Source organism: Amycolatopsis sp. NPDC052450, assembly GCF_044547565.1.
Classification (GTDB): domain Bacteria; phylum Actinomycetota; class Actinomycetes; order Mycobacteriales; family Pseudonocardiaceae; genus Amycolatopsis.
In genome coordinates this window covers 1-104,751 of sequence record NZ_JBIUAQ010000031.1, presented here as the reverse complement: position 1 = coordinate 104,751, position 104,751 = coordinate 1, and the positions used below count along the sequence as shown (strand labels likewise).

The 104,751-nt window shown below is 69.2% G+C and carries 91 protein-coding genes and 1 riboswitch; of the genes, 37 read left to right on the top strand and 54 right to left on the bottom strand.

The features are described from left to right. Positions 1 to 88: 88 nt before the first annotated feature. The gene (locus ACIHAO_RS35160; protein WP_396565279.1) at positions 89 to 2,665 is read right to left on the bottom strand and encodes a glycoside hydrolase family 3 protein; all 2,577 of its coding nucleotides are present in this window, start codon (positions 2,663 to 2,665) and stop codon (positions 89 to 91) included. A 256-nt stretch (positions 2,666 to 2,921) separates the two neighbouring features. Between ACIHAO_RS35160 and ACIHAO_RS35155 the strand changes: the two genes are divergently transcribed. Further along, entirely contained in the window at positions 2,922 to 3,728 is an 807-nt protein-coding gene (locus ACIHAO_RS35155) for an NAD(P)H-binding protein (RefSeq protein ID WP_396565265.1), read from the top strand. On the opposite strand, the gene ACIHAO_RS35150 is transcribed toward ACIHAO_RS35155, so the two are convergent. Beyond that, on the bottom strand, positions 3,718 to 4,668 hold the full coding sequence (locus ACIHAO_RS35150; RefSeq protein ID WP_396565263.1) for an Lrp/AsnC family transcriptional regulator: 951 nt from the start codon (positions 4,666 to 4,668) through the stop codon (positions 3,718 to 3,720). The two genes, ACIHAO_RS35155 and ACIHAO_RS35150, sit on opposite strands and share 11 nt — an antisense overlap. Positions 4,669 to 4,741: 73 nt before the next feature. Between ACIHAO_RS35150 and ACIHAO_RS35145 the strand changes: the two genes are divergently transcribed. Beyond that, positions 4,742 to 6,031 carry an MFS transporter gene (locus ACIHAO_RS35145; RefSeq protein WP_396565261.1) on the top strand — a complete coding sequence of 430 codons (1,290 nt, stop codon included), beginning with the start codon at positions 4,742 to 4,744 and terminating at the stop codon, positions 6,029 to 6,031. On the opposite strand, the gene ACIHAO_RS35140 is transcribed toward ACIHAO_RS35145, so the two are convergent. Further along, complete coding sequence (locus ACIHAO_RS35140; protein ID WP_396565277.1) at positions 6,012 to 6,488, bottom strand: Rrf2 family transcriptional regulator; 477 nt, start codon at positions 6,486 to 6,488, stop codon at positions 6,012 to 6,014. The genes ACIHAO_RS35145 and ACIHAO_RS35140 overlap by 20 nt on opposite strands. Positions 6,489 to 6,602: 114 nt before the next feature. On the opposite strand from ACIHAO_RS35140, the gene ACIHAO_RS35135 reads away from it, so the two are divergent. Continuing rightward, a complete protein-coding gene (locus ACIHAO_RS35135) occupies positions 6,603 to 7,334 on the top strand; it encodes an SDR family oxidoreductase (protein ID WP_396565259.1) in 732 nt (243 codons plus the stop codon). Here ACIHAO_RS35135 and ACIHAO_RS35130 read toward each other — a convergent pair. From ACIHAO_RS35130 to ACIHAO_RS35115, 4 genes are all read right to left on the bottom strand, one after another. Beyond that, the gene (locus tag ACIHAO_RS35130) at positions 7,327 to 8,802 is read right to left on the bottom strand and encodes an MFS transporter (protein WP_396565257.1); all 1,476 of its coding nucleotides are present in this window, start codon (positions 8,800 to 8,802) and stop codon (positions 7,327 to 7,329) included. The genes ACIHAO_RS35135 and ACIHAO_RS35130 overlap by 8 nt on opposite strands. A gap of 55 nt (positions 8,803 to 8,857) precedes the next feature. After that, on the bottom strand, positions 8,858 to 10,570 hold the full coding sequence (glpD, locus tag ACIHAO_RS35125) for a glycerol-3-phosphate dehydrogenase (protein ID WP_396565255.1): 1,713 nt from the start codon (positions 10,568 to 10,570) through the stop codon (positions 8,858 to 8,860). Between the two features lie 5 nt (positions 10,571 to 10,575). Beyond that, positions 10,576 to 12,093 carry a glycerol kinase GlpK gene (glpK, locus tag ACIHAO_RS35120; RefSeq protein WP_396565253.1) on the bottom strand — a complete coding sequence of 506 codons (1,518 nt, stop codon included), beginning with the start codon at positions 12,091 to 12,093 and terminating at the stop codon, positions 10,576 to 10,578. Positions 12,094 to 12,173: 80 nt separating this feature from the next. After that, a complete protein-coding gene (locus ACIHAO_RS35115; RefSeq protein ID WP_396565251.1) occupies positions 12,174 to 12,995 on the bottom strand; it encodes an MIP/aquaporin family protein in 822 nt (273 codons plus the stop codon). Between the two features lie 151 nt (positions 12,996 to 13,146). Between ACIHAO_RS35115 and ACIHAO_RS35110 the strand changes: the two genes are divergently transcribed. The 5 genes from ACIHAO_RS35110 (at position 13,147) to ACIHAO_RS35090 (ending at position 18,993) form a co-directional block, all read left to right on the top strand. Beyond that, positions 13,147 to 13,914 carry an IclR family transcriptional regulator gene (locus ACIHAO_RS35110; protein ID WP_396565249.1) on the top strand — a complete coding sequence of 256 codons (768 nt, stop codon included), beginning with the start codon at positions 13,147 to 13,149 and terminating at the stop codon, positions 13,912 to 13,914. A 13-nt stretch (positions 13,915 to 13,927) separates the two neighbouring features. Continuing rightward, positions 13,928 to 15,880 carry a glycerol kinase GlpK gene (gene glpK / locus ACIHAO_RS35105; RefSeq protein WP_396565247.1) on the top strand — a complete coding sequence of 651 codons (1,953 nt, stop codon included), beginning with the start codon at positions 13,928 to 13,930 and terminating at the stop codon, positions 15,878 to 15,880. A gap of 172 nt (positions 15,881 to 16,052) precedes the next feature. Further along, the gene (locus tag ACIHAO_RS35100; RefSeq protein ID WP_396565245.1) at positions 16,053 to 16,322 is read left to right on the top strand and encodes a hypothetical protein; all 270 of its coding nucleotides are present in this window, start codon (positions 16,053 to 16,055) and stop codon (positions 16,320 to 16,322) included. Between the two features lie 241 nt (positions 16,323 to 16,563). After that, positions 16,564 to 18,111, top strand: coding sequence for a purple acid phosphatase family protein (locus ACIHAO_RS35095; protein ID WP_396565243.1), 1,548 nt, complete (start codon positions 16,564 to 16,566; stop codon positions 18,109 to 18,111). Positions 18,112 to 18,186: 75 nt separating this feature from the next. After that, entirely contained in the window at positions 18,187 to 18,993 is an 807-nt protein-coding gene (locus ACIHAO_RS35090) for a serine hydrolase (RefSeq protein WP_396565241.1), read from the top strand. On the opposite strand, the gene ACIHAO_RS35085 is transcribed toward ACIHAO_RS35090, so the two are convergent. Continuing rightward, positions 18,950 to 19,585, bottom strand: coding sequence for a MerR family transcriptional regulator (locus tag ACIHAO_RS35085; protein WP_396565239.1), 636 nt, complete (start codon positions 19,583 to 19,585; stop codon positions 18,950 to 18,952). The genes ACIHAO_RS35090 and ACIHAO_RS35085 overlap by 44 nt on opposite strands. A gap of 348 nt (positions 19,586 to 19,933) precedes the next feature. Here ACIHAO_RS35085 and ACIHAO_RS35080 point away from each other — a divergent pair, with 348 nt between their 5' ends. The 4 genes from ACIHAO_RS35080 (at position 19,934) to ACIHAO_RS35065 (ending at position 22,974) form a co-directional block, all read left to right on the top strand. Then, positions 19,934 to 20,797, top strand: coding sequence for an alkaline phosphatase family protein (locus ACIHAO_RS35080; RefSeq protein WP_396565236.1), 864 nt, complete (start codon positions 19,934 to 19,936; stop codon positions 20,795 to 20,797). Between the two features lie 90 nt (positions 20,798 to 20,887). After that, a complete protein-coding gene (locus tag ACIHAO_RS35075) occupies positions 20,888 to 21,877 on the top strand; it encodes a TolB family protein (RefSeq protein WP_396565234.1) in 990 nt (329 codons plus the stop codon). Between the two features lie 10 nt (positions 21,878 to 21,887). Further along, entirely contained in the window at positions 21,888 to 22,433 is a 546-nt protein-coding gene (locus ACIHAO_RS35070; RefSeq protein WP_396565232.1) for a cysteine hydrolase family protein, read from the top strand. A 28-nt stretch (positions 22,434 to 22,461) separates the two neighbouring features. Then, on the top strand, positions 22,462 to 22,974 hold the full coding sequence (locus tag ACIHAO_RS35065) for a VanZ family protein (protein WP_396565230.1): 513 nt from the start codon (positions 22,462 to 22,464) through the stop codon (positions 22,972 to 22,974). Here the strand turns inward: ACIHAO_RS35065 and ACIHAO_RS35060 are convergent. The 3 genes from ACIHAO_RS35060 to ACIHAO_RS35050 all read right to left on the bottom strand — a co-directional run bounded on the left by ACIHAO_RS35060 (position 22,938) and on the right by ACIHAO_RS35050 (position 26,113). Beyond that, positions 22,938 to 24,629 (bottom strand): flavin monoamine oxidase family protein, encoded by a 1,692-nt coding sequence (locus ACIHAO_RS35060; protein ID WP_396565228.1) that lies wholly within the window; start codon positions 24,627 to 24,629, stop codon positions 22,938 to 22,940. The genes ACIHAO_RS35065 and ACIHAO_RS35060 overlap by 37 nt on opposite strands. Then, positions 24,626 to 25,381, bottom strand: a complete 756-nt coding sequence (locus ACIHAO_RS35055; protein ID WP_396565226.1) for a carbon-nitrogen hydrolase family protein — start codon at positions 25,379 to 25,381, stop codon at positions 24,626 to 24,628. The genes ACIHAO_RS35060 and ACIHAO_RS35055 overlap by 4 nt, the downstream gene beginning before the upstream one ends. Positions 25,382 to 25,549: 168 nt before the next feature. Beyond that, positions 25,550 to 26,113: a DinB family protein gene (locus ACIHAO_RS35050; protein WP_396565224.1), complete on the bottom strand. Its 564-nt coding sequence runs from the start codon at positions 26,111 to 26,113 to the stop codon at positions 25,550 to 25,552. Positions 26,114 to 26,204: 91 nt separating this feature from the next. Between ACIHAO_RS35050 and ACIHAO_RS35045 the strand changes: the two genes are divergently transcribed. Then, a complete protein-coding gene (locus ACIHAO_RS35045) occupies positions 26,205 to 27,158 on the top strand; it encodes a helix-turn-helix transcriptional regulator (RefSeq protein ID WP_396565222.1) in 954 nt (317 codons plus the stop codon). A gap of 132 nt (positions 27,159 to 27,290) precedes the next feature. On the opposite strand, the gene ACIHAO_RS35040 is transcribed toward ACIHAO_RS35045, so the two are convergent. Further along, entirely contained in the window at positions 27,291 to 29,108 is a 1,818-nt protein-coding gene (locus ACIHAO_RS35040; RefSeq protein WP_396565220.1) for a flavin-containing monooxygenase, read from the bottom strand. Positions 29,109 to 29,265: 157 nt separating this feature from the next. Here ACIHAO_RS35040 and ACIHAO_RS35035 point away from each other — a divergent pair, with 157 nt between their 5' ends. Next, a complete protein-coding gene (locus ACIHAO_RS35035; protein WP_396565218.1) occupies positions 29,266 to 30,468 on the top strand; it encodes a transcriptional regulator in 1,203 nt (400 codons plus the stop codon). Between the two features lie 44 nt (positions 30,469 to 30,512). Then, positions 30,513 to 31,766 (top strand): cation:proton antiporter, encoded by a 1,254-nt coding sequence (locus ACIHAO_RS35030; RefSeq protein ID WP_396565216.1) that lies wholly within the window; start codon positions 30,513 to 30,515, stop codon positions 31,764 to 31,766. A 109-nt stretch (positions 31,767 to 31,875) separates the two neighbouring features. On the opposite strand, the gene ACIHAO_RS35025 is transcribed toward ACIHAO_RS35030, so the two are convergent. The 4 genes from ACIHAO_RS35025 to ACIHAO_RS35010 form a co-directional block, all read right to left on the bottom strand. Then, positions 31,876 to 32,385, bottom strand: a complete 510-nt coding sequence (locus ACIHAO_RS35025) for an SRPBCC family protein (protein WP_396565214.1) — start codon at positions 32,383 to 32,385, stop codon at positions 31,876 to 31,878. Between the two features lie 85 nt (positions 32,386 to 32,470). Then, positions 32,471 to 32,929, bottom strand: coding sequence for a hypothetical protein (locus ACIHAO_RS35020; protein ID WP_396565212.1), 459 nt, complete (start codon positions 32,927 to 32,929; stop codon positions 32,471 to 32,473). 3 nt (positions 32,930 to 32,932) lie between these two features. Continuing rightward, the gene (locus tag ACIHAO_RS35015; protein ID WP_396565210.1) at positions 32,933 to 35,275 is read right to left on the bottom strand and encodes a molybdopterin oxidoreductase family protein; all 2,343 of its coding nucleotides are present in this window, start codon (positions 35,273 to 35,275) and stop codon (positions 32,933 to 32,935) included. A gap of 58 nt (positions 35,276 to 35,333) precedes the next feature. Further along, entirely contained in the window at positions 35,334 to 35,969 is a 636-nt protein-coding gene (locus ACIHAO_RS35010) for a DUF4230 domain-containing protein (RefSeq protein ID WP_396565275.1), read from the bottom strand. Positions 35,970 to 36,079: 110 nt separating this feature from the next. Here ACIHAO_RS35010 and mptB point away from each other — a divergent pair, with 110 nt between their 5' ends. After that, positions 36,080 to 37,519 (top strand): polyprenol phosphomannose-dependent alpha 1,6 mannosyltransferase MptB, encoded by a 1,440-nt coding sequence (gene mptB / locus ACIHAO_RS35005; protein ID WP_396565208.1) that lies wholly within the window; start codon positions 36,080 to 36,082, stop codon positions 37,517 to 37,519. On the opposite strand, the gene ACIHAO_RS35000 is transcribed toward mptB, so the two are convergent. Then, positions 37,423 to 37,968 carry an SRPBCC family protein gene (locus ACIHAO_RS35000; RefSeq protein ID WP_396565206.1) on the bottom strand — a complete coding sequence of 182 codons (546 nt, stop codon included), beginning with the start codon at positions 37,966 to 37,968 and terminating at the stop codon, positions 37,423 to 37,425. The genes mptB and ACIHAO_RS35000 overlap by 97 nt on opposite strands. Positions 37,969 to 38,027: 59 nt before the next feature. Between ACIHAO_RS35000 and ACIHAO_RS34995 the strand changes: the two genes are divergently transcribed. After that, complete coding sequence (locus ACIHAO_RS34995) at positions 38,028 to 38,609, top strand: TetR/AcrR family transcriptional regulator (RefSeq protein ID WP_396565204.1); 582 nt, start codon at positions 38,028 to 38,030, stop codon at positions 38,607 to 38,609. 78 nt (positions 38,610 to 38,687) lie between these two features. Continuing rightward, a riboswitch (guanidine-III (ykkC-III) riboswitch) is annotated at positions 38,688 to 38,756 on the top strand. 11 nt (positions 38,757 to 38,767) lie between these two features. Continuing rightward, the gene (locus ACIHAO_RS34990; protein ID WP_063277207.1) at positions 38,768 to 39,082 is read left to right on the top strand and encodes a multidrug efflux SMR transporter; all 315 of its coding nucleotides are present in this window, start codon (positions 38,768 to 38,770) and stop codon (positions 39,080 to 39,082) included. Between the two features lie 109 nt (positions 39,083 to 39,191). Here ACIHAO_RS34990 and ACIHAO_RS34985 read toward each other — a convergent pair whose 3' ends face one another. The 7 genes from ACIHAO_RS34985 to ACIHAO_RS34955 form a co-directional block, all read right to left on the bottom strand. After that, positions 39,192 to 40,517, bottom strand: a complete 1,326-nt coding sequence (locus ACIHAO_RS34985; RefSeq protein WP_396565201.1) for an alpha-lytic protease prodomain-containing protein — start codon at positions 40,515 to 40,517, stop codon at positions 39,192 to 39,194. Positions 40,518 to 40,652: 135 nt separating this feature from the next. After that, positions 40,653 to 41,636, bottom strand: coding sequence for a LysR family transcriptional regulator (locus ACIHAO_RS34980; RefSeq protein WP_125787002.1), 984 nt, complete (start codon positions 41,634 to 41,636; stop codon positions 40,653 to 40,655). Positions 41,637 to 41,988: 352 nt separating this feature from the next. Beyond that, positions 41,989 to 42,333 (bottom strand): hypothetical protein, encoded by a 345-nt coding sequence (locus ACIHAO_RS34975; protein ID WP_396565198.1) that lies wholly within the window; start codon positions 42,331 to 42,333, stop codon positions 41,989 to 41,991. A 415-nt stretch (positions 42,334 to 42,748) separates the two neighbouring features. Continuing rightward, on the bottom strand, positions 42,749 to 43,936 hold the full coding sequence (locus ACIHAO_RS34970) for a cation:proton antiporter (RefSeq protein ID WP_396565196.1): 1,188 nt from the start codon (positions 43,934 to 43,936) through the stop codon (positions 42,749 to 42,751). Between the two features lie 91 nt (positions 43,937 to 44,027). Next, on the bottom strand, positions 44,028 to 46,304 hold the full coding sequence (gene secD, locus ACIHAO_RS34965) for a protein translocase subunit SecD (protein ID WP_396565194.1): 2,277 nt from the start codon (positions 46,302 to 46,304) through the stop codon (positions 44,028 to 44,030). A gap of 58 nt (positions 46,305 to 46,362) precedes the next feature. Next, positions 46,363 to 46,755 carry a hypothetical protein gene (locus ACIHAO_RS34960; protein WP_396565192.1) on the bottom strand — a complete coding sequence of 131 codons (393 nt, stop codon included), beginning with the start codon at positions 46,753 to 46,755 and terminating at the stop codon, positions 46,363 to 46,365. 29 nt (positions 46,756 to 46,784) lie between these two features. After that, complete coding sequence (locus ACIHAO_RS34955) at positions 46,785 to 47,360, bottom strand: TetR/AcrR family transcriptional regulator (RefSeq protein ID WP_396565273.1); 576 nt, start codon at positions 47,358 to 47,360, stop codon at positions 46,785 to 46,787. A gap of 81 nt (positions 47,361 to 47,441) precedes the next feature. Between ACIHAO_RS34955 and ACIHAO_RS34950 the strand changes: the two genes are divergently transcribed. Further along, the gene (locus ACIHAO_RS34950; RefSeq protein WP_396565190.1) at positions 47,442 to 47,771 is read left to right on the top strand and encodes a rhodanese-like domain-containing protein; all 330 of its coding nucleotides are present in this window, start codon (positions 47,442 to 47,444) and stop codon (positions 47,769 to 47,771) included. On the opposite strand, the gene ACIHAO_RS34945 is transcribed toward ACIHAO_RS34950, so the two are convergent. Further along, positions 47,762 to 48,424 carry a maleylpyruvate isomerase family mycothiol-dependent enzyme gene (locus ACIHAO_RS34945; RefSeq protein ID WP_396565188.1) on the bottom strand — a complete coding sequence of 221 codons (663 nt, stop codon included), beginning with the start codon at positions 48,422 to 48,424 and terminating at the stop codon, positions 47,762 to 47,764. The two genes, ACIHAO_RS34950 and ACIHAO_RS34945, sit on opposite strands and share 10 nt — an antisense overlap. A 114-nt stretch (positions 48,425 to 48,538) precedes the next feature. On the opposite strand from ACIHAO_RS34945, the gene ACIHAO_RS34940 reads away from it, so the two are divergent. After that, positions 48,539 to 48,949 (top strand): RidA family protein, encoded by a 411-nt coding sequence (locus tag ACIHAO_RS34940; protein ID WP_396565186.1) that lies wholly within the window; start codon positions 48,539 to 48,541, stop codon positions 48,947 to 48,949. Positions 48,950 to 49,317: 368 nt separating this feature from the next. Here the strand turns inward: ACIHAO_RS34940 and ACIHAO_RS34935 are convergent, their stop codons facing one another. Then, entirely contained in the window at positions 49,318 to 55,698 is a 6,381-nt protein-coding gene (locus tag ACIHAO_RS34935; RefSeq protein ID WP_396565184.1) for a hypothetical protein, read from the bottom strand. A gap of 246 nt (positions 55,699 to 55,944) precedes the next feature. Here ACIHAO_RS34935 and ACIHAO_RS34930 point away from each other — a divergent pair, with 246 nt between their 5' ends. After that, complete coding sequence (locus ACIHAO_RS34930) at positions 55,945 to 56,871, top strand: hypothetical protein (protein WP_396565182.1); 927 nt, start codon at positions 55,945 to 55,947, stop codon at positions 56,869 to 56,871. On the opposite strand, the gene ACIHAO_RS34925 is transcribed toward ACIHAO_RS34930, so the two are convergent. From ACIHAO_RS34925 to ACIHAO_RS34905, 5 genes are all read right to left on the bottom strand, one after another. Next, a complete protein-coding gene (locus ACIHAO_RS34925; RefSeq protein ID WP_396565180.1) occupies positions 56,846 to 57,712 on the bottom strand; it encodes an alpha/beta fold hydrolase in 867 nt (288 codons plus the stop codon). The genes ACIHAO_RS34930 and ACIHAO_RS34925 overlap by 26 nt on opposite strands. After that, a complete protein-coding gene (locus ACIHAO_RS34920) occupies positions 57,709 to 59,424 on the bottom strand; it encodes an ABC transporter ATP-binding protein (protein ID WP_396565178.1) in 1,716 nt (571 codons plus the stop codon). The genes ACIHAO_RS34925 and ACIHAO_RS34920 overlap by 4 nt, the downstream gene beginning before the upstream one ends. Then, positions 59,421 to 61,943: an ABC transporter ATP-binding protein/permease gene (locus ACIHAO_RS34915; protein ID WP_396565176.1), complete on the bottom strand. Its 2,523-nt coding sequence runs from the start codon at positions 61,941 to 61,943 to the stop codon at positions 59,421 to 59,423. The genes ACIHAO_RS34920 and ACIHAO_RS34915 overlap by 4 nt, the downstream gene beginning before the upstream one ends. Continuing rightward, a complete protein-coding gene (locus ACIHAO_RS34910) occupies positions 61,943 to 62,641 on the bottom strand; it encodes a TetR/AcrR family transcriptional regulator (protein ID WP_396565174.1) in 699 nt (232 codons plus the stop codon). Before ACIHAO_RS34910 ends, ACIHAO_RS34915 begins: the two co-directional genes overlap by 1 nt. A gap of 327 nt (positions 62,642 to 62,968) precedes the next feature. Continuing rightward, positions 62,969 to 65,779, bottom strand: a complete 2,811-nt coding sequence (locus ACIHAO_RS34905) for an AAA family ATPase (protein ID WP_396565172.1) — start codon at positions 65,777 to 65,779, stop codon at positions 62,969 to 62,971. Between the two features lie 384 nt (positions 65,780 to 66,163). Here ACIHAO_RS34905 and ACIHAO_RS34900 point away from each other — a divergent pair, with 384 nt between their 5' ends. Continuing rightward, a complete protein-coding gene (locus ACIHAO_RS34900; RefSeq protein ID WP_125800895.1) occupies positions 66,164 to 66,754 on the top strand; it encodes a papain-like cysteine protease family protein in 591 nt (196 codons plus the stop codon). 4 nt (positions 66,755 to 66,758) lie between these two features. Beyond that, positions 66,759 to 67,511 carry a hypothetical protein gene (locus tag ACIHAO_RS34895; RefSeq protein WP_396565170.1) on the top strand — a complete coding sequence of 251 codons (753 nt, stop codon included), beginning with the start codon at positions 66,759 to 66,761 and terminating at the stop codon, positions 67,509 to 67,511. A 48-nt stretch (positions 67,512 to 67,559) separates the two neighbouring features. Here ACIHAO_RS34895 and ACIHAO_RS34890 read toward each other — a convergent pair whose 3' ends face one another. Genes ACIHAO_RS34890 through ACIHAO_RS34880 form a run of 3 tightly spaced genes read right to left on the bottom strand, consistent with a single transcriptional unit; the run spans position 67,560 to position 70,830 of the window. Next, positions 67,560 to 69,041 (bottom strand): flavin-containing monooxygenase, encoded by a 1,482-nt coding sequence (locus tag ACIHAO_RS34890; RefSeq protein WP_396565168.1) that lies wholly within the window; start codon positions 69,039 to 69,041, stop codon positions 67,560 to 67,562. Then, on the bottom strand, positions 69,038 to 69,886 hold the full coding sequence (locus ACIHAO_RS34885; protein ID WP_396565166.1) for an SDR family oxidoreductase: 849 nt from the start codon (positions 69,884 to 69,886) through the stop codon (positions 69,038 to 69,040). The genes ACIHAO_RS34890 and ACIHAO_RS34885 overlap by 4 nt, the downstream gene beginning before the upstream one ends. Next, on the bottom strand, positions 69,883 to 70,830 hold the full coding sequence (locus ACIHAO_RS34880) for a patatin-like phospholipase family protein (protein WP_396565164.1): 948 nt from the start codon (positions 70,828 to 70,830) through the stop codon (positions 69,883 to 69,885). Before ACIHAO_RS34880 ends, ACIHAO_RS34885 begins: the two co-directional genes overlap by 4 nt. Before the next feature lie 48 nt (positions 70,831 to 70,878). Here ACIHAO_RS34880 and ACIHAO_RS34875 point away from each other — a divergent pair, with 48 nt between their 5' ends. Both ACIHAO_RS34875 and ACIHAO_RS34870 read left to right on the top strand, forming a co-directional pair. Then, positions 70,879 to 71,511 (top strand): TetR/AcrR family transcriptional regulator, encoded by a 633-nt coding sequence (locus tag ACIHAO_RS34875; RefSeq protein WP_396565162.1) that lies wholly within the window; start codon positions 70,879 to 70,881, stop codon positions 71,509 to 71,511. Beyond that, positions 71,508 to 72,293 (top strand): alpha/beta fold hydrolase, encoded by a 786-nt coding sequence (locus ACIHAO_RS34870; RefSeq protein WP_396565160.1) that lies wholly within the window; start codon positions 71,508 to 71,510, stop codon positions 72,291 to 72,293. Before ACIHAO_RS34875 ends, ACIHAO_RS34870 begins: the two co-directional genes overlap by 4 nt. A 401-nt stretch (positions 72,294 to 72,694) precedes the next feature. Here the strand turns inward: ACIHAO_RS34870 and ACIHAO_RS34865 are convergent, their stop codons facing one another. After that, positions 72,695 to 73,897 (bottom strand): DUF222 domain-containing protein, encoded by a 1,203-nt coding sequence (locus ACIHAO_RS34865; RefSeq protein ID WP_396565271.1) that lies wholly within the window; start codon positions 73,895 to 73,897, stop codon positions 72,695 to 72,697. A 561-nt stretch (positions 73,898 to 74,458) separates the two neighbouring features. Beyond that, a complete protein-coding gene (locus ACIHAO_RS34860; protein ID WP_396565158.1) occupies positions 74,459 to 75,511 on the bottom strand; it encodes an FAD-dependent oxidoreductase in 1,053 nt (350 codons plus the stop codon). An 81-nt stretch (positions 75,512 to 75,592) separates the two neighbouring features. Here ACIHAO_RS34860 and ACIHAO_RS34855 point away from each other — a divergent pair, with 81 nt between their 5' ends. Next, positions 75,593 to 76,156, top strand: a complete 564-nt coding sequence (locus tag ACIHAO_RS34855; protein ID WP_396565156.1) for a TetR/AcrR family transcriptional regulator — start codon at positions 75,593 to 75,595, stop codon at positions 76,154 to 76,156. On the opposite strand, the gene ACIHAO_RS34850 is transcribed toward ACIHAO_RS34855, so the two are convergent. From ACIHAO_RS34850 to ACIHAO_RS34830, 5 genes are all read right to left on the bottom strand, one after another. Continuing rightward, a complete protein-coding gene (locus tag ACIHAO_RS34850; RefSeq protein ID WP_396565154.1) occupies positions 76,153 to 77,148 on the bottom strand; it encodes a TerC/Alx family metal homeostasis membrane protein in 996 nt (331 codons plus the stop codon). The genes ACIHAO_RS34855 and ACIHAO_RS34850 overlap by 4 nt on opposite strands. Before the next feature lie 40 nt (positions 77,149 to 77,188). After that, positions 77,189 to 78,103 carry a LysR family transcriptional regulator gene (locus tag ACIHAO_RS34845; protein WP_396565152.1) on the bottom strand — a complete coding sequence of 305 codons (915 nt, stop codon included), beginning with the start codon at positions 78,101 to 78,103 and terminating at the stop codon, positions 77,189 to 77,191. Beyond that, positions 78,100 to 79,281 carry a glycine C-acetyltransferase gene (locus ACIHAO_RS34840; RefSeq protein WP_396565269.1) on the bottom strand — a complete coding sequence of 394 codons (1,182 nt, stop codon included), beginning with the start codon at positions 79,279 to 79,281 and terminating at the stop codon, positions 78,100 to 78,102. The genes ACIHAO_RS34845 and ACIHAO_RS34840 overlap by 4 nt, the downstream gene beginning before the upstream one ends. Next, positions 79,281 to 80,312 (bottom strand): L-threonine 3-dehydrogenase, encoded by a 1,032-nt coding sequence (tdh, locus tag ACIHAO_RS34835; protein WP_396565150.1) that lies wholly within the window; start codon positions 80,310 to 80,312, stop codon positions 79,281 to 79,283. Before tdh ends, ACIHAO_RS34840 begins: the two co-directional genes overlap by 1 nt. Before the next feature lie 70 nt (positions 80,313 to 80,382). Further along, positions 80,383 to 81,063 (bottom strand): GNAT family N-acetyltransferase, encoded by a 681-nt coding sequence (locus ACIHAO_RS34830; RefSeq protein ID WP_396565148.1) that lies wholly within the window; start codon positions 81,061 to 81,063, stop codon positions 80,383 to 80,385. 121 nt (positions 81,064 to 81,184) lie between these two features. Between ACIHAO_RS34830 and ACIHAO_RS34825 the strand changes: the two genes are divergently transcribed. Next, a complete protein-coding gene (locus ACIHAO_RS34825) occupies positions 81,185 to 81,943 on the top strand; it encodes a sigma-70 family RNA polymerase sigma factor (RefSeq protein ID WP_396565146.1) in 759 nt (252 codons plus the stop codon). A gap of 5 nt (positions 81,944 to 81,948) precedes the next feature. Here the strand turns inward: ACIHAO_RS34825 and ACIHAO_RS34820 are convergent, their stop codons facing one another. Further along, positions 81,949 to 83,688 (bottom strand): ABC transporter ATP-binding protein, encoded by a 1,740-nt coding sequence (locus ACIHAO_RS34820; protein WP_396565144.1) that lies wholly within the window; start codon positions 83,686 to 83,688, stop codon positions 81,949 to 81,951. Positions 83,689 to 83,763: 75 nt separating this feature from the next. On the opposite strand from ACIHAO_RS34820, the gene ACIHAO_RS34815 reads away from it, so the two are divergent. Beyond that, positions 83,764 to 84,336 (top strand): TetR/AcrR family transcriptional regulator, encoded by a 573-nt coding sequence (locus ACIHAO_RS34815; protein WP_396565142.1) that lies wholly within the window; start codon positions 83,764 to 83,766, stop codon positions 84,334 to 84,336. 56 nt (positions 84,337 to 84,392) lie between these two features. Continuing rightward, positions 84,393 to 85,280, top strand: coding sequence for a lysostaphin resistance A-like protein (locus ACIHAO_RS34810; RefSeq protein ID WP_396565267.1), 888 nt, complete (start codon positions 84,393 to 84,395; stop codon positions 85,278 to 85,280). A 73-nt stretch (positions 85,281 to 85,353) separates the two neighbouring features. On the opposite strand, the gene ACIHAO_RS34805 is transcribed toward ACIHAO_RS34810, so the two are convergent. After that, positions 85,354 to 86,403 (bottom strand): NAD(P)-dependent alcohol dehydrogenase, encoded by a 1,050-nt coding sequence (locus ACIHAO_RS34805; RefSeq protein ID WP_125786374.1) that lies wholly within the window; start codon positions 86,401 to 86,403, stop codon positions 85,354 to 85,356. An 88-nt stretch (positions 86,404 to 86,491) separates the two neighbouring features. On the opposite strand from ACIHAO_RS34805, the gene ACIHAO_RS34800 reads away from it, so the two are divergent. Next, complete coding sequence (locus ACIHAO_RS34800; protein ID WP_396565139.1) at positions 86,492 to 87,094, top strand: TetR/AcrR family transcriptional regulator; 603 nt, start codon at positions 86,492 to 86,494, stop codon at positions 87,092 to 87,094. 89 nt (positions 87,095 to 87,183) lie between these two features. Beyond that, positions 87,184 to 88,539, top strand: coding sequence for an MFS transporter (locus ACIHAO_RS34795; protein ID WP_396565137.1), 1,356 nt, complete (start codon positions 87,184 to 87,186; stop codon positions 88,537 to 88,539). Between the two features lies 1 nt (position 88,540). Here the strand turns inward: ACIHAO_RS34795 and ACIHAO_RS34790 are convergent, their stop codons facing one another. From ACIHAO_RS34790 to ACIHAO_RS34770, 5 genes are all read right to left on the bottom strand, one after another. Then, entirely contained in the window at positions 88,541 to 89,002 is a 462-nt protein-coding gene (locus ACIHAO_RS34790; protein WP_125797307.1) for an ATP-binding protein, read from the bottom strand. Between the two features lie 90 nt (positions 89,003 to 89,092). Further along, positions 89,093 to 89,704 (bottom strand): TetR/AcrR family transcriptional regulator, encoded by a 612-nt coding sequence (locus ACIHAO_RS34785; protein WP_396565134.1) that lies wholly within the window; start codon positions 89,702 to 89,704, stop codon positions 89,093 to 89,095. A gap of 6 nt (positions 89,705 to 89,710) precedes the next feature. Further along, positions 89,711 to 90,550 carry a class I SAM-dependent methyltransferase gene (locus ACIHAO_RS34780; protein WP_396565132.1) on the bottom strand — a complete coding sequence of 280 codons (840 nt, stop codon included), beginning with the start codon at positions 90,548 to 90,550 and terminating at the stop codon, positions 89,711 to 89,713. Between the two features lie 72 nt (positions 90,551 to 90,622). Further along, entirely contained in the window at positions 90,623 to 91,360 is a 738-nt protein-coding gene (locus ACIHAO_RS34775) for a hypothetical protein (protein ID WP_396565130.1), read from the bottom strand. Between the two features lie 94 nt (positions 91,361 to 91,454). Further along, positions 91,455 to 91,928, bottom strand: a complete 474-nt coding sequence (locus ACIHAO_RS34770) for a hypothetical protein (RefSeq protein WP_396565128.1) — start codon at positions 91,926 to 91,928, stop codon at positions 91,455 to 91,457. A gap of 42 nt (positions 91,929 to 91,970) precedes the next feature. Here ACIHAO_RS34770 and ACIHAO_RS34765 point away from each other — a divergent pair, with 42 nt between their 5' ends. Together ACIHAO_RS34765 and ACIHAO_RS34760 are read left to right on the top strand one after the other, a co-directional pair. After that, positions 91,971 to 92,093, top strand: coding sequence for a hypothetical protein (locus ACIHAO_RS34765; RefSeq protein WP_396565126.1), 123 nt, complete (start codon positions 91,971 to 91,973; stop codon positions 92,091 to 92,093). 117 nt (positions 92,094 to 92,210) lie between these two features. Further along, positions 92,211 to 92,651: a hypothetical protein gene (locus ACIHAO_RS34760; RefSeq protein ID WP_396565124.1), complete on the top strand. Its 441-nt coding sequence runs from the start codon at positions 92,211 to 92,213 to the stop codon at positions 92,649 to 92,651. Here the strand turns inward: ACIHAO_RS34760 and ACIHAO_RS34755 are convergent. From ACIHAO_RS34755 to ACIHAO_RS34740, 4 genes are all read right to left on the bottom strand, one after another. Then, positions 92,623 to 95,526: an AfsR/SARP family transcriptional regulator gene (locus tag ACIHAO_RS34755; RefSeq protein WP_396565122.1), complete on the bottom strand. Its 2,904-nt coding sequence runs from the start codon at positions 95,524 to 95,526 to the stop codon at positions 92,623 to 92,625. The genes ACIHAO_RS34760 and ACIHAO_RS34755 overlap by 29 nt on opposite strands. Next, complete coding sequence (locus tag ACIHAO_RS34750) at positions 95,526 to 96,188, bottom strand: response regulator (RefSeq protein WP_396565120.1); 663 nt, start codon at positions 96,186 to 96,188, stop codon at positions 95,526 to 95,528. Before ACIHAO_RS34750 ends, ACIHAO_RS34755 begins: the two co-directional genes overlap by 1 nt. Then, positions 96,185 to 97,351 carry a sensor histidine kinase gene (locus ACIHAO_RS34745; protein ID WP_396565118.1) on the bottom strand — a complete coding sequence of 389 codons (1,167 nt, stop codon included), beginning with the start codon at positions 97,349 to 97,351 and terminating at the stop codon, positions 96,185 to 96,187. The genes ACIHAO_RS34750 and ACIHAO_RS34745 overlap by 4 nt, the downstream gene beginning before the upstream one ends. A gap of 120 nt (positions 97,352 to 97,471) precedes the next feature. Further along, on the bottom strand, positions 97,472 to 97,843 hold the full coding sequence (locus ACIHAO_RS34740) for an MmcQ/YjbR family DNA-binding protein (RefSeq protein WP_396565116.1): 372 nt from the start codon (positions 97,841 to 97,843) through the stop codon (positions 97,472 to 97,474). 114 nt (positions 97,844 to 97,957) lie between these two features. On the opposite strand from ACIHAO_RS34740, the gene ACIHAO_RS34735 reads away from it, so the two are divergent. Genes ACIHAO_RS34735 through ACIHAO_RS34725 form a run of 3 tightly spaced genes read left to right on the top strand, consistent with a single transcriptional unit; the run spans position 97,958 to position 101,893 of the window. Further along, positions 97,958 to 99,166: an SGNH/GDSL hydrolase family protein gene (locus ACIHAO_RS34735; protein ID WP_396565114.1), complete on the top strand. Its 1,209-nt coding sequence runs from the start codon at positions 97,958 to 97,960 to the stop codon at positions 99,164 to 99,166. A gap of 51 nt (positions 99,167 to 99,217) precedes the next feature. After that, a complete protein-coding gene (locus ACIHAO_RS34730) occupies positions 99,218 to 100,603 on the top strand; it encodes an FAD-binding oxidoreductase (protein WP_396565112.1) in 1,386 nt (461 codons plus the stop codon). A 27-nt stretch (positions 100,604 to 100,630) separates the two neighbouring features. Continuing rightward, on the top strand, positions 100,631 to 101,893 hold the full coding sequence (locus tag ACIHAO_RS34725) for a class I SAM-dependent methyltransferase (RefSeq protein ID WP_396565110.1): 1,263 nt from the start codon (positions 100,631 to 100,633) through the stop codon (positions 101,891 to 101,893). Between the two features lie 6 nt (positions 101,894 to 101,899). On the opposite strand, the gene ACIHAO_RS34720 is transcribed toward ACIHAO_RS34725, so the two are convergent. After that, positions 101,900 to 103,510, bottom strand: a complete 1,611-nt coding sequence (locus ACIHAO_RS34720; RefSeq protein WP_396565108.1) for a thiamine pyrophosphate-binding protein — start codon at positions 103,508 to 103,510, stop codon at positions 101,900 to 101,902. Then, positions 103,507 to 104,283 carry a cyclase family protein gene (locus ACIHAO_RS34715; protein ID WP_396565106.1) on the bottom strand — a complete coding sequence of 259 codons (777 nt, stop codon included), beginning with the start codon at positions 104,281 to 104,283 and terminating at the stop codon, positions 103,507 to 103,509. The genes ACIHAO_RS34720 and ACIHAO_RS34715 overlap by 4 nt, the downstream gene beginning before the upstream one ends. A gap of 92 nt (positions 104,284 to 104,375) precedes the next feature. On the opposite strand from ACIHAO_RS34715, the gene ACIHAO_RS34710 reads away from it, so the two are divergent. Further along, complete coding sequence (locus tag ACIHAO_RS34710) at positions 104,376 to 104,507, top strand: hypothetical protein (protein ID WP_396565104.1); 132 nt, start codon at positions 104,376 to 104,378, stop codon at positions 104,505 to 104,507. The last annotated feature ends 244 nt before the right edge of the window (positions 104,508 to 104,751 follow it).

Genomic DNA, 104,751 nt, shown 5'->3' with positions numbered 1-104,751 from the left:
TGTGTTCCGTGAAGGCCTCCTTGTGGGACCCAGAGTCCCTCAAGGAGGCCTTCACGGACCGGCCACCTGACAACACCCCTTGACCGGATCAGTTCAGACTCGAGCAAGGCCTCGCATCGGGGTCCTGCGCACCCTTGGGCACCCACCGCACGTTCGCGATCGATGCGGAGAACCGGCCGTCGGTGTACACCAGGAACGGCGTGTTGACGTTCTCCAGGTCCAGCCCGGTGGCGAAACAGGACACCGGGATCTTGACCGTCGACTTCGGCGCCCCCGCCAGATCGGTGAACAGCTTGGTCGCGTTCACCTCGGAGAAGCACGGGTAGACGCAGTGCATGCTGATCACCGTCCGATTGGCAGGCGCCTCGTGTACGACGGTGTCGAACTCCAGCGCCGCGTCGGCGTTCAGGTAGCCCCGCAGATCGTTGGTACCGGCCGGGTTCTGAAAGTAGAGCTGGGCCGGGCCGGTGCCGGTCCAGGTCGCCTTGAGCCCGTCCTGCTGAACGTTCACATCGGACTGGACGACGCCGATCTCAGCGTGTGAAGCGGTGCCGTCGGGGCCGATCTCGGTGCCGCCCCAGTTCTCCGCCGAGCCGATGAAACCCTTGTACGGTGCGACATCGGTGCGGTTGAACACCTCGAGATCCTCGGTCGCGGTGCCGCCGCCACCGGTCGAGCCGCAGGTCACCGGGCCTGCCGTCTCGTCCAGCTGTCCGACGGTGACGCGCTGGCCGGCCTTGAGGCCGTAGCCGAGTTTGAACAGCGGGTCGTACTCCGCCGAACCCGCGTTCAGCGGCGTCTGGCACGCGCTCTTCGGCCACGAGTACGGCAGCGTTCCCTTGAAGCCGCCCTTGACCAGGACGTCGGCGACGCCGCCGCCTTCGGTGCCCGGCAGCCAGGCCGCCACGAACGCGTCGGAGCGGTTGATCTCCTTGTTCATGTACAGCGGGCGGCCGCCGACGTAGACGGTGACGACGGGAGCGCCCTTGCCGCGGACCTTGTCCAGCACGGCCAGGTCCTCGGGGTAGAGCTTTGACGCCTCCAGTGTCTTCCGGGTCAGGTCGCCGACGCCTTCCGCGTACGGGGTCTCACCGATGACGGCGACGACCGCGTCGTAGCCCTTCGGGTCGGTGTCGCCCTTCTCGTCGAAGGTGACGTTGACGTCGCCCAGCTGCTGCTTGAGCCCGGCGAGGATCGACGTGGCGTTCGGGAAGTCGGCGTTGCTGTTGCCGGTCCCCTGCCAGCTCAGCGTCCAGCCGCCGGTCTGGTTCTGGATGCTGTCCGCGCTCTTGCCGACGACGAGGACCTTCGACTTCGGTTTCAGCGGCAGCACGTTGCCGTTGTTCTTCAGCAACGTCTGCGACGAACGGACGGCGTCGCGCGCCAGCCAGGTCTCCTTCAGCGCCTCGTCCGAATTGGCGTACGACCGGTCCGACGGCTTCTGCGACTCGTACAGCCCCGAACGCAGTTTGACGCGCAGGATGCGGGTCACGGCGTCGTCGATCCGCGAGACCGGGATACGGCCGTCGCCGACCTGGGCGACGGTGTTGGCGATGAACGCCTTCCAGTCGTTCGGCACCATCACGATGTCGATGCCGGCGTTGATCGCCTGCGGGCACGAAGCGTTGGTACAACCGGGAACCTGGCCGATGCCGTTCCAATCGGACACGACGAGGCCGTCGAAGCCCATCTTGCCCTTGAGGATCTGGTTCAGCGCCTTGTCACTGCCGTGCAGTTTGCCCTCGTCGATGCCGAGTTCGGCGTTGGTCCAGCTGTTGAACGACACCATCACGGTCTGGGAACCGGCCGCGAGCGCGCCGTAGTAGCCCTGGCCGTGGACGTTGATCATCTCGGCTTCGGACGCGGGATTGACGCCCTGGTCCTGACCTTTGAGGGTGCCGCCGTCACCGATGAAGTGCTTGGCGGTGCCGATCACGCCGTTGTAGCCGATACGTTTGGCCGAGCCGTCCTGGAGCCCGTTGATCGCCTCGTAGCCGTAGGCCCTGGTGATCCGCGGATCCTCGGAGAACCCTTCGTAGGTGCGGCCCCAGCGGTCGTCCTTGACGACGGCCAGCGTCGGCGCGAACGCCCAGTCCTGGCCGGTGGCGCGGATCTGCCGGGCCGTCGCCGCGGAGATGTCGCGCACCAGGCAAGGATCGTGCGCGGCGCCGAGACCGATGTTGTGCGGGAAGACGGTCGCCCCGTACACGTTGTTGTTGCCGTGCACCGCGTCGATGCCCCAGATCACCGGGATCTTCGTCCGGCCGCCCTTCGCGGCTTCCCAGTAGGAGTCGGCGAGCTTCAGCCAGTCCTGCTGGGAGGCGTGCTTGTCCTTGTTCGGCCACGAACCGCCGCCGTTGAGGACCGAGCCGATCGAGTACTGCCGGACCTCGTCGGGGGTGATCGCGGCGATCTCGGGCTGCGTCATCTGCCCGACCTTCTCCTCCAGGGTCATCCCGGCGAGGATTTGGGCGATCCGCTGCTCGTCACCCGCCTTGCCCTTGAACCGGCTCTCGACCTTCGGCCAGTCCGCGAGCGCCGGCAGGCTCTTCTCGATCCGGGCGCAGCCGTCCCGGCCCAGCGCGGGCTTGCCGATCACGGGCTGTTCGGCGGCGACGGCGGCAGGGGTGGCCACCACGGCCCCGCCGAGCAGCGCGAGACTCATCAAGGCGATCAGCGGACTTCGGCGCGCAGGCGCACGTCTTGCCATGGTCTGGTCCATTCTGCGGGAGGCGGGGACCGGCCGATCCTCACCGGACCCGGCGGCGGCGTCAAGAGTTTCGGACCAGTACGTGAGCTGTTAATTTTTGCCATAAACTAAGACCCGGAAAGTCACCACCGGACATCGACTCGTGACCGACCCCTTGACCTCCACATTACTTGAGCTTTTACCTTCGCTGGAAACCGAAGGGAATCGACTCATGACCGTCTTGGTAACCGGCGCCACCGGGAACACCGGCCGCCACGTGGTGGCCGAACTCGTCCGTCGTGGGGAACACGTCCGGGCACTCACCAGGAACCCCTCCGCGGCACGGCTTCCGGCGGGCGTCGAACTGGTGGAGGGCACGCACACCGCGCCGGAAACGCTCACCGCCGCCCTCGACGGTGTCACCCGGCTGCACATCACCGTCACGGCGGGGCTCGCCGACGTCGGCGCCGACCTGGTCAAACGCGCCGTGGCCGCCGGGGTGCGGCGGATGACCATCGTCTGGGGCGGCTACGTCGGGCCGACGGAGCAGGCCATGGCCGAGTCCGGGGTGGAATGGACGCGGCTGGAACCGCAGGAGTTCATGTCCAACGCCCTGACCTGGACCGATTCCATCCGCACCGAAAAAGTGGTCCGCGAGCCGTTCGACCTCCCGGGCGCCGTGGTGCACGAGGCCGACATCGGTGCCGTCGCCGCCACCGCGCTCGTCGAGGACGGGCATTCGGGCAAGGTCTACAACCTCACCGGGCCGGAAGCGCTGACCACGAGCGAACGGATCACGATCCTCGGCAACGCACTCGGCCACGACATCACGCTGGAGCGGATCACGCGGCAGCAGGCGATCGACCGGCTGCTGGCCGAAGGCGTCTCGGTGGCGGACGCCGAATACGTCGTCGGCTGGCACGGCGATCCGCCCGTCGCGGCGCGCACCGTCGTCGACACGATCGAGATGGTGACCGGGCGCCCGGCCCGCACCTTCGCCCAGTGGGTCGCCGAACACGCCGACCGGTTCAAGCCGTGAGCGGTCCGACCGCCTTCACGATCTCCAGCACCGGCGCGGTGTGCACCGTGTGGATCGCGCGCAGCGCGCCGAGCCGGCGCGTGAGGTAGTGGTGTAGCGCGGCGGGATCCGGGCACAGCGCCTGCGCGGCCAGGTTGGTGGGCCCGGTCGTGGCGACGACGACGGCGAGCTCCTCGTGGGTGGCCAGCGTCGTCGCCACCTCGTCGAGGTCCGCCGGCGCGACGGCCATCCAGAGGAACGCCTGCGTGGTCACGCCGTACAGGGCGGCGCTGATCTCGACGTCGAAGAAGAGCGCGCCTCGTGCGCGCAGATCCGCCAGGCGGCGGGCTGCGGTCGACGGCGCCAGTCCCGTCGCCGCGGCGAGACCGCCGATGCTCGCGCGGCCGTCGTGCCGGAGGGCGGCGATCAGGGCGTCGTCCGCCGCGGTCAGCGGAGCTTCCCCGGCGTGGGATTCCGGCGGCCGCAACGCCTCCTGCTGCTCTTCGGTCAGCGCGGCAACGCGCCCGCGCCAGGCCGTCGGGCCGCCGAGATAGGTGTGCAGGATGAAATGCGCGGACACCGCCGTGACGCTCGCGGTGCGCGGGATGTCGTGCAGCAACATGGCGCTCTGCGCGTGCCTCGGCGTGTGCGCGATCGTCACGATCTCCGTGCCGCCCGAGGTGAGCTTGACCCACGACGTGTCCTGCCGCCTGGCCAGCGAACGGGCGAGCGTCCGCGCGGTGGCGGGCTGCGCGCTGAGCCGCACGAGCCACTGCGTCAGTCCTGTCCGATCGGGATCGGGCAGACCCACCACCCGCAGCCCCGCTTCGGCGCGAAGCCGCTGGTAGCGCCGGGCGACGGTCTGGGTGGAGACGCCGAGCACCGTGCCGACACGACTGAACGCCGCACGGGCGTCGATCTGCAGCGCGTGGATCAAAGCGCGGTCGATGTCGTCGAGCATGGAATATTTCGTCCAACCGAGGCGGGTTTCCTGGAACAGATGACATCTTCGCCGCACGCTCGCGATCATGCAAATGACGAAGACCAGGTGGGTCCCGCTCGCGACGTTGCTCGCAGCCGAGGCGATGAACGTGCTGGACTCGACGATCACGCAGGTCGCCGGCCCGGTGATCCACGCGGACCTCGGCGGCGCCCCTTCGGCCATCCAGTGGTTCGGCGCGGCGTACACGCTGCCGTTCGCGGTACTCCTGATCACCGGCGGACGGCTCGGTGACCTGCTGGGCCGCCGGCGTGTGTTCCTGACCGGTGTCGCGATGTTCGCCCTCGCGTCGCTGTGCTGCGCGCTCGCGCCGGGCACCGGCGCGCTGATCGGCGCGCGAGCGGTACAGGGCATGGCGGCGGCACTGGTGATCCCGCAGACGATCGGGCTGATCAAGGTCATGTTCACCGGTCCGGCGCTGGCGGCGGCGCTCGGCTGGAACGGTCCGGTGGTCGGCCTGTCCGCGGTGAGCGGGCCGCTGCTCGGTGCCCTGCTGACGGATCTGGTGTCCTGGCGGGCGGCCTTCCTGGTGAACGTGCCGATCTCGATCGCGGTGCTCATGGCCGGACGGCTGCTGCCGGAAGACCGCGCCGAGCGTCCGGTCCGGCTCGATGTGCAAGGCACCTTGCTCGCCTCGCTCGGCGTCGGCTTACTGGTGTACCCGCTGATCGGACAATGGGACTGGCGTCTCTTCGGCACCGGTGCCGCCGTGCTGGTGCTGTTCGGGTTCCATCAGCGGAAGCGGCGGTATCCCCTGATCGAACCGAGTTTGTTCGGACACCGCGGTTTCGCCGCGGCGCTCGTGGCGTCGACGTTGTTCTTCGCGGTGATGAACGGGGTGATGCTCGTGGTGGTCCTGCACCAGCAACTCGACGAGGGCCGCGGCGTACTGGCGTCCGGACTGACGTTGCTGCCGTGGTCGGGCGGGCTGGCGATTTCCTCCTGGGTGGCGGGCAAAGTGCTCGTGCCACGGTTCGGATCCCGGGTGGCCTTCGCCGGGCTGACACTGCTGCTCGCGGGAATCCTGCTGGCGATCGCGGGTCCACTGCCGCTCGCGCTCGGGGTCGGCGGGCTCGGCCTGGGGTTGTTCACGGTTCCGTTCTTCACCGCGGCGCTGTCCGTCGTCCGTCCACATGAGACGGGTTCGGCGGCCGGACTGCTGAACGCGGTGCAGCAAGTGGGCGCGACACTGGGCATCGCGGTGTTGGGCACCGTCTTCCTGCGCGGCCACTCTTCGGCGCAGGCGTTCTCGCTCGCGGCGGTGCTGGTGGTCGCGACCATGGCGGCCACCGCGCTGATGCCCGCTATCCCTCGGCGGCCTTGAACCACGCGCCGATTCCGGCGAGGGCGCCCGGACCGTAGTCGCCCCTGACGTCGTCGGCCAGATCCGCGATGGAGACCGAGCGCAACGCCGCCCGCCACTGGACTTCGGCGTTCGCCATCGCGCGGCTGATCGCGCAGGGCGCCGTGCACGCCTCGGGCGGGGTCGCCATCGGGCCGCGCTGCCGGATCTCGGTGCAGACGAAGGCGGGGCCGGGCCCGTCGATGGCCTCGACGACGTCGAGCACCGTGATCTCCGACGGCGGCCGGGTGAGGACGTATCCCCCGGCCTTTCCCTGCACCGAACGGATGAGGTCGGCTCGCGAAAGGGCCTGGAGTTGCTTCGCGAGGTAGCTCGGCGAAACGTCGTGCAGCTGCGCCAGGCGCGCGGCCGGCGCGGGTTCGTCGACCGAGGTCAGGACGACGCAGCAGTGCAGGGCCCACTCGACCCCACCGGACATCTTCACCCGGATGACTCTAACTCGCCCCTTGACTCGGACACAATGTGTCTGAGTATTATCTCGGACATGAGGTATCCGAGTTAGCGGACGCCTACCGAGGAAGGACACTGGGTCATGAAATTCGCGATCATCGGCGGGACCGGACTGATCGGTTCGCAGGTCGTGCGGAACCTGAACGAGGCCGGGCACGAGGCAGTGCCGCACTCGCCGTCCACCGGGGTCGACCTCCTCACCGGCCAGGGGCTGGACGCCGCGCTCGACGGCGCCGACGTGGTCGTCAACCTCACCAACTCGCCGACCTTCGACGACTCCTCTCCCGCGTTCTTCCGGACGTCGATGGACAACCTCGTCGCCGCCGCGAAGAAGGCGGGCACCGGGCACTTCGTGATCCTGTCGATCGTCGGCGTCGACCAGGTGCCCGACCTCGACTATTACCGCGCGAAGACGCTGCAGGAGGACATCCTCAAGGAGAGCGGCGTCCCCTACTCGATCGTCCGCGCCACCCAGTTCATGGAATTCGTCGACGCCGTCCTGTCCTGGACCGCCGACGAGACCACGGTCCGCCTGCCCAGTACGCCGATCCAGCCGATCGCCGCGGCGGACGTCGCCGCCGCAGTCACCGAGGTCTCGGCCGGGAAGCCGCTGAACGGAACCCTCGACGTAGGCGGCCCGGACGTCTACCCGCTGGACGAACTGGGCCGGATCACCTTGTCCGCCAAGGGAGACGCCCGTTCGGTGACCGTCGACGAGACCGCGGGCATGTTCGCCGCCGTCAAGGGCGACGTCCTCACGACGAAGGACGGCGCCCGCATCGCCGAGACCCGCTACCTCGACTGGCTCAAGTAGCCGACGGGGCCGTTCCCACCGCGCCGGACTGTGCCGACAGCGGCGACGCGACGTCTTCCAGCGATCGCTTCGCCGCTTCGACACCCAACACGAGTTCGGCCACTCCGCCCAGGACCATCACCCCGGCGCCGAGGCAATACCCGAGCGCGACGTTGCCCGCGTCGCCGGTCTCGACCAGCACACCGAACAGCAGCGGACCGATGATGCCGCCGAGCCCGGTGCCCACCGCGTAGAACAACGCGATGCACATCGCCCGGATCTCCATCGGGAAGATCTCCGACACCGTCAGGTACGCCGCACTCGCCCCCGACGAGGCGAAGAAGAAGATCACCGCCCAGGCGAGCGCGAGCGTCCAAGCCGAGAGCATGCCTTCGGAGAACAGCCAAGCTGTCACGAGCAACAACGCGCCCGAGCCGAGGTAGCTCACGCTGATCATCGTGCGGCGGCCGATGGAGTCGAAGAACCTGCCGAGGAGCAGCGGCCCGATCAGGCTGCCGACGGCGAGCGGCAGCAGATAAAGCCCGGACTGCGCGCTCGGGATCTTGAAGAACGTCGCAAGCACCAGGGCGAAGGTGAAATAGACGGCGTTGTACAGGAACGCTTGCCCCACGAACAACGCGAGACCGAGCAGGGTCCGCCGCGGATAGGTCTTCAGCAGGGTCCGCGCGATCTCTCCGAATCCGGTGCTCTTGCGCTGTTTTACCCGCAAGTTCTGGTGCACGGGCTCCAGCGGCGCACCGGTCTCCTCTTCGACCCGTTTCTCGATGGACCCGACGAGTTCTTCGGCTTCGTCGTTGCGCCCGTGGGTGTACAGCCAGCGCGGGCTCTCCGGAAGATGCCGTCGCACCAGCAGGATCACCAGCCCGAACACGGCGCCGAGGCCGAACGCGACCCGCCAGCCGACATCGGCCGAGAACACGGCGGGATCGAGCAGGATCAACGTCAGTGCCGCGCCGACGGCGGCGCCACCCCAGTAGGAACCATTGACCGCCAACGAGACCGTCGCCCGCACCCTGGCGGGGACGAGTTCGTCGATCGCGGAGTTGATCGCCGCGTACTCGCCACCGATCCCGGCACCGGTCAGAAACCGCATGACGACGAAGAACCAGACGTCGAACGAGAAAGCCGTCGCGGTCGTCGCGGCCAGGTAGAGCCCCAGCGTCACCAGGAACAATTTCTTGCGGCCGAGCCGGTCGGTGAGATAGCCGAACACCAGCGAACCGACGACGGCGCCCGCGACGTACAGCGCGGCGGCCAGCCCCACCTGCGAATCCGTGAGGACGAGGCCGCTGTCCGGTTCGGTCAGCCGCTCGGCGAGTGCTCCGACGATGGTGACTTCGAGTCCGTCGAGGATCCACACCGTGCCGAGCCCCGCCAGCACCACCCAATGCCACCGTGCCCACGGCAGCCGGTCCATCCGCGCCGGCACATCCGTTTCGACCGTGGTGAGCGACCGCTTTCGTTCCATGCCGCGGAGTTACCGGCGCGGTCCCGGTCGAAACCTCCGACCGGGACCGCCCACGTCAGCTCGGCAGCAGCGCCGGAGCGGCGAGACGGCTGGCGTTCGCCGCTTCGTCGTCCGGCTGGGCCTGGGCGGAGCGTTCCGCCTCGACCCGCGCGAGGTAGTTGGTGACCTCGCGCTCCCGCTTGTGCGAGTCCCAGCCCAGCAGCGGCGCCATCAGCTCCGCCACCACCGGCGCCGCCGTCACACCGCGGTCACGCTCCTCGATGGAGATGCGCGTGCGCCGGGTCAGGACGTCCTCCAGATGCAGCGCGCCCTCGTGCGAGACGGCGTAAACGACCTCCGCCTTGAGGTACTCCGCCGTCCCCGGGAGCGGCTCGCCCAGTTCGGGACGTTCCGAAATCGACTCCAGGATGTCCTCGATCGCGGTGCCGTAGCGCTGGAGCAGGTGCTCGATGCGGGCGATCGGCAGCCCCGCGCGCTGGGCGAGCGAGTGCCGCGCGCCCCACATCTCGTGGTAGCCCGTCGCGCCCACGATCGGCAACCGCTCGGTCCACGACGACGGCGCCGGACGGCCGAGATCGTCCACCGCGACGTCGACCGCGTCGGCGGCCATCACGCGGTACGTCGTGTACTTGCCGCCGGCCACGATCACCAGACCTGGCACCGGATGCGCGACGGCGTGCTCGCGCGACAGCTTCGTCGTCGAAGTCGCCTTCGCCGCCAGCAGCGGCCGAAGCCCGGCGTACACGCCCTCGATGTCGTCGGCGGTGATCGGCGTGCGCAGGACCGCGTTGAGGTGATCGAGCACGTAGTCGACGTCCGCCTGGCTGGCCGCCGGGTGTTCGCGGTCGAGGTCCCATTCGGTGTCGGTGGTGCCGACGATCCAGTGCCGTCCCCACGGGATGACGAACAGGACGCTCTTCTCGGTGCGCAGGATCAGCCCGGTGTCCAGGTCGATCTTCTCACGCGGCACCACCAAGTGGATGCCCTTCGACGCGCGCACCGTGAACGGCGCGGGGATGCCCGCCGCTTCGGCCATGTCGTCGCTCCACACGCCGGTGGCCGCGACGACCGTCTTCGCCCGGACCTCGATCTCCGCGCCGCTCTCGCGGTCGACGACCTTGGCGCCGACGACGCGTTCGCCGTCACGGATCAGCGACGTCACGCGAGCGCGGGTGAGCACGGACGCTCCTTGCTCGGCCGCAGTTCGCGCGATCGTCATGGTGTGACGGGCGTCGTCGACCTGCGCGTCGTAGTACTGGATGGCGCCGATCAGGGCGTCGTCCGCGAGGCCGGGGGCGACCTTGCCCGCGCCGCGTTTGGACAGGTGCCGGTGCCGCGGCAAGGCCCGCGCTCCGCCGAGGGTGTCGTAGAGCGTGACGCCCGCGCCGATGTAGCCACGTTCCCAGACGCGGTGCTTCAGCGGCACCAGGAACTTCACCGGCCGGACCAGATGCGGCGCCAGCGTCTGCAGCAGCAGGCTCCGTTCCTTCAGCGCCTCACGGACCAGCTTGAAGTCGAGGTTCTCCAGGTAGCGCAGCCCGCCGTGGATCAGCTTGCTGGACCGGCTCGACGTGCCCGCGGCGAAGTCGCGTGCCTCGACGAGCGCGACGGAGAGCCCGCGCGAAGCCGCGTCGAGCGCGACGCCGGCACCGGTCACTCCCCCGCCGACGACGAGAACTTCGACCTCTTCACGGGCGAGCTTGCGCAGCGTCTCGGCACGGTAGACCGGGGAAAGCGGTACGGGTGTCACTCTGTTCCTCCTGTTCATCGGGCTCACTCGACCTCTACCCAGTCGAGCGTGCGGCCGACGGCCTTCTGCCAGCCCGCGTAGCCCTCGGCGCGCTGTTCGTCCGTCCACGACGGCTCCCAGCGCTTGTCCTCGTTCCAGTTCTGTTCCAGCTCGTCGGTGGACTTCCAGAACCCGACCGCAAGGCCCGCCGCGTAGGCGGCACCGAGCGCGGTGGTCTCGGCGACCACCGGCTTCGACACCGGCACGCCGAGGATGTCCGCCTGCAACTGCATGCAGAGTTCGTTCGCGGTCACGCCACCGTCCACCCGCACCACGTCGAGCGGGACACCGGAGTCGTTCTGCATGGCCTCGACGACGTCGCGGGTCTGGTAGCAGATCGCTTCGAGCGTGGCCCTGGCCAGATGGGCGTTGGTGGTCGCCCTGGTGAGCCCGACGATCGCGCCGCGCGCGTCCGAACGCCAGTACGGCGCGAACAGGCCCGAGAACGCGGGTACGAAGTAGACGCCGCCGTTGTCCTCGACCTGGCGGGCGAGGCTTTCACTCTGCGACGCGCCGCTGATGATGCCCAGCTGGTCGCGCAGCCACTGCACGGCCGAACCGGTGACGGCGATGGAGCCTTCCAGCGCGTACACCGGCTTCTCGTCGCCGAACTGGTAGGCCAGCGTCGTGAGCAGGCCGTGCTTCGAGCGCACGACCTCGTGGCCGGTGTTGAGCAGCAGGAAGTTGCCGGTGCCGTAGGTGTTCTTGGCCTCGCCGGGGCGGAAGCACACCTGCCCGACGGTCGCCGCCTGCTGGTCGCCGAGCACCCCGGTGATGGCGACCTCGCCGCCGAGCGGGCCGTCCGCGCGAGTGACGCCGAAACGGCCGTTGTTCGACGACGGCGCGATCGACGGCAGCATCTGCTTCGGGATGTCGAAGAACGACAGCAGTTCGTCGTCCCACTCCAGGGTTTCGAGGTCCATGAGCATGGTGCGCGACGCGTTGGTCGGGTCGGTCACGTGCACGCCGCCGTCGGAGCCGCCGGTGAGGTTCCAGATGAGCCAGGAATCGGTGGTACCGAAGAGCGCGTCGCCCTTTTCGGCGTCTTCGCGGACGCCCTCGACATTCTCCAGGATCCACTGCAGCTTGCCGCCGGAGAAGTAGGTCGCGGGCGGCAGTCCGGCCTTGCGGCGGATGACGTCGCCCTTGCCTTCGCGTTCGAGCGCCGAGGCGATCCGGTCGGTGCGGGTGTCCTGCCACACGATGGCATTGCAGTACGGGCGCCCGGTGCGGCGGTTCCACACCACGGTGGTCTCGCGCTGGTTGGTGATGCCGAGCGCGGCGAGGTCGGCGACGGTGAGCTTCGCCTTGTTGAGCGCGGTGGCGATGACCGAGCGGGTCCGCTCCCAGATCTCGGTGGCGTCGTGCTCGACCCAGCCCGGCTTCGGCAGGATCTGCTCGTGCTCGAGCTGGTGGCGGGCGATCTCGTTGCCGCCGTGGTCGAAGATCATGAAGCGCGTGCTGGTGGTGCCCTGGTCGACGGCGCCGATGTAGTCAGGCATGATTTCCCTCTCTTCCGGGGGTCCGGGGGCGGAGCCCTCCGGGCGGGTTCGGGGTTGCACCCCGAAGGACGGAGTCTCCTTCAGGAAACGCGCTCGATGTCCTTGGCGGGCAAGGCTTCCGGTGCCGGGTCGGCGGGCAGGTAGCGCTCGATGAAGAACTTGTAGATCGCACCGCCGATGACCGCGCCGACGATCGGCGCCACGATGGGGATCCACCAGTACGGATAGCCGTATTGATCGGTGAACGCGGTGTCGTAACCGGTGAGCCAGGACATCAGCCGCGGGCCGAAGTCGCGGGCGGGGTTGATCGCGTAGCCGGCGTTGGTGCCCCAGGCCATGCCGATCGCGACCACGAGGAAGCCGACGACGACCGGGGCGAGGTTCGCGGCGGGCGCGGTGTTGCGGAGGTCGGTGATGGCGAAGATCACCAGCGCGAGGATCGCGGTCCCGATGATCTGGTCACGGAAGGCGCCCCAGTCACCCACCGGAAGGGTTCCGTTACCCGGAAGAGTGGAGAAGACACCCTGGGTCTTGATCGTCAGGCCGGGGTCGGCGGCGTTGAGCACCTCGGTGTAGTTCCAGCGCACCAGCAGGGCGCCGAGGAACGCTCCGGCGGTCTGCGCCAAGGCGTACGGCGCGACCTTGCGCCACGAAAAGCCCTTGAACACCGCGAGCGCCACCGTGATGGCGGGGTTCAGATGCGCGCCACTGATCCGTGAAGCCACGTAGATACCGAGCGTGACACCGATTCCCCAGGCCCACGCGATGCTGTCGTGGTCCCCGATGCCCGCGGCGACGACTTGAGCCACCACCCCGCAGCCGAACAGGATGAGGATCATCGTCCCGACGAACTCCGCCGCCAGTTCGCCCGCCAGTCCGCGAGCTTTGAGGTTTCGCACCATTGCTTCCTCCACAAAGGACACCGTTGCCCTGTTGAGGCCGAAGTTAAGTTCGCGGAAACGCGGGGTCAACGGACACCGGTCGGCATTGTCGAACGCGCGAAGACGATGTTCGACATTGTCGAATCAAGGCCGGTCGGGCTACGGTTGAGCCGTGCCCGGTCCGATCCAGTCCATCGAGCGCGCCGCCGCGATCCTGCGGTTGCTGGCGCGCGGTTCGGGACGTCTGGGGGTCGGCGAGATCGCCGATTCCCTCGAACTCGCCAAGGGAACGGCGCACGGGATCCTGCGCACCCTGCAAGGGGTCGGCTTTGTCGAACAAGACCGCGACACCGGGAAATACCAACTCGGCGCGGCGCTGCTGCACCTCGGCACGAGCTACCTCGACGTCAACGAACTCCGGTCCCGCGCGATCAACTGGGCCGACGCGCTGGCCGCGCGCAGCGGTGAAGCCGTCCGGATCGGCGCGCCGCTGGAAGGCCGGGTCCTGGTGGTGCACCACGTGTTCCGGCCCGACGACAGCCTGCAGACCCTCGACGTCGGCACGCTTCTGCCGTTGCACGCGACGGCACTCGGAAAAGTACTTCTGGCCTACGACACCGGTCTCGTGGCATCGTTGCGCAGCGGCGGACCGGAGGCGTACACCCGCCGGACCCTGGTCACCCAGACGGCGATCAAACGCGCCTGTGGCAAGGTGCGCGAGGCGGGCTGGGCGAGCGAGAACGGCGAGATGATCACCGGTGAGGCCGGGATAGCGGCGCCGATCCGCGGCCACGGCGGCATCGTGGTCGGCGCGATCGGGGTGTCCGGCGCGACGGAACGGATCTGTGAAGTCGACGGCGGCCCGATCCCGCGGCTGCTCGGCCACGTACGCGACGCGGCACGGGCGGTCTCCCGCGATCTCGGCGCGTCCCGATGGTGACGGAGGTGCTCGTGTGGTCCAGCGCTACGTGATGTCGATCGACCAGGGCACCACCTCGACGCGGTGCATCCTGTTCGACGCGCGCGGCAGGCTGGTCTCGGTCGCGCAGCGCGAACACCAGCAGCACTTCCCCCGGCCCGGCTGGGTCGAGCACGACGCGACGGAGATCTGGCGCAACGTCGGCCGGATCGTGCCGCAGGCGCTGGCCGACGCCGGCGTCGAACCGGCACAGGTCGTCGGCCTCGGCATCGCGAACCAGCGCGAAACGACGGTGCTGTGGGACCGGCACACCGGCAATCCGGTCGGGCGCGCGATCGTCTGGCAGGACACCCGCACCGACGCGATGCTCGAACACCTCGCCCGCGAGCCGGGTGCCGACCGCGTCCGGCGGCTGTGCGGGCTGCCGCTGGCCACGTACTTCTCCGCACCACGTATCCGGTGGATGCTGGAAAGGACGCCCGGCCTGCGGGAACGCGCCGAGCGCGGCGACGTGCTGTTCGGGACGGTCGAGAGCTGGCTGATCTGGAACCTGACCGGCGGTCCCGAGGGCGGCGTCCACATCACCGACGTCACCAACGCCTCGCGCACCATGCTGATGAATCTGCGGACGCTGTCCTGGGACGACGAACTGCTGGAGTTCTTCGACGTCCCGCGCGCGATGCTGCCGGAGATCCGCCCGTCGACCGAGGTGTACGGGACGACGTCGCGGGTGGTCCCGGGGATCCGGATCGCGGCGGCGCTCGGCGATCAGCAGGCGGCGTTGTTCGGCCAGACCTGCTTCGCGCCCGGCGAGGCGAAGTGCACGTACGGCACGGGCAGCTTCCTGCTGCTCAACACCGGCCCGACGCCGGTGCTCTCGACGCACGGCATGCTGACCACCGTCGGGTTCAAGATCGGCGACGAGCCCGCCGTATACGCCCTCGAAGGGTCGATCGCGGTCACCGGGTCGCTGGTGCAGTGGTTCCGGGACGGGCTCGAACTGATCGGCAGCGCGCCCGAGATCGAGACGCTCGCGCGGACGGTCGAGGACAACGGCGGCTGCTATATCGTGCCCGCCTTCTCGGGCCTGTTCGCGCCGCACTGGCACAGCGAGGCACGCGGCGTGATCGCCGGGCTGACGTCGTACATCACCAAGGGGCATCTCGCCAGGGCCGTCCTGGAGGCGACGGGCTGGCAGACCCGCGAGGTCGTCGACGCGATGAACGCCGATTCGGGGCTCGCGCTCACGACGCTCAAAGTGGACGGCGGGATGACCGCCGACAACCTGCTGATGCAGTTCGTCGCCGACGTCCTCGACGTGCCGGTGGTCCGTCCGATGGTCGCCGAGACGGTGTCACTGGGCGCGGCGTACGCGGCCGGGTTGTCGGTCGGGTACTGGCCGGATCTGGAGGGCCTGCGCCGGAACTGGCACCGTGCCGGACAGTGGCTGCCGACGATGGACCCCGCTCGCCGCGACAGCGAATACGGGCACTGGCGGCAAGCCGTCGAGCTGACCTTCGGCTGGATGCGCCCGGGCCCCACGGCCGCTCCCCCGGGCTCCGACCTGGTCGAGGTCGTCCTGGCCGACCACCGCCGGATCGAGCAGTTGTTCCGCGACCTCCGCAACGACGAGGCCGACCGTCCCGCGCTGATCGCGGAACTCTCGGCGTCGCTGGTCGCGCATGCCACCGCGACGGAACGGATCATCCGTCCCGATGCGACAGAGAGCGGGCTCGCCGCCGAACTGCTGGCCGTGCTGGAGGCCGGCGACTCCGAGAAAGCGTTGGTGGCACTGGAGAATTCGGTGGACGCGCATATCCGCGCGGAGGAACGCGGGCTGCTGAACGAACTCCGGCGCACACTGTCCACTTCGGACCGCACCGGCCTCGGCCGCGCGTTCGTGGCCGAACGGCAGCGGCAGCTCGATCTCGACTGCGGCTCCGCCGCGCACATCCGCGAACAGGGCTCCCGGCTACGGCTCTCGTGACTCGCCGGTAGGTCGTGTTAGCCTGTCGCCGTGCGCCGCTGGACTCGACTCGTAATCAAGCGCGCCGGCTGAACCAGGTCGCCGGCGCGCAGTCCGGCGACCCCTCGACACGGGGCATTTCCCGGGGCCTGGCCCTCCATGGCCTGTACGTTTCCCGCCCTTGGAGCCCACGATGTCCGCTGTTTCGTTTCAGATCCCCGCCCCGCGCTCGTCCATGCTGGTCCGCCGCCGGATCGCGACCTACTTCGTCGGCGGCGTCGAGCAGATCCCCGGCTTGGTCGACGCACTCGGCTGCCTCGTCCACGACCTGTCGGTCGACGTGCGCGACGGGGTCCGGGAAAGCACCATGACCTGCGCCGTCCTGATCGACGCCGGTGAGGTCGAGCCCCTGCTGGACCGGCTGCGCGGGCTGGCCTCGGTCGTCTCCTCCGAACTGGTCTGACCGCCCGCGGAGGGCCCGAAACCCGCGACTCGCGTGATCAGACACGTAACTCACGTGATTGAAGGCGTATCTCACGAGTTCGGCGCTTGGTCCTCTATGCCCGAAGTCACTTGCACGGTTCCGTGCAGCCGGTGAAGGAACGACCGAACACGTCTTGACTTAGTTAGGAAGCCTTCTTAACTTCAAGTTCATGGCCGAAACCCCACGGAACAGCAGGTCCCAAGCCTATCGTCGGCTCAGCTTGGCCGAGAAACACGACAAGTTCGTCAATCAGTACTCGCGGCGGACCCTGTTCCGGGTGGGCGCGGTGAGCGGCGCGGCACTCGCCGCCGGCGGCGTGCTGCTCCCGGGCTCGGCCGCGGCCTCGCCAGGACCGACCGTGCTGCTCAACGCCGACAAGGTCGCGGGTTCGGCGTTGCGGCCGTTCGGACGGCACATCGCCTACGGGGCCGACCCGTCCCAGCAGATCGTGATCTCCTGGCAGGTGCCCGCGGCGGTGACCGCCCCGTTCGTCCGGATCGGCACGGTCCCCGGCGACTTCAGTCCGCCCATCCCCGCCGAGGTCCGGGCGCTGACCAGCCAGATGTCGTGGCAGCATCCGGTCGAGGAGGTGCCGCCGAACAGTCCGAAGACGATCACCCAGTACTACCTCCACGCCAGGATCGACCGTCTCCTGCCCAACACCACGTATTACTACGTCGTCGGCCATGAGGGTTACGACCCCGCCGCGCGGCTCGGCGAGATGGCGAGTTTCCGCACCGCGCCCGCGCCGGGCGGCGACGGCACGTTCTCCTTCACCGCGTTCGGCGACCAGGGCGTCGGCTACAACGCCGTGGCGACGAGCAGCCTGATCGCGGGCCTCGATCCGGCCTTCCACCTCGCCATGGGCGACCTGAGCTACGCCCTCGAAGGCGAGGGCGGGCATCCGGAGGAGGACCAGTACGACGCGCGGCTGTGGGACTCCTTCTTCGTGCAGAACGAGCCGGTCACCGCGGGGATCCCGTGGATGATGGCGCTCGGCAACCACGAAATGGAGGGCTGGTACTCCGCGGACGGTTACGGCGGCGTGCGGGCGCGGTTCACCATGCCGGACAACGCCTGGGACGGTTCCACCTGCATCTACTCCTGGCGCTACCAGAACGTCGGCCTGATCAGCCTGGACGGCAACGACGTCTGCTACAACAGTCCGTCCAATCTGGACTACACCAAGGGCAAGCAGCTCAAGTGGCTCGGCAGGACGCTCGCCGCCTTCCGCGCCGATCCCACGATCGACTTCATCGTCGTCTACTGCCACCAGTGCACGTACTCCACCTGCCATTCCAACGGCGCCGAACTCGGCGCGCAGAAGGACTGGGCTCCGCTGTTCGACAGGTACCAGGTCGACCTGGTGCTCAACGGGCACAACCACATCTACGAACGCACCGACCCCATCCGGGCGGGCAAGGCCGTCAAGAAGGTGCCGTCGCGAGGGACCACGGACCCGGTCAAGGACGGGACGACCTACATCACCGCGGGCGGCGGTGGCGGCAGCGTCTCCGAATTCCCCGCCCCCGACACCTACCTCGGCCATGAGACCGGCAACGACTCCCCCGTCCCGATGAAGTACTCGGAACGGGACGGCCAGGACCGCACCAAGAAGGTCACCTGGTCCCGTGTCCGGTTCCGCGGCTACAGCCTGGTGGCGGTCGACGTCATCGCGGGAACGGGCACCACACCGCCCAAAATGGACGTTCGCGCGATCAGTGCCGACGGCACCCTGGTCGATCAGATCATCGTGCAGCGTTCCTGACCCGCCGTCCTCCCGTTACAGAGTCATGACATGAACAAGACGGGGCCACGATGAACGTTCCCGAACATCTGCATCATGCTCGACCAGCGAACCACGCCCATCGCGGTACCCGGCGCGAAGCGGCGACTAAGGCTTCCGGTGACGATCCTGGCCGTCTTCCTGGTGATCGCCGGAATCCTCGGCTACGTGGTCATCCAGGCCAGCGCGGAAGACCATCCGGTTCCGGAACGGCGCGGCGCCACGGTGGTCTTCGACCGCACGTCGGGCAAGCAGGTGATCGACGAGCAGGGCTCGGAACGATTCCGGACGGCGTCAGTGGTGAAACTGTTCATCGCGCTCGACGCCCTCACGCGCAAAGCGGGCAAGGCCGACAGATCCCAGCTCCACCGGATGCTGGCGAAGAGCGACGACGCGATCGCGAACACCCTCTGGAGCAAGAACGGCGGCCCCGCCATCGTCACCAGGACGGTGGCCGCCGCGGGTTTGAGGAACACCACGCCCCCTGCCAGTCCGGGCCGCTGGGGCGACACACTGTCCACCGCGGACGACATAGCCGCGGTGTACCGCCACATCCTCGGCCTGCCGAAGTCCCAACGGGACGTGCTCCTGAAACCCCTGCGCGAGTCGGCCCGGACCGCCGCCGACGGGTTCGACCAGCACTTCGGCATCCCCTCGGCGTTCCACGACCGGCCGTGGGCGGTGAAGCAGGGCTGGGCGGCCGGACGGGGCTCGGTGGAGGCGCACACGACCGGGCTCGTCGGCGAAGGCGACCGCTACGTCGTCGTCATCCTGTCCGGTTTCGCCGACGGCACGAGCCTCGACGTGGCGACGGCGGCGGCTACCTCGGCGGCCGTGTCCTTGGTTCCCCGTCTGCGAAAGTGACTTCGGCGGCGTTTTCCACGGTCGTTCTGAAAGCGCTTACCAGCAGCTCGGCGAAACAGGACCACGGGGCCGCCGCGACACCCCCGGTCTGGACTTTCAGCGCGGCCAATTGCTCGCCCGCCAGCGGCGCCACCCGGTCCATGAACTGGCCGAGGAACCGCAGGGCCATGACGGGCGGGATCCCGGCACCGGCGAGCTCCGCCACCGCGCGGGAAACGGACGGGCGCACGACGGCGGGCGCCCCCTCGTCGTCCTTGCCGAGCACACCGTGCCGTTCCAGGCACCGGGCGACGGCGGGCTGGTCGCGGGCGAGATCGGCCATCGCCGCCTCCAGCCGTTCGGCGCCGTCCACTGTGGTCGTTCCGAGCATCGCGGCGATGGACACCAGGTTGAAGCCCTGTTTCTGCAGCATCGTGATACGCCGCAGCCGCCGCAGATGGGCCGGGCCGTAGTAGGCGGACCTGCCGTGCCGGACCGGCGGGGCGAGCAGGCCTCTCGTCTGATGGGCCCGGATATTGCGCGCCGACATGCCGACGATCGTCGAGAGTTCTTCGATCGTGTATCCGGCCGGTCTCGGCGAAAAGGGCTTCACGCCGAACAGCTTAACCAATGGTCGGATGAGTACACCACAACACCGGCGCAATGGTGACATAACTGCCAGCCGGCTGAATCAGCGAGTTGCCCTGAGTTTCCTCGGTTCGCCGCCCCGAACGCAAGGCGAGGAGGTGGTTTACATGGTTTCGTGCCAAGCAATGTCGGTTTTGGGGCGTTCTACACCCGCGGATTGCTCCAGTCAGGCGACCTTGATGGGCCCGGGACTTTCCTGCCGTTTAAATGCAGCTGAGACATCTGATGTCTCGACTCTGTCGACGCCTCTGGAGCGCCGCTGAACCCGATGGCCGGTCGTCAAAGTTTCAACCTTTTCCCAGGAGGTTTCTGTATGTTCTGGAAACGGATCGCGGTCGCGGCCGTGGCCGCGACCGGCTTGGCCACGGGGCTGGTGGTGTCCCATCAGGACACTCCGGCCGCCGCGACGGAGCCCGCCGCGGCGACGGTCCCCGCCTTCGACCACATCGTCCTCGTGATGTTCGAGAACAAGGACTACAAGGAGATCAGCGGCAGCTCCAAGGCTCCGTATCTCAACAAACTCGCCTCGCAGGGCGCCAAGTTCACGAAGGCGTACGGGACGACGCATCCCAGCCAGCCGAACTACATCGCCCAGTTCGCGGGTTCGACGCACGGCGTCGACAGCAACAAATGCCAGGACCTCGGGAACAAGGAGAACATCGCTTCCCAGCTGGCAGGGATCGGCAAGAAGTTCGCCGGCTACGCGGAAAGCATGCCCTCCGACGGCTACACGGGGTGCACGAAGGGCAAATACGCCCGCAAGCACAACAGCTGGGTCAGCTTCAGCAATGTCCCGGCGTCGGCGAACAAAAGGTTCTCGTCGTTCCCGAGCGACTTCACCAAGCTGCCGCACGTCGCTTTCGTGACCCCGGACCTGTGCAGTGACATGCACGACTGCCCGGTCGACACCGGCGACAAATGGCTGAAGAACAACCTCGACGCGTACGCGCAGTGGGCCAAGACGCACAACAGCCTGCTGATCGTCAATTTCGACGAGGACAGCGGGACGTCGGTGAACCAGATCTTCACCACGTTCGTCGGTGCCCACGTGAAGCCGGGCAGCTACAGCGAATCCATCAACCACTACTCGATCCTCCGCACGATGGAGGCGGCGTTCGGCCTGCCGGGCATCGCCAACGCGGCGAACAAGCCGCCGATCACGAGCGTGTGGCAGTAACCGGGTGAACCCCGCGGGCGTGTCCACTGTGGACACGCCCGCGGCCGGTAAAGACTCTGTTCTCTTGGCTCCCCGCAGGAAGGCACGACCGTGAACACCCGCACCCGCGTCCTGATCGCCGTCACCGGAGTAGTCACGCTGGCCGTGGCCGCCGTGCTCTACATCGGGGTGGCGGGCGCACGCAACCAGGGCACCGCGGCGGCGGGCACCCGCGACGCCGTCACCCTCGAAGGCGGGCGGTTGCTGTTCCGCAGCACCGCCGACGCCGACCGCGGGCACGTGTCCAGCGTCAGCGCGGCCGATCCCGGCGGCGTCCGGGCGGTGTCCACCGTCTCGTGCAGCCGGGTTTACGCGGCGGGCGGCACGGGGATCTGCCTGCGCCCGGAAACCGGGCTGACGACCTACCAGCTGGCCGTACTCGACGGCGCGCTCGCGGTCGAACAGGAGATCCCGCTGGTCGGGTTGCCCAACCGGGCGCGCGTCTCGGCCGACGGACGGCGTCTCGCGTGGACGGTGTTCGTCACCGGCGACTCCTACAACGGCGGCCGGTTCTCCACCCGCGCCGGCACTCTCGACCTCACGACCGACAACGTCGAAGGCACGCTCGAAGACTTCGCCGTCACCGTGGACGGCAAGCCGTACAAGGCGGCCGACTTCAACTTCTGGGGCGTCACCTTCGCCAGGCAGCCGAACCGGTTCTACGCCACCATGTCCACCGGCTCCCACCGGTACCTCGTCGAGGGCGACTCCCAGGCGCGGACGGTGAAAACGTTGCGGGACAACGTCGAATGCCCGTCACTCTCCCCCGACGAGACCCGCATCGCCTACAAGGCCGCCATCGACGGCGATCCCGCCAAGGGCTGGCGGATCTCGGTGCTCGACCTCGCGAGCGGAACCGTGACACCGCTGGCCGAGACCCGGAACGTCGACGACCAGCCCGCCTGGCTCGACGCCCGCACCGTCGCCTACGCCCTGCCACGCACCCAAGGCCATTCCGACGTCTGGGCCGTGTCCGCCGACGGCTCGGGGACTCCGCGGCTGCTCATCCCGGAGGCCGAATCACCCGCCGCGCTGCCCTAGGCTGCCGGCTATGAAGGCCGCGCTGCTGATCGTCGACATGCAGGACATGCTCGTCCCCCTGGTCTGGCGCGGTGAGGAGCTGGCGGCCCGGATAGCCGCGCTGGCGCGCCGGGCCCGGGCGGACGGGGTTCCGGTGATCGTCCTGCGGCAGATCGGCGCGCCCGGCACCGACTTCGATCCCGCGTCACCGGGCACCCGGGTCAGCGCGCTGCTCGGTCTCGAACCGATCGACGTGGTGGTCGACAAGACGGCGACGGACTCGTTCCACCGCACGGGGCTGGCGGGGCTGCTCGCCGACCGGAGCGTCGACACCGTGGTGCTGACCGGGCTGGCCACCGACTACTGCGTCGACGCGACCGCCAGGTCCGCGCAGAGCCACGGACTCGACGTCGTGCTGGTCGGCGACGGCCACGCGCCGTCCGCCGACGGTGATCCCACCACGGGCCTGACCGCCGAACAGGTCATCGCCCGGCACAACCTGCTTCTGAGCACCGCGATCCACCCGGGTGGCAGGCTGCGCGTGGTGCCCGCGGCGGAGGTCGAGTTCACCGGCTGAGCGAGGCTGCTCGTACGATCGGCCCGCCATGATCACGAACTTCCTGCTCGACCACTCCGCCCTCGTGCCGGTGGCGATCGCACTGGTCGCGCTGGTCTGCGCCGTCCTCGGCCACCTGTTCGCGGGCAAGCGGCGGATCCTGTGGGCCCTCACCGGCGTGTCCCTGGTGCCGGTCTTCGCGCTGACGCTGGTGCCCACCGCGCACACGATCGACGAGATCCTGTGCACCGTCCAGTTCTCGCTGCCCACGCTCGGCGCGGTGGAACTCCTGGCCAACGTCGCCCTGTTCCTGCCACCGGTGTACTTCGCCACGCTGGCGGCGAAGCGGCCGCTGACGACGCTCGCGGCGGGCTCGGCGCTGTCCGCGGTGATCGAGACGCTTCAGGCGTTCGTCCCCGCCATCGGCCGCGCCTGCGACACCAACGACTGGCTGATGAACACCGTCGGCGCGGTACTCGGGGTGGTACTGGCGCTAGGCACGGCGTGGCTGGTCAAGCGCCGCGCTCAGTCCGGCAGTTCGATGGGCGCGATCTCGTCGTAGACGTCGCCAGGGCCCGGGTTCGCCGGATCCGTCTCGCCGCCGAAGTGGTCGAGCACGCCCCACACCGCGTTGAGCGCCGTCTGGACGGCACCCTCGGCCCAGCCCGCCGTCCACGAGACGTCGTCGCCCGCCAGGAAGAGACCGCGGTGGCGCTCCTCGAGCCTGTCCTGCTTGAAGTGGGTGAACAGCCGGTGCTGGTAGCGGTAGTGGCCGGGCAGGTTGGCCTTGAACGCCCCCATGAAATGCGGTTCGGCCTCCCAGGACACGGTCACCGGGTCGCCGATGATGTGCCGCCGGACGTCGACGCCCGGGTAGATCTCCTTCAGCGACTGCAACATCACCTCGACCCGCTCGGAGACCGAAAGCGGCAGCCACTTCAGCGAATCGTCGGCCCAGGTGTAGGACAGGCAGATCACCGCGGGCGCGTCCGGGTCGTCACCGAGCAGGTAGGTGCCGCGCGGCATGCGGTCGGTCAGCGTCATGCTCATCGTGTCGCGGCCGGTCGCCGGGTCCTTGTCCAGCCAGAAGGGCCGGTCCACCGGGACGAAGACCTTCGAGGACTCCATGTAGTGCGTGCGCTCGATCGCCGTCCAGTGGTCGATCGGGAACAGCGCCTCGTCGCAGGTGATCTTCGACAGCAGCATCCAGCTCTGCGCGGTGAACACCGCCGCCGGGTAGGTGCGGATGCGGCCTTCGGTGTCGGTCACGGTGATGTTGTTCGGCGCGGTGCGGTGCAGCCGGGCGACGCCGGGGTTCGGGCTTCCGCCGTGCAGTGAGCTCAAACTCGTTCCCGCGGGCCAGAAAGCGATGTCCTCGGGCGCGTGTTCCCACAACCGCAACGGAAGCTGCCTGCTCCCGCCGACGATGCTGCGGTGCTCGTCGTCAGCGCCGGTGTAGACCACCCGCAGGATCTCCAGGATCGAGTTCGGGAAGTCGGTGTCCCAGCCACCGGTGCCGAAGCCGACCTGTCCGAAGATCTCACGGTCGCGGAACGAGGCGAACGCGGGCGAGTCGCAGAGGAAACCGTAGAACGTCTGGTTGTCCAGCCGCGGCACGAGTTCGTTCCACAGCCGCTTGATCGTCTTCGCGTCGCGTTCGCGGATCGCCTTCTGCATCTCGGTGAACGCGGCCTGCTCGGACAGCGTGCTGTCCCAGGCGGCGGCGACCTTGCCGAAGACGGCGGGCAGTTCGCCCGCCGTCCGCGCGTAGTGGCTCTCCCCCTTGAGGTCGACGACGGTGCTCGGCGTTCCCGGCGCGAGCGGGTTCGGGAACGGCGTCGTCTCCAGGCCGACCTTGTCGATGTAGTGGAAGAGCGCGGTGGACGCCGGCGGGAACCGCATCGCGCCCATCTCCGCGACGACGTCGTCCGGGCAGCCTGGGAAGTTCACCGTGCGCAGGCGGCCGCCGATCTCGGCGATCTCGTACACGACCGGGCGCAGGCCGAGTTTCATCAGCTCGTACGCGGTGACGATGCCCGAGAGGCCGCCGCCGATCACCGCCACCTCGGTGCCGTGGCGCTCGGCGGGGAGCGAACCGAGCCCGGCGGGGTGGGCGAGGAAATCGTCGTAGGCGAACGGGAAATCGGGGCCGAACATGGTGATCGGCCGACCGGTGGATTCGTCGTGGTGGATCGCGGTCGGAAGAGCGGAGGTCATGCGGAAAGTCCTCGGTACAGATCGGGCCGTCGATCGGCCAGGTGGGTGTTCTCCAGGCGCGACGCGACGAGCGCGCCACGGGTGACTTCGGCGCTGATCAGCTCCGTACCGGCGCCCGCGCGGGCGAGCACCTCACCGGTCGGGGCGACGACACAGGAGCGGCCGCAGTAGGTCAGTTCCTGTTCGGTGTCGCAGCGGTTGGCGTAGGCGACGAACAACTGGCTTTCGTAAGCGCGGGCGGGCACCAGCGTGTCGGCGACCAGTTCGTACGGGCTCATCAACGCGGTCGGCGCCACGAGCAGCTCGGTCCCCGCCAGAGCGTGCGCCCGCACCAGTTCGGGGAACTCGACGTCGTAGCAGATCAGCAGGCCGATCCGGAGACCGTCGAGCTCGGCCTGCACGACCGCCTCGGTGCCCGGCTCGAACCAGTCGCGGTCGATGTCGCCGAACAGATGGGTCTTCCGGTAGTTCGCCAGCCGCTGTCCGCCGGGGCCGATCAGCTGGACGCTGTTGTGGACGTGGTCACCGTCGGACTCGGGGTACCCGTAGGCCAGCGCGACGCCGGTTTCCTTGGCCAGCGCGGACATCCGGGCCGCTGTCGGACCGTCGGCCGGTTCGGCGAGCGCATGGGAGCGGGCACCGATGTGGTAGCCGGTGGTGATCATCTCGGCGGCGATCACGAGGTCGGCGCCCGAGGCCGCGACGACGGACGGCAGCTCGGCGTACGAGCCCTGGTGGACGGCGACCTTCATACCGACGACGATATCCGCCGTTTCGGTGCGCCGATAAGGGCGATCTCTTGCACAGAGTGCTGGCAAACCATCTGATCGATGCAGTCAGATGGAATTCTGTGGCGATTTGTTGTCTGGATCACCCTCCATGCGCCGATGGTCCGTGCGCCATCGTGAGTGGACGAGGGGTCAGGTCGACTTCTGGCCGTCGATGCTCTCGCGCAGGATGTCGGCGTGGCCGGCGTGCTGCGCGGTCTCGGCGATGACGTGCGTCAGCACCCGGCGCACACTGCGCACCGCGCCCGGCGGGTTCCAGGGCGCTTCCGGCAGCGGATGCGTGGCGGACAGGTCGGGAATCGTCGAGACGATCTCCGTCGTCCGCGCGGCCACCTGCTCGTAGCGCGCGAGGATTCCCGCGAGCGTGTCGCCGGGCAGCATCCTGAAGTTGTTCTGGTGGTCGATCGCCCACTGCGGGAACTCACGGGCGGTCCCGGCGCCGATGTCGGCCCAGGTGACGCCTTCCGGTAGGTCGTAGCGGATCGCGGACGGGCCGTCGACCACGAAGCGCAGCCACATCTCCTCGATCGAGGCGACGTGCTTGAGCAGGCCGCCGAGGCTCAGTTCGCTGACCGTCGGATGCGCGTCGAGTTGCTCGTCCGTGAGCCCCTGGGCGGTGGCGGTCAGCGCGGCGCGGATGGTGTCGAGGGCTTCGAGCAGGTCGGCGCGTTCGGCGTCGAGGATGGTGGTGGTCATCGGGCCCTCCGGGTTGTCGTTCTCTGGCACACGACGACTCTCGCAGGGGTAGAGGACAGGTTGTGGCCTCTACTGAAGGCATCATGGAAACATGCCGAAGACCTCCGCGCGTCTGCTGTCGATGCTCTCGTTGCTGCAGGCCCGCCGCGACTGGCCGGGAGCGCTGCTGGCCGAGCGGCTGGACATCAGCCCGCGCACCGTGCGGCGCGACGTCGACAGGCTCCGCGAGCTCGGCTACCCCATCGCGACGATCAAAGGTCCCGACGGCGGGTACCGGCTCGACGCCGGGTCCGAACTGCCACCGCTGCTCTTCGACGACGACCAGGCGGTGGCGCTGGCCGTCGCGCTCCAGATCGCCACCACCAGCGGCGCGGGGATCGAGGAGGCGGCGATGCGGGCGCTGCACACCGTCCGGCAGGTGATGCCCTCGCGGTTGCGGCGCCGGATCGACACGCTGCGGGTCACCGCGGTCGAATCACCCGCGAGCCGGTCGGAACCCCGCGTGGACGGCGACGTCCTGCTCGCGCTCGGCGCGGCCGTGCACGCCCGCGAGATCCTCCGGTTCGGCTACGCGGACGGGCCGCGCCGGGTGGAACCGCATCATCTCGTCACCTGGCACGGCCGCTGGTATCTCGTCGCCTGGGATCTCGATCGCGCGGACTGGCGCACCTTCCGCGCCGACCGGATCTCCCCGCGTACCCCTGCCGGCCCGCGCTTCACGCCGCGTGAGCTGCCTGCCCCCGACGTCGCCACGTTCGTCGCGAGCCGGTTCCGGGGCTCTTCGGAATCCGGCGAGTGGCCGTGCCGCGGCGAAGTCATCCTCGACCTTCCCGCGGCCACCGTTTCCCACTACGTCCGCGACGGCGTGGTGGAAGGACTCGGACCGGATCGGTGCCGCCTGGCGCTGGGATCGTGGTCGTGGGCCGGGCTCGCGGCGAGTATCGGCCGGTTCGACGCCGACGTCGAAGTCGTCGGGCCTCCCGAACTGCGGGAGGCTTTCGCCGTCCTGGCCCGCCGTTACGCGAAAGCGGCCCGGATCCGCTGACCGTGGATACGACGCCGGGAACCGTCCGGGGTCCGGGGAACGGTGCCCGGCGTCGTCGACCGCCCGGGGTCCGGAGGCGGCGCCCTCCGGGGCCGGGGCCGCCAGGGTCCGGCACCGAAGCCTCGGTGTTCCTCACGCCTTGTGGTGCACCTCCTGCAGGCCGAACACCGGCGTCGGGATGCCCTCGTAGCGCGCTTTCAGTTGCAGTGCGAGGTAAAGCGAGTAGTGCCGCGACTGGTGCAGGTTCCCGCCGTGGAACCACAGGCCTTCCTTCTGAGTGGGCTTCCACATGTTGCGCTGCTCGCCCTCCCAAGGGCCGGGGTCCTTCGTCGTCGCGGAGCCGAGGCCCCAGCATTTGCCGACGAGGTCCGCGGTCTCCTGGCCGACCAGGTCGGCGACCCAGCCGTTCATCGAGCCGTAGCCGGTGGCGTAGACGACGAGGTCCGCTTTCAGTTCCGTGCCGTCGGACAGCACCACCGCGTCACGGGTCAGCCGGTCGACCTGGCCGTGGGCCAGCTTGATCTTCCCGTCGGCGACCAGTTCCGCCGCGCCGACGTCGATGTAATAGCCGGAACCGCGGCGCAGGTACTTCAGGAACAGTCCGGATCCGTCGTCGCCCCAGTCGTGCTGGAACCCGGCCGCTTCCAGCCGCGCGTAGAAGTCCTTGTCCCGCTCACGGATCGCGTCGTACACCGGGATCTGGAACCGCGGCATGATCCGGTACGGGATCGACGCGAAGATCATGTCCGCCTTGTCTGTGGTGATCCCCGACCGCACCGCGCGTTCCGAGTACAGGTCGCCGAGTCCCAGCTCCATCAGCGAATCCGACTTCACCACATGGGTCGAGGACCGTTGCACCATGGTGACGTCGGCGCCGTGTTCCCACAGTGCCGCGCAGATGTCGTGCGCGGAGTTGTTGGAGCCGACCACGACCGCCTTCTTGCCGTCGTAGGAGTCCGGGCCGGGGTGCTGGGACGAATGGTGCTGATCGCCTTCGAAGACGTCCATTCCGGGGAACGACGGGATGTTCGGTTTCCCGGACATCCCGGTCGCGAACACGACGTGCCGCGGCGTGAGCACCAGTTCCTCGCCCTCGCGGACGACGGTCACCAGCCACTGCTTCTGTTCCTCGTCCCAGGAAGCGGACGTCACCTCGGTGCTGCTCCAGTACGGCACCTCCATAAGCCGTGTGTACATCTCGAGCCAGTCGGCGATCTTGTCCTTGGGCGCGAACACCGGCCAGTTGTCCGGGAACGGCAGATAGGGCAGGTGGTCGTACCAGACCGGGTCGTGCAGGCAGAGGTTCTTGTAGCGCTTGCGCCACGAGTCGCCGGGCCGCTCGTTGCGTTCCAGGACGAGCGTCGGCACGTCGAGCTGCCGCAGCCTGGCGCCGAGCGCGATCCCACCCTGCCCGCCGCCGATCACGACGACGTACGGCTGCTGCTCGTAGCCGAGCCGAGTCCGCTCCTCTTCGCGTTTCTCGGCCCACGACTTCCGGCCGCGGACGACGCCGTGCTCGACGCCCTTCGGCCGCTGATCGTTGCGACGTTCCTCGAAACCCTTGAGCTCCCGCAGGCTCGTCAACAGCGTCCAGGCGCCTTCGTCCTTCAGCCTCAAATGGCCTTTCGCGCGCCCTGTCGCGGTTTCGAACTCCAGCCACGCTTCGGTGACACCGTCGGCTTCGGTCGGCGTCTCGGTGGTGCGGAACCCGGACGGCGCGATCCGGTCGAGACAGGCGCCGAGCATGCCGGCCACCTCGTCGCGACCTTCGACCGTCTTGATCGTCCAGGTGAAGGCGACCAAGTCGCGCCAGTAACTGTCGACGGCGAAGAGCGCGGCGGCGGCTTCGGCGTCGCGAGCGGCGAGGGCCGATTCGAACCGGCTCAGCCAGGCATCGACCCGAGCCTGCGGCGAGCCCGTCGCCTCGATCCGGTCCACCGTCTGTGTCATGGCCACTCCTGAACGTCGGCGTTCGGCTGTTACCCCGATCACACGCCGCGGGCGGCTACGGCGGCAAGGGTTGCAGCGTGTTGCAGCCCGGCTCCTTGGCGCGCCTCGACCGGCGGACCTATGCTGGTCAGTCGACGCGATGGTGCGGAGGTGGCCTGTGGGCGTGCACAGTTCGGTCCCGCCCGGCGTCGACCTGCCGATGCACGCCCGGGACCTGATCCGCATGCACGAAGCCGTGATCGGCGGCGGCCGTCCGCGGGTCCGGCCGCGGCCGCTGGTTTCGCGGTCGTGGTCACGGATGCTGAGCCTGGGCCTCGCCGCCGACGGGGTGAACACCCGGGATTCGGTGCCGCTCGACGAGGTCGCCCGCCGTCGCCGCGGCTCCCCGCTGCGGTGGGTGATCGAGGACCTCGGGCAGGTGGTCGGCGCGACGGCCGACACCGCGAACATGCTGCTGGTGGTGACCGACGCCGAGGGCGTCATCCTCTGGCGGGTCGGCTCGCCCGCGGTGCGGCGCCGGGCCGACACGCTGGGCTTCACCGAAGGCGCCGACTGGACCGAGGCCAGGGTCGGCACCAACGCCATCGGCACCGCGCTCGCCGAGGCCGCGCCGGTGGAACTGCTCGCGGGCGAACACTTCGAACAGGGCCAGCATCCTTGGTACTGCACCGCCTCGCCGGTGCACGATCCGCGCACCGGCGAACTGCTCGGGGTGATCGACGTCAGCGGTCCCGCGCTGACCCTCCACCCGGCGATCGGCGCGCTGGTGGAGACCGGACGGCGGCTGGTCGAAGCCGAACTCTGGCGCCACCACCAGCAGGGGCTCGACCGATTGCGCCGGACCGCCGAACCGGTGGTGACCGGCGTGGGCGGCCCGGTACTGCTCGTGGACGACGACGGCTGGGTGGCCCACTCCGCCGGGGTCTCCTCCGGCGCGCGGATCGCCGCGCCCGCGGAAGGGCGGATCCTCGCCGTTCCCGGCCTGGGCGCCTGCCTGCCCGAACGGCTGTCGGAAGGCTGGCTCGTGCGCCCGGCCGACACCGCGCGCCGGGTCCGGCTGGATCTCGAACTCGGCCACGCGCCGATGCTGCGGATGGCCTCGGGTGACGTCGGCTGGGTCCGCACCGTGACGCCGCGGCACGCGGAGATCCTGGTGCACCTGCACACGGCGGGCCCGTCCGGGCTGTCGGCCGAGGCGCTCAGCCGGGCGCTCTACGGCGACGCCGAACACCTCGTCACCGTCCGCGCCGAGGTCTCCCGGCTGCGACGGCTGCTCGGCGCCATTGTGGACACCCGGCCGTACCGGCTGGCCGCGGGCGTCGGCCTGACAATCCACAAAGGACTCGAAGTCGGCGGCTGAGCCGTTTCCGGTTGCCGGAGGATCAAGCCGGGTACTCCGCGCGAATGGAGATACTCCTCGCCGGGGCGGGCGTTCTGGCGCTGTGCGCCGCGGTTCTGCCGAACCTGTTGCACGAACGCCCGCTGTCGATGCCGCTGGTCCTGCTGGTGGGCGGGCTGCTTTTCGGACTGCTCCCCTTCGGCTACCCCTATGGCCAGGGAGTGCTGGACCCGCGGTCGCATCTGGGCGCCGTCGAGGTGATCACCGAACTCGGCGTGCTCGTGTCACTGGTCGGCGCGGGCCTGAAATCCGACCGGGTGTTCGGCTGGCGGTCCTGGAATTCGACGTGGCGGCTGCTGGCGATCACGCTGCCGCTGTCGGTCTGCGCGGTCGCCCTGCTCGGCTGGTGGGCGCTCGCCCTGTCCCCCGCCGCCGCACTGCTGCTGGGGGCCGTGCTGTCACCGACCGATCCCGTGCTGGCGAGCGATGTCCAGGTGCCCGCGCCGCATACCGAGGACGGCCGGGGTTCGGACAACGAGATCAGGTTCACGCTGACGTCGGAGGCCGGGCTCAACGACGGACTGGCGATGCCGTTCGTGTTGCTGGCGCTCGTACTGGCCGGAACGGCGAGCGCGTCACCCGTGCCGTGGGTGCTGACCGAGGTCCTCATCCCGCTCGCGGTCGCCGTCCTGGTCGGGCTGGTCTGCGGCTGGCTGCTGTCCTGGCTGATGTTCCGGGTGCGGCACGAGCGGCTGCGCCTCGGTGAATACTCCGACGGGCTGGTGGTGCTGGCCATCGCGTTCCTTCCGTTCGCGCTGTGCGAATGGCTGGGCGGCATCGGCTTCGTCGCGGTGTTCACCGCCGCCGCGACCATCCGCGCCAGCGAACGGTCGCACGAGTACCACGGGGTGCTGCACGAATTCGGCGATCAGCTGGAACGACTCTTCGTCGCGCTGGCCCTGCTCGGGCTCGGGGTGGCGCTGGGCGACGGACTCCTTTCCGGGGTGACTCTCGTCGAAGTCCTGGTGGCCGTCGCGGCGGTGATGATCGTGCGCCCGCTGTTCGGCGCGCTGGCGTTACTCGGCGGCTCCACCACGCGTCCGGCGGCGACGGCGATCGCGTTCTTCGGCATCCGCGGGATCGGCAGCCTCTACTACCTGTCCTACGCGCTGGGGCACGGCGATTTCCCGATGGCCGACTCGCTCTGGCGGGTCACGGCGCTCACGATCGCGGTGTCGGTCCTCGTGCACGGTCTGCTGTCCGGCCCGGTGATGCGCAAACTGGAGGGCCGGGGAATGCAGAACTTCGAGAGCGGGTAAGGGAAAGGCCACTTCCTCGACGCTCACTTGGCCGGTGTTGCGAAAGCCACTTTCGCAACGTTGAGGGTTGCGAAAGTGGCTTTCGCAACCCTCCCTCGGCCCTGCCCCGTCAGTGGCGCCACTCCCGGCCCTCGAGCCGGGCCTTCACCCGCTGCAAAGTGGTGGCGATGTTGGCCCGGTTCGTCCCGGCGCGGTCGGGCTCGCCGGTGATGAGGATGGCGAACGGGACGAACCACGGCGGCACCCGCAGCCAGTTCGTCACGGTGACGCGGCTGCCTTCGCCGACGGGGACGATGTCGTACTCCCAGCGGGAAATCGGCACGAAGAACGGCGTGCGCACCCGGTAGGCGAACCGGCGTCCCGGCTCGGCCTCGGTGATCTCGGCGTGGGTCACCCAGCGCCGGAGTCCGTTGCGGTTGCTGCCGGCGAACCAGTTCCCGACACGCGCCTCGGTCGCGCCGTGGATCCAGCGCGCCTTGTGCAGTTCCTCGGCGCATTCGGCCATCGCGACCGGGTCGCTGACGAGCCGGTACACCTTCTCGGGGGCGACGTCGATCGTGACCTCGCCGGTCGCGATCGGTTCGCTGTAGGTCAGGCTGTCCTTCGGCTTCGTCTCCATCGTGCCTCCCGGTCGATTTCGTCAGCCCACCAGCACGAGGGCCCCCGGTCAAGACCGGAGCGGCAGGCTCAGCACGGACGCGGATTCACCGTGCGGCGATGAGTGCCTGAGGAGCGCTTTGCTTCATCCGTGTACGGAGCCAGGTCAGCTGCCGCGCCGTCTCCTGTTCGTGGTCCCCGACGAGATCGACCAGTTCCCGGTCACGCAGTCCTTGGGCGGCCTGGCCCACCACCGTCCAGGTGATGTCGGTGAACGAGGCGAGCGCGTAGAGGTCTTGCAGGTCGCGCAGCAACCCGACACCACCGCTTCGGGTGGCTTCCAAACCCGCGGCGTGGAGCCGTTCGGGCTCCTGTTCACGGTCTTCGCCGTACCGCTCGACGACAGGGGCGAGTGCCTCGGCCTGGCGGTCGATCCGCCCGGCGAGGAGCAGACAGGTGTGCTCGACGTCGGGTTCCTCGCCGTGCCCCGCGCCGACCTCCCGGAAAGCGTCGGCGAGAGTGGTCAGCGAAGTGTGCAGCAGCCCGAGATAGGTCGCGAGGTGCATGGGTCAGCCCTCCACCCTGCTGACGCGGACGGCGCCGATCTTGAACAGCGGCTGTTTCGACACCGGGTCCCATTCGGTCATGGTCAGTTCGTTGGCGGCACGTGGCCTGCCGTCGCCGCCGGTGTCCCAATAGCCGTAGTGGAACGGCAGGAAGACGACGCCCTGGCGGACACGGCCGATGCGGACCGGCACCTCGACCCCGCCCCTGGCGGACTCGACGCGGACGAGATCTCCGTCCGTGACCCCGAGATCGGCGGCGTCGGCCGCGGCGAGTTCCGCCCACGGTTCCGGCGCGGCCCGGCGGAGCTTCGGGGCGCGGCCGGTCTTGGTCCGGGTGTGGAAGTGGTACACGGTGCGCCCGGTCGTGCAGACGAACGGATAACGCTCGTCGGGTTCTTCCGGTGGAGGCGTGTACTCCGCCGCCTTCAGGAACGCCCGCCCGTCCGGGCGCAGGGCCCGGTGTTCCCGCGCCGAGATTGTCCCGCCGGTGAGCAGGTCATGGCCGTGGTCCTCGCACTCCTCGGACTTCGTGACGAACACACCGTCCGGGTAGAGCCGCTCGGTACCGTCCGGCCGTTCGTCGTCGCAAGGCCATTGGATCCCGCTGCCGCCGCGGAGTTTGCCGTACGACAGCCCGCTGTAGTCGCACGGACGGCCGCGGCTGCACTCCTGCCACGCCCGGAATGCCTCCTCCGGGGTCCGCCAGCCGATCAGGGGATCGCCGTCACGGTCACGGAAATCCATCCGCCGCGCGTAATCGAGGAAGATGTCCAGATCGGCGCGGGCCTCACCGGGCGGATCGACCGCCTTCTCCGACAGGTGCACCGTGCGGTTGGCGTTGGTGAAGGTCCCTTGTTTCTCGCCCCAGAGCGCGGCTGGGAGGACGACGTCGGCGAATTCGGCCGTCTCGGTCCGGAAGCCGTCCTGCACGACGACGAACAGATCCTCCTTGCCGAGGATCTCCCGGATGCGCGGCAGCTCCGGCATGGAGACGGCCGGGTTGGTCGCCGAGATCCAGAGGAACCGGATCGACCCCTGTTCGGCGTAGCGCCAGATCTGCATGGCGTGCGTCGGCGGCGACCAATGCGGGATGGTCAGCTCGTCGACGTTCCACAGTTCGGCCAGCTGCCGGACGTGGTCGGGGTTCTCCCAGTTGCGAAACCCGGGAAGGTCGCCGTCGGCCCCGCATTCGCGCGTGTTCTGCGCGGTGGGCTGCCCGTTCATCTGCAGCACGCCGCCGCCCGGCTTGCCGATCATCCCCCGCAACAGGTGCAGGTTGTTGACCTGACAGGCCGCGGCGGTGGCCTGATGCGACTGGTAGAAGCCCTGCAACACGGTCGACAGCACCCGCTCGGAGGTCCCGAAGATCTCGGCGGCCCGCACCACGGCGTCCGGGTCGATCCCGCAGATCTCGCCGACGTGCCGCGGCGTGTACGGCTCGACGGTCGCTTCGAGTTCGGAGAAGCCGAGGGTGTGCGCGGAAACGTAGTCCTCGTCGAGCCACTTGTTCACGATCAGCTCGCGGACCAGGCCGTTCATCAACGCCTGATTCGTACCGGGCAGTGGAGCGAGGTGGAGGCCACCGGACTCCTCCGCCGCCTCGGCGACCTTCGTCCGCCTCGGATCGACGGCGACGACCACGGGCGGCTCAGGGCCGGCGAGCCGGTCGAGGACGCGGCTCCACAGCACGGTCTGCGTCTCGGCCATGTTGTGGCCGAAGAGGAACAGCGCGTCGCAATAGTCGATGTCGGCGTAGGTCCCGGGCTGGCCGTCGGAGCCGAAGCTCTCCTTCATCGCGGCGGCCGAAGTGGCCGTGCACAACCGGGTGTTGCCGTCCATATGCGGGGTGCCGAGGCCGGCTTTGCCGATGACGCCGAGCGTGTAGTACTCCTCCAGGAACAACTGCCCGCTCGTGTAGAAACCATGCGACAGCGGCCCCGTTTCGTCCAGCAGCTCGCGGGAGCGCCGCACGATCAGGTCCATCGCGGTGTCCCAGCCGGACTCCACCAATTCACCGTCGCGACGGATCAGCGGCCGGGTCAACCGGTCCTTCCCGCTCCACTGCCACGAGCCGTAGAGACCTTTGGGGCCCATCCTTCCGTGGTTGACCAGATCGGTCTCGCGACCGCGGACACCGACCATCCGGCCGTCCTTCACCGCGATGTCGCAGGCGCATCCATTGCTGCACAGCACGCAGGCGGACTGGACCCAGCGGTCCACGTCGGATTCCGCGACACCCGCGTCGAGGTGGGAGTCGGCTCTGCGGGGCCAAGCGGTCCCACGCGTGTACGGGGTGCGTTCTCCCCAGACTTCCGCGATCCGCTCCGGCACCGGCTTCGTGTTCATGCGGAAGCCGTACCACCTCGCTCACCAGCCGAAACACCGGACAAAGCGGGCGAGGGAGTCAGGTGGCCGGTTCCGCCGGGAAGGTGACTTGGAAGCCCAGCCCCCTCAGCAGCTGCGTGAGCATCGCCTTCGTGTTGGCCTTGGCGCGTTCGAGCAGGCCGGAGTGTTGCGCGGCCTCACCGATGCGTTTCTCCGCGGCGAGGTGGAACGGCCGCTGGTCCTGCACGGAAACCAGTCCGCCGAGCCGGTCGATCAGGCCGCGCTCCTGGCCGAAGACGTAGCTGCGTTCGTGGTCCAGATTGGGTTTCGCCAGTTTCGGCTCTGGCAGCCGCACCGCGACCGACCGCCGGTCTTCGGACACGGTCAGCGAATTCTCCACCAGCGGCCCGAAATCGACGTACGCGTCGACAGAGCCCGCCGAGACGAACAGGGTGCGCTCCCCCGCGATGCTCGCGGGCACCCACTTGACGTCCTTCTCGATGTCGACGACGACCTGGTAGTCGCCGACCGCCGCGTGATATTCGCTCAGGTCACGGACGGCCTGGAGCACCGCGGGCTGTGAGCGGTCCACAGTGGACGTTCCGAACGGGTCGAGCTTCGGCAGCACCCCGGCGACCTGCAGTGCCGCGGCGACGATCAGGAGCCCGACCAGGCCGAACACTCCGAGACGCATCCAGCGTTTCTTCACGCCCACCACCGCCTCTCCAGCGCGTGGGTACCCGGCGGACGCGGCCCCGAAGCGTCGCGGCCGGTTTCCCGTACGTTCGGCGGAACCGGATTCCGCACTTGGAGTAGCTTGGCCGCATGCAGAACGTCTTGCCCGCGCCGGAGAAGACCGGGCTGAACATCTCGGCGTTGCACTGGGCGGGTTTCCTCGGAATCGCCGTGCTGGTGCTGGTCACGTCCGGGATCGGGCTGCCCTCGGTGCTGGTGGTGGCGCTGGGCGTCGCCGGGATGGCCACCCTGGTGCTGTCCTGGCTCGGCATCGGGCGGCTGGCCGCCGGATTGCCCGAGCGGCGGCTGTACTGGATCGCGGTCTCCTGGTGCGCGCCGCTGCTGGTCGCGCGCCCGCTGTTCAGCGGCGACATCAACAGCTACCTGGCGCAGGGCCTGATCGCGGCCAAGGGGTTCGACACCTATCTCGTGGGCCCGGCCGAGGCGCTCGGCGCCGATTCGCCGGTGACGCTGGCGGTCAGCCACTACTGGCGGGACACGCCCGCACCGTACGGTCCGGCGTTCGTCGCGCTGGCCCGCGCGATCGCCCACGTCGCCGGGGACGCCTTCGTGCCGACAGTGCTGCTGCACCGGCTGCTGGGGCTGATCGGGATCGTGCTGCTGGCCTGGGCGCTCCCCCGGCTCGCCCGGCGCGTCGGGGTTTCGCCGTCGATCGCGCTGTGGCTCGCCCTACTCAACCCGCTCGTCCTGTGGCACGTCGTGGCGGGCGTGCACAACGACGGGCTCATGGTCGGGCTGATGGTCGCCGGGCTCGAACTCGTCCTGATGGGCGCGGCGAAGACCGGCGCGGCCCGGCCGGCGCTGATCGCCGCCGGTGTGATCGCGGTGAGCGCCGCCGCGAACATCAAGATCGTGGCCGTCGCGGGCCTGCTGTTCGTCGGCGTCGACCTGTTCCGCCGGGCGACGCCCGCGGGCCGGGCGGCGGTGGCGCTCGGACTGCCGGCCGGATTCGCCGCCGTCACGGTGGCGATCTCACTCGGCAGCGGGCTCGGTTTCGGCTGGGTCCGGGTGCTTTCCGGGGTTTCCGGCCAGGTCCACAGCTGGATGGCGCCCACCAACGAACTCGGCTTCCTCGTCGGCGGGGTGGGCAAGATCTTCGGGGCGGACCTCACCGACGGCGCGATCAAAGTGTTCTCGCTCGTCGGCGCGATCCTCGGTCTCGCCGTCGGCGCCAGGCTCTTGTGGCTCACGTACCGGGAAAAACTGCACCCGCTCCACGGCGCGGGCCTGACTTTCGCCGCGATGCTGGTGCTCGGCCCCGTCGTGCAGCCGTGGTATCTCCTGTGGGCGGTCGCACTGCTGGCCGTCAGCCTCACGACCGACCGCGGACGCTGGATCCTCGCCGGCGTCAGCGCCGTGTTCGGTGTCCTGCTCCCGCCCGCGAACGGTGGCGCCGTGTCGCTGGCACTGGGTTACTTGATCGCCGTCGTGCTCATCGGCGGCACTTTGTTCTCGCTCAAGCGAAAGGGTCTCTTGCCGGAGATCAGGTTCCGCAAGAGCCGGACGTAGCGGCTCCATCGCGCGGGCGTCTCGACCGTGCCGGTGAGTTCACGCTCGGCACGGTCGAGGCAGTCTTCCAGCAGCGCGTCGTGCATCGGACGCCACAGCAGCGGATAGGTGAACCATGCCGGGCACCGAAGCCGCAGCACCATGAGGTGCGCGAGTTCGATCTCGCCCTTTTCCGTCGCACGCAAGGTGAATTCGTGGAACCCGTCGAAGCCGCGCGGCGCGGTGAACCTGAACCGCACGGACCTCCCGGGTTCGTAGGACTCCACGTGGTACCGCACCGGCCCGTGCCCGCCGTCGGCCCCCACCCCGAGTGGCCGGTCGAACCGCAACGGCGGCCACGCGTCGACGGGCCAGAGCTTGTCGCCGTCCGCGGAAAGAGTGTCGATCAGCGCGCCGACGCGCTCCCTCGGCACGTCGACGATCCGGTGGTGCCTGTTCCACACGCGCATCGCGCCTCCCAGTTCTAGAGACCTTCCCCTAAAACCATAGTAGAGGATAGTCTCTGAAAATGGGACGGCCACCGCGGCACACCGCCGACGACTTCCTCGACGCCGCCGTGCGGATCTTCGCCGCCGAAGGGGTCGCCGGAGTGACCATGTCGGCCGTCGCCCGCGAGGTCGGCGCGCCGAGCGGGTCGATCTACCATCGCTTCCCCGGACGTCCGGCGCTGCTCGCCGCCGTCTGGCTCCGCACGGTGACCCGCTTCCAGCAGGGCTATCTCGAAGCCCTCGAACAGGAACCGGTCGCCGAAGCGGCCGTCGAAGCCGCGGCACAGGTCGTCCGCTGGTGCCGCGCCCATCCCGCCGAGGGGAAACTGCTCTACGGGGGCCGCGGCGCGCTCGGTGTCGATGACTGGAGCGCCGAGGACCGCGCCCGCGTCGGAGACGCCGATCGCCGCCTCGAAACGGCGATCACCAAGGTCGTGCGACGGCTGCGCCCGCTGACCGGCCGGAGCACGGACGAACTGATGCTGGCCCTCGTGGACCTCCCGTACGCCGCGGTGCGGAGACATCTCGACCGAGGCGAGGCGCCGCCACCGCGCACCGTCGACCTGGTGGCCAAGACGACCCGGACCCTGCTGACCGGCTGAACTTCCCCGGGACCGGTCGTGGTGGTGACCCTCGTCAAACCCGCGGGCGCCCTCCCCGGCGGTGTGCCATCCTGGATCGTGGAACCTCGTGATCGAGGTCCCCGGACGAGTGGGTGCCGTACCCGGCCAGCGACAAGACGGCGCCCTGGGAGCGCGTCATGTCGTGGCTTGTCCTGATCGTTTCGGGTGTACTGGAAGCCGTGTGGGCCACCGCCCTCGGCAAATCCGAAGGGTTGTCCCGGCCGGTACCGTCGGTGATCTTCGGCGTCACGCTGGTGGCGAGCATGGTGGGGCTCGCTTACGCGATGAAGGATCTCCCCGTCGGCACCGCCTACGCGGTCTGGGTCGGGATCGGGGCTTCGCTCACCGTCGCGTACGGCATGTGGTCGGGCGCGGAAACCGTGTCGGTGGCCCGAATTCTGCTGATCGTGGGGATCGTGGCCTGTGTGGTCGGCCTGAAAGTCCTGCACTGAGCCGAATTCGCCCCCCGCTCACGAAAAGGGACCGCCCCCGACGCACGGACGACGTCGGGGGCGGTCGGGTCCGGGCGCACCCCTGCGTGTGGCCCGGACGGCTAGGCGGTCAGGCGCGCGCCCAAAGCGCTGGGACGTTCGGCGGCTCCCAACCTGCCTGTGCGGTGTGGCCCTGGAGGGCCCGGTACGACGCACCGCCGTAAGTCACCGTCGCGCCGGCGGCGTAGGTGGTGCCCGCCGCCCAGGTTCCGCCGGGCGGGTTGTTCGACGTCGTGGTGGTCGGCGTCGTGCTGGACGGCGGGTTCGATCCCGAGGTCACCAGGCGCAGGTTGTAGACGCTCAGGATCTCCGAGATCGGCTGGAAGTAGAACGTGCCGCCCGAGCTGCAGTTGCCGGAACCGCCGGAGGTGACACCCTGGGCCTGGTCGCCCGCGAGCCACGAACCGCCGGAGTCGCCGGGTTCGGCGCAGGCGTTGGTCCGGGTGAGGCCGGAAACGGTGCCCTGCGGGTAGTTCACCGAGGCGTTCTTCTGCTGGATGGTGCCGCAGTGCCAGCCCGTCGTGGAACCGGAACGGCAGACCGACGCGCCGATCGCGGCCTCCTGCGAGCCCGCCACCGGCACGGTGCCCGGGTAGTGGTTCACCAGCGGACGCGGGGTGTTGCCCGCGTCCACGCGGACCCATCCGTAGTCGTTGCCGGGGAAGCTGGAGCCCGCGACGCTTCCGCTCGGGTTCGAGGTCCGCGTTCCGGTCGTGCCGCAGTGCCCGGCGGTCACGAAGCCGCCCTCGACCGAGAAACCGATCGAGCAACGGCCCGAACCGAAGGTGTAGGCGTTGCCGCCGATGACGTCGATCAGCGGAACGGGGCTTTCGGTGCTGGTCTCGACCCGCACCGCGTCGGCACGCACGCCGGACGCGGTCGCCCACGACTTCGCGGCGGCTTCGGTGCCCGTGGTGGCCAGGACGACGATCGAGTTGGTGACGGCGTCGACGTACCAGCCGGGCACCGTCTTCGGCGCGCTGGTTCCCTTGGCGTCCAACGACAGCTTCGCCGCGTCGAGCTGGGCGGCACTCCGCGCGACGGTCTTCGGGGTCGCGCCCGCGGCACGCACGGTGCCCTCCAGCGCCGCGTCGGTGACCGCGACGGTCAGCGTGGTCCCGGTCGCGTCCAGCCACGATCCGGCGTAGGACGAGCCGAGCCGGGTCTTGAGGTCACTGTCGGCGCGCGCCGCCTTCTGCTCGACGGCGAGCCGGGTCCTCGCCTGGTCCGGGCTGATCTTCAGGTCGCGCGACAGGGCGGCGACGATCTCCGACTGGACCTGGTCGGCCGCGGTGGCGGTCTGGCCGGCGCTGGCGCTCGGTGTCAGCGCGACGGCCGTGACCAGGCCCGCACCGGTAAGGGCCGCCGCGGCGGCCGCTACGATCTTTCGGTTCATTTCAGGCGTTTCCTCACCGACGTTCCGGAAGAAGATCTCGTCCCAGACCGTACGAGGCACCTGCCGCAAAAGGTACATACCATTTAGGTCATATCCACGTCAGTGGACTGGACCTTTCAACGACTTCCGCGCAGGTCAGCGCACCCCTGCGTCGGTGTAGTCGACGCCATAACCCGGGTTCAACTCCAGATACTTCGAGTAGGTCGGCCGCCGGTCGATCAGCTCGCCGTACACCGCGCGGGACAGGGCGATCATCTCCGCGGCGAAGGGGCCCATCTCCCCTCGATCCGACCAGCCGACGAGATTCCGCCAGCTCAGCGGGTTCCCCGCGATCGGGACCGCGACGATCCCCGGGATCTCGTGGAACAGCGGCTGACACAACACCACCGCGTGTCCCGATTCGACCATCTCGATACAGGTCAGCACATCGGTCTCGTACAGCGAACGCGGCGTGAACCCCGATCGCGCGCACGCGGAAGCGAAACAGTCACCGAAGCATCCGTCGCCCGGCGTCGCACACCATCGTTCGTCCGCGAGCTCGCCGAGTTCCACTTCGCTCTGCTGCGCGCGCTCGTCCCGCGCCGACATCAGCACGAACACCGGATGATGCGCGAGCGTCCGCCAGCGAAGACCGGGCTCGGGCGGCGGCGCGGCGTCACCGCAGACGCCGACGAAGGCGAAGTCCAGCGCGCCTTCGGCGGTCATGTCAGCGAGTTTGTTGGACGACCACGACGTATGCGTGGCGACGTGGATGTCGGGATGAGTGGTGCCGAGGCGCTGCAGGAGCGCCCCCAGCATCGGCCCCGTCGCCGAGCCGAGCCGCAAGGTCACCGGCTCACCGGTCCCGGCGTGCTGGGCGAGACGCGCCGCCTCGTCGTGCAGGGACGACACGGCGGGCAGCACCATCTTGGCCCGCTCGAGGACAAGGAGACCGAGCGCGGTCGGCCTGGTGCCCGTGTGATCGCGCAGGAAGAGCTTCCCGCCGAGAGTCCGTTCGATGCGCTTCAGTTGTGCTGTCAGTGCAGGCTGCGCCATTCCGAGCGTGTTCGCCGCCTTGGTGATACTCCCGAGTTCGGCGATCGCGCACATGATGCGCAGGTGGCGCAGTTCCAGCTCCATCCCTCTACGTTAGTAGACATAACTGGACTGGACCAGACAAACAAGTGGGCCAAATGGCTTCGTATCGGGTGGTTCCCGGGATGCCATCGATGTCAGCAATCCCGGACATGGCGGGCGACCGGCCGATATCGTCACCACGGAACGACGACGAGGAGGTTCGGCGGCGGACGAGCATGGACGGATCCGGCGGTCGCCGGCGCGCGTGATCACCGACGACAATCTGGATCTGTACGTACTGGGAACCGTCGCACTGGTGTTCACCGTTCTCGGTGCGACCGGGATCTCGGACGTCAAAACGCTTTCGTCCGTGGTGACGGCGTTGCTCGCCCTCCTCGCCTTCTCCCAGATCCGCTCAAGGCGGCCCGGCGACCTTCTTCCCACCGGATCTCATCTCCCGGCGTGCGACGGCCTTCGACATCCTGCTCATCGGCCATTCGATGACCAGGACCGTGCAGGGGATGCGCGGCGACATCCGGTCGATCCTCGAAGCGGGCGGACGGATCCGGGTCCTGGTGCTCGATCCGTCCGACGAAGCGCTCGTCGCCATCGCCGATCGCCGGATCTCCCAGAGCCTCGGGCAGGGGCGGCTGCGGCAGCGGATCCTCGCGACCCTGGACGAACTGACGTCCTTGAAAAGCAGGACGAGCGGTAGACTGGAGATCCGGGTTTCGTCGCGGATCTCGTCCGCGGGCTTCAACTGTCTCGACGTCTCCAGCAAACGGGGACTGATCTGCGTCCAGCACTACGAATACCGGCCGTCCGGTGAAGCCTCGCCGGTGTTCACAGTGGAACCGAAGGACGCGCCATGGTACCGGCATTTCGCCGACGGCTGGTTCGGTGCGCCCAATGTGGCATTGGGGACGCCGCGTGTCCCCAATGCCCCCGGTGGCGCCCCGCGGGGCCCCCGCGGGGCGCAGCGCAGCCCCCCGGCAACCGCGGGGGCGCGCCGCGCCCGCCCGCCCCTTGCCCCGGTAATCCGGCCCCGGGGTGGGGGGGGCCCCCCTCGGTGCCTTGGGGCCCGCGGCGCGCCCCCAACCCACCTGGGGCCCCACCTCGGGCCCCCGGCGGAGCGAAGCGAAGCCGAGCGGAAGCCGCGGGGAAGCGCCTAGCCGTCAAGACCTCTTCGACTTGCGGTTCAGGAACGCCGACGCCCCGACACCGTGCGCCGCGACGCTCGCCAGCACCGTCACCGCCATGACGCTCAACGCGATGTCCGCCGCGTCCCCGTCGAGCGAGTTGAAGGCCAGCAGCCCGAACACGATCGACGCCGCGCCGCGCGGGGCCAGCAGGCCGATGGTCATCCGGTCCCGCCAGCGGAAATCCGTCCGCAGCAAGGTGATCAGCACCGGGACCAGCCGGGCGACGGTCAGCGCGACGACGCTGACGATCACCACGCCCCAGGTGAGGCCGAAGGACAGCACCAGCACAGCGGTGCTGCCGAAGACGAACCACATCAGCAGCCCGCACAGCGAACTGACGTCCTCGGCCAGCCCGAGTTCGTCTTCGCTCGGGTGCCGGGCGGTCTTGTAGGCGATCCCGCAGATGAACGCGGCGACGAAGCCGTTGCCGCCGATCGCGACGGCGGCGGTGTAGGTCAGCAGCGGCAACGCGACGGCGGCGACCCGCGCGGAATGCCGCGTCGACCAGCCGTGCCTGCCGGTCACGTTCATCGCCACCGCGGCCACCGCGCCGATGACGGAACCCGCCAGCACGGCCAGCAGCGCCGCGGGGATCGCGGTCTGCAAGGCCTCGCCCGGCGTGTTCGCCTGGTGGTGGCTCCCCGCGAGGGTGAGCGCGAAAATGAACACCGGGGCGACGACGCCGTCGTTGTAGCCGCTTTCGACGTTCAGCAGATGCCGCACGCGTTCGGGCACCCGGACGTCGTGCACCACCGAGGTCGCCGGCGCGAAATCCGTGGGGGCGATGATGCAGGCGATCAGCAGCACCACCGTCCAGCCGATACCCGGCAGCACCAGCAGGCCGACGCCCATGACGATCAGGATCGTCAGCGGAAGCGCGATCAGCAGCAACCGCACCGCGGCCTTGGCGTCATGACCGAGATAGCCGCCCTTGACCGCGGTGGCGTCCACGAACAACAGCAGCGCGAGGATCAGTTCCGCCGCGTTGAGGGCGATCTCGGTGTTGAGTCCGTTTCCGAGGTCGTTGCGGGTGCTGAACCCGATCGCCAGCCCGGCCGCGACCATCGCCATCGGCGCGGTGATCTGCCACCGCTCCAGCCGGGCCGCGGTCATCGTCCAGGCCAGCACGACGACCGCGCCGACGAGCACGCTCTGGATCATTTACCCGCCCTCGTTCCCGGTGGAACTCCCCTGCCACCGGGAACGAGCATAGAGGCCGGGCGCGGCGCGGCGGTCCACAAAGGAACGTCGATCACACCACCGCGCCGTTGTCTTCGCGCGACCGTGTCCGCGACGCCTTCCTGACCGGACGTCCGGCCCCGGGCCACCGCTTGTCGAGCATGATCGCGACGGGACCGGCGGTGGCCACTGTGGACACTGTGCCCGCGACGAGACCGAGCAGCAGCGCGAGGGCGAAGTCGGCCAGCGATCCGTCCCCGAGGAACAGCAGCGCCCCGAGGACGAACAGCACCCCGATCCCGGTGTTGATCGTCCGCGGCAACGTCTGGAGCACCGCCGTGCCGACGCCACGGGCGAACGGTTCCTTGCGGCGTTGCCCGCGTACTTCCCGGACCCGGTCGAAGACCACCACCGAGTCGTTGACCGAGTACCCGATCACCGTCAGCAGCGCGGCGAGGAAGACACCGTCCATGGATTTGCCCAGCCAGGCGAAGATCCCGAGGATGATCAGGACGTCCTGGGCGAGCGCCGCCACCGTGGCGACGCCGAGCCGCCAGTCGAACCGCACCGCCAGGTAGATCAGCTGCGCCAGCACCGCGAGGCAGAGCGCGATCAGCGCCTTGGCGCGCAGTTCGGCGCCGAGGCTCGGGCCGATCTGCTCGTCGCGGATCTCGGTGGCGTCACCCGCGACCGACGCGACGGCGGTCCTGATCCGTTCGGTGGCGTCTTCGTCGATCGGTTCGGTGCGGACCGAGATGTCCTTCTCGCCGGATGTCTGCACGACGGCGCGAGGGAATCCGGCGTCGGAGACCGCGTCCCGCACCCGCTCGACGTCGGCGGGTGCCGAAGTGCTGTATTCGACGACCCTGCCGCCGGTGAACTCGACGCCGAGGTTCGGCCCGGCCACGAACAGCCCGGCGATCGCGGCGATGACGACCGCTCCCGCCACCATCAGCCAGCGTCGCGGTTCGCCGAGGAACCCGGGGTCGCGGCGGTTCACCCACTGGCGGACCCTGCCCTCGTGGGTCAGCCCGGAAAGCCGCGGCCTGCGCGCGACCGCGCCCCGCATCGTCAGGTGCAGCAGCAAACGCGTGAGCACGAGCGAGATGAACAACGCGACGACGACGCCGATGGACAACGTCACCCCGAACCCGCGCACCGGTCCGGACGCCAGCCAGAACAGCAGGCCCGCGGCGAGCAGCGTCGTCACGTTCGAATCGACGATCGCCGACAACGCCCCGCTGAACCCGCGGCTGACCGATCGCGGCAGTGAACCGCCCCGTTTGACCGTGTGTTCCTCTCTCGCCCTTTCGAAGACGAGCACGGTGGCGTCGACGGCCATGCCGATCGCCAGGACGAAGCCGGCGAGCCCCGGCAAGGTGAGTGTCGCGCCGACGGCGAGCAGCGCGGCGTAGGAGACGGCGGCGTACGCCACCAGCGCGCCCACGGCGATCAGCCCGGCCAGGCGATACACGGCGAGGAGGAACAGCGCGGTGAGCGCCAGGCCGATCACGGCGGCACGCGCGCCGGCGTCGATGGCCTCGGCGCCGAGCGTGGGTCCGACGGTGCGCTGCTCGATGATCTCGACCGGCGTCGGCAGCGCGCCGGCGTTGATCAGCAGCGCCAGATCCTTCGCTTCGGCCGGGGAGAACTGCCCGGTGATCTGCGTGCTCCCGCCGACGATCCCGACCCCGCAGGCGACCTGCGGGCTGACCTGCGGCGACGAGATCACCTTGTCGTCGAGCGCGATCGCCACCCGGCGGGCCGGATCACCGGGCGGCGAACAGGCGGCCTGCCCGGTCAGCCGTTCCCAGGCGCGGCCGGCATCCCCTTTGAAGTCAACGGAAACGAGCCAGCCGCCGCCCTGCGAGTCGATCGACGAGAGTGCCTCGTCGACACCTTCACCGGTCAGCGCGGCGGGCCCCAGCGTGAGCGGCCGGCCGCTCTCGTCGGGAAGGACCCGCGAGTCACCGGAGGCGGTGCCGGTGCCGGCCACGGGATGGAACGACAGTTGCGCGGTGCGGCCGATCACCTCGACGGCTTCACGTGGATCACGGACGCCGGGCAGTTCGACGATGATCCGATTGTCCCCGGAGCGGGCCAGCATGGGCTCGGCGACGCCCAGCGCGTCGACCCGGCGGCGCAGTACCTCGAGCGTCCGGTCGGTGGTTTCGGCGTTGGCGGTGACGGTGGGCGAATCCTTGGTCTCCAGCACGATCTGCGTCCCACCACGCAGATCGAGGCCCAGACGCGGGGCGGTGGTCAGCAGCAGGTACACGGTCGCGGCGAGGACGACCAGCGAGACGACGGCTCGCCCGGTCATGCCTCGCCGCGCGGTTTCGCGCGGCACGAAGGGTTCTCCTCGGTGATTTCCCGGTTCGGGCACGCGGAAGACGCGCCCGTGAGCTTCAGACGGCTACCGGGAAAGGAGGAGCGCGATCCCCCGTCGCGAGGCGGTTCGCCGCGCGCGAGGGGAGAATGACGTCGTCTTGGAGTCCGCCGAGGCGGAGCAGCGTCGTCGACGCGGGCCCGTGCGGGACGGTCCCGAAGAGCGGCAGGTCACCGTGACCGTGCACACCCAGGAGTGAGGGTTCGGCGGCGAGCCTGCCCGCGGCGCGCACCGGCGCCACGGCCTTGGAGGCCGAGGAGTCGACCGTCACGTTCGGCCCGCGCGACTCGTCCGCCGAAGCGGAATCGGCCGCATGGAGCGCGAGGAACAGGCCGAGCGCGGTCAGCACGGCGGCGAGCAGCGCCGGCACGGCCTGCCTGGCCGTCCGGTACCTGCGGCTCTGCGCTGTCATCGACACACTCCCGGGTCCTCGCCGACACCCTACTTGGCTCCGGCCCGCCGCCACAGGCGCGTGATCCCGGCGCGGACGCGGTCTTCCCCCAGTTCCGGCAGCAGCGCGGTCAGATGCTCGGCCGCCAGCGGGGCCAGCAGGGCGTGCGCGGTGTGCTCGGGATCGGGCGTGCCGTCGAGCAGGAGCGCGACGTGCCGGTGCCAGAACCGGTAGGCGCCGATGCGGTAGCGCGCGCCCGGCGCGGCGGTCTCCGACATCCGCACCAAAGCCAGGTGTTCGAGCACGTAGCCGACGTATGCCTCGGCGAAGGCCACCAGCCGTTCGACCGGCGGAGCACCGGGGCCCAGCGGCGGCGGGCCGTGCAGGATTCCTTGCTGGAGCAGGCGTTCCCGCGCGTCCAGCAACGCGACGGCCAGGCCCGCCTTGTCGCCGAAGCGGCGAAAGAGCGTCCCCTTTCCCACGCCCGCGGCCGCCGCCACCTGATCCATCGACACGGCGTCGACGCCGTGCTCGGCGAACAGCGACGCGGCCGCGTCCAGGATGGCGGCCCGGTTCCGGGCGGCGTCGGCACGCTCCTTGGGCGGCGGTGTGCGCAGGAGTTCCAACGGTATTGCAGAAGCGGACTGCGGTCCGTTATGGTCGTGAGGCACATGCGGACTATAGTCCGATTAACTGGAGGTAGCGACATGACCGCACTCATCACCCGTGACGAACTGAAGGCCGCGATCGACGCGAAGACCGTGACGGTGGTCGACGCACTGGGTGGCGAGTACTACGCCAAGCAACACCTGCCCGGCGCGATCCCCTTGGTCCTCGCCGACGTCGACGCGCGTGCCGCGACCGTGCTGCCCGATCGCGGCGCCGCCATCGTCACCTACTGCTCGAACCCCGCCTGCCCCAACAGCGGACAGGTCGCCGACCGGCTCACCGCCCTCGGCTACACCGACGTCCGCAAATACCGGGAAGGCATCGAGGACTGGGCCGACGCCGGCCTGCCCCTCGAGTCTCAGTCCTGAGAAAGGACACGCTTCCGCAGGATCGGGACCCCGTCGCCGTCGAGTTCGTCGAGGTAGGCCGCCCGTCCGGTCATGGCCATGATCAGCGCCAGGGTCGGCCCCGAGACGAGCGGCCCGGACCCGACGGCGAAGGGGCCATCGGTGGCTCGCAACCGCAGCCCGCCGATGCGCCCCTTCGCCATCACCACCAGGTCCGCGCCCTGGTAGTACCCGGCCAGCGCGGTGAGGACGGTGACCGGATAGTCGCGGCGGACACCCAGGGGGCGGCGGATGTCCTCGGCGTGCACGATCGCCTCACCGAGCATCGCCAACTTCGGCAGGGGCGGTTTCGTCGTGCTGTCGACGACGCCGCGGAACCTCTCCAGCGTCTCGGCGCCGTCCTCCCCCAGCTGTTCGGCCAGCCGCATGGCGACCTGCTTGTCGAAGTCCCACCGGCAGCGGATCACGCCTGCCAGCCACCGCAACGGCGTGAGACTCGCCCCCGCGGTGAGATGCGCGAGCACCTCGCGCACCGTCAGCCCGGCGCACAGCGACGGCGTCGCCCACCGCTCTTCGGTGAGCCCCGTGAGGTCGTTCGCCAGCGCCGCCCGCTCGGCGTGGATCAGCGGCCAGACCGCGGTCGCGGCGCGCGTCTTCGATCCTGAGTTCGTCATCGGGAGTCCTTCCGGTCATCTTCGTCCGAAGGTGAGACTCCCGCCGCGGACCGGAATCATCGGTCCCCGATACTCGGGAGGCGAATTCCGCCGAGCACCAAGAAATGGGGACCGATGATCCAGCGCTGGAATCCGGAGACCGTGGCGGCGCCGATCGGCCCGTACAGCCATCTGGTCCGCGTTCCCGCCGATCACGAACTCGTCGTCGTATCCGGCCAGATCGGTGTTCTGCCCGACGGCGAACTCGCCGGGCCCGACGCCGAGTCCCAGACTCGCGCGATACTCGCCAACCTCGAACGACTGCTCGAAGCCGCGGGCGCCGGACCGGAACATCTGGTCAAGGTGTTCAGCATGCTCTCCGGCACCGAACACCTCGGCGGGTTCCGCACGGCGCTGCGCGAGACCTTCACCCGCTGGTACCCGGAAGCGGACTGGCCGGCCCAGTCGCTGATCGTGGTGGCCGCGCTGGCGCGCCCGGACCTCGTCGTCGAGGTCGAAGCGCTGATCGCGGTGCCCGGACGCTGAGAAGAAGGCCAAACGTGTCGTGTTCGTGGGTGAGGCTGGTGGCGGGGTGAAGGCTCCCTTCGCCGCGTCTGATGCGGTGAAGGGAGCCTTCGGCCCTGGTCAGGCGCGAGGGGTCGTGATCGCGGGTCCGTGAAGGCCTCCTTGCCTACCCTGAGAGTAGGGAAGGAGCCCCTCACGACATGCCGGGCTGAGCTCAGCCCGAGCCGAGGCAGACCGCTACTGCCGGGCGGCAGGAACACCACCTTGAGCCCCGGCACTACACCTTCACACCAGCCCAAGTACATGAAGGACCCCATCCTTGCGCCTATGTACAGGAAGGGGGCCTTCATGTACTTCTACCCAGACTCAGGCCGGGCACCGCGGCTCGATCAGGACTCCCGGCGCCTCCGTCCGGCGAGGAGCAGCAGCGCGCCGATGGCCAGCATGCCCAGCGCCAGCACCGTCATCGTCTTCACCGGCGAGCCGGTCACGGCCAGACCGGGCGGACGCGGCGTGGTCGGCGGCTGCGGGTTCGGCTTGTCCGGCGGCTGTGGCGTCGGCGGCGTCGGCGGGACCCGGGTGTCGGTGCCGCAGTCGGGGTTCGCCGAACCCGGCGGGCAGTTGCCGCCGGGGGTGTCGGACGTGACGACGTTGCGGAGGCGGTGGTCACCGGTCGCCGGCTTCCGCACCGTGACGGCATAGGTGACGGTGGCCTTCTCCCCCGGCTTGAGCGTGCCCTTCCAGGTCAGTTCGGGCGCCGAATAGGTGACCGCTCCCGTGCTGGCCTTGGCGGCGCCGTCGAAGGTGGCGTCGTCCAGCACCTGGGTCAGATCGTCGGTGAAGGTCGCGTCGTCCACTGTGGCCTGTCCGGTGTTCTCCACCGTGACGGTGAACGTGACGACCTCGCCCGGTTTCGCCTCCGTCTTGTCGACCGTCTTCTTGATCTTCAGGCTGGACAGCGGTGTCGTCGTGCCGCACTTCGGGTCCTTGCTGCCCGGCGGGCAGTTGCCGCCCGGGGTTTCGGACGTGATCACGTTGGTCAGCTTGCCGTCGCCGTCGGTCTTGGTGACCTTGACGCTGTACGTGACCGTCGCCGTCTGTCCGATCTCCAGGTCGCCGGTCCAGGTCAGTTTCGGTTCGTCGTAGGTCACCGAACCGATCATCGCCGCACCGTCCTTTTGGAACACCGCGTCGTCGAGGACCTCGGTGAGGTCGTCGGTGAAGGTGGCGCCGGTCAGCTTCGTCTTGCCGGTGTTGCGCACGGTCACCGTGTACTTGACGACGTCGCCCGGGTTGGCCGTGGCCCTGTCCGCTTTCTTTTCCAGCGAGATACCGGGCACCGGGGTGACGGTCGAGCACGCGGGATCGTCGGACTGCGGCGGGCAGGTGCCCGGGGTGTTGGTGCTGACGGTGTTCCGCAGTTCGTGATCACCCGTCACCGGGTTCTTCACCTTCACCGAGTACTTCAGCGTGGTCGACGCCCCCACCGGGAGATCGCCGGTCCACACCAGGTTCGGCGCGGTGAAGGCGAACGTCCCGGCGACCGGCGCCGACGCGGCATCGTCGGCGTAGTCGGCGTCGTCCAGCACCTCGGACAGGTCGTCCGTGACCCGCGCGGCGTCCTCGCCGACCAGGTCGACCTTGCCGGTGTTGCTGACGGTCACGGTGTAGGTGACGACGTCGCCCGGGTTCGCGGTCTGCTTGTCCGACGTCTTCTTGACCGTCAGTTCGCGGGACGGCACGTCCGCGACGCAGTTCGGGTCGGTCGAATCCGGCGGGCAGTTGTTGCCCGGCGTCTCCGAAGTGACCACATTGGACAGTTTCTTGTCACCGGGGTTCGGGTTCTTGATCTTGACCGTGTAGGTGACGGTCGAGGTCTGTCCGATGCCCAGCGAACCGGTCCACGTCAGTTTCGGTGCCGCGTACGTGACACCGCCGATGGTCGCCGCGCCGTCGTTCTGGTAGTCGGCGTCGTCGAGCACCTCGGTCATGTCGTCGGTGAACGTGGCACCGTCCTGCACGGTCTGCCCGGTGTTGGTGACGGTGATCGTGTACTTCACCGTGTCGCCGGGGTCGACCGACTTCTTGTCGGCGGTCTTCTTGATGAGCAGCCCGGAAATCGGGGTCGTCGTGCCGCAGTCCGGATCGGTCGAACCCGGCGGGCAGTTGCCGCCCGGCGTGTCCGAGGTGACGGCGTTGACGAGCTTCTTGTCGCCGTCGCCCGGCTTCTTCACCTGGACCGTGTAGGTGACCGTGGCGGTCTCCCCGATACCGAGGTCGCCGGTCCACGTCAGTTTCGGTGCCGCATAGGTGACACCGCCGATGGTCGCCGCACCGTCGTTCCGGTAAACGGCGTCGTCGAGCACCTGCGTCAGATCGTCGGTGAAGGTCGCTCCCGTCAGCTTCGTCTGGCCGGTGTTCTTGACCGTCACCGTGTACTTCACGACGTCGCCCGGGTTCGCCGACTGCTTGTCGACCGACTTCTTGATCTCCAGGCCCGAAACCGGGGTGTCGGTGCCACAGTCCGGATCCGTGGATCCCGGCGGGCAGTTGCCGCCCGGCGTCTCCGACGACACCACGTTCTTGAGCCGGTTGTCGCCGGTGTTCGGGCTCTTGACCTTGACGGTGTAGGTGATCGTGGCCGTGTCACCGACGCCGAGATCACCGGTCCAGGTCAGCTTCGGCGCGGCATAAGCCACACCACCGACCGTCGCGGCGCCATCGTTCTGATAGTCCGCGTCATCCAGCACCTGCGTGAGATCGTCGGTGAACGTCGCGCCGGTCAACTTGGTCTGGCCCGTGTTGGTGACGGTCACCGTGTACTTCACGACGTCACCCGGGTTCGCGGTCTGCTTGTCGACCGACTTCTCGATCAGCAGACCCGACACCGGCGTCGTCGTCCCGCACTTCGGATCCGTCGAGCCCGGCGGACAGTTGCCACCCGGCGTCTCCGAGGTGACCGTGTTGATGAGCTTCTTGTCGCCAGGAGCGGGGTTCTTCACCTTCACCGTGTACGTGACCGTGGCTGTGGCACCGATCTCCAGATCACCGGTCCAGGTCAGCTTCGGCGCGGCATAAGCCACACCACCGACCGACGCCGCGCCATCGTTCTGATAGTCCGCATCGTCCAGCACCTGAGTGAGATCGTCGGTGAACGTCGCGCCAGTCAACTTGGTCTGACCGGTGTTCTTGACCGTGACCGTGTACTTCACCACGTCACCCGGATTCGCCGACTGCTTGTCGACCGACTTCTCGATCAGCAGCCCCGACACCGGCGTCGTGGTCCCGCACTTCGGATCCGTCGAACCCGGCGGACAGTTCCCGCCCGGCGTCTCCGACGACACCACGTTCTTGAGCAGATTGTCGCCCGTGGTGGGGTTCTTGACCTTCACCGTGTACGTGACCGTGGCCGTGTCACCGATCTCCAGATCACCCGTCCACGTCAGCTTCGGCGCCGCATAGGTAACTCCACCGACCGACGCCGCACCATCATTCTGATAGTCCGCATCGTCCAGCACCTGAGTCAGGTCATCTGTGAACGTCGCCCCGGTCAACTTGGTCTGACCCGTGTTCCGCACCGTCACCGTGTACTTCACCACGTCACCCGGATTCGCCGACTGCTTGTCGACCGACTTCTCGATCAGCAGCCCCGACACCGGAGTGGTCGTGCCGCACTTTGGATCGGTCGAACCCGGCGGACAGTTCCCACCAGGCGTCTCCGAAGTGACCACATTGGACAGTTTCTTGTCACCGGGATTCGGGTTCTTGACCTTCACCGTGTACGTGACCGTGGCGGTGGTACCGATCTCCAGATCACCGGTCCACGTCAGCTTCGGTGCGGCATAGGTGACTCCACCGATCGTCGCCGCGCCATCATTCTGATAGTCCGCGTCGTCCAGCACCTGCGTGAGATCGTCGGTGAACGTCGCGCCGGAAACCTTGGTCTGGCCGGTGTTCCGCACCGTCACCGTGTACTTCACCACGTCGCCCGGATTCGCCGACTGCTTGTCGACGGCCTTCTCGATCAACAACCCGGAAACCGGAGTGGTCGTGCCGCACTTCGGATCCATAGAACCCGGCGGACAGTTACCACCCGGCGTCTCCGACGACACCACGTTCTTGAGCTGGTCGTCGCCGGTGTTCGGGTTCTTCACCTTGACCGTGTAGGTCACCGTGGACGTCGCGCCCACGTCGATATCGCCGGTCCAGGTCAGCTTCGGCGCGGCGTACGAAACGCCGCCGATCGTCGCCGCACCATCGTTTTGATAGTCCGCGTCGTCCAGTACCTGCGTGAGATCGTCGGTGAACGTCGCCCCGGTCAGCTTGGTCTGACCCGTGTTCCGCACCGTCACCGTGTACTTCACCAAGTCACCGGGGTTCGCCGACTGCTTGTCGACCGACTTCTCGATCAGCAAACCCGACACCGGCGTCGTGGTCCCGCACTTCGGATCCGTCGAACCGGGCGGACAGTTGCCACCGGGCGTCTCCGAAGTCACCACGTTCTTCAGCCGGTTGTCGCCCGTGTTCGGGTTCTTGACCTTGACCGTGTAGGTGAACTCCGCGCTCTTCCCCGCCGCGAGCGTGCCCGTCCAGGTCAGCTTCGGGTCCACATAGGACACCGCACCGGGTGACGCGGTGGCGTCGTTCTGGTAGACCGCGTCGTCCAGCACACCGGTCAGATCGTCGACGACCTTCAGATCCGCCGCGGTCACCTTCCCGGTGTTGGCGACGGTGACCGTGTAGCGCACGACGTCACCCGGGTTCACGGATTCCTTGTCCGCGGTCTTCGTCACCGTGTACGACGGCGGCGGCACCTTGGTCTTCGCGCACGCGGCGGCGGGATCGTCCGGGCAGCGGTTGTCCGGCGGGACGACCGGCGGCGGTCCGATCGGCACCGTCGCGCGGTTCACCAGCTCCTTGCCGATGGCGGCCTCTTCGACCTTCACGCGCACCGTCAACGTGGCCGTCTCCCCGACGGCGAGGCCGTTCACGGCCCAGTCGATCGGCCCGGAGCCGGACGCGGTGCCCTTCGAAGGAGTGGAGGACACGTACGTCGTGCCCGGCGGCAACGTGTCGCGCACCGTCAGCGCGGGCACGGGGATCACCCCGGTGTTCCGCACGCTCACCTGGTAGGTCAAGGTGTCGCCCGGGATCGCCTCGGCGAGGTCGACCGTCTTCGTCAGCTGGTACCCGGGCGAGGCGACCGTGTTCCGCACCGTGTTCGACGTGCGTTCCTGCGGACGGCCGGTGTCCTCGCCGCGGAAGGTCAGCTTGCCGGTGTTGTCGAGTTTGGTGCCGTCCGGCACCGAGGCGCCGACCTTGACCTTGAAGGCGACCTTCTGCGACTGCCCCGGCCTCAAGTTCCGCAGGTTGCAGGTGACCAGCTGACCGGCGGCCGAACAGTCCGGATTGGACCCGGCCACGAACGTGACGCCGTCGGGCAGGGTGTCGGTGAGCACCACGTTCGTCGCGGTGTCGAGGTCGGTGACACTGCCGTCGGCGTGCCGGTTGGCGACGTCGAAGCTGTAAGTGACCTCGCCGCCCTTGGTGACATAACCCGGCGGGTTGTCATCGGTGTTGCCGACCGGGTCGTTGGCCTTGGTGATCTGCAGATCGGGTTCGAGCGCGTCGGTGACGAGCCAGATCGTCTGCGGGTACAGCGCGTCGCCGACGGTGCCGATCTTCACCTGGAGCGCGGTGGTCCCCGCGGGAACCTTGCCGGTGATGTCGATGCTGCGGGCGTCGTAGCCGACGTTGTTCACCGGATTGGGATCGCGCGACGTGACGTTCGCGCCGGATCCGGTGGCCGTGACCCGGTCGATGCGGCTGCTGAAGGCGTTGTTGGTCGCCACGCCGCCGGGCGCGGGCATGGCGATCGTCTGGAGGCTGGAGGCGTTCGGACCGACCTGAAGGTAGTCGCCGGTGATGGGCGCGTCACCGTCACCCGCGACGATGCCGAGTTCGACGTTGGGCTGACGCGAGGTCGGCGCCTTGATGCCGCTCAGGGCGATGGTCGCCGAGCTCGGCGTGCTACCGCCGGCGACACGCTGCAAACCGTCCCACACCTGCAGGTAGCGCAGCGGCTCACTGGGCAGTTCGTAGGCGACCACCAGTGACCAGCCGCCCCAGCAGCCGAGGTTCGTCCCACTGATCGACTGGCCCTGACAGGCCTGGATGTCGGCGACCGTGTACTGCCCGGTGCCCGCACCGGTCACGAGGTCCGTGACGTCGGCCGCGCCGCCGTACGCGTAGAGGGTCGGGAAACCGCCCGTGGTGGTCGCGGGGAACCAGTCGTAGGTTTCGGCGGTGATCCGCTGGTAGGAGGCCGAGCCAGGGGTCTTCATCGAGACCTGGTTGCCCCGGCTCCCGTCACCGGAGGTCCCGCTGCTGGCGACCGGGTTGAACTGCCAGTACAGCCGGGCGTTGAGCACTTTCGCGCCGGCCGGGACGTTCAGGCTCGCCGCGGAGGCGGTGTTCCCCGGCGCGGCCGGGTCGGTTTTGATCCACGACACCGGGCTCGCGTTGCTCGTGGACTCGTTGCAGACCACGCCGACGCCGCATTGCACGACGGAGTTGGCGGCCATCGTGATCCCGCCGTGCGCCAGGCCGGAATACACCGGTTCCGGCCCGATCGGCCGTTCGGTGCCCGCTCCGCGCGGCATGCTCTGGGCGTTCGCGGGCAGCGGGGCACCCATCAGCAAGGCCACGGCGACCACCGCGAGCACCGCGATGCCCCGGCGCCACCGATTCCGCCCACGACGTTCCGCCATGCCGCCTCCGCCTCACCCCTCGCTCCCGTCGGCCCAGGTCAGGACGAAGGGGACAGCGAGCCAAGTGATGGTCATCCTGGTTCGGCGAGATCATCGACGGCAACCGGGATCAGCGGTGTCGCCTGGATAGAACCCGTTGAGTGGCCACGAAACCCCCGGACGGGTGATGAAACCCGGGTGACCGTCCACAACGGACGAAAGCGAAGGGGCTGGCGTTTTCGTGCGAAAACTGCCATCGTCGAACAGGTGATCGATCTTCCTTACCGTGGCTCCGGCCCTTATTGTTATTCCCATTCCCTCGCGATGATGCTGGGCTCCGGCGCGCCGGGAATCGACGTGCTCGAAACCGTCACCGGCAGTCCGTTCGGCCTGCAACTGGTCGGCGGATCGCTGCCGTTCTTCGACGCTTTCGGCTGGGATCCCGACCTCGGCATCGGCGAGGCGCTCGACGCACTCGGCTGGAGCGCGGAAACCGTCAGCGAGCCGGATCCGGACGCCGCGTTCGCGCGGCTGGTCGAAAGCCTCGCCGACGGCCCGGTCCTGATCGGCCCGGTCGAGATGGGGCATCTGCGCCACCAGCCGGGGATGACCGGCCCGATCGGCGCCGACCATTTCCTCGTCGCGCTCGCCGCGGACGGCGAGTCCGTCACCGCCCACGACCCGCAGGGATATCCGTACGCGCGGATCCCGCGGCGGGATTTCGCCGCCGCTTGGCTGGCCGAAACCGTGGCCTACGGCAAACCGCATACGATGCGCACGAATTTCGTCCGGCACACCGCCGTCGACGACGAAACCGCGATCGTCGCGTCGCTCCCCCGGGCCATCACGCGGCTCGGCGGCGAGAACGACGGCGGTCTCCCGCCCGGCAGTCTCGGCAACGGCGAAGCGGCCCTCGCACTGGCCGCCCGGATCGCTACCGGTTGCGACCCGGATCTGCGCGGGCTGCTCGTCCACTTCGCGATCCGCGTCGGCGCCAGGAGGCAGGCAGACGCGTCGGCGTGCCTGCGCCGGATCGGCCGCGAGGACGCCGCCGCCGTCCTCGCCGCGCAGTCTCGGTTGGTCGGCTCGTTGCAGTACGACCTCGTCACCGAGGACGACACGCGTGCCGCCGAGACACTCCGGAGGCTCGCCCCGACCTATGAAGAGCTCAGGCAGGCGCTGACGTCATCCTGACGATCTCGCGGACGATCACCTCGGGTTCGGTCTTCGGGATGTAGTGACCGGACCGCTCCGCGATCACGTGCCTGGCTCCGGGCGAAAGGTTCACTCGGTGGGCGTGTGCGGCGTTCGTCCGCACTCTCATCCTGGCGGACATCCCGCCCTCACCGAGCCCGCCGGAGACGACGGTGAGCGGGATGCCGCCCAGCACCGGCGGATCGTGCCGCCAGAGGGCCAGTTCGTCGAGGAAGGTGCGGGCCTGTTCCCGTTGGGTCCGCACCGTCCCGACGGTGAACGCCTCCCGTTCGAGGTCGCGGCGGACGTCGTCCGGGATGTCCCGCAGCAGACCGCGGAAGACGACCTTGAGCAGGCCCAGCCGCGCGAGTACGCCGCCGAGCCCGAGCATGACGCGTTCACCGGCGCGGAAGGCGCGGCCGAAGAACACGTCCGCCGCCTCGTCGGTCGGGTCGACCAGCACCAGACCGGCGATCCGCTCCGGACGGCGGGCGGCGGCCTGCCGCACGATCGGCCCGCCGGCGCTGTGCCCGGCGAGAACGTACGGTCCCTTGCCGAAATGGTCGAGTACGTCGTTGAGGTCGTCGGCCATCCGGCGCAGCGTCCGGCCGCCGGGGTCGGGGGCGCTGCGGCCGAGCCCGGAGCGGTCGTAGGCGATCGCGCGGGCATACCGGCCGACCTCCGGCTGGACCGCCGCCCAGGACGACCGGGTGGCCGCGGCTCCGGCTTCGAACACGACCGTCGGCCCGGTGAAACCTTCCGGCCCCGGATGGACCATCGCGTAGAGCCGTCTGCCGTCACGGGTGACGACCCATTCGGGCTCACCCTGCGTGTGGGTCATCGCGCGGCGATCCTCCAGCCGGTGGCGTCGATCTGCCGCCGCCAGAACTCGGCGAAACGTCCTTCCCTGGCAAGGAGTTCTTCGACGGTGCCGTCCTCGGTCAGCCGCCCGTCCGCCAGGAACAGGACCCGGTCGGCGTGCCGGATCCCGGCGATCCGGTGGGTGACGATCACCCGGGTCCGCGGCACCGGATCGGCGCTGAGCGACCGGACCACGGCGTCCTCGTTCTCGGTGTCCAGCGCACTCGTGGCCTCGTCGACCAGCAGCACCGGCGCCGGTTTGAGCAACGCGCGGGCGATGGACACCCGTTGCCGCTCGCCGCCGGAAAGCGCGCCGCCCGCCTCGCCGACGGCCGTGTGTTCGAGCAGCTCGTCGACCTTGGCGAGCGTGACGACCTCGGCGACCCTTTCGTCGCTCGCCGAGGGATCCCCGGCCAGCACGTTGTCGCGCACCGAACCGTCGAACAGGTACGGCTGCTGGAAGACGACGGTGACGAGCTCTCGCCGGCCTTCCGCGGACAACCCGGCGAGGTCCGTCCCGTCGGCGAGCACCCGCCCGCTGGTGGGCTGGTACAGGCCGGAGAGTAGGGCGAGCACGGTGCTCTTACCCGAGCCCGACGGTCCGACGATCGCGGTCGTCGTCCCCGGTTCCAGGGTGAGGTCGAAGTGCTCCAGCACGTTCTCGGTGCCGGGCGCGTAGCGGAAACCGACATCCTCGAACCGGATTCGCGGTGCCTTCGCCGGTAATGCGGCATCCCCCGCCGGAGCGACGGGCGCGGTGAGCACGGTGCGGATGCGGCCGAGGGTGGTGGTCGCGGTCTCGATACCGGGCGCGAGATCGCCGAGCGCGGAGAACGGTTCCAGGTAGCGGGCGATCACGACGATCAGCGCGACCGCCTCGGGCATGGTCAGACTCCCTTGCGTGGCAAGGACAACGGTCGTCCCTGCGAGCAGGACCAAGGCCAGCTGACCGGCGATGCCGAACAGCACCTGACCCGGGATCTGAAGGCGCAGCAGCCGGAGGGTCGCACCGTGGTGCGCGGCGAGCGCGGCGCCGGCGTGACTGCGCGCGGGTTCGACCCGGCGGGCGGCACGCAACGTCTGCTGGGTGCGGGCGAACTCGACGATCCGCTCGGTCAGCATGGTGTTCGTTCCGGCCGCCGTCCGGTCGGCGCGCCGGGTGATCCGGCCGGTCGCCCACAACGCGCCCAGCAGTACCGGGACCCCGGCCAGCGCGGCGACGCCGAGCGGCCAGGCGATCGGCAGCAGGGCCAGCGCGATCGCGACCGGCAGGAGGACCGCGCCGATGAGCGGGGTCAGCAGATAGCCTGCCAGGCCGACGAGATCGGGGCCGGTGGCGGCGATGGCCTGACGTGCGGTCCGGGTGTGCTCACTGTCCAACCAGGACAGACGCACGTTCGTCAGATGCTCGGCGACGTCGTGCTGGGCGTGGTCGAGCACGCCGAACCCAAGGTCGAAGCCGAGCCGCCCCACGACTGCGTCGACAGCCCAGCCCGCCGCGGTGACGCCCGCGAGCGCGCCCAGCCAAGGCAACGCGTCCGAAGGTTCCGCGCCGAACAGGGCACCCACCAGTGGCACGAGCAGCACGACACCGGCGGCACGCAGCAGCACCGAAAGCACGGCGAGTACGACGTAACGCCGGAACGCCGTCCGTTTCGTCTCGGGGATCAGGCCCAGCAGTGTGCGGATCACGCGGTCACCCCCGCACCGGCACCGGCCTGCCAGAGGCGGGTGTAGCGCCCGCCCGAAGCCAGCAATTCCTCATGTGTCCCGCTTTCGGCGGTTTTCCCGCGGTCGAGGACCACGATCCGGTCGGCGCCGGTGACGGTGTGCAGGCGATGCGCGATGACCAGGACGGTCCGGCCCGCGGTGAGCCGGTCGAGTGCTTGCTGCACGAGGTACTCCGACTCGGGATCGGCGAAAGCGGTCGCCTCGTCGAGGACGAGGACGGGGGCGTCGGTGAGGATCGCGCGGGCGATGGCCACCCGCTGCCGTTCTCCGCCCGACAGCTGGGAACCGGCACCGAGGACGGTGTCGTAACCTTGGGGCAGCCGTAGGATCCGCTCGTGGATCTGCGCGTCGCGGGCCGCCGCGACGACCTGTTCTTCGGTCGCATCGGGGACGGCGAGGGCGATGTTCTCCCGCACGGTCCCCCGCACGAGTTGCGGATCCTGCAGTACGAAGCCCACCCGGCCGTAGAGTTCGTCGGCGGCGAAGGCGCGGACATCCCGGCCGCCGACCCGGATCGCGCCCTCGGTGACGTCGTGGAACCGCGCGACCAGCGCGGCGAGCGTCGACTTCCCCGCTCCCGACGGGCCGACCAGCGCGGTCACTGTACCCGGGCGCAAGGTCAGGGACACGTCCTCCAGCACGGGGACCCCGCTGCGGTAAGCGAAACCCACCCGGTCCAGTTCCACCGTGCCGGGCTCGACGCCGTCGATGATCTTCTGTTCCACAGTGGACAGTTCGGGTTCGTCGAGGACGACCTGGATCCGGCGGGCGGCGAGCATCCCTTCACGAACGCCGCCGAGCCCGTAGCCGATGCCCAGCAGCCGCGCGCCGAACGTGGTGCCCAGCAAAAGGAACGGGATCACCGTCACCGGCTCCATGCCGCCGCCCACCACCATCGGCGTGCCGGCACCGGCGATCAGGAGCAGGAAGGTGGCGGGCCGGGTGGCGAAGTCCAGCATCGTCTTCTTGCCGGTGAACGGCCGCTGCCAGTCGCCGAGGAAACCGATGTACTCGTCGAGCCGCCTGCGGAACGACGAAGCCGCGGCACCGCCGAACACGCGGATCACCGGCTGGCCTTCGAGGTACGCGCCCGCTTCTCCGGCCATCCGCTCCGCCCAGCGCGCCGCCTGGCCGGTCTTGGGTCCTGATTGGACGACCATGATCGACGTCGTGACGAGGTAGACGAGGATCGGGACGAGCAGGACGAGGGCGAGCCGCCAGTCCACCGCGAACAGGTAGGCCAGCACCGCGACCGGCGCGACCACGGCGGCCACCGCGTCGGGGACGGCGTGCGTGACCAGATAGTGGAGCGAAAGCGTGTCGCCCTGCACGAGTTTCGCGACCGTGCCCGAACCGCGGGCGGTGAACCAGCCCAGCGGCAGCCTCGCGAGTTTGCCCAGCAGCCGCTGCCGCAGGTCGCGGGCGAACCGCGCGTCGGCCGCGTGCAGCCACAGCACGACGGCGGATTCGAGCAGTGTCCCCACGCCCAGCAGCACCAGCGCCGCGATGCCGATCGCCCACAGCGATTCGCCGCCCGCGAGCAACCGCCGGACCAGTTCCACCAGCAGCACGAAGGGCGCGAGCCGGATCAACGTCACGACGGCCTGCAGGATCCCGGCGAAGATCAGCGTCCGTCGCACCGGCGCGAGCAGCCGTCCGGCCGCCTGTGCCCGCCAAGCTCCCTTGGGTGCCTCTTTGACCGGCTTGGGGACTTCGGCTGCCGGTTCTTCCTTCTTCCCTCGGAAAGAACCCATGGCCCGGCCGTAGTACCAGTAGGCCCGGCCGTGCACCTCGGATTTGGGGAAGCCGAACGTGTCCCGCAACCGGGTCTTGAGATGTTTGAGCGAGCCCGCTTCCGGCGCGAGCCACGCCTGCCAGTCCGACCAGTCACGGGTCTCGATCGCCGCGGCCAGCGAAGTCGCGTCCTGACGCGGCACCCAGTGCACGGCCAGCCTCGCGTGCTCCCCCAGCGGGATCAGCCGGTCGGTCTCGTCATGCTCTTCGAGATACAGCTCGATCGGGATTTCGGCCGGGACCACGTCGAGGATCGTGTTGATCGCGGGGATCGAGGCGGAGTCGCCGATCAGGAGGTAACCCGCGGGCGGTTCGGCGGGGACCGAGAAGGACGTGGAACCCAGTGACATCACCGGAACCGTCGCACCGGGCCGCGCCTCACGCAACCAGCGCGACGCGGGACCGGCGGGTTCGTGCAGGACGACGTCGATCGCGAACGTGCCTGCTTCCGGGTCGGCTTCGGTGAGCGTGTACGCGCGCTGGAACTCGGTCGGACCGCCCTCCGGGTCCGGGAACCAGAACCGGAGCCAGGCCGACGGCTCCACGACGACGTCCTCGAACAACGTCGGTGAAACGAACCGGAGCCGCACGAAACGCGGCGTGATCTCTTCTGTCCCGACGACGGTCGCTTCGTGGTCTCTTGCCCCGAAACCCCGCATCACCGCGCCTTGGAATCCGCGCGCCATCACAGTTCCTCCCCCGTGGCCGCCAGATCGGCCACCATCTCGGCGATCGGCCTGCCCGGCGGGCAGGACTCGATCAACCCGCGAATCGACGCGGTCAGCAGAAGCCGCACATATTCGGGCCTCGGAACCTGCGGCAACGCGGCGGACGGCCCGGCGAGCCGGTCGTCACGGGACAACCGGTCGAGGACCGCCTGCCGCTCCCGGTCCAGCCCGTCGCCGTCGGCCTCCTCGGCGGCCATGCTGTGCTCCTCGGACGCGGTCATCGCGATGGTCAGCGACGCGACGGCGCCGCTGAGCACGATCGCCGCGCCGGGCTCGTAACCCCGGCGGACAAGGGCGTCGACCTCGGTGTTCAACAGCCGCTGACCGCCGTCACCTCGCGGGAACAGCAGCTGGAGATAGGTGACCAGGCCGGGATACTCCAGCATGAAGGCCCGCATCTGCAGGGCGAAGGACAGCAGATGCTGTTCGAGGCCGTGGCGGGGATCGTCCCGGAGCCTCAGCTCGGTCAGGATGCTCTCCCCGACCAGCCGCTCGAGCCCCCACCGGCCGTCGACATGGCGGTACAGAGCGGTCGCGGTCACCCCCAGCCGGACCGCGACCGCCTTGACGCTGAGCCGGCGCATGCCGAGCTCGCGACCGGCCCGCAGGATGTCGTCCCTCGCGATCCTGGCCGGACGACCGCCGATCTTCGGCATCGCACCCCTTCACCGGTGGAAAGTTATAGGGGGAAACTAAGGGTTGGCTTACCTTGAAGTCAAGCCCGTCTGTCGCGCCGCTGCTTCAGCGCTTCCGACGGCCTGAAGTCGAGCTCTCATGTCGTGAAGGGTCCCTTTGAGACCTTCACCGTCTCAAAGGGACCCTTCACAACATCCCCACCACCGCGATCACTCACGCGAGCACCCGACCGGAGTCCTTCACGGACCTGCGAACCCGACTCGCCGGCCGCGGGCACCTAAAGACAGCTGGCCTGAACCGTCTTCATCACTCGCGACCCTTCGCAAAACGCTTGAATCGGGCGCCAACTAACGTCTCGGTTCCTTCACCGTCAGCCCCTCAAGCCGCTCCTCGGTCAGCACGGTGCGCGACGGAAGTCCCAACTTGCGCAGCGCCCGTCCGATGTGGATTTCGACCGTCCGCGGCGAGAGGAACAGCCGCTCGCCGATCTCCCGGTTCGTGAGGTTCCGGGCGGCGAGCCTCGCGACTTCGAGTTCCCTCGGCGACAACGCTTCGCCGTAGCCCTTGCGGCCGCGCCGGGGCATCTCCGGATCACAGCGTCGCAGTGACCGGCGGCAGCGGAGCGCGTCCACGGCGGCGCCGAGACTCGCGTACGCCGTCTCCGCGGTGGTGAAGGAAGCGACGGCGCGTGCCAAGTCTCCGGCTTCGGCGAAGCATCCGGCCGCGAGTTCGTCGGCGTAGGCGGCGAAATACGGCAGAGGTAGCGCGTAGTACGCCTGCGCGGCACCGAGCAGCAGGTCACCGGCGGGCAGCGTCTCGCCCCGTGCCTGGGTGAGCAACCCCCGGCACAGCAGCGCCGACGCGTCCGCGACCGGGGCGTCCTTGCCGTCGATGCCTTGCCGGTACTCGCCGAGCAGCTCTCTCGCCTCGACGTGCTGCCCCAGTCCGAGCATGGTGCGCACGGCGAACGGCATCAGTTCCGCCGCCCAGACCCAGTTGTTCTTGCGGCGCACGGTTTCCAGGCCGTATTCGGCCAGGCGCAAGGCCGCCTGCAGGTCTTTGCCCGCCTGATGGACCGCGACGCGACCGGCGTAGGCGGAAGCCTGCACCGGGACGCTGCCCGCGGAAAGCGCGAACGCCGCGTCGAAACTGCGCAGCGCCGCCGCCGGCCGATGTTGCCCGTACTCGTACCAGCCGAGCACGAGCAGCGGCTCGGCCGCCAGTGAACTGTCCCCGTCGACCCGCGTCAGCATCGCCCGCGCCTTCTCCGCGACGCTCGCCCACTCCCCCATCGCGAGGTCCAGGCGCAGCTCCGTGCCGTCGGCCAGCGCGTCGAGATAGGGCTGGTGATCGTCGCGGATCAGCCGCCGCGCGGTCGCGAGGTACGCCCGCGCGACCGGGTAGTACCCGTTCCACGCCACCGCGTCGGCCAGGTTGATGTAGGTGCGGGCCACCTGACGGCAGACATCGGCCGACTCCGGCACGGGTGGCAGGTCGGCGATGTCCTGCCACACTCCCGGATCCGCGATCTGCATCCGCGCCGAAAGCCGGTTGGCGGCGATCGCGGCGAGCACTCCCGCGTCGTGTTCGCCCTTGCTCATCTGTTCGGCCTGGTCGAGCCAGCGGAGGTTCTCCTCCACCGGGACGGTCCCGATATGCGGCAGGGCCAAGGTGACCAGTCCCCTGGCGAGCAGCGCCTGCCGCCTGCCGAGATCGGCCGCGCCCAATTCGATCTCGAGCCTGCCCGCGTCGACCTTGCCCACCTGATTGATCAGCACCTGACCGAGATTGACCCGGATCTCACCGCGCGCGGCCTTGCTCAGCGGCCATTCACGCAGGATTTCCCGCAGCAGCCCGACCGTGCCCGCGTGGGCGATGCTGCGCGGAAGTTCCCTGCCGAGCCGGACGGCGAACGACTCGCGCGCGGCCCGCGGCAGCTCCGCGTCCCGCAAAGCCGCTTCGAGCAGACGGCCCGCTTCCTCGGTCCGGCCGTCTTCGATGGCCTTGTCGACCGCGACGCCGGTCCACTGTGTCCACCCGCCGAGATCGCCCGCCAGCCGCGCGTGGCGGGCGACGAGCGACGCGACGGGTTCGTCGTCCGCGGCGAGCCGGGCGGCGGCGCGTCCGTGCATCGCGCACCGCTGAGGCCCGGGAAGCAAGGCGTAGACGGCTTCACCGATCAGCGGGCTTCCCGGCACGTACCGCCCGCGGCCGAGATCACGCAGCAGTCCCGTTTCCACGGCTTCGGTGACCGCGCCGGAGAGCTCCCCGGACGACGGTGCCGCGACAGCGCCCAGTTCCGGTTCCCCGGCAGGCGATCCCAGCACCGCGGCCGCGCTGACGACGTCCCGCGCGGCCGGGCCGATCGCCGCCATCAGTCCGGCGACCCGGCTCCGCACGACCGGCGGCACGGTCGCCGGGAGCGCCCCATCGGCGCTTTGGACCAGAGCCGTCAGATCGACGGCGATCCCGGCCGTCCGCCGGTGCGCCGCCTCGGCGAAATCCGGCGTACAGCGGCCGAAGGAAGCGTCCAGCAGCGTCCGCACCTGGACGGCGCTGAACGCCCGCAGTGACAGCTGAGCGGCGGTTCCGGGCAGCGACGGGAATCGCCTGGGACCACACGAAACCGCGCTGACCACCACGCTCAGCGACGTCGCCGGGGACGCCGCGAGCCCACGCAGGAACTCCCACGTTTCGTCGTCGGCGGCGTGGACGTCGTCGAGGACCAGAACCGCCGGACCGCAGCCGGTCAGTACTTCGCGAACGGCCCGGAACTCCTGCTGCCGGACGGTGCCGTCGTCGGCGTTCTCGGGGAACGGCGGCAGCCACGAAGACCATTCGGGGATCAGCCGCCGCAGGACGCCGGTCACCGGGGAGAACTCCGCCGCGTGGGCGGCGGCCACGGCGCCGCTCCCCAGCAACGCGTCGACCAAGGGGGCCAGCCGGCAAGGCCGGGTGAAGGGAACGCACCGGGTGGACCAGACCACACGCGACGCGATCCCGGGATGGGCGGCCAGTTCTTCGAGCAGACGGCTCCGGCCCACACCCGGTTCACCCTCGACGACGGCGACCGACGGCGGGCGTGAGGCGACGCGCACCAGTTCGGCCAATTCGGTGTCGCGGGCCACGAACACCGATGCCGCACCGCTCGTCGGCATGCTCGGGACCATACCGATCGGACACCCGCCGAAAGGCGGGAACACGAACAGTCACCACGGGCCGCACGCTTTCCGCTGGTCCACCCCACCGGAGTCACGAGCCACCCGCGTCGTTAACTCGATCGGGCGACGCCGACCTGCGGTACCACCGGGCCGCGCGGCGGTAATACGGACCCTTAGGTATTGGCTCGAACCTTGCCACGGAGTCCACCAGAGGGTGAATCTCAGTCTGTTCGCAGTGCCCCTCCGTCACTTCGTCACAGCGCAAGTCCCCTGCTCGCGCCGGTCGGCCACCCAGTCGGGTAGCCGAAGTCCCCACTTGTTCCGTCGGGTAGCCGCCGTGCGTGTTTCGCGTTCGACCATCCAGTTAGGAGTGTTCCGACGGTGAAGACCTCATTCAGGCGCGGGCTGGCCACGGCCTGCGCCGGTGTCGCCGCGATGGTCGCCCTGCAGGCGCCCGCCGCCGCGGCGCCCGCCATCACGGCCGCCACCACGATCCCGATCAAGATGCAGGCACAGGAGAAGAGCAACTGGTGCTGGGACGCCAGCGGCAACACCATCGCCGCCTGGTGGGGGCACAGCCTGACGCAGACGAAGTTCTGCCAGGTCGCGCACAACGAGTCCGGTACGGACTGTGCCAACAACCAGGGCTACCTCAGCGACCAGCAGCGAGTGTTCCGCTGGCTCGGGTTCAGCAACGTCGGCAGCTACAGCTCCTCGGGTCAGACGTTGAGCTTCGCCTCCATCAAGGGCCAGGTCGACGCGCGGCAGCCGATCGGCACCCGGATCGGCTGGCGCAACGGCGGCGGCCACATGCACGTGCTCTACGGCTACGACAACACGAACGGCGCGACGACGGTCTACTACGGCGACCCGTGGGGCTCGAGCCCCCGCTACAACCAGATGAGCTACAACGCCTACCGGTCCAACAACTCGTTCACCTGGACCCACACCGTCTACGGGATCAAGGACTGAAACCATGAAGCGAACCTTCCTCGGCGCCACGATCCTCGCCATCGGACTGTCACTCGCGCTCGGCGGCCAAGCCTCCGCCGCCGACGCCCCCAGCGGCGCGCCCACCGCCGCCGACCTCGCCGCGGTGTCCACTGTGGTCACCAGCGACGCGACCACCCAACGGCTCGCCAAGGCGGTGTTCCCCGGCGCCGCCAAGGCGGAAACGGCCATCGCGGCCAGGACCGCGAAGGCGGATCCGCGGACACCGGTGGCGGTCTACCAGCCGACCGCGGCCTTCATCTCCGGCACGTCCTCCGTCCCCGCCGAACTGGCCTACGTCGCCACACCCGCCACCCTCGGCAACGGTGACGCGGCGACCGTGTGGTCGCAGCGCGAGGGCTCGGGCTGGTCGGTCTACAACGTCGCCTCGGGTGACGTCGAAAGGCGCCTCGCGGCGCAGGTCGGCAAGGGCTATCTCCTGAGCGAACCGCAGGCGGGCGCCTGGTACGCCGTCGACGGGGACACCGTGACCGTCCTCGACGGCTCCTCGGTCGCGAAGACCGGCGAGAAGATGACGCTCGCCGCCTACCGCGAGGCCCTGCAGAGCCGCTACGGCGACAAGCTGCCCGGCTCGACCTACGACCGCACCGGCGCCGCCGGCGGTTACGGTGCCTCCCCGGTGGGCGACACCTCGGTGCCGTGGTGGCCGTACGCACTCGGCGCGGTCTTCCTCGCCGCGGCGGGCGCGGCCGTCACGCTCCGGCTCCGCAGGCAGTAGACGCGCTGGGGTGCCGGGACCGCGCGGGGTCCCGGCACCCCTAGCCCGCTAGGCGAAGGTGTAGTCCTCGAGCGGGAAACTCCCCGCCTCCTTGATGGCGTTCAGCGTGGAGGACGGGCGGAGCAGGGTCGCCTCCCCGTGCGGGTTGAAGTAGTAGCTGTTCGCCGGGGCACAGTTCCCGAGGGCGAAGATCGAGTCGCCGAGGCGTTCGGTCATCCGGTCGAGGAACGCGTCGTTGGCCTCCTGCGTGACTTCGAACTCGGTCGCGCCGCGCCGCCGCATCGCGCCGAAGAGCCGGTCCATATGCCGCATCTGCGTCTCGATGGTGGTGAAATAGGACAGTCCGGAGTAGGAATACGGGCTGTTGAGCGAAACGAAGTTCGGGAACTTGGGGATCGCGACGCCCTCGTAGGCCTGGAACCGGTTCTCCCGCCACCACTTCCCGAGATTCCGGCCGTCGCGGCCGATGATCTCGATCGCCGGGAAGTTCGCCTCCCACAGGTCGAATCCGGTCGCCAGCACCATGACGTCGATCTCCCGCCGGCCGCCATCGGTGGTCTCGATGCCGGTCTCGTCGATCTTCGCGATGGACGTCGTCTCCAGGTGCACGTGGTCCTTGGTGAAGGCCGGGTAGTACTCGTTGGAGAACGTCGGGCGTTTGCAGCCGAAGGAATAGCGCGGCGTCAGTTTCGCGCGCAGTCCCGGATCCCGCACCTGACGGCGCAGATGCGCCTGGCACCACAGCTTGCCGAGCCGGTTCGCCATCGGCAGCTGCTTGTAGTGCAGGACACCGGAGACCATCATCAGTTCCAGCAGCGCGGTCCCGGTCAGCCGGGCGGCCCGCTGGGTGAACGGGACGGCCGCGAACGCGCGGCGGACGGCCTTGGGCACCGGGAAGTCCAGTTTCGGGCTCACCCAGATCGGCGTCCGCTGGTACACGGTCAGTTCGCGTGCGATCTTCGCGATCTCGGGGATCAGCTGGACCGCTGTCGCGCCGGTGCCGATCACGGCCACTCGCTTGCCCGCGAGGTCGTAGTCGTCGTCCCAGGCGGTGGTGTGGATGACCTTGCCGCCGAACGTGCCGATCCCGGCGATGTCGGGTTTCTTCGGCTGCGAAAGGAATCCTGTCGCGGTGAGAAGGTACTTGGCGGTGACCGGCCCACCCTCGGCGAGGGAGACCGTCCAGTGCGCTTTCGCCTCGTCCCAGACCGCGCCGGTGACCACCGAGCCGAACCGCATGTAGCGCCGCAGCCGGTATTTGTCCGCGACGTGCTCGGCGTACCGCTTGAGTTCCGCGCCCGGCGCGAAGAGCCGCGACCAGTGCGGATTCGGCTCGAACGAGTACGAGTAGGTGGCCGACGGGATGTCGACGGCCAGCCCGGGATAGCGGTTCACATGCCACGTGCCGCCGAGGCCGGACTCGCGTTCGAGGATGAGCAGGTTGTCGTAGCCGAGCCGGTTGAGCTGGATCGCCGCGCCCATCCCGCCGAAACCGGCTCCGACGACGACGGCGTCGTACTGCGCGTTCATGCGTTTTCCTCCCGCTGGGTGTCCTGGTGGAGGCGGGCGCGGTAGCCGTCCCGCTCCGGTGAATCGGGGCGCAGGGCCCGGTCGTCCCGGATCAGCCGCCGGAAGGCGTTGAGCGCCGGCTCGGGTGTCACGGCCGCGAGGGTGGCGAGCGCGCCGACGTAACCGGGCACGGCGATCTCCGCGGCCCGGGTGCGGACGGAAGCCACGACGGCGTCGGCGATCCTGCCCGGTTTCACCTTCGGGATCGGCCGCATGTCGAGCCCTGAGGCGAGGGCGGTGTCGACCGCCGACGGCAGCACGGCGGAGACGCTCACCCCGTGCGGCGCGTACTCCAGCCGCGTCGCCGCGGTCAGCCCGACGACGGCGAATTTGCTGGCGTTGTAGATCGCCAGCCCTTTGACCGGGAACTTCCCGGCCAGCGACGCGACGTTGACGACATGCCCGCGTCCGCGCTCCAGCATGCCGGGCAGCGCCAGCCGCATTCCGTGGACCACGCCGAAGACGTTGACCTCCATGGTCGCCCGGTTCAGGGCGTCGGAGAGGTCGAGGAAACCGCCGTTGGGCATGATCCCGGCGTTGTTGACGAGTACCGCGAGGGGCCCGTTCGCCTGTTCGGCGTCGTTGAGAAAGGCGGCGAAGGACGCCAGGTCGGCGACGTCGAGATGATGCGCTGTCCCACCGATGTCGGCGGCGGTGCGCTTCGCGGCTTCGAGGTCCAGATCGCCGATGGACACGCGTGCCCCGAGGGCGGCCATGCGTTCCGCGGTCGCGCGGCCGATGCCCTGGCCCGCGCCGGTGATCGCCACGTGTGCTCCGTCGAGGTCGAGATCCGGGTACTTGCTCATGCGCGCACTCCCTCTCGTTCGAAGGCGTCGGCGACCAGACCGGGCGCCGTCCGCAACGCCGTGGTGAGTACGTGCTCCCGCCGCCGCCCGTCCATGAAGTTGGCGCCCATGGCGGCGAGATCGGCCGGTCCCGGTTCGATCCGGACCACCCGGACACCGGCCGCGCGCAGCCGTCGCGCCTCGTCGTCCACGCGCCTGGTCATCGCCGTCCGCAGCAGGCGTTCCAGCCGGGCCGGACCACGTGCCGGAGCCCCGCCTTCGCTGCTCATCGGCGCGACGAGCACGACCTCGCCGACGTCGTGCCCCAGCAGGAGGTCGGCCGACGTCGGGGAAACCGTCCCGCCGTCGAGCAGCGGCCGTCCGTCCACAACGGACGGTGGAAACCAACCGGGGATGGCCCAGGAGGCGGCGATCGCCTCGCCGAGGCGGGCGGGCGGCGCGTCCGGGGAGCCGAGCGCGACCCGGTCACCGGCCGGATCCGCGGCCACCAGCCAGGTCGCGGGATGCAGGACCCAGCCGCCGGGTGCCAGCGCGTCCCCGAGGTCGCGGAGCCAGCCGGCGTCTCCCCTGCCACGAGGCAGAAGACCGGCGAGACCGGCGAGCGTGTCGACGTCCCGGCGCAACGCGGCGCGGACCAGCCCGGCCGCGGGCCAGCGCGGAGACGGCGGCGGCGGGAAGCGGTTCGGCACCCGCCGGACGTGCGCGGCGACGACGGCGTCCCCGCCGGGCGCGCCGGCCACCGCGTCGAGGATCGCCTTCGCCGGAATGCCCGCTCCCAGCATCGCCACCGCTTCGGCGCCCGCGGAGGTCCCGACCAGGATGTCCGCCTCGCGGGGGTCCCAGCCCGCTTCGGCGTGCAGCGCGTCGAGGACGGCGGCCGTCCAGGCGAACCCCAAGGTCCCGCCGCAGCCGAGCACCAGCGCCCGCACGGAATGACGTGTCATTTCCGGAACGGTATGTCATTTGAACGCGTCAGGCAATAAGCTGACGGAATGACGACGGAGACCCCGGTCAGCAGGGCCGCACGGAAGAAGCAGGAACTACGGCGCGAGATCGTGGAGACCGCGTTCGACTGCTTCGCCGAACGCGGCTACCACGCGACCGGGATCGCCGACATCGCCGCCCGGCTGGGCATCGGGCACGGCACCTTCTACCGGTACTTCCAGAACAAGCGGGACATCGTCGACCACGTCATCACGGACCTGGTCGAGAAGGTGGTCGGCGCGCTGGCCGCGGACAACGCGCCGGACGCGGTCAACAGCCTCGCCGAGTACCGCAAACAGAGCGCGCGGATCGGGGACGCGCTCGCCAGGATCTTCGGCGGCGACCCGCGGATGGCCCGTTTCCTCCTGCTGGAAGCGGCGGGCATCGACGCCGAGATGCGCGAACGGGTGCTGGACTTCTACGAGACCGCCGCCGAGCTGACCGCGGGCTACCTGCATCACGGCGTCCGCCTCGGCTATCTGCACGAGGACCTGGACGTCGACTCCACCGCCCGCGCGATCAACGGCATGATCCTCGCGTCGATCCTGTCCGAACTGCGCGACCCGTCACCGGAAAGGCAGGCCACCATGAGCCGGGCGATCCGGCGGGTCATGTACGACGGAATCGCGGCGCGTCAGTGACCGGCGTGCTCCCCCGCACCGGCCAGGCCGTCGCCGCCGACGGCACCCGGCTGGCCTACCAGTGGCACGGCACGGGCAGGCCGCTCGTGCTGCTGGCCGGGCAGGCGAACGACCACACGTGGTGGGACCGCGCACGCGGGGACTTCCCGAGCACGATCACCATGGACTACCGCGGCACCGGAGCCAGTGACGTGCCCGATTCCGCTTACTCCACACCGGGTTTCGCGGACGACGTGATCGCGGTCCTCGACGCGCTCGAGGTCTCCGAGGCGGACGTCTACGGCACCTCGATGGGCGGCCGGGTCGCGCAGTGGGTGGCCGCGCGGTATCCCGGCCGGGTGCGGCGGCTCGTCCTCGGCTGCACCTCGCCGGGCGGCACGCACGGTGTCGAGCGGTCGAACGACGTACGGCTCGCGCTGGCCCGGCGGTCCTCGGTGGAGGCACGGGAGACGCTGGAGAACCTGATGTACACACCTGCCTGGCGCGCGGCGAATCCCGGCCCGTATCGGGTGCTGGGCGCGCACGGCATGCCGCCGCACGCGGTACGCGGGCATCTCGTCGCGAGCAACACCCACGACGCCTGGGACGTGCTTCCGGAGATCACCGCGCCCACGCTGGTCCTGCACGGCGACGACGACCTGCTCGCCCCCGTGGCGAACGCACCGTTGCTGACGAGACGGATACCCGACGCGCGGATGCATCTCTTCGCAGGAGCGCGGCACGCGTACTTCGACGAGTGCCGCCCCGAATCGAGCGACCTGGTGGGTGACTTCCTGGGCTAGACCGTGACGACCCGGTATGTGCCCGTCGCGGTGAAGGAGCTTTGGTCGCCACACACGTGGCCCGCGGGGCCCCCACGAAACCTGGACCGTAGCCGGATTCCGGTAACGAACCGCGGCGGCCGTCACTGAAGCGGCGGTCCTGAGCGGGAGTGTGGCCGGATTTCGGCAATGAGGCCCGAGCGCGGCAGGTCGGACGTGCAAGGTCGCAGCACACCGGAACCGGCGACTACCGCCATCGTTTCGGAGGTCCTGAGGGAAGTTCGTGGCCGTATTTCGGCAACGGCCGCCCAGTTTCACGGAACCGCCGCGGTGGGAGCTCACAACGATCGCCGTATTTCGGTAACGAGACAGAACCGCGCCCTGGTAACAACAGTGGCCGTTGCCGTTTTCCGGCAGTGGGTTCAGAACGGTGGTGGTTCCTCGGCCACCCGAGGTTCGTGCAGCGGCGGAGGCGAGCTGTCGTAGCTCTGCCCTGTCGGTGTGGTGACCGTAAGAGTGCCGTCCGCAGCGAGCGAGTAAACCCAGCCGGGTTCGTCTTTGAGCCGATGATCCCGACGGCAGAGGTCGATCAGCTCGTCAGCGTTGGTGTGGCCGCCGAACTGCCACGGCACCACATGATCAAGATCGCAGGCCTGGGCGGGGCGCCGGCAGCCGGGTCTTCGGCATTCCCGATCCCGCACCCGCACGAACTCACCCACCCCCGCGGTGGGCCGATAGCGGTCCCGGCCCAGGTCGAGTACCTGTCCTGAGAGTGGGTCGGTGATGATGCGCCGCAGCACCGTGTCCGGCCCACCGGCGATCTCCCGGGCCACCGACGCCGGAATATACCCGTGCCCGGCCAGTTCCGCCGGATCGTCGTTCACGCCGAGGTAGGTGGCCAAATCCATGTAGAGGAACACCTCGGCCCGTTCACTGTTCCCGCCCTGCCCGCCCAGCAGCAGGTCCAGGGCGACATCCGCGCGAAGCTGATCCAGCGTGCGGGGTTCGGCACCGGTCTTGAGCGCGCGTGCCTCCCGGTCGATCCGGGTGTAGGCGGCCGTGACTTTCTCCACCGGCCCGTCCTCCACCTCGATCGACGCCACCCCCGCCTCGCCCTGACGAATCGTCAACCGGCGGCCCGCCCGCGCATGCTCAGACCGACGAGAAGCACCCTCCCGATCCACCGTCACCGCCGCATGATTCGCCGCTTTGCGGACCTGCTCCGAATTCCTCCCCGCCAACCGATCCTCCAACACCACATCCACCGCCCGAGCGCCCTCATCCGACAACCACGACGTCGCCGCCGCCACCTTCGCCGCCCTGAACCCGTCCACCACCCCACGATCCATCAACCCCAACGTCCGCGGCAGCCGCGTGGCCAACGCCTCCGCCGTGGAAACCAGACCGCCCGCGTGACGGTCCACAACAGACAACGCGAACGCCACCTCCTGCACCACACTCCCCACCCCACCACGATGACGACCCAACCGTGCGATAGCCCGGAACCGGACCGCCTCCAACCGCGCGATCCCCTCCGACGCCGCCACCGCCACATCCACAACATCCCTATCCCCCAACGAATTCAGCGAACCGTTGACCTCCTTCAACACATCCGACTCGGTCATGTCCTTGAGCAGCGCCACAACGGCGCGAGAAGTATCCACACCCAGAACCTACAACCGACCACCGACAATTTCCGGACCTCACAGACGCCACAGGCATTGCCATTTTCCGGCAACGACACAACTGGCTCGGCAGCAGCGCTACAACTCGCCCCACGGTGGAGGACCAGCGCCGGGAAGTCCCGCATACAAGGAGATCTCCTGACATCCGCCCCCCGCGAGCGTCACCGTTTCCCGGCAACGACACAGACCGGCTCGGCAGTGTTGCAACCCGGACCATGGTCGAGAGTCCCTGCGCACGCGGAGATCTCTCGACGTCCGACCCGCGACTACGGCGGACGTTGCCGCTTTTCGGTAATGGCACAAGCCTGTCCGGCAGTGCCGCAACTCAGCCCAAGGCCAGGAAGTTCTCGAACACTAGGACATCTCCCGACAGCCACAACATCCCTATCCCCCAACACATCCGACTCGGTCATGTCCTTGAGTAGCGCCACAATGACGTGAGACGTATCCATCCAGAACCTAAAACCGGCCACCGACAGTTCCGGATCGCAGAAGGAACGCTCAATCGAGCTCGAGCAACCCAGCAGCACCGTTTTCCAGCTGTCGCGCGACTTCCTCCGATCGCGGCAACATTATTGCCTCATAAGCCCGGACAGCCTCGCCGACACTGGCGGAGCCTGCCAGCGCGAGAGCGAGGTCGCACGCGTCGAGCATGGCCAGGTTGGCGCCGACGCCGAGCGGCGGCATCAGGTGGGCGGCATCGCCGAGCAGGGTCACGCCTGGCGTGTGCTCCCACGTGTGCGGGACGGGCAGGACGTACAACGGGCGATCGACGTATGGCCCGTCGTTGTCGGTGATCATCCGTAACATCGTCGGCGACCAGCCGGAAAACGCGTCGAGCAGCCGGCCGCGGATCTCCGGATCCGACCCGATCCAATCCGACGGCAGGCGTTGGATGATGTAGACCCGGATGTGGTCGCCGCTGTTGCGCTGGGCGAACAGGCACCGGTCGCCGTCGGCCGCCATCGCGCCACCCTGGCCGACGAGTTCGGCGAGTTCGGGGTGCGCGTTCTCGACGTCGTCGAACCAGGCCTCCAGGAAGGTGATCCCGGCGTACTCGGGCACAGCGGGCGAAACCGCCGGGCGGACCCGTGACCAGGCGCCGTCGGCGCCGATGACCAAGTCCGTCTCGACGGTCGTTCCGTCGGTGAACCGCAGGCGCCCGGGGGCCTCGACGCGATCCAGCGTCCGTCCCCAGTGGACAGTGCCCGGCTCCAGCGAGTCGAGGAGCAGACCACGGAGCTGACCGCGGTCGATCTCCGGTTTGAACATCTCCCCTTCGGTGGGGACATGGTGCTCCAAGAGACGCCCAAGAGGATCCAGTTTGCGCATCTCCTGTCCTTCCGGACGGGCGAGCGCGAAGAACTCGGCGAGCAGGCCGGCTTCTCGCAGGGCCACTTGGCCGTCGTCGGCGCGCAGGTCGAGGGTGCCGCCCTGGTTACGGGCCTGGGGATGCGGGTCTCGGTCGTAGACCGTCACGGGAATGCCGTGTTTCTGCAGGATTCGGGCGCAGGTCAGGCCGCCGGGGCCCGCTCCGATGATGCTGATCGTCATGACTCCAGAAAAGCAGAACGAGTTAAAACGTGCAACGAGTCAACTTAGTGACTGTGACAACTCATGCGGTACAGTGCGCTCATGGAGACACCGGGACGGCGTGAACGCAAGAAGGCGGCCACCCGCCAGGCGCTGGCGGACGCCGCGCTGAAGTTGTTCCTGGAGCGGGGCTACGACCAGGTGAGCATCCGCGACATCGCCGAGGCGGCCGACGTCTCGACCACGACGTTGTTCAAACACTTCCCCGGCAAGGAAGCGCTGGTCTTCGACGAGTCCGAAGACCGGGAAGCGAACCTGATCGCCGCGGTGCGGCAACGGCCGGAAGACCAGGGCGTCGTCGAGGCGCTGCGCGAGTACGTGCTCGCCACGTGGCTGCCGCTCACGGCGCACCCCCAGTACGCCGGGTTCACCGCGCTGGTGAGCGGAACTCCCGCGCTACAGGAGTACGGCGAGCGCATGTGGACCCGGCACGCCAAGTCCCTCGGCGCCGCCATCGCCGAGGACGCCGGCGTGGACTCCGACGACATCGCCTGCCACGCGCTCGCGCGATTCGTACTGGACATTCCGGCGCTCACCAGGGGCAGGCAGGATCCGCGGAACGACGTCGAGAGAATCTTCGATCTCCTCGAACGTGGCTGGCGCTAGTCCTCTTCGGGTCGGGAGCCGCGCAGCGAGCCCGGATGTGCCTTGGCGGACGGATCCTTGCGGGTCTTGAGCAGGCTCGCCACCGTCACCACGACGAGGATGCCGATGATCACCGCGAGGCTCACCGGCGTCGAGATCTCCGGGACGCTTTCGTCGATGTCCACATGGGCCCAGTGCAGGATCAGCTTGATCCCGATGAACCCGAGGATGATCGCGAGCCCGGCGGACAGGTACACCAGCCGGTCGAGCAGGCCCTTGACCAGGAAGTACAGCGCACGCAGGCCCAGCAGGGCGAAGGCGTTGGCCGCGAAGACGAGATACGGCTCGTCGGTGACCCCGAAGACCGCGGGGATCGAGTCGAGCGCGAACAGCAGGTCGATCCCGCCGATCGCTAGCAGCACCACCACCAGCGGCGTGCCCACCCGCTTCCCCTCGACGCGGGTGAACAGCTTGCCGCCGTCGTATTCGGTGGACAGCGGCAGCAGGCGGCGCGCGGTCCGCACCACCACGTTGTTCTCGACGTCCGGATCTTCGTCGCGGTGCCGGAAGAGCTGGACGCCGGTGTAGATCAGCAGCAATCCGAACAGCAGGAACATGAAGGAGAACAACGAGAGCAGCGTGGCGCCGAGCGCGATGAAGATCGCGCGCATGATCAGCGCGACGACGATGCCGAACGTGAGCACCTTGTGCTGGTGTTCCTCGGGTACCGCGAAGGTCGTCATGATGATCACGAAGACGAAGAGGTTGTCGACCGACAGGCTTTTCTCGACGATGTAACCCGCGAAGTACTGCTGCCCGAAGTCGCCACCGTGCGCGAGCGTCAGCCAGACGCCGAACGCCACCGCGACCAGGATGTAGCCGACCGACCAGGCCACCGCCTCGCCGAAACCGACCTTGTGCGGCCGCACGGCCGCGAGGACGAGGTCGAGTGCCAGGAGCCCGAGCACCAGCCCGATCGTGACGATCCAGGTGAGGCCATCGATCTGGAGCATCCGCACCCTGTCTTTCCTTCGACGGCAGGTGAGGAGGATCTTAGGTGTGGCTCGCCCGGTCCGCATTCGCATGACCGGGCGCCGCGTCCAGCAGCGCGGAGAGCGCGGTCTTGAGGAGCGGGTGGTCCGCGCTTCCCCGCCGGACCGCGGCGAACACGCGGCGCAGTGGCGGCTCGCCGCGCAGCGGGACGGCGACCGCGCCGGGCACGGCGGTGAAAGCGTTGCGCGGCACCAAAGCCACGCCCTCGCCCGCGGCGACGAGGGTGGTGATCGCGTGGAAATCGTCGGAGACGTGCCGGATCTCCGGATTGGCGCACGCGATCATCAGCACGTCGCGGCAGGGATTGCCGGGTTTCGGCGCGATCCAGTCGTCGTCGGCGAGTTCGTCGATGTCCACTTCGGACGCTTCGGCGAGCCGGTGCGCGGTGGGCAGCACTGCGTCGAACGGCTCCACGTACAACGGGAACCGGGTAAGCCTGCTTTCATCCGTTCGTGGCGAGAGCCGGTACTCCTCGGTGATCGCCAGGTCGATCTCGCCGTCGAGCAGCAGCGGGATACTCGCGTGCCCCTCGACGTCCTGCACCTGGATGGAGACCCCTGGCGAACCGGTACGCAACGCGGCGATCGCCGGCGCGACGACCATCGTGATCGCGGAGGCGAAACTCGCCAGCCGCACCATGCCCTGGACACCGGAATCGAGCGCGGCCAGCGTGGCCCGCGCCCGTTCCAGTTCGGCGGCGACGGCGTTGGCGTGCACCACCATCAGTTCACCGGCGGGGGTCAGCGAAACCCGGCGGCCCCGGCGGCGAAGCAGCTGCTGGCCGCACTCGGCTTCGAGGGCGGCCAGCTGCTGGGAGACCGCGGACGGCGTCAGGTGCAGCGCCTGGCCCGCCGCCGTCACGGTGCCGTGGTCGGCGAGGGCGCGCAGTACCCGCAGCCGTCGCGGATCGATCATTCGTCCATCATGGACCTTGCTGTCACGAACGCGTCGACGGCCCGGTTGACGTCGTCGGTCGAATGCGCGGCCGACATCTGCGTCCGGATCCGGGCCTTGCCGTGCGGGACCACCGGGTACGAGAACCCGATCACGTAGATGCCCTGGTCGAGCAGCAGATCCGCCATCTTCCCGGCCTTGGCGGCGTCACCGATCATCACCGGGATGATGGGGTGCTCGCCGGGGAGCAGGTCGAAACCGGCCTCGGTCATCCGGCGCCGGAACAGCTCGGTGTTGGCGCGCAGCTTGCCCAGCAGTTCACCGGAGGAGTCCAACAGCTCCAGCGTGGCGAGCGCGGCCGCGGTGATCGACGGCGCGAGCGAGTTCGAGAACAGGTACGGGCGCGAACGCTGCCGCAGCATCTCGACGATCTCCGCGCGGCCCGAGGTGTAGCCGCCGCTCGCGCCGCCGAGGGCCTTGCCGAGGGTGCCGGTCAGCACGTCGACCTTGTCCTGGACGCCGAACAGCTCGGGCGTGCCGCGTCCGGTCGGGCCGGTGAAGCCGACGGCGTGCGAGTCGTCCACCATCACCAGGGCGTCGTAGCGTTCGGCCAGCTCGCAGATCTCGTCGAGCGGCGCGAGGTAGCCGTCCATCGAGAACACGCCGTCGGTGGCGATCATCCGGTACCGAGCGCCGGATGCCTCCTTCAGCCGGGCTTCCAGGTCCGCGACGTCGCGGTTGCGGTAGCGCATCCGCTTCGCCTTGCAGAGCCGGACGCCGTCGATGATCGACGCGTGGTTGAGCTCGTCGGAGATGATGACGTCCTGATCGGTCAGCAACGTCTCGAAGAGCCCGGCGTTGGCGTCGAAACAGGAGCTGTAGAGGATCGTGTCCTCGGTGCCGAGGAACTCCGAGAGCTTCGCCTCGAGTTCCTTGTGCGGCTGCTGCGTCCCGCAGATGAACCGCACCGACGCCATGCCGAAGCCCCAGCGGTCCAGCGCCTCTTGCGCGGCCTTGACCAGCTTGGGGTGGTCGGCGAGGCCGAGGTAGTTGTTGGCGCAGAAGTTGAGGACGTCGCCGCCGGCGACACTGACCGAAGCCCGTTGCGGCCCCTGGATCACCCGCTCGCCCTTGTACAGCCCGGCTTCCCGGATCTCGGCGAGCCCGGCCTTGAGGTCGTCGCGCATCGCGCCGTACATCAGTTCTCCGTCCAATCCAGAATGACCTTGCCGCAGCGGCCTTCCCTGGCCGTCGCGAACGCCTTCTCGTACTCGGTGTAGCCGAACCGGTGGGTGACCACCGGCGAGATGTCCAGCCCTGCCTGCAGCAGCACGGACATCGAGTACCACGTCTCGAACATCTCTCGCCCGTAGATCCCCTTGATCTGGATCATCTTCAGCACGACGGCGGCGATGTCGACCGACACGTCGGAGGCGGGCAGGCCGAGCAGCGCGACGCGGCCGCCGTGGGACATGTTCGCGATCATGTCGCGCAGCGCCTCGGGCCGCCCGCTCATCTCCATGCCGACGTCGAAGCCCTCGGCCATGCCGAGCCGCTCCTGCGCGTCCGCGATGGTCGAGGTGGAGACGTCCAGTGCGAGGTCGACGCCGACCTTGCGGGCCAGTTCCAGGCGGTGCTCGCTGACGTCGGTGACGACGACGTTGCGCGCGCCCGCGTGGCGTGCGATGGCTGCGGCCATGATGCCGATCGGGCCGGCGCCGGTGACCAGCACGTCCTCGCCGATGACCGGGAAGGACAGCGCGGTGTGCACGGCATTGCCGAGCGGGTCGAAGATCGCGGCGATGTCGAGGTCGACCTTGGTGCGGTGTACCCAGGCGTTCTGCTCGGGCAGGACGGCGTACTGGGCGAAGGCGCCATCGGTGTGCACGCCGAGGCCCTTGGTCCTGGCGCACAGGTGGCGCCGCCCGGCCTTGCAGTTGCGGCAGCTTCCGCAGACCAGGTGGCCCTCGCCGCTGATCAGGTCGCCCACCTTGACCGTCGTCACCGACCGGCCGATCTCGACCACCTCGCCGACGAACTCGTGCCCGATGACCAGCGGCGCGGCGATGGTGCGCGCCGCCCAGTCGTCCCAGGAGTCGATGTGCAGATCGGTACCGCAGATCCCGGCGCGCAGCACGCGGACGGCGACGTCGCCGGGGCCGACGGCGGGATCCGGCACGTCGGTGAGTTCCAGCCCGGGTGCTCGGTCGGCTTTGACCAATGCCTTCATGGCGCGAAGTCTGGCCCGGCCGTGCTGTTCAGTCCATCGCGAGTTTCTGAAATCCCTCGTTAGAGCAACTTCACAAGGAGCCCGGCACCCGGACGGTTACGAAGTCCGGCCGCGGTACGACTTCGAAACCGATCGACCGGTAAAGCCGGATCGCCGGGGTGTTCGCCGCCGCCGCGTGCATCATCGGGAGCTCACCGCGGGCCCGGATCCCGGCCGCGACCGCGCGGATGAGCCGCGTCGCCAGTCCTTGGCCTCGATACGCCGGATCGGTGCAGACGGCGCTGATCTCGGTCCAGCCGGGTGGGTGCAGCCGCTCGCCCGCCATCGCGATCAGTTCGCCGCCACGCCGGATTCCCAGGTATGTCCCCAATTCGATGGTCCGTTTCCGGAACGGCCCCGGTTGGGTCCGCTCGACGAGGTCCAGCATCTCCGGGACGTCGTCCGGCCTCAGCAGGACGGCTTCGGGGTCTTCGGCGGCTTCGAGCGCGATGTCGACCAGCCGGACCCCGGCGATCCTGCCGAGGATCTCCCAGCCGTCCGGGACGGGCAGTGCGTTGTGGACGGTGACCGTCGCCCCCGGGCCCGCCAACGCGGCGACGTCGGCCCACACGCTCTCGTCCGGTTCGGGTGGCAGGGCGAAGAACGGGGCGACGTCGACCTGGTAGCGCAGGACCTGGCCGAAGCCTTCGGCGAAGTGGGCGTGCGGCCCGGTCAGCGACTCCCAGGCCGGGTCGTCGAAAGGGATGGCCATGACGGATGCGACATCGGCGGTCCGCCTTTCATTCCCGCTCCCACATCCCGGACACGGCAGGCCGGGACCGATGACATCGTGGTCGTCGCGATCGGCCCGCGTCCGGGTTACGGTGGCCGAGATGAGGGACGACGCCGGGCAGGACGCAGTGGACGCCACGCTGCTCGACGCCTTCCGTGCCGGCGACATCGACGCCGGCGAGGCGCTCTTCCGGCGGCACGCCGAGCCGCTCCGCCGGATCGCGGCGGGCTGGGTCGCCGAGCCGGCCGAACGCGACGACCTCGTCGCCGAGGCCTTCGTGCGGGTCCTGAGCGTCATTCGCGCGGGCGGCGGCCCGCGGGAGAACCTCCGCCCCTATCTCGCGGTCACCATCCGGAATCTCGCGGCCAAGTGGAGCCATCACCACAAACGGGTCGAGTTGTACGGCACGACCCCGGCGGTCGAAGAGGCCGCCGGGGTCGTGGGCGCGGAGGAACTGCTCATCAGCCGCTCGAACGCCCGGTTGGCGTGGCGCGCCTATTGCGCGCTCCCCGGCCGCTGGCGGACCGTGTTGTGGCGGACCGAGGCCGAAGGAGACTCGCCGAAGGTGGTGGCGCCACTGCTGGGCGTGTCGCCCAACGGCGCCTCCGTCCTGGCGCTGCGGGCCCGCGAAGGACTGCGCCAAGCCTTCCTCCAGGCGCAGGTCCCCGAAGCGGGCACGCCGTGCTGCCGGGAAGCGCGGCGCCGCATGGGCGCGTGGCTCCGCGGCGGCGTGCCGGGCCGCCGTGCGGATCTGATCGCCACGCATCTGGCGGACTGCGAACCCTGCCGGACCGTCGCCACCCGGCTCGACGAGATCAACCGCGAGATGCCGCCGGGAGTCCGCGCCGTCTCCGCCTGAGCGGATCAGCCGGGAACCGGCGCGCCCTCCCCCGCGATCCGCAGTGCCTCCACCAGTTCGCGATACAGCGTGTCGGTGGCGAGCAACTGTTCGTGGCTGCCACTCGCCCGCACTCGGCCGTCCTCCATCACCACGATGGTGTCCGCGTCGATCACCGTGGACAGCCGGTGCGCCACGGTGACCACGGCCCCTTCGCGCGCCAGGCGCCGGATGCAGTCGTGGATCGCGCTCTCGGTCCGGCCGTCGACCTGCGCGGTCGCCTCGTCCAGCAACACCACGTCCGGCGTGCGCAGGATCGCCCTCGCCAGCGCGATCCGCTGCCGTTCCCCACCGGACACCGACGTCGACGAAAGCGGGGTGTCGAGGCCGTCGTCGAGTGCGGCGATCTTGTCGCTCAGCCGGACTTCGCCGAGTGCCCGCCACACCTCCTCCTCGGTCGCGTCCGGATGGGTGAAGAGCACGTTCTCCCTGATCGTTCCCGGCACGATCGGCGTCTCCTGCTCGACGTAGGCCAGCCGTGCCCGTACCTCCGCGTACGGCAGGTCCGCGTACTCACGCCCGTCCAGCAGCAGTGAACCCGACCGCGGCCGGACGAACCGCATGATCAGCGACAGCATCGTGGTCTTGCCCGCCCCGGACGGCCCGACGATCGCGGTGTGCCCGCGCCTCGGGATCTTCAGTGACACGTCCCGCAGTGCCGGATCGCCGCCGTAGCTCACGGTCACCCCGCGCAGTTCCAGTACCGGGCCGTCCCGCCCGTCCGCGATTTCCGGCGCCTTGGCCACCGTGTCCTCTTCGACCTCCAGCGCGTCCATTTCCCGGATCCGCCCCGCCGCCGCGATGCCCGCCTGCAACGCGGTCATGTTCTGGCTCAGTTCGGTGATCGGGTCCATCAACGCGAAGGCGTACAGCAGGAACGCGATGAGGCTCGACACTTCGAGCAAACCCGCGCCGACGCGCCAGGCACCGAGGCCGAGGATCACCAGGATCGCGCCCTGGATGCCGGTCCACGCCACCACCCAGGCGACGGCCTCCCGCCGAACCGCGCGGACGCCGTGCACGGTGGCGGCTTCGGCGTCGACCAGGACCCGTTCGGACTGCCGGTCTTCGGCGCGACTGGCCTTCACCGTGCGGATCGCCCGCAGCGCGCCCTCGAGTACGCCGCCGAGACGGCCCACCCGGTCCTGCGCCTTCTCCTGTTCCTTCGCGATGGCGGGCATGAGCCACGCGAACAGCGCGATCACCACGAGCACGGCGGCCACCGTCGTCGCGAGCAGCACCGGGTCGAGCACGCTCATCAGCACCAAGGTGCCGATGAGCATGACGACGCCGTTGATCAGCCCGATCACACTGGACGACGCGGCCTCGCGCAGCAGCACGGTGTCCGAGGTGACGCGGGTGACCAGTTCCCCCGTCGGCCGTTTCGTGATCGCCGGGATCGTCGCGCGGAAGAACCGCCGCACCATCGATTCCCTGGCCTTCAGCACCACCCGCTCGCCGACCGTGCCGAGCAGGATCCACTGCGTCAGCCAGATCACCGAGCCGGCCAGCATCAAGCCGAGCAGCGCCAGCACGGGTCCCGCCAGCGACGCCGACGAGCCCAGCGAGTCGAGCACCCATTTCGTGACCATGGGCGTCGCGAGACCGGCCGCGGAGCCGAGCAGGGCGAGTACCAGGCCGATCGCGAGTGCCCCCTTGTGTGGCCGCGCGAACGACCACAGCACCTTCAATCGTGGAGTATCCATGGTTCTCAATGGAACACGCATGTTCTAAAATCGTCAACTGAGTTCCATATCGGAGAGCGAGGTACGGTACCGGCCATGAGTGAGGGTGTGGTCACCGAGACGGGTGTCCGGGCGAGGACCCGGCGCGCGATCCTGGACGCGGCCATCGAGAAACTGACGAAGCAACCGAGCGCCACGCTGGCCGACATCGCGGCGGCCGCGAACGTCGGTCGCACCACGGTGCACCGGTATTTCGCGGAACGCTCCGACCTCATCGACGCCATCAGCCACGACGCCCTCGACAAGGTGTCCCAAGGCACCCGGCGGGCACGGCTCGACGAAGGCCCGGCTCCGGCCGCGCTGGCGAGGTTGTGCCAGGAGTACTTCGAGTTCGGCGACGTCTTCCAGTTGCTCTTCACCATGCCGGATCTGGTGACCCGCCCCGAATGGCAGGACGAGAGCGAAGACGACCGGTCGCTGCTGAGGCTGATCGAGCGCGGGCACGCCGAAGGCACGATCGATCCGGCGATGTCGAAGGAATGGCTGCTGCAACTGCTGTGGGCCCTGCTCTACACGGGCTGGGAAGCGGTGCAGGACGGGAAGACACCGAAGCACGAAGCGCTCAGCTTGTGCCTGCGCAGCCTGGAAAAGGTCATCGCGGTCGGCTGAAATCCTACGAAGTGATGACGCGCGGTCGCGCCCGCTTCGAAGATCCTTGCCCGGTGATGGAAAAAACCGGTGCCCGCCCGGAAGCCGCCAGGATCGCCCTCATCGGCGGACTCGTGGTCTTCCTCGCGGCACCCGCGCTGTTGCTGGCGACCGGGAACGACACGATCCAGCCGTCCGCGGACTCGGACAAACGGCTTTCCCTTTGGGGCGCGGTGATTCCCGCGCTGGCGGGAATCCTGCTGGTCCGCGCGATCCCGCTCCGCGCACCGTCGTTGCCCGCCGAGGTGGACGACCGCCGCGCCCTGCGCCGCCAAGCGGGTGCCTTGGCGCTCATCGCCTTTGTGTGGCCGCTGGCGTTGTTCCTCGTGTCGATGGCGGGACAGCAGGCGCTGGTCCGCGACATCTGGGGGCTCGCCAAGCCGCTCGTGTTCCTGGTGCTGCCGCTGATTCTCCTGCGAACCCTGCGCTCCCAAGGGAAACCGGATCCGTTCCGGATCACGTGGCGGCCCCGGCAGACGTGGCAATGGCTCGCGCCGATTCCCGCGGTGCTCGTGTTCGGCTGGCTCTACGTCCTCGGCCCGCTCGCGCCGCCGCTGCCGACCGCGGAGGACTACCCGGATCCGGTGTACCTGGCGGTGGGCGCGACGCTGACCTTCTTCACCGCGAACGTGCTCGAAGAAGTCTTCTTCCGCGGCATGCTGCAGACCCGGCTGGAAGCGCTTTTCGGGCGGTGGCCGGGAATCCTGCTGGCGTCGCTGCTGTTCGCGTGGCTGCACCTGCCGACGCACGGGCAGGGATCACTGCCGCTGACGCTGGGCGCGATCGTGGCCTTCCAAGGGTTCTTCGGCCTGTTCACCGGCTACCTGTGGTCGCGCTACCGCAACCTGTGGGCGCCGATCGCCGCGCACACCGCGATGAACACCGTGCCCCTGCTGCTGATGTGACGCTTCCCGAGTCCGTGAAGGCCTCCTTGAGGGACTCTGGGTCCCTCAAGGAGGCCTTCACGGACAGAGGAAGTCAGGCGCCGATGGTCGCCGCGTCGATGACGAACCGGTAGCGGACGTCGCTGTTCTCGACCCGGTCGTAGGCCACGTTCACCTGGTCGGCCGAGATCGTCTCGATCTCGGCGCCGATGCCGTGCTCGGCGCAGAAGTCGAGCATCTCCTGGGTCTCGGCGATGCCGCCGATCATCGAACCGGCGAGCACCTTGTTGCCGCCGAGCAGCGAGAAGGCGTTGTAGGACAGCGGTTCGCCGGGCGCGCCGACGTTGACCATGGCTCCGCCGACCCGCAGCATGCCGAGGTAGGAGTCGACGGGCAGCGTCGCCGAAACGGTGTTGAGGATCAGGTCGAAGCGGCCGCGAAGCGTCTGGAACGTTGACGCGTCACCGGTCGCGAAGTAGTCCTTCGCACCCAGCTTCAGGCCGTCTTCCTGCTTCTTCAGGCTCTGGCTGAGCACGGTGACGTCGGCGCCCATGGCGACCGCGATCTTGACCGCCATGTGGCCGAGCCCGCCGAGGCCGACGACGGCGACCTTCTTGCCCGGTCCGGCACCCCAGCGGTTCAGCGGGGAGTAGGTGGTGATGCCCGCGCACAGCAGCGGGGCGGCGACGTCGAGGCCGATCCCTTCCGGAATCCGGCAGACGAAGCCGTCCTTCACGACGATCTGGCGGCTGTACCCGCCGTAGGTGTTCTCGCCGTCGAAGCCGACTCCGTTGTAAGTCTGGATGTTGCCCTTGAGACAGAACTGCTCGGTGCCCGCGAGGCAGTATTCGCACTCGCCACAGGAGTCGACCATGCAGCCGACGCCGACGCGGTCTCCGACCTGGTACTTCGTGACGTCGGAGCCGACCGCGGCGACGACGCCGGCGATCTCGTGGCCCGGCACCATCGGGAAGATCGCGCTGCCCCAGTCCTCCTTCACCTGGTGGATGTCGCTGTGGCAGATCCCCGCGTACGCGATGTCGATCAGCACGTCGTCCGGACGCAGGTCGCGACGCTCGATGGTCGTCGGCGACAGTGCGGCGCCCGGGGACGGCGCGGCGATGGCGTGCGTGGTCGTCGTCATGAAACCCTCCGAGAAACAGTGAGACCATGTAAGAGGTCACTTACAACTAGCGTAAGAGGGCTCTTACATATTCCGCGACCTGAACGGTGTGATCCACGACATGGGCGGCAAGTACCACCACGGCGACCTCCGCGCCGAACTCGTGCGGGTCTCGCTCGACTTGATCGCCGAACAGGGCCTCGGCGCGTTCTCCGTCGCCGAGGTCGCCAGGCGCGCGAAGGTCAGCCCCGGCGCGCCGTACCGGCATTTCCCGACCAAGGAAAGCCTGCTGGCCGCGATCGCGACCAGTGTCGCCTGCCAACTGGCCGACAGGGTGCACGACGCCGTCGAGGCCGAGAGTGAGCCCGTCGCCGCGCTCGCCGCGGCCGCCGGCGCGTACACGGAGTACCTGATCGAACGCCGGGCAGGGATGAACGTCATCTACGCGGACGGACTGCAGGGCCCGGAGCACGCCGACCTGCACGAGCAGACCCGCCGCCTGACCGACCAGTTCGTCATGCTCTGCCTCACCGTCGCCGATCGGCCACAGGACGGGCTGGAACTGATGGAGCAGTTGTTCACCCAGGCACACGGCTACGGCACGTTCTACCTGGACGGCGTCTTCACGAAACAGGGCTATTCCACGGAAGTCGTCGTCCGGAAGTCGGTCGAGGCGGCCCGTGCCGCCATCGAGGGCCGCACGAAAATGTGACGTAATTCACGTCCGATTTGTCCGATTACCGGGGCTCCCCGCGCCGACAGGATGCGAAGCGCAATCCTTTCGACAACGAGGAGAAACGCGTGAGCATCGGGCAAGACGTCGGATCCTGGCGAGAACTGGGCCGTCATACGAGCACTTCGGTGGTGTTGGCGGGTGGCGTGCTCGTCGGCGCGATCACCATTTACGTGGCGGCGAGCCTGCTGCCGACGGCGATCCAGGACATCGGCGGACGGCCGTTGTACGCCTGGACGATGACGGCGTTCCTGGTCGCCGAGGTCGTCGCGACCATGGTGGTGGGTCAAGCCCTTTTCCGCTTCGGCGGCAAGGGTTCCTATTTGATCGGCTTCGGCGTCTTCGCCGCGGGTTCGGTGTTGTGCGCGGTGAGCCCGTCGATGCCGGTCCTCCTCGTCGGCCGCGGGACACAGGGGCTCGGCGCCGGTCTGCTGACCGGACTGGGTTTCGCCCTGATCCATTCAGCGCTGCCGCCCCGGCTGTGGAGCCGGGGAAGCGCCCTGATCTCCGCGATGTTCGGGGTCGGCAACTTCGCGGGCCCGGCGCTCGGCGGGTTCTCGGCACAGTTCGGCTCGTGGCGGTCCGCGTTCGTGGTAATTGCCGTGGTGGCGGCCGCGCTGGCGGTCTTCGTGCCACGGGCGCTCCCCCGCGGTGAACGTCCGGCGCAGGCGCCGCCGGTTCCGGTCGTGTCGCTGTCCTTGATCGTCGGCGCGACCGGAGCGGTGAGCATGGCCGGGATCCTTTCCGGCACGCTCGCGATGGCGGGCTTCATCGCGCTGGGTCTCGTTCTCGTGGCCGCGTTCCTGGTGACGGAAAAGCGCGCGACGGCGAGTGTGCTGCCCGGTTCGGTGTACCGGCCGGGTTCGCGGCTGCGGTGGATCTACCTGACCATCATGGTGCTGGCGTCCGGTGTCTCGGTGGAGACGTTCTTGCCGCTCTTCGGCCAGCGGCTGGGCGGACTGCCGCCCGCGGCAGCGGGGTTCTTCGCCGCCGCGCTGTCCTTGGGCTGGTCGGTGAGCCAGCTCGTCAGCGCTTCGGCTCGTGAGACTCGGCGGCTCGTGCTCGCCGGGCCGGCCTGTCTCGCCGCCGGATTCGCCGTGCTGGGCCTGTTGCAGACAGAACAGCCGCCGCTGCCCCTCGTTCTCGCGTGGCTGCCGGTGCTCTTCTTCGGTGGCATGGGAATCGGCATCGCGATGCCCCATCTGTCCGTCGCGGCGATGACCTCCGCACCGGAGGGCGAAGGCGGGAAGGCCGCCGCCGGGATCGCCACGGTCCTGACGATGTCGACCGCGTTCGGCGCGGCGGTCGCCGGCCTGCTGGTCAACCTCGGCGGCCCTTCGGTGCTCACGTCGGCGAGGTGGCTGTTGTTCGGCTTCGCCGCCATCTCGGCTCTCGGCCTGCTCACCGCACGCCGCGCGGCCTGAGTCAGCTCCGGGAGCGCTTCCCGCGCACACGTGGAAGCGCTTCCGGGCAGCCTCCGTCGCAGCGGATATGCGCCCAGACGATCTTTCCGCCTCGAACCGGCTCGCGCCGGACGCCCCATTGCACCGCCACGCCGTCGACGACGAGCAGCCCTCGCCCGCGGGGGTCCTCGATCTGCGAACACCGCGCCCGGGGTTGTTCGACGCTGACGTCCGCGACCTCGATGCGGACGGCACACGGTGTCACGCCGCGCCACAACTGGATGTGGCGTGCGCCACCTCCGTGCACGTAGGCGTTGGCGACGAGTTCGGTCGCCGCCAGCAGGACGTCGTCACGGTGACCCTCGCCGAGATCGGGAAGGCATCTGACGACCCAGGCTCGCATGTCGGGCAAGGCCCGGGGCGTGGTGGCTCGCAGGTCGAGCACCCAGGTCCCCGGCACCGGATGCTCCGCGACGCTGATCATGGAGCCACCCCTCCCGTTGCACGCGGCCTCCCTGCTGAAGTCGCACAATCGGGTTACCCAAAACGGGCGAGGATCAACCCGTGCCGGGGATCATCGGGCCGCGATGCCCTCCAGCACCGTCGTGACCACTGCTTCCGTACTCGGCGTGGTGGTCACTTTCGGCCCGTGCGGAAGCAGGCCGGCGAGCACTGTTTCGTGGCAGACCCCGACCAGCATCGCCGCCGCCGCTTCGACATCGCCGTCCAGCCTGCCGAGTTCCTTTTCCGCGCACAGGTATTCGGCGAGGCGGTCTCGCCAGGTCTCCGCGGCCTCGCCCAGCTCTCCGTACCGCGCGAGCACGGCGGGGCGGGCGAGCAACCCGGCGAACGCGGGCAGGATCTCCTTGTGCAAAGCCAAACCGTAGGACAGCTGGGCATGGAGATTGGCCTCGACCGTACCCGAACCGGGCGCGGGCAGCTCGCCGAGACCGGCTTCGACCCTCCGCACGTGTTCGGCCAACGCGTTGGCCAGCAACTCTTCCTTGTCGGAGAAATGGTTGTACAGCACGCCGTCGGCGACCCCGGCCGCACGCGCGATGGCGCGAACCGTGAGTTCCGCGGTGCCGTTGGCGGAAATCAGGTCCGCGGCCGTCGCGATCAGGTGCTCGCGCAGGCTCCGGCCGTCTTCGGTGTGGCGCAGGACCGCCGCTTTCCTCGGTGACATCGGGGCTCAGCCGCGCGCGGAAGCCGTGACCAGCCACGCCGCGCCGCGCAGGCGGACACCGCCCGGTCCGTCGAAAGGCCGGAGCGCGGCCGAAAGAGCTTCCCGCGCGCCGGCCGCGGCTTCGGCTCCGGCCTGGTCGAGGTGATACTTGACCGGCCCCCAGCCCGCCATGAAACCGGCCGCGTCCGGCACATCGCTCCCCCAAACCTGATCGGCCTCGACACGCGTGCAGGCGACGTCGAGGAATCCGGCGTCGCTCAGCACCGAGCGGACCCGCGCCGGATCGGCGAACGACGTCGGGCCGGTTCCGTCTTCGCCGGTCGGGGTCGGCAGAAACGGTGCCAGCGCGGCGAAAACGGCACCCAGATCGGTTCCGGCGAGTTCGGTCATGCACAGGAACGCGAGCTTGCCGCCGGGTCGCAGTGCGCGGCGCACGTTGGTGAAGGCGGCGACAGGATCGGCGAAGAACATCACCGCGAACCGGCTGAGCGCGACGTCGAAAACATCTTCACCGAACGGGAAGACCTGGACGTCACCCTGGTCGAACACGACGTTCGCGACACCTTCCGCCTCCGCGCGGGCCCGCGCCGTGGCGAGCATCGGCGCGGACAGATCAATCCCGGTCGCGCCACCGAGCGGGGCACGGACGGCGGCGAGCCGGGTGACCTGCCCGTTGCCGCAGCCGATGTCGAGCACCCGGTCACGCTCGCCGATCCCGGCCGCGCCGAACAGGAATTCGTTGAACCCGCTGTTCACCGCGTCGTAGCGCTCGTCGTGCTCGGCCCAGTGCCGTCCCTCGTAGCCGTTCCACGCTTCCGCCTGAGCGGTGTTGACGATGCCGGACATCCCAGAACCTCCTCCGTTATGAACACCAGTTCATGAACACGTGTTCATAGTGGAGGAGGGTCGGCCAGGGCGTCAAGCGGTGACGGTGAATTCGGCGGTGCGAACCTTGTCCCCGTGCCGAAAGTCGAGGAAGAGCCGGTAAGTGCCGCCGGTCGGGACTCCCGCGAAGAACGTGACCGTCGGCCCAGCCGCGGTGTGGCCGTCACCGGGCTCGCCGTCCGGGTGGACGTGCAGGTACGCGAGGTCGCCGCCGCGCAAGGCGACCAAATGCCCGTAAGCACCCAGATACGGCTGCAGATCGGTGACTTCACGGCCGTTTTCGGTGACGGTGAGCGTCACCTTCGACGGCTTGCCCGGCGTGAGTTCGCCTTCGAGTTCGACCCGGTATCCGTCGACCTCCGCGACCCGCGAGGGCGCGTGCTCGACGGGACGGAAGTCCCCGGCGGCGAAGAGGTCGGCCCCCAAGGTCGTCGCGACTCCACCGCTGGGCTTGAAGTCGGCGAAGACGCGGTAGACCCCCGCCTCGTCGACGGCCAGCGGCACGGTCCACGTGCCGTCCTCGCCCAGTTCCGGGTGGATGTGCTGGAAGCCGGCGGTGTCGCGGCGGACGACGATGAGATGCAGGCGCTTCTCGTGTTCGACGTCGTAGGCCGTCACCGGCGCCCCGTCGGGACCGAGGACGCGGAAGGTGAACGGGCGGATCATTCCCGGAACGAGCATCGTGGTGGTGGGCGCGAGGGTGTAGCCACCCTTCGTCGACGCGAGCCCGGCGGGTTCGTGGTCGTGCGTGCCGTGAGCGTGCGTGTTCATCGTGCGCGTCCTTAGTGCGGGTGCCACCCGCGATCGTGGAGCGGGCTCGGGCGCCGCTCTCACCATCACTTTACATACCCCCCTAGGGTATTGATCAGCGACGCTGGTCACACCTCGGCGGAAGCCACCGAGGCGTCGTCACCATTCGATCCGGCGCCACGGGCAGCTGTGAAGTCCTGGCCCCGAATCCGAATCCGACGAGCCCGCCCGGGCAGACCGGCACCGCGCCGGGCCCGCCCTGGGTCCGGGATTCGCGCCAGGCGACCGGGTCCAGCCCGACCCGCCACACCTTCCAGAACGGCGCCCCGTCCCGATGGCCGGTGCAGGAATCGCCGCCGGGGACGCCCTCGACGACGCAGACGTAGCGAGAATCCCCGTACGGCCCGGTTCCGCTCCCCAGTCGCACCGCGAGCCCGGACCGCTCGAGCGCGGTCCGCGCGTCACCGGGTGAGCCGGGCACGCACCGCACGAGCACTTCGGCCGCCATGCCGACCGCGACGGTCACCCCTTCCGTTCCGTCGCAGGCGCCTGTTCGCGAAACCGGGTCCACGACGGGAAAAAGGGTCATCAGGGCCAGGAGCACAGACAAGAAGGCGTGCAGTGGTTCCTGATGTCCGAGCAGACCGTCTCGCCGTCGACGATCGCGCGGTTCCAGGGCCTGTTCGGCGACGGCAACGCCCGCGCGCCCCAGCCGCTCAACGGACGACGGCTGACCGTGGTGCCGCAGATCTGAGGCGACCGCTCACCGGTCCGTGAGCGCGGCGGCGTTTCATCGGGATTTCATGGCTCCGCCCTACGGTTCCGGGCACGGATCCGCGCTCGCGGGCCGGTGGTCCACGAGGAGACGTGCATGAGCCCGGCGAGCCGGACCCCGTACAACATGGTGCTGCCCCGGGAAGACGCTCCGAGTCCCGGGGAGCGGGACGAGGTCGTCGGCCCCGGCTGGAGCTGGGCGGCGTTCTTCATGCCGTGGGCCGACGGCCGCCCGTCGCCGAAGTACCGGTGGACGTTGTTCGAAACCGCCGCTCACGCCGTCGAGGACCTCCGCCGCTGCCTCGACGACGGCAACGTCGGCAGGCGCGGTGCCCTTTGCTCGTCCGTGCTCCGGAAACGCGGGGCACCGCGGGAACTGGTGCTGTGCGACGCCGCGGACTGGGCCTGCGTCGTCCACGAGGTCCGTTCCGGGGTGCATCTGACCGACGCCGCCGACGCCTACTTCGCGCGCTGGCGGACGAGCATGGCGGGGCACCGCTTCACGATCATCAACGCCGGCGTACCGACTGTCTGGTGAGGTCCAGACCTTCGAGCGCGAGGGAACGTTGCAGGGAATCGCCGTCGGATCCGATGGTGGTGAGCACCCACTCGAAATGCTCCCTCGCCGCCACGGGATCACCCGCGGCGAGATGGGTGCGGCCGAGCCGGTTGCGGATCTCGGACTCCATCCCGGCGATGGTCTCCTCGGTGACCGCGGTCAGCGCCCGCCGCTGGAGTTCGAACGCCGCGTCGAGGTTCCCCAGTTCCAGTTCCGCGGCACCCAGGCGGGCGAGAGCCGTCGCGGTCAGCAGGCCGTCCGTGGTCTCCTCGGCGAGTTCGACGGACCTCCGGAAGTCCAGCGCGGCTTCGGCGAACCTGCCGATTTCGAGCTGGACGGTGCCGATATGGCACAGCACCCGCGCCAGCATCCCCGCGCTGCCGATCTCCTCGCTCAGCTCACGGGCACGGCCAAGGTGGGCCAGCGCTTCTTCGTGCTCGCCCTGCAGATAGGCGAGATAGCCGAGCGCGGACAGCGATCGTTCGGCGAGCCAGCCGTCCCCGACCTCCTCGGCCAAGACCATCACCCGCCGCGTGCCGGGGATGGCGAGATCGTGCCTGCCGTCGATCAGATCCGCCATGGCAAGCCCGCCCAGCGCCCGGGCCTCCACCCCGCGGTCACCCGAGGCCTGGCCCGCCCGCAGCGCGTCGTCGAAGCAGCCGCGCGCCCGGTCCAGCTGCCCCTGCGCGGCGTAGGCGTAGCCGAGGCAGAACCGCAGCGACGACACGAGCCGTTCGTCTTCGGCCTGTTCCGCCAAGGGCAGCGCGATCTGCAATGCCGTCCGGCATTCGTGGTACCGCTGCTGGCGCGCGAGATAGTCGACCAGCCCCTCGGCGATCGAGCAAGCGAGGCCGTCGAGTCCGGCTTCGGCGGCTTGGGTCACCACCTCCGGCAGGTCGCCGACGGCGTCGAGCCAGGCGGAAGCGTCCCGTTGCCCGCTGAACGCTCCCCCGGATTCCAGCGGGAACCGCGCGACACCCCATTCACTCGCCCGGCGAGCGGCGCTGAGATACAGGCCGTACACCCGTTTCCGCGCCGCGTCGGCGGCGTCTTCGGGCATCTCGCCGGCGAGCCGCCGCGCGTAGACCGCCACCAGGTCGTGCAGCCGGTAACGACCACTCGCCGGTTCCTGCACGAGGCTGGCGTCGACCAGGCTTTCCAGCTGCCGTTCGGCTTCGGCGGGCGAGGAGCCCAGCAGAGCGGCGACCGAAAGCCGGTCGAATTCGGAAGTCGGCGACAGGCCGAGCACCGTGAACGCGTTCTGTTCGGCAGGCCGGAGCTGCTCGTAGGACAGGCGCAGTGCCACCTCGACGCTGCGGTCCTCGGCGGTCAGCTCGCCGAGCCTGCGCTCGTCGTCCGACATCCGGTCCACCAGATCCTTGAACGTCCACATCGGACGGTTCTGCAGGCGGGCGCCCGCGATCCGCAGCGCGAGCGGCAACCGCCCGCACAGTCCGGCGAGCGCGCGCACGGCGAACCGTTCGCCTTCGGCCCTCGGCGCCCCCACGATGCGGCCGAGCAGCTTTTCCGCCGCTTCGAGGCCCAGCGCGCCAAGGGAGACCCGGCGGTCGGCGTCCAAACCGGACAGTCGGCGGCGGCTGGTCACCAGCACGCGGCTGCCCGGCCCGGACGGCAGCAGCGGCCGCACCTGCCCGGCGGATTCGGCGTTGTCGAGTACCAGCAGCAACCTCAGCTGCGAGGTCGCCGCCCGCCACGACGCGGCCAGTTCGTCGAGATCGTCCGGCATGGCGCCGTCTTCGACACCGACCGCGCGCAGCAGCCGCCGCAGCGCGCGCTCCGGCGTCACCGGCTCACGGCCTTCGGTGTAGCCGTGGAGATCCACGAACAAGGCACCGTCCGGATAGGACTCGCGAATCCGATGTGCCGCGCGCACCGCGAGCGTGGTCTTGCCCGCGCCGGGAACGCCGTCGACGGCGTCGACCGAGACCGACTCCGGATCGCCGTCCTCGACGAGCAGCGCGAGTTCCCGGTCCCTGCCGACGAGTTCGCCGTTGGTGGCGGGCAGTTCGTTGCGGATCCGGCGGGACGGCTCGCGGCGCGGCGTGACACCGAGCAGCGTCTCGTCCCCGCGCAGCACCGCTTCCTGCACCTGCCGCAGTTCCTCACCCGGCTCGACGCCGAGCTGCTCGATCAGCCGCTCGCGGACGTCGGTGAACACCTCCAGCGCCTCCGCCTGCCGCCCGCCGCCGTAGAGCGCCCGCATCAGCAACGCGGCCAGCGGCTCGCTCGGCGGATCGGCCGACACCAGCGCCGACAGCTCGCCGATCACCTCGTCGAACCGCCCGAGTTTCAGCTGGGCCCGCAGTTTCCGGCGCAGCAGCAGAAGCCTGCGCTCCTCCAGCCGTCGCCGCTCGCCCTGGACGAACGCGCCAGGCAACCCCGTCAGCGGCTCGCCGTGGAACAGCCGGAGCGCGTCGCCGAAGGTGTCCACCGCGGTGACGAGGTCGCCCGCCTCTTCGGCGGCGGCCGCCACGACGGCGATCTCCTCCAACCGCACCACGTCGAGGCGTACCCCGCCGCTGGCGAACCGGTAGCCGCCACGATCGGACACGATCACCGAGTCCCTCGGCTTCTGCCCGGAGGTGTCCAGGCATTGCCGCAGCCGCCGGACGTACACCGGCAGCACGTTGGACTCCGGCGGCTTTTCCCAGAGCCCGTCGGTGAGTTCGTGGTGGCTGACGGTCACGTCCGGGCGCAGCAGCAGCGCGGCCAGCACAGCCTGCTGCCGGACCGGCCCCAGGTCCAGCCGGGTCTCCCCGTGCCAGGCCCGCAACGGGCCGAGTAGTTCGAAGCGAAGTCGCGAGTCCGGCATGATCCCCCCATCGTTGCGCATCAGCCCGGCACCACGATCCCGTGGTCGAACGCGTACACGATCGCCGCCGCCCGGTCACGCAGCTGGAGTTTGGTGAAGATCCGGCCGATATGGCTTTTCACGGTCACCTCCGAGATGACGAGTGCCGCGGCGATCTCCGCGTTGGTCAGCCCGCGGCCGATCGCCCGGAGCACGTCCTGCTCCCTCGGGGTCAGCAGTTCCGGCGAACGCCCGCCGCTGCCGTTCCCGGCTGCCTGCCGGTACGCGGCGAGCACCCGGCCGGTGACCCCGGGGTCGAGCCACGCGTCTCCTCCCGCGACCGCCCGCACGGCCCGGATCAGGTCCTCGGCCGGGGAATCCTTGAGGACGTAACCGGCGGCGCCCGCCCGCAGCGCGTCGGCCAGGAGGTTGTCGTCGTCGAACGTGGTCAGCGCGAGCACCGGCGGATGGCCGCCGGACCGCCGCAGCCTGCTGGTCGCCTCGACGCCGCCGACGTTCTTCATCCGCAGGTCCATCACGATGACGTCGACCTCGTGCGCGGCCAGCGCCTCGGGCACTTCCGAACCGTCGCCGCATTCCCCCGCGATGACGAACCCGTCGCGGCGCCGCAGGATGCGCCGCAGCCCGGACCGGACCAGCTCCTGGTCGTCGACCAGCAGCACCCGGACCTCGGCGGCGGTCACGGTTTGGCTCCCGGCACGGTGACCTGCACGATCCACTGCCTGCCGCTGGGCCCGGCGCTGAGATCCGCACCGAGCTGGGCCGCGCGGACGGCCATCCCCGCCAGTCCCGAACCGTCCTCGGCCGAGCGGCGGACATTCGAAGGGAGGGTGTTGCTGACGATGAGCTTCACGCCGGACCGGCCGGCGTTCAGCCGGACCTCCGCGGCCGCCCCAGGGGCGTGCTTGACGACATTGACCAGTGATTCCTGCACGATCCGGTAGAGGCCCAATCCTTCCGAGGCGCCTACCCGGCCGAGGTCGCCTTCCTGTGTATAGCGCACCGCGAGTCCGGCACTGCGGGTGCGTTCCACCAGCGTCGCGATGTCCTCCACCCCCGGTAGCGGGGCGCTGCCCGACGGGGAGTCGGCGAGCAGGCCGACCGTGCGGCGGATGTCGGCCATCGCGGCACGTCCCACCTGCTCGGCTTCGGTCAGCGCTTCGATCGCCTCGTCGACGTCGCGGTCCTGCTGCAACGCGTGCCGGGCGCCGGTCAGATGCAGCAGCGTGATGCTGAGCGAATGGCCGACGACGTCGTGCACCTCCCGCGCGATCCGCTGCCGTTCGGCGAGCAGGGCCTTGTCACGGGAGGCGTCCCGGTTGCCGCGTTCGGCGTCGAGCACCCTGGTGTACCAGCGGACCATGAGCCCGCCGCTGAGGCCGAGCAGGATCGCGACCATGTACACCGGCCCGCCGATCAGCCCTCCCCAGATCCCGGCCACGACCAAGACCGCCTCGCTCGCGACGGTGACGATGGCGATCCCCCACGTCGTCCGCAGGACACTGCCCGCTTCGGTGGCCGCGACCAGCAGCAGCAACGGCGCGAAATCCGGGAGCACCGGCTCGATCAGCAGCACCGAGGCGGCGATGATCAGCGCGGTCATCCGCACCCACGGCATGATCCAGTTCGTGATCGTCCAGATCACCGACGGCGCGATCACGATCAGGCCCGCCAGCGCGATCGGCTCGGGCGGCAGCAGCGCGTCCCGCTGCACCAGCGCGACCGCCGTGAACACGAAGCTCACCGCACTGGCGCACAGCGCCCCCCACCACGGCAGGGTCAGCCCGGCACGGGTGAGGCTCGCCTGCACCCGTGCCCGGAACCGGTCCCGCAAGATCCTCAGCACGGCATCAGCCTAGGAAGTCCCGGTGAGCGCGTCATCGTGCGGCGGGCGGCACCCTTCTCCGCCCACGGTAGGAGGCCCGGACGAGCATGGTCGGATGAAATCCGGATGAAACCCGGGCGGTCATTCCCGGCTGAGCGCGACCCAGTCCAGCTTCTCCTGTTCTCGTTTCGGCAGGCCCGCGACGACGAGGTCGTAGGAGTCCTCGACGAGCTCCCGGACGAAGTCGCCGGTCAGTGAGCCGTCCAGTTCGACCGTGTTCCAGTGCTGTTTGTTCAGGTGGTAGCCGGGGACGATCGCCGGATGTTCGGCGCGCAGCCGGACCGCCAGATCGGGCTCGCATTTGAGGCTGATCCGCAGCGGCTTCGCCTTGAGCGGGCCGAGCGCGAAGATCTTGCCCGCGACCTTGAACACGCTGATGTCCGCACCGAAGGGGAACTCCTCACGGGCACCGGGGAAGCCGAGGCAGATCTTCCGGAGAGCGGCAGGTGTCATGGCGTTCAGGCTAACCGGACCCTCCGACAGAAACCTGTCCTGTCCAGGGCGTTGACCGGTTGTCGGTGATTCCTTGACGATGGGTGGAGCCGACTGGGTGGAGGCGGAACCGATATGCGCGTGAAGCAGCTCGCCGTCGCGGGAATCCTGTTGCTGGGCTTCGTGCCGAGTGCCGCGGCGGCCCCAGCGGAGAGCACCGCCACCAGCGGCTGGGTCGGCACCTGGGCGGCGGCGCCCGCGGCCGGCGTCGCCGGGACCGACAACGGTTACCCGAACTTCTCCATCCGCAACATCGTGCACACCAGCGCCGGCGGACACGAAGTACGCGTCCGGCTGTCCAACGCCTTCGGCCGGACGCCGGTGCTGTTCGGCCGGGTGACCGTCGCGGTCGCCGCCGGCCCGGACACCCCGCAGGCCGTGCCCGGCACGATGCGCACGCTGACCTTCGGCGGAGATCGCGAGGTCACCGTGCCCCCGGGCGCCGACATCGTCAGCGACGGCGCGGCGCTGACCGTGCCGAGGGACGGCGACCTCTTGGTGACCACGTACACCCCGACGCCGTCGGGCCCGGTCACCTACCACCCGCTCGCGATGCAGAATTCGTACTTCACCCGGAACGGGGACAAGTCCGCCGACGAGTCGGCCGCCGCGTTCCCGGAGAAGACCTCGGTCTGGCATTACGTGTCCGGAGTGGACGTCCGGGGCCCGGGCCTGCGGGGCAGTGTGGTGGCGATCGGCGACTCGATCACCGACGGGGCCAACTCGACCTGGGGCGCGAACCTGCGCTGGCCCGATCAGCTCGCCGACAAGATCAGCACGCGGCTCGGCGTGCTCAACGCCGGGATCAGCGGGAACCGGCTGCTGCTCGACGGCGGCAACTACGGCGTCAACGCCCTGGCCAGGCTCGACCGGGACGTCCTGAACCAGTCCGGGGTGCGGACGGCGATCGTGTTCGAAGGCATCAACGACATCCAGCAGATCCCGCACCAGGCCGATCCGGGCAAGATCATCTCGGCGCTGAAACAGATCGCGACGAGGGCGCACGACCGCGGCCTGCGGGTGCTGGGCGCGACGATCACGCCGTGGAAGGGCTGGGGTTCGTACACGCCCCAGCTCGAGGAGACCCGGCAGGCGGTCAACCGGTTCATCCGGACCAGCAGGCTCTTCGACTCCTACATCGACTTCGACGCGGCGATCCGCGACCCCGCCGACCCGCAGCGGATGAAACCCGAGTACGACTCCGGCGATCACCTCCATCCCGGCGACAAGGGCTTCACCGCCATGGCGAACGCCGTCCCGCTGCCCGGACTCCGGCACGAATAAGGGCTGCGCCAGGCGGTTCCGTGGGGCACGATGAACTGATGGCGATCAGGAATGACTAGCGACGACAGCGGCACCCGAGCGACGGCGCGGCTGGTCCGGTTCGCCGAACACGACGCGCGCGCCGAAACGCTGCGGGCACAGCTCGCGGATCTCCACGGGACGATCCGGCTGGCGAAACGGACGTCGAACCTGTTCCGGGCTCGGACGGCGACCAGTACGCCAGGGCTGGACGTCTCGGGCTTCACGCACGTCCTCGACGTCGACCCACTGGCACGCACGGCCGAAGTCGAAGGCATGGTCACCTACGAGCAGCTGGTGGACGCGACCCTGCCCCACGGGTTGATGCCGCTGGTCGTACCGCAGCTCAAGACGATCACGCTCGGCGGCGCGGTCACCGGCCTCGGCATCGAGTCGTCCTCGTTCCGCAACGGCCTCGTGCACGAGTCGGTGCTGGAGATGGAGTTGCTCACCGGCGACGGGCGGATCGTCGTCGCGAGTGCGGACAACGAGCACAGCGAACTGTTCCACGGCTTCCCGAACTCGTACGGGACGCTCGGCTACGCGCTGCGGCTGAAGATCGAACTGGAGCCGGTCAAACCGTACGTGCGGCTCGACCACGTGCGATACGAAGACACGGACGAGTACTTCGCGGCACTCGGTGAAGCCTGCCGTAACGGGTCGGCCGACTTCGTGGACGGAACGGTCTTCGGACCGGGTGAGCAGTACCTGACGCTGGGCACGTTCACCACCACGGCGCCCGCGACCAGCGACTACACCTGGCTCGACATCTACTACAAGTCGATCCGCTCCCGCGAGACGGATCATCTGAGCGTCCGGGACTACCTGTGGCGCTGGGACACGGACTGGTTCTGGTGCTCGCGGGCGTTCGGCGTGCAGAACAGGCTCCCCCGGCTGCTGCTGGGCAGGCGGCTGCTGCGGTCTTCGGTCTACTGGAAGGCGGTGGCGCTCGACCGCCGGTTCGGGATCGCCGCGAAACTGCTCAAGCTGCGCGGGCTACCGCCGGAAGAGACGATCGTCCAGGACATCGAGGTGCCGCTGTCGCGTGCCGCGGAGTTCCTGGACTTCTTCCGCCGCGAGATCCCGATCAGCCCGGTGTGGATCTGCCCGCTGAAGCAGCGGCCGGGTGGCGTGAACTCGCCGCTGTACGAACTGGACCCCGAAACGCTGTACGTCAACTTCGGGTTCTGGTCCGCGGTCCCACTGGACCCCGGCGAGGAACCCGATACGCACAATCGGCTGATCGAGGCCGAAGTGACGCGACTCGGCGGGCGGAAGTCCCTGTATTCCGACAGTTTCTATACCGAAGACGAATTCTGGCGGCTGTACAACGGCGACGCCTACCGGAAACTGAAGACGGCTTACGACCCCGACGGCCGCCTGCTCGACCTGTACGCGAAATGCGTGCGGCGGCGGTGACCCGGGCTGGGAAGAAGAGAGACGAGCATGGCTGAGACGACGACCGTCGGCAAGATCTTCGAGCGGTTGCTCGGCCCGAGCGCCGAAGTGTCCATCACCGCCTACGACGGCAGCAAGAGCGGCCCGGCGGACGCACCCGTGTCGATCCGGGTGCGGTCGCCGCTGGCGTTGACCTACTTGATGTCTTCACCGGGAGACCTCGGGCTCGCACGGGCTTACGTGGCAGGCGCGCTCGATGTGGACGGTGATCTCTACACCGCGCTGCGCGCCCTCGTGGCACAGGTCGATCAGCTCAGCACCGCGGACCGGTTGTGGCTGCTGCGCGAACTCGGGCCAAGGCACCTGCGCCGCGTCGCGCCACCCGCCGAAGAACTGCCGAGCCGCGCCAAACGCGTCTTCGACGGGCTGCGGCACTCGAAAGCGCGTGACAGCAACGCGATCTCGAACCACTACGACGTCTCGAACCGGTTCTACGAACTGGTGCTGGGCCCGTCGATGGCCTACACCTGCGCCGCGTATCCGTCCGCCGACTCCACGCTGGAAGAGGCGCAGGCACACAAGTTCGATCTGGTGTGCCGGAAACTCGACCTCAAACCGGGGATGCGGCTGCTGGACGTCGGCTGCGGCTGGGGCGGCATGGTGGAGCACGCCGTCGAGCACTACGGCGTCGAGGCGCTCGGTGTCACCCTTTCGCGCGAACAGGCGCAGTGGGCGCAAAAGGACATCGTGACCAAGGGCCTCGCGGACCGCGCCGAGGTGCGGCATCTCGACTACCGCGACGTCACCGAAACGGATTTCGACGCGGTGTCGTCGATCGGGCTCACCGAGCACATCGGCGCGCGCAACCTGCCGTCGTACTTCCGTTTCCTCGCCGGGAAACTGAAGCCGCGCGGGCGCTTGCTGAACCACTGCATCACCAACCCGGACACCTCCGTCGCGCACCGGTCACGCGGGTTCATCGACCGGTACGTCTTCCCCGACGGCGAACTGGAGTCCGTCGGCGAGATCGCCACCGCGATGCACGACAGCGGGCTCGAGGTGCGGCATTCGGAGAACCTCCGTGAGCACTACGCCACCACCCTCGGCGCGTGGTGCGCCAACCTCGACGCGAACTGGGACGCGGCCGTTGCCGAAGCGGGCGCCGGCCGGAGCCGGGTCTGGGCGCTGTACATGGCCGCGTGCCGCCTCGCCTTCGAACGGCGGGAGATCGAACTGCACCAGGTGCTCGGGGTCAAGGTCGGTCCGGACGGCGACTCGGGCATGCCGCTGAGGCCGGACTGGGGTGTGTAGACCTCCTCAGTGACGGAAGGCTTCGGCGAGCCACCACGAACCGCCGTCGTCGGCGATCTTGGCGTCGATGACGAGCGGCGCGTCCCGTGGCCCGCCGAGCCATTCCGTGACCGCGCCCAGGTCCTCGACCGACCGCACGGTGACACCGTCGCAGCCGAACCCGCGGCCGATCGCCGCGATGTCGGTGTCGGGGAACCGGACGGTGGTCAGGTCCGCGTCACCGAAGTGGTGGATCTCGGCGCCGTACGCGGCGTCGTTGTAGACGACGACCACGAGCGGGATCCGCAGCCGTACCGCGGTTTCCAGTTCCGAGATGGCCATGTGGAACCCGCCGTCGCCGACGCCGAGCACCGGTAGCCTGTCCGGCCGCGCCAGCGCCGCGCCGATCGCCGTCCCCATGCCCAGCCCGACGCACTGGAACGCCTGCGTGAAGCAGAAACCGTCCTCGTCGGGGACGGACAGGTACGCGCTCGGGTAGCCCATGAAGTTGCCGGAGTCGATCGAGACCACGCGTTCGGCGGGCAGGATCTCGTCGAGACGGCGGCTGAGTGTGCGCGGATCGATCCTCCCGTCGCCGGATAGGTCGTTATACGGCACGTCGTTCCACCGTGTGCTTTCGGGCGCTTCGCGGCTCATTCGGTGTCCACGCCTTGTCAGTTCGGCGTGCACGTCCACGGCCGTGCTGGTGACGTCGCCGACGACGCCGAGGTCGATCGGCCGGTGGGCGCCGAGCGCGGCCTGCTCGACGTCGACCTGGACCAGCCGGGCCTCCGCGCCGAGGAGCGTGCCATGCCGGGTGGTCCACATGTTCAGCGCGCAACCCCAGCCGATCACGAGGTCGGCGTTCCTGATGAGGTCCGCCGTTCGCGGTGACGAGAAGCCGCCCGAGATCCCCAGCGAGAAGGGATCGTCGTGGAAGAGGCCGTGCGCCACCGCCGACGTCGACAGCAACGCGCCGGATACTTCCGCCAGTTCTTTCAGCGGTCCGGAACCGGCCCGGGCGCCGCGACCGGCGACGAACACCGGCCGCCGTGCCTCGACGAGGAGGTCCGCCAGTTTCGCGACCGCGTCGACATTCGGACGGACCGGTGCCGGGCCGGGGATTTCCGGAACCGGGGTCGCTTCTGGGGCTTCCCGCGCTTGGACGTCGAGCGGCAGATTGAGCAGGACGGTCCGGCGTTGCTGCAAGGCTGTCCGGTACGCGCGGACGGTGTCGGCGACCGCGGTCCCCGCGCCGTGGACACGTTCCGGCACGGCACCGACGGCGGTTCCGAGCGCGTCCTGGTCGATCCGGAAGTTCGACAGCACCGACGACGCCGCGGTGTCGGCGGCCAGGACGATCATCGGGGTCCGGCTCTTGGCCGCCTCGGTGATCCCGGTGAGCGCGTTGGTCAACCCGACGCCCTGGTGGAGACTCAGCGCCGACACGCGGCCGCTCATCCGCGCGTACGCGTCGGCCATACTCGCCGCGCCACCCTCGTGCCGGGCGGCGACGAACGGCACTCCGCCCGCCCGCAAACCGTTGGTGGCCTCGAAGTTGCCACTGCCCACCACCCCGAACGCCGCACCCACGCCGAGTTCGGCGAGGGTGCGGCCGACCAGTTCCGCGACGTTCATACCCGCTCGACCAGCGCGTAGACCCGGGCGGGGCTGCCGGAGCCGCCGACGATCGGAAGCGGGCTGACGATCAGCAAAGATCCGGTGGCCGGCAGACTCGCCAGATTCTGCAACTGGGTCAACCCGTGCTTTCCCGCGCCCAGAAGGAGTTCGTGACAGGGAAAGGCCGGTTCGATGGCCAGCGCCTGCCCCGCGTCGGTGCCCACGGTCTCCACCCCGAACCCGGTGATCGGCGCCTCCTCCGCGAGCCAGCGGGCACACTCCCCCGAGACCCCCGGCGAATGCGGGCCGTTCTCGTCGTTGTTGAGGAAGGCCTCCTGATCATGCGAACGGGCGTCCCAGCCCGTGCGGTAGAGCAACCAGCCGCCGTCGGGAAGCGGACCGTTCACCCGCTCCCACTCACGGATGTCGTCGATGGACAGCAGGAAATCCGGATCCTCGGCCGCGCGAGCCGACGCGTCGAGCACCACCGCCGGCGCGACCAGCGTCCGCAAGGGAACCTGGGAGACGTCGTGGCCGTCCTTTCCCGACAGCCAGTGAACGGGAACGTCGAGATGCGTCCCGGTGTGCTCGCCGGTGTGGATGTTGTTCCAGTACCAGCGCGGCCCGCGTTCGTCGTACCGGCTGATCTCCTCCAGACCGAACGGGATGGTGTTCGCGAACGGCTCCGGCAACTGGAGGATCGGCGTGCTCTCACTCAAGGGGGCGGTGAGGTCGACGACCTCGATCGCGCCCGTGGTGATCGCGGTGTTCAGCTGGGCCAACAACGACATGCGTGCCTCCCGGGAGTGACTGCGGCGTCATGGTCACTTTAGGCGGGTTTCGGGGGTGACGGGATGGTTAGCCGGCTCCGGCCGAGATTGTCATGGTCGAGGTGGCACCCTCCACATCGCGAGGTTTCGTGGAAGGTGGCTTCGCCATCATCGGCACCGAGAACGCTTACACGGCGACTCGGGACGCCGAAAACGAAGAAATCTTCCTGCGCCTCGACTATTGAGTCTTCACTGCACATTTTACTTATATGTCAGCGGCTCCTGGCAAATGTAGGTCGCCATCCTGTCTTCACCAGAATACGAGAGTGATTCTGGAGCAACTTTCACATTCGCACGCCTGTTCGATTGCTGGTATTCTTGCGGGGTGTCCAGCCAACGAATCCTCGAACCGCCACAGGAGTTGTGGCGTGCCGGTGCGCGCGAGCTCGCGCACGGCGTGGTCGAGCGGTTGTCGGTGGCACGACAGGC

What these genes read in the sequence shown, in the direction of transcription:
- ACIHAO_RS34815 (WP_396565142.1), top strand. Translation starts at nt 83,764, where the DNA reads ATGAGTGAGGGTGTGGTCACCGAGACGGGTGTCCGGGCGAGGACCCGG.
- ACIHAO_RS35145 (WP_396565261.1), top strand. Translation starts at nt 4,742, where the DNA reads ATGACGAAGACCAGGTGGGTCCCGCTCGCGACGTTGCTCGCAGCCGAG.
- ACIHAO_RS35055 (WP_396565226.1), bottom strand. Translation starts at nt 25,381, where the DNA reads ATGAAGGTCGCCGTCCACCAGGGCTCGTACGCCGAGCTGCCGTCCGTC.
- ACIHAO_RS35070 (WP_396565232.1), top strand. Translation starts at nt 21,888, where the DNA reads ATGAAGGCCGCGCTGCTGATCGTCGACATGCAGGACATGCTCGTCCCC.
- glpK (WP_396565253.1), bottom strand. Translation starts at nt 12,093, where the DNA reads ATGCCTGACTACATCGGCGCCGTCGACCAGGGCACCACCAGCACGCGC.
- ACIHAO_RS34905 (WP_396565172.1), bottom strand. Translation starts at nt 65,779, where the DNA reads ATGCCGACGAGCGGTGCGGCATCGGTGTTCGTGGCCCGCGACACCGAA.
- ACIHAO_RS34840 (WP_396565269.1), bottom strand. Translation starts at nt 79,281, where the DNA reads ATGTACGGCGCGATGCGCGACGACCTCAAGGCCGGGCTCGCCGAGATC.
- ACIHAO_RS34790 (WP_125797307.1), bottom strand. Translation starts at nt 89,002, where the DNA reads ATGATCAGCGTCGCGGAGCATCCGGTGCCGGGGACCTGGGTGCTCGAC.
- ACIHAO_RS35130 (WP_396565257.1), bottom strand. Translation starts at nt 8,802, where the DNA reads ATGGAACGAAAGCGGTCGCTCACCACGGTCGAAACGGATGTGCCGGCG.
- ACIHAO_RS34880 (WP_396565164.1), bottom strand. Translation starts at nt 70,830, where the DNA reads ATGACACGTCATTCCGTGCGGGCGCTGGTGCTCGGCTGCGGCGGGACC.
- ACIHAO_RS35000 (WP_396565206.1), bottom strand. Translation starts at nt 37,968, where the DNA reads ATGCGCGTGTGGAACAGGCACCACCGGATCGTCGACGTGCCGAGGGAG.
- ACIHAO_RS35060 (WP_396565228.1), bottom strand. Translation starts at nt 24,629, where the DNA reads ATGACCTCCGCTCTTCCGACCGCGATCCACCACGACGAATCCACCGGT.
- ACIHAO_RS35065 (WP_396565230.1), top strand. Translation starts at nt 22,462, where the DNA reads ATGATCACGAACTTCCTGCTCGACCACTCCGCCCTCGTGCCGGTGGCG.
- ACIHAO_RS35135 (WP_396565259.1), top strand. Translation starts at nt 6,603, where the DNA reads ATGAAATTCGCGATCATCGGCGGGACCGGACTGATCGGTTCGCAGGTC.
- ACIHAO_RS34710 (WP_396565104.1), top strand. Translation starts at nt 104,376, where the DNA reads ATGGTCGAGGTGGCACCCTCCACATCGCGAGGTTTCGTGGAAGGTGGC.
- ACIHAO_RS34780 (WP_396565132.1), bottom strand. Translation starts at nt 90,550, where the DNA reads ATGTCCGGCATCGTCAACACCGCTCAGGCGGAAGCGTGGAACGGCTAC.
- ACIHAO_RS34980 (WP_125787002.1), bottom strand. Translation starts at nt 41,636, where the DNA reads ATGGAGCTGGAACTGCGCCACCTGCGCATCATGTGCGCGATCGCCGAA.
- ACIHAO_RS35155 (WP_396565265.1), top strand. Translation starts at nt 2,922, where the DNA reads ATGACCGTCTTGGTAACCGGCGCCACCGGGAACACCGGCCGCCACGTG.
- mptB (WP_396565208.1), top strand. Translation starts at nt 36,080, where the DNA reads ATGCAGAACGTCTTGCCCGCGCCGGAGAAGACCGGGCTGAACATCTCG.
- tdh (WP_396565150.1), bottom strand. Translation starts at nt 80,312, where the DNA reads ATGAAGGCATTGGTCAAAGCCGACCGAGCACCCGGGCTGGAACTCACC.
- ACIHAO_RS34825 (WP_396565146.1), top strand. Translation starts at nt 81,185, where the DNA reads ATGAGGGACGACGCCGGGCAGGACGCAGTGGACGCCACGCTGCTCGAC.
- ACIHAO_RS34860 (WP_396565158.1), bottom strand. Translation starts at nt 75,511, where the DNA reads ATGACGATCAGCATCATCGGAGCGGGCCCCGGCGGCCTGACCTGCGCC.
- ACIHAO_RS34890 (WP_396565168.1), bottom strand. Translation starts at nt 69,041, where the DNA reads ATGAACGCGCAGTACGACGCCGTCGTCGTCGGAGCCGGTTTCGGCGGG.
- ACIHAO_RS34765 (WP_396565126.1), top strand. Translation starts at nt 91,971, where the DNA reads ATGTCCGAGCAGACCGTCTCGCCGTCGACGATCGCGCGGTTCCAGGGC.
- ACIHAO_RS34850 (WP_396565154.1), bottom strand. Translation starts at nt 77,148, where the DNA reads ATGCTCCAGATCGATGGCCTCACCTGGATCGTCACGATCGGGCTGGTG.
- ACIHAO_RS34945 (WP_396565188.1), bottom strand. Translation starts at nt 48,424, where the DNA reads ATGACGAACTCAGGATCGAAGACGCGCGCCGCGACCGCGGTCTGGCCG.
- ACIHAO_RS34865 (WP_396565271.1), bottom strand. Translation starts at nt 73,897, where the DNA reads ATGACCGAGTCGGATGTGTTGAAGGAGGTCAACGGTTCGCTGAATTCG.
- ACIHAO_RS35025 (WP_396565214.1), bottom strand. Translation starts at nt 32,385, where the DNA reads ATGGAGACGAAGCCGAAGGACAGCCTGACCTACAGCGAACCGATCGCG.
- ACIHAO_RS34995 (WP_396565204.1), top strand. Translation starts at nt 38,028, where the DNA reads ATGGGACGGCCACCGCGGCACACCGCCGACGACTTCCTCGACGCCGCC.
- ACIHAO_RS34855 (WP_396565156.1), top strand. Translation starts at nt 75,593, where the DNA reads ATGGAGACACCGGGACGGCGTGAACGCAAGAAGGCGGCCACCCGCCAG.
- ACIHAO_RS34720 (WP_396565108.1), bottom strand. Translation starts at nt 103,510, where the DNA reads ATGAACGTCGCGGAACTGGTCGGCCGCACCCTCGCCGAACTCGGCGTG.
- ACIHAO_RS34760 (WP_396565124.1), top strand. Translation starts at nt 92,211, where the DNA reads ATGAGCCCGGCGAGCCGGACCCCGTACAACATGGTGCTGCCCCGGGAA.
- ACIHAO_RS35020 (WP_396565212.1), bottom strand. Translation starts at nt 32,929, where the DNA reads ATGCACCTCGCGACCTATCTCGGGCTGCTGCACACTTCGCTGACCACT.
- ACIHAO_RS34885 (WP_396565166.1), bottom strand. Translation starts at nt 69,886, where the DNA reads ATGAGCAAGTACCCGGATCTCGACCTCGACGGAGCACACGTGGCGATC.
- ACIHAO_RS34805 (WP_125786374.1), bottom strand. Translation starts at nt 86,403, where the DNA reads ATGACGACGACCACGCACGCCATCGCCGCGCCGTCCCCGGGCGCCGCA.
- ACIHAO_RS35030 (WP_396565216.1), top strand. Translation starts at nt 30,513, where the DNA reads ATGGAGATACTCCTCGCCGGGGCGGGCGTTCTGGCGCTGTGCGCCGCG.
- ACIHAO_RS34845 (WP_396565152.1), bottom strand. Translation starts at nt 78,103, where the DNA reads ATGATCGATCCGCGACGGCTGCGGGTACTGCGCGCCCTCGCCGACCAC.
- ACIHAO_RS34830 (WP_396565148.1), bottom strand. Translation starts at nt 81,063, where the DNA reads ATGGCCATCCCTTTCGACGACCCGGCCTGGGAGTCGCTGACCGGGCCG.
- ACIHAO_RS34990 (WP_063277207.1), top strand. Translation starts at nt 38,768, where the DNA reads ATGTCGTGGCTTGTCCTGATCGTTTCGGGTGTACTGGAAGCCGTGTGG.
- ACIHAO_RS34785 (WP_396565134.1), bottom strand. Translation starts at nt 89,704, where the DNA reads ATGTCACCGAGGAAAGCGGCGGTCCTGCGCCACACCGAAGACGGCCGG.
- ACIHAO_RS35040 (WP_396565220.1), bottom strand. Translation starts at nt 29,108, where the DNA reads ATGACACAGACGGTGGACCGGATCGAGGCGACGGGCTCGCCGCAGGCT.
- ACIHAO_RS34725 (WP_396565110.1), top strand. Translation starts at nt 100,631, where the DNA reads ATGGCTGAGACGACGACCGTCGGCAAGATCTTCGAGCGGTTGCTCGGC.
- ACIHAO_RS34875 (WP_396565162.1), top strand. Translation starts at nt 70,879, where the DNA reads ATGACGACGGAGACCCCGGTCAGCAGGGCCGCACGGAAGAAGCAGGAA.
- ACIHAO_RS35140 (WP_396565277.1), bottom strand. Translation starts at nt 6,488, where the DNA reads ATGTCCGGTGGGGTCGAGTGGGCCCTGCACTGCTGCGTCGTCCTGACC.
- ACIHAO_RS34775 (WP_396565130.1), bottom strand. Translation starts at nt 91,360, where the DNA reads ATGAACACGCACGCTCACGGCACGCACGACCACGAACCCGCCGGGCTC.
- ACIHAO_RS34755 (WP_396565122.1), bottom strand. Translation starts at nt 95,526, where the DNA reads ATGCGCAACGATGGGGGGATCATGCCGGACTCGCGACTTCGCTTCGAA.
- ACIHAO_RS35115 (WP_396565251.1), bottom strand. Translation starts at nt 12,995, where the DNA reads ATGGTGCGAAACCTCAAAGCTCGCGGACTGGCGGGCGAACTGGCGGCG.
- ACIHAO_RS34730 (WP_396565112.1), top strand. Translation starts at nt 99,218, where the DNA reads ATGACTAGCGACGACAGCGGCACCCGAGCGACGGCGCGGCTGGTCCGG.
- glpD (WP_396565255.1), bottom strand. Translation starts at nt 10,570, where the DNA reads ATGAACAGGAGGAACAGAGTGACACCCGTACCGCTTTCCCCGGTCTAC.
- ACIHAO_RS34985 (WP_396565201.1), bottom strand. Translation starts at nt 40,517, where the DNA reads ATGAACCGAAAGATCGTAGCGGCCGCCGCGGCGGCCCTTACCGGTGCG.
- ACIHAO_RS35080 (WP_396565236.1), top strand. Translation starts at nt 19,934, where the DNA reads ATGTTCTGGAAACGGATCGCGGTCGCGGCCGTGGCCGCGACCGGCTTG.
- ACIHAO_RS34915 (WP_396565176.1), bottom strand. Translation starts at nt 61,943, where the DNA reads ATGGCGCGCGGATTCCAAGGCGCGGTGATGCGGGGTTTCGGGGCAAGA.
- ACIHAO_RS34895 (WP_396565170.1), top strand. Translation starts at nt 66,759, where the DNA reads ATGAAGCGAACCTTCCTCGGCGCCACGATCCTCGCCATCGGACTGTCA.
- ACIHAO_RS34950 (WP_396565190.1), top strand. Translation starts at nt 47,442, where the DNA reads ATGACCGCACTCATCACCCGTGACGAACTGAAGGCCGCGATCGACGCG.
- ACIHAO_RS35050 (WP_396565224.1), bottom strand. Translation starts at nt 26,113, where the DNA reads ATGACCACCACCATCCTCGACGCCGAACGCGCCGACCTGCTCGAAGCC.
- ACIHAO_RS35100 (WP_396565245.1), top strand. Translation starts at nt 16,053, where the DNA reads ATGTCCGCTGTTTCGTTTCAGATCCCCGCCCCGCGCTCGTCCATGCTG.
- ACIHAO_RS34970 (WP_396565196.1), bottom strand. Translation starts at nt 43,936, where the DNA reads ATGATCCAGAGCGTGCTCGTCGGCGCGGTCGTCGTGCTGGCCTGGACG.
- ACIHAO_RS34770 (WP_396565128.1), bottom strand. Translation starts at nt 91,928, where the DNA reads ATGACCCTTTTTCCCGTCGTGGACCCGGTTTCGCGAACAGGCGCCTGC.
- ACIHAO_RS34960 (WP_396565192.1), bottom strand. Translation starts at nt 46,755, where the DNA reads ATGACAGCGCAGAGCCGCAGGTACCGGACGGCCAGGCAGGCCGTGCCG.
- ACIHAO_RS34935 (WP_396565184.1), bottom strand. Translation starts at nt 55,698, where the DNA reads ATGGCGGAACGTCGTGGGCGGAATCGGTGGCGCCGGGGCATCGCGGTG.
- ACIHAO_RS34940 (WP_396565186.1), top strand. Translation starts at nt 48,539, where the DNA reads ATGATCCAGCGCTGGAATCCGGAGACCGTGGCGGCGCCGATCGGCCCG.
- ACIHAO_RS34715 (WP_396565106.1), bottom strand. Translation starts at nt 104,283, where the DNA reads ATGTCGTTGTTGGCCCAGCTGAACACCGCGATCACCACGGGCGCGATC.
- ACIHAO_RS35045 (WP_396565222.1), top strand. Translation starts at nt 26,205, where the DNA reads ATGCCGAAGACCTCCGCGCGTCTGCTGTCGATGCTCTCGTTGCTGCAG.
- ACIHAO_RS35015 (WP_396565210.1), bottom strand. Translation starts at nt 35,275, where the DNA reads ATGAACACGAAGCCGGTGCCGGAGCGGATCGCGGAAGTCTGGGGAGAA.
- ACIHAO_RS35160 (WP_396565279.1), bottom strand. Translation starts at nt 2,665, where the DNA reads ATGAGTCTCGCGCTGCTCGGCGGGGCCGTGGTGGCCACCCCTGCCGCC.
- ACIHAO_RS34820 (WP_396565144.1), bottom strand. Translation starts at nt 83,688, where the DNA reads ATGGATACTCCACGATTGAAGGTGCTGTGGTCGTTCGCGCGGCCACAC.
- ACIHAO_RS34910 (WP_396565174.1), bottom strand. Translation starts at nt 62,641, where the DNA reads ATGCCGAAGATCGGCGGTCGTCCGGCCAGGATCGCGAGGGACGACATC.
- ACIHAO_RS35150 (WP_396565263.1), bottom strand. Translation starts at nt 4,668, where the DNA reads ATGCTCGACGACATCGACCGCGCTTTGATCCACGCGCTGCAGATCGAC.
- ACIHAO_RS34810 (WP_396565267.1), top strand. Translation starts at nt 84,393, where the DNA reads ATGGAAAAAACCGGTGCCCGCCCGGAAGCCGCCAGGATCGCCCTCATC.
- ACIHAO_RS34925 (WP_396565180.1), bottom strand. Translation starts at nt 57,712, where the DNA reads ATGACCCACACGCAGGGTGAGCCCGAATGGGTCGTCACCCGTGACGGC.
- ACIHAO_RS34740 (WP_396565116.1), bottom strand. Translation starts at nt 97,843, where the DNA reads ATGACACCTGCCGCTCTCCGGAAGATCTGCCTCGGCTTCCCCGGTGCC.
- ACIHAO_RS35090 (WP_396565241.1), top strand. Translation starts at nt 18,187, where the DNA reads ATGCTCGACCAGCGAACCACGCCCATCGCGGTACCCGGCGCGAAGCGG.
- ACIHAO_RS34735 (WP_396565114.1), top strand. Translation starts at nt 97,958, where the DNA reads ATGCGCGTGAAGCAGCTCGCCGTCGCGGGAATCCTGTTGCTGGGCTTC.